Genomic DNA, 113,810 nt, shown 5'->3' with positions numbered 1-113,810 from the left:
GGCGTCAAGCTCCTCGACCTCGACGACAGCAAGGGCGCCGAGCTGAAGACCATCGAGAACCAGTCCGAGGTCGGCATCAGCAAGCCGGACTACCGCAAGGAACTCGTCGACATGGCCCGCGGCGCCAGGAAGGGCGACCCGGACGACTTTCTGGACGGCCTCGGCGAGAAGTGGACCGAGACCCAGAAGTCGCTGGGGTACTGATGACGGGCACGACCGAGACGGCGGCCGTCAAGGCGGCCGCGGGGGCGGCCACCGCCCCGGCACCCGCCCCGCGCCCGGCACGCCTGTGGCGCGGGGCCACCCCCTGGCTCTTCCTGCTCGCCCCGCTCGCCCTCCTGATCGTCTTCACCTACGCGCCGATCGCCAACATGGTCGCGTACAGCTTCACCGACTGGGACGGGGTGAGCCCCGAGCTGCGCTGGACGGGCACCGAGAACTACGCCGAACTCTTCACGCGCCCGGAGCTGTTCGAGGTCTTCTGGGTCAGCGGCTACTACCTGGCGGCGTCGGTGATCCAGATCGTGGCCGCGCTCTACTTCGCCACGATCCTCAGCTTCAACGTCCGCTTCCGGAACTTCTTCAAGGGCGTGCTGTTCTTCCCGTACCTGATCAACGGCGTGGCGATCGGGTTCGTCTTCCTCTACTTCTTCCAGGACGGCGGCACCCTCGACTCCGTGCTGAGCCTGCTTGGCGTGCAGACGGACCGCGCCTGGCTGGGCACCCCGACGTCGGCGAACACCTCTCTGGCCGCCGTCTCCGTCTGGCGCTACCTGGGCCTGAACTTCGTCCTCTTCCTCGGCGCGATCCAGTCGATCCCCGGGGAACTGTACGAGGCGGCCGAGCTGGACGGCGCGAACCGCTGGCACCAGTTCCGCCACATCATCGCGCCGGGCATCAAGCCGGTCCTGTCCCTCACCGTGATCCTCTCGATCTCGGGCTCCCTGTCGGTCTTCGAGATCCCGTACATCATGACCGGCGGCGCGACCGGCACCGAGACGTTCGTCATCCAGACCGTGAAGCTGGCATTCCAGTTCAACAAGACGGGACTCGCCTCGGCGGCCGCGGTCGTACTGCTGCTGATCGTCCTGGCGGTGACCTGGGTGCAGCGGCGCCTCGCCCCCGACGACAAGGTGGACCTCGTATGACACGCCGCGCGGTGACCCGCGTCCTCGTGTATCTGTCGCTGATCGCGGCGACCGCGGTGGTCCTGCTCCCGCTGGCCGCCGTGTTCCTGACCTCGCTGAAGACCGAGAAGGAGATGGCGGCAGGCAGCGGAGCGCTCGCGCTGCCCGGCGACCCGTTCAACTTCGACAACTACGTGACGGCGTTCCAGGACGGCCGCATGCTCTCGGCGTTCGCCAACACCGCGATCATCCTGGTCGTCGCCATCGGCGGCACGGTCCTCATCGGTTCGATGACGGCCTACGCCATCGACCGCTTCCGGTTCCGCTTCCGTACGTCGGTGCTGGCCCTGTTCCTGGTCGCCGCGCTGGTCCCCGGCGTGACCACCCAGGTGGCCACCTTCCAGATCGTCAACAGCTTCGGCATGTTCGACAGCCTCTGGGCACCGATCGCCCTCTACATGGGCACCGACATCGTCTCGATCTACATCTTCCTGCAGTTCGTCCGCTCGATCCCGGTCTCCCTGGACGAGTCGGCCCGCATCGACGGCGCCAACGCCTTCACGGTCTACCGCAAGGTCATCTTCCCGCTGCTGAAACCGGCGATCGCGACGGTGGTGATCGTGAAGGGGATCACCGTCTACAACGACTTCTACATCCCCTTCCTCTACATGCCCTCCGAAGATCTTGGCGTGATCTCGACGTCGCTGTTCCGCTTCAAGGGGCCGTTCGGCGCCCACTGGGAGACGATCTCGGCAGGGGCGATCCTGGTGATCGTCCCCACCCTGGCCGTCTTCCTGTTCCTCCAGCGGTTCATCTACAACGGTTTCACCCGGGGGGCCACGAAGTAGCCGCCCTTCTTTCAGGGGCGCGGGGAACTGCGCGAACAGCCACATGCGACCCGCGGCCGCCGGACGACGCGAAGCCCTACGGCGCCTTGGCGGACAACGCGGTCACCAGCACCGGCGTCACCTGCTCCACCTGCCACGGACGTGCCCCGTGCCCGGCCAGCGCCGCCCCGACGGACTCCGCGTCCACCACCGCCGGCGGCTCCCAGCACACCCGTCGCACGGTGTCCGGCGTGATCAGATTCTCCTGCGGCATGCTCAGCCGCTCGGCCAGCGCCGACACCCCGGCCCGGGCCGCGGACAACCGCGCCGCGGCCACGGGGTCCTTGTCGGCCCAGGCGCGCGGCGGCGGAGGCCCGGTCACCGACTGGCCGGGCTGCGGCAGCTGCGCCTCGCTCAGCCCCTTGGCCCGATCCACCGCCGCCTGCCACTGCTCCAGCTGCCGCTTGCCCACGCGGTGGCCGAAACCGTTCAGCGCGGCCAGGGCGTGCACATTGGCCGGAAGCGCCAGCGCGGCCTCCACGATGGCCGCGTCCCCGAGCACCTTGCCCGGCGACACGTCCCGGCGCTGCGCGATCCGGTCCCGGGTCTGCCACAGCTCCCGTACGACGGCCAGCTGCCGCCGCCTGCGTACCTTGTGCATGCCGGACGTGCGCCGCCACGGGTCCTTGCGGGGCTCGGGTGGCGGAGCCGAGGCGATCGCGTCGAACTCCTGGCGGGCCCAGTCCAGCTTGCCCTGCCGGTCCAGCTCCTTCTCCAGCGCGTCGCGCAGGTCGACGAGCAGCTCGACGTCCAGCGCCGCGTAGCGCAGCCAGGGCTCGGGCAGCGGCCGGGTCGACCAGTCGACGGCGGAGTGCCCCTTCTCCAGGACGAAGCCCAGCACGCTCTCGACCATCGCGCCGAGGCCGACCCGGGGGAACCCGGCGAGCCGCCCGGCCAGCTCCGTGTCGAACAGCCGCGTCGGCACCATGCCTATCTCGCGCAGGCACGGCAGGTCCTGGGTGGCGGCGTGCAGCACCCACTCGACGCCGGACAGGGCATCGCCGAGGGCGGACAGGTCGGGGCAGGCCACGGGGTCGATGAGGGCCGTTCCGGCGCCCTCGCGGCGCAGCTGCACGAGGTAGGCACGCTGCCCGTAGCGGTAGCCGGACGCGCGCTCGGCGTCGACGGCGACGGGCCCGGACCCCGCCTCGAAGGCGGCGATCACCCGGGCCAGGGCGGTCTCGTCCGCGATGACGGGCGGAATGCCCTCACGCGGCTCCAGCAAAGGGATCGGCGCCTCCGTAGCAGAAGATCCGCCGTCGTCCGGAGGGGCGCCTCCGGTGGTTCGCAGTGAGCTGTCTGCTGCGGTGTCGTGGGCGTCGGTCACCTGTCAAGGGTATCCATGTATGGACAGCGCCCGCCGACGGAACGTTCCGTCGACGGGCGCCCGAGGGTCGCAAACCAGTCATGTCGGGGAAGCGGCGGGTTCACGAACCGTGTGTGACGTGAACGGGGTCGACGGCCGACCCCGTTCACGTGAATGAATGATCACGAAGGGTCACGGCGGATCGGGTCAGTGGATGATCCCGGTCCGCAGCGCCACCGCGACCATGCCGGCACGGTCGCCCGTGCCGAGCTTGCGGGCGATGCGGGCGAGGTGGCTCTTGACGGTCAGGGCGGACAGGCCCATCGAGACGCCGATCGCCTTGTTCGACTGGCCTTCCGCGACCAGCCGCAGCACCTCGACCTCGCGGCCGGACAGTTCGCGGTAGCCGCCCGGGTGGCTCGGGGCACCCGGGGGGCGGCGGTGCAGTCGCGCGGCGGCGGCGCCGATGGGGGCGGCGCCCGGCCGGGTGGGGAGCCCGACGTTGGTACGGGTGCCGGTGACGACGTAACCCTTCACTCCGCCGGCGAGTGCGTTGCGCACGGCGCCGATGTCGTCGGCGGCGGAGAGGGCGAGCCCGTTGGGCCAGCCCGCGGCGCGGGTCTCCGACAGCAGGGTGAGGCCGGAGCCGTCCGGCAGGTGGACGTCGGCGACACAGATGTCGCGGGGGTTGCCGATGCGGGGACGAGCCTCCGCGATGGACGAGGCCTCGATGACGTCGCGCACACCGAGCGCCCACAGATGGCGGGTGACGGTGGAACGGACGCGCGGGTCGGCCACGACCACCATGGCGGTCGGCTTGTTCGGGCGGTAGGCGACCAGGCTTGCGGGCTGCTCGAGGAGAACGGACACCAGGCCTCCTGGGGGGCGGGACGGGGCCGGCTCGCGGGGGTGAAGCCGGGACGAACCGTGCTTTCAAGGTCACAGTCGTCTTCGGCACCGAACCCGTCCGCCTTTAGAGAATGATCACGATTCGGTGATAACAATCCGTGCAATTCGGACACGCGGTCGATCATTCGAAGGCCGGACAGTTCCGGTCTGCGTCGGTACGCGGTCGAAAGTGGCCGTATCGACAAAGTGATTCGGCCAAGAGGGGTACTCAGGTGTGATCGTCGACCGGACATGGTTGACCGCCCCGCACAAGGTCGATCAGTGCGGGGCGGTCGGGGGTCGATCAGGGGGTTCGATCAGCGGGACTGCGGTCCTCGCCGCTGGGGGAGGGTCACGACGGACGCGTCCCCGGGGCCGGCCGGGGGCAGCCCCGCGATCTGGGCCAGCAGATCGCACCAGGCCGCCAGATGCGCGGCCGTGTCCGGGGCTCCGCCCAGGCCCTCGCGCGGCGTCCACGACGCACGGATCTCGATCTGCGAGGCGGCCGGGCGCGCGGACAGCCCGCCGAAGTAGTGGGAGCTTGCGCGTGTGACGGTGCCGCTCGGCTCCCCGTACGTCAGCCCGCGCGTCTGCAGGGCACCGGTCAGCCAGGACCAGCACACCTCCGGCAGCAGCGGGTCCGCCGCCATCTCCGGCTCCAGCTCCGCGCGCACCAGCGTCACCAGCCGGAAGGTGCCCTGCCAGGCGTCGTGCCCGGCCGGGTCGTGCAGCAGCACCAGCCGGCCGTCGGCCAGGTCCTGGTCGCCGTCGACGACCGCGGCCTCCAGCGCGTAGCTGTGAGGAGCGAGGCGCCTCGGCGGGGGCGTCGGCTCGACCTCGATCTGGGGCCGCAGCCGCGCCGCCTTGAGCGCGTCGACAGCGGCCCGGAAGGCCGGCGGGGCGGAGTCCGCCTCCCGCCGGTCGTTCTCGGTGTCCTTCGCTTCGTCCATTCCGCCAGCGCCGTCCGACAGTCGTCCCTGAGCCGCAGCCATGCGGGAAGATTACGGGGACCGGAGCCCGGGTGCCGGGCTAGACACCCCGCACCTCTCCAGGGGCTGAATAGTGCCGTCCGACGGCGTGCGAAACTTGGCCCGTGAGTGCCAACGACGCCCCCCGGGTCCAGCAGCCGTCCGCCCCGCACGACTCCGCCTTCCTCAAGGCCTGCCGGCGCGAGCCCGTGCCGCACACGCCGGTGTGGTTCATGCGGCAGGCCGGGCGCTCACTGCCGGAGTACCGCAAGGTGCGCGAGGGCATCCCGATGCTCGAGTCCTGCATGCGTCCGGAACTGGTCACCGAGATCACGCTCCAGCCGGTGCGCCGGCACGGCGTGGACGCGGCGATCTACTTCAGCGACATCGTCGTCCCGCTCAAGGCCATCGGCATCGACCTCGACATCAAGCCCGGCGTCGGCCCGGTCGTCGAGCGCCCGATCCGCACCCGCGAGGACCTCGCGCAGCTGCGCGACCTCACCCCCGAGGACGTCTCCTACGTCACCGAGGCCATCGGCCTGCTCACCCGCGAGCTCGGCGCCACGCCCCTCATCGGCTTCGCCGGCGCGCCCTTCACCCTCGCCAGCTACCTGGTCGAGGGCGGCCCGTCACGCACGTACGAGAACGCCAAGGCCATGATGTACGGCGACCCCGAGCTGTGGGCCGACCTGCTCGACCGCCTCGCGGACATCACCGCCGCGTTCCTGAAGGTGCAGATCGAGGCGGGTGCCTCGGCGGTCCAGCTGTTCGACTCCTGGGCCGGTGCGCTGGCTCCCGTCGACTACCGGCGTTCGGTGCTGCCGGCGTCGGCGAAGGTCTTCGAGGCCGTGGCCGGGTACGGCGTGCCGCGCATCCACTTCGGTGTCGGCACCGGCGAGCTGCTGGGTCTCATGGGCGAGGCCGGCGCGGACGTCGTCGGCGTCGACTGGCGCGTCCCGATGGACGAGGCCGCCCGCCGCGTCGGCCCCGGCAAGGCGCTCCAGGGCAACCTCGACCCGACCGTGCTGTTCGCCTCGACGGAGGCCGTCGAGGCGAAGACCCTGGAGGTCCTGGACTCGGCGAAGGACCTCGAGGGCCACATCTTCAACCTCGGCCACGGCGTCATGCCGTCCACGGACCCGGACGCGCTGACGCGGCTCGTGGAGCACGTGCACACGCAGACCGCGCGCTGACGCGGGGTCCGATCGGCCGGTCCGCTGAACGCGGCCGCACGCGCGTGCGTATGTCTCGGCAACCGCCCGCGGCGCGGGGAAGGCGGGTCGCGGGGCCGACGTGAGGAACAGGCGATGAACGACCGAGTTACTCCCGCGATGCACGCACTGCCCGACGGTGAGGCGGAGCTGACGCTGGTGGTGCGGCTGCCCTGGGAGGACGTGGCCCGCCTGGGTCAGGAGGCGGGGCGGCTGGCCACGCAGTTGCGGCGGCCCGTGACGCTGGAGGAGGCGGTGAGCCACCGGTTGCGGTCGACCCGGGTGGCTTCGCACGCGAAGCCGGCGGGGGAGCAGCCGCCGGCGGTGACGGCCGCTCCGGCGTCGGTGTCGTCGTTGCCGTCCCGGCCACCGGCGGAGCAGGCGCGGCAGGCGATCGACCGGATCAACGGTACGGCTGGGACGGCATAGGCCGTTTCGCCGGAGGGGTGCGGGGACGTCGGCAGGTGCGGGCCCGTTGTGGTTTCTCGCGCAGTTCCCCGCGCCGAGGCCCCTGAGGGCGCGGCCCCGCCCCACCTCACACGGAACCGCGCACCTTCGCCGCCGCCTTGCGGGCCGCCACCAGGACCGGGTCCCAGACCGGGGAGAACGGTGGGGCGTAGCCGAGGTCCAGGGCCGTCATCTGTTCCACCGTCATGCCTGCCGTGAGGGCGACCGCCGCGATGTCGACGCGTTTGCCCGCGCCCTCCCGGCCGACGATCTGGACACCGAGGAGGCGGCCCGTGCGGTGCTCGGCGAGCATCTTGACCGTCATGGCGGAGGCGTTCGGGTAGTAGCCCGCACGGCTGGTCGACTCGATGGTGACCGCCTCGAAGCGCAGGCCCACCCGGTGGGCGTCCTTCTCCCGCAGGCCCGTGCGGGCGATCTCCAGGTCGCAGACCTTGCTGACCGCCGTGCCGACCACGCCCGGGAAGGTCGCGTAGCCGCCGCCGACGTTGGTCCCGATGACCTGGCCGTGCTTGTTGGCGTGGGTGCCGAGCGGGACGTGCCGCTCCTGGCCCGAGACCAGGTCGAGGACCTCGACGCAGTCGCCGCCGGACCAGATGTCCTCGTGGCCGCGCACCCGCATCGAGCGGTCCGTGAGGAGACCGCCGTGCGAGCCGAGGGGGAGGCCGGCGGCCTTCGCGAGGGCCGTCTCGGGGCGGACGCCGATGCCGAGCACGACGACATCCGCGGGGAACTCGCGGTCCTCGGTGACCACCGCCCGCACCGCTCCGTCCTCGCCGGTCAGGATCTTCGTGACCTCGGCGTCGTTCACCATCGTGATGCCCAGGCCCTCCATGGCCTCGTGCACCAGACGGCCCATGTCGGGGTCGAGGGTCGACATGGGCTCGCTGCCCCGGTTGACGACCGTCACCTCGTAACCGCGCTTGATCAGCGCCTCGGCCATCTCCACGCCGATGTAACCGGCCCCGACGACCACCGCGCGGCGGCCCCGCGTGCCCTCCAGCGTGTCGAGGAGCGCCTGCCCGTCGTCCAGCGTCTGCACGCCGTGCACCCCGGCCGCGTCGGCCCCGGGCATGTCCGGCCGGATCGGCCGGGCGCCGGTCGCGATCACGAGTCGGTCGTACGACGTCCAGGACTCCTCGCCGGACTCCAGGTCACGCGCGCGTACCCGCTGCCCGTCGGGGTCGAGTTCCGTGACCTCGGTGCGCAGCCGCAGGTCGATGTCCCGGGCACGGTGCTCCTCGGGGGTGCGGGCGATGAGCCGGTCGCGTTCGCTGACGTCGCCGCCGACCCAGTAAGGGATGCCGCACGCCGAGTACGACGTGAAGTGGCCCCGTTCGAACGCCACGATCTCCAGCTCGTCGGGGCCCCTCAAACGGCGGGCCTGCGACGCCGCGGACATGCCCGCGGCGTCGCCGCCGACGACGACCAGTCGCTCCCGTGCACGGCTCATGTTCATGCGAACACGCTACGGGAGCAGGGCATTTCAGTCCCGCTCACCCGGGGTCCGCGGCTGCGTCGCCTCCGGGGCCGGACGGGCCGTCGGCAGCGGACCCAGCGCGGTCGCCGTGGGCGCGGGAGCGGGGCGGCGCGGCAGGCGAGGGCGTACGACGCGCAGCCACAGCAGGACGATCAGTGCGGCCACCGCCGCGAACGGCAGGACCGCGCCGAGGGCGACGGCGAGCCAGCGCAGCATCGTCACGAAGGCGCTCCAGCCGCCCGCGAGCGCGTCCACGAAGCCCGGGTCGTCGTCCTCGGCCGCCTTCTTCACCGGGGTCTCGGACAGCGACAGGGTGATGGTGGCCAGGCTGGCGCGGTCCTTCAGGGACTTCTGCCGGGCGAGCAGCGACTCCAGGTCGGCCTGGCGGGTGCTCAGTTCGCCCTCCAGGGTCACCACGTCGCTGAGCTTCGTGGCCCGGTCCATCAGTTCGCGGATCCGGGCCACGCTCGCGCGCTGCGTGGTGATGCGGCTCTCCACGTCCACGACCTGGTCGGTGACGTCCTCGGCCTTCGCGCTGCGGTCGAGGAGCTTGCCGGAGCCCTCCAGCTCGGCGAGGACCTCGTCGTACTTCTCGACGGGCACGCGCAGCACGACCCGGGTGCGCTCATGGCCCTCGGCGTCCCGGGTGGTCGTCTCGTTTCCGACGTAGCCGCCCGCGTTCTCCACGCCGGTGCGGGCCTGGTCCAGGGCCTTCGGGACGTCCTTGACCTGCACGGTCAGGGAGGCCGTGCGGATGATGTGGCTCGCGGCGAGCTTCGGCGGCGCCGTGGCCTTGGCGCCGCTGCCGGTGCCGCCGGGGGCGGCCTCGCCCGAGACGCCCTTGTCGTCCGCCCCGTGGTCGGCGGCGGCATTGCTGCCGCCCGAGGCGTCGTCCCCGGCGCTGCACCCCGTGAGTGCGAGGGCGGCGGCCAGCAGGAGCGCGGCCAGGGCCGGGGCGGGGCGTCGTACGGATCGTCGTGTGCGCATGCGGGCATCCCCCGGGGGTCGATTCTGCTGACGCTTCTTCGACGCCCGGACGGCGCCGATCGTTTGGTCCGGGACGGTTCCGATGCGGTCACGGTCGGGACTCGTGGCGGACACCGGGGCGCGGCGGCGCTGTCGGTGGGGTCTGAGAGGCTGGGGGCATGCGCGAAGTTCAAGGGCAGGTCGTCGTCATCGGGGCGGGCATCGCGGGACTGGCCGCCGCACACCGGCTGCTGGAGCGCGGGGCGCGGGTGACCGTGCTGGAGGCGTCCGACCGGGTCGGCGGCAAGCTGCTGCCCGGGGAGGTCGCGGGTGCGCGCGTGGACCTCGGCGCCGAGTCGATGCTGGCCCGCCGCCCCGAGGCGGTGGCGCTGGCACGCGCGGTGGGCCTCGCCGACCGCCTGCAGCCCCCCGCGACCGCCACGGCCTCGCTCTGGACCCGCGGCACCCTGCGCCCCTTCCCCAAGGGGCATGTGATGGGCGTGCCCGGCACCGCGTCGGCCCTGGCCGGTGTGCTGTCCGAGGAGGGCCTCGCCCGCATCGAGCGGGACGCCGAGCTGCCCCGCACCGAGGTCGGCGACGACGTGGCGGTGGGGGAGTACGTGGCGGAGCGCCTCGGCCGCGAGGTCGTCGACCGCCTGCTGGAGCCCATGCTGGGCGGGGTGTACGCGGGCGACGCGTACCGCATCTCCATGCGTTCGGCCGTCCCGCAGCTCTTCCAGGTGGCCCGGACCCACACCTCCCTGACGGAAGGGGTCCGCGAGCTCCAGGCCAAGGCGGCCGCCGCGCAGCAGACCGGCCCGGTGTTCATGGGCATCCGGGGCGGCATCGGCACCCTGCCCCTCGCGGTGGCCGACTCGGTCCGGGCACGCGGGGGCGAGATCCTCACCCGGACGCCGGTGACGGAGCTGCGTCGCACGCCCGAGGGCGGCTGGCAGGTCGGCTCCGGTGAGCGCGAGTGGCGCGCGGACGCCGTGGTCGTCGCCGCCCCCGCTCCGGTCGCCGCCCGGCTGCTGCGCGCCGAGACCCCCGGGGCCGCCGCCGAGCTCGACGCCGTCGAGTACGCCTCCATGGCCCTGGTCACCCTCGCCTACCGCCGCGACGAGACGGCCCTGCCCGACGGCAGCGGCTTCCTCGTGCCGCCGGTCGACGGGCGCACCATCAAGGCGTCCACGTTCGCCTCGCAGAAATGGGGCTGGATCGCCGACGACAACCCGGACCTGGTCGTCCTGCGCACCTCCGTCGGACGGTACGGCGAGACGGAGATCCTCCAGCGCGACGACCGCGAGCTGGTCGAGGTCTCCCGGCACGACCTGAAGGCGGCGACCGGCCTGGACGCCACGCCCGTCGCCACCCGGGTCACCCGCTGGGACGGCGGCCTGCCCCAGTACCCCGTCGGCCATCACGCCCGCGTCGCCCGCATCCGCGAGCACATCGCCCGGCTCCCCGGCCTCGCCGTCTGCGGCGCCCCGTACGACGGCGTCGGCATCCCGGCCTGCATCGCCAGTGCGTACGCGGCCGTGGACCAGATCCACGGCGACGCGGGCGGTGTGGAGGAGCTCACCGCCCACCCGGTGCAGAGCCTGCACGGCGGAGCGGGAGAATGAGAGGCATGAGTGACGACGCCTCCACCACGGCCTCCAGCGCCGCGCCCGACCGCATCGCGAACAAGGGCAAGCTGGCCAAGGACCTCAACGAGGTCATCCGTTACACGCTCTGGTCCGTCTTCAAGCTGAAGGACGTCCTCCCCGAGGACCGCGCCGGGTACGCCGACGAGGTCCAGGAGCTGTTCGACCAGCTCGCCGCCAAGGACGTGACCGTCCGCGGCACCTACGACGTCTCGGGCCTGCGCGCCGACGCCGACCTCATGATCTGGTGGCACGCGGAGACCAGCGACGCGCTGCAGGAGGCGTACAACCTCTTCCGCCGGACGAAGCTGGGCCGCGCCCTGGAGCCCGTCTGGTCGAACATGGCGCTGCACCGCCCCGCCGAGTTCAACCGCTCGCACATCCCGGCGTTCCTCGCCGACGAGACGCCCCGCAACTACGTGAGCGTCTATCCCTTCGTGCGGTCCTACGACTGGTACCTGCTGCCCGACGAGGACCGCCGCCGCATGCTCGCCGACCACGGCAAGATGGCCCGCGGCTACCCGGACGTGCGCGCCAACACCGTCGCCTCGTTCTCCCTCGGCGACTACGAGTGGCTCCTCGCCTTCGAGGCCGACGAGCTGTACCGCATCGTCGACCTCATGCGTCACCTGCGCGCCTCGGAGGCCCGTATGCACGTCCGCGAGGAGGTGCCGTTCTACACGGGCCGCCGCAAGGACATCGCCGAGCTGGTCGCCTCTCTGGCCTGATCAGCGGATGTGTCCCCCGGCCCCGGCCGCCCGGTCCGGGGCCGTCGGCTTCGGCTCGGCGTGCGGGGCGCACCGCGCGCTGCGTCCCGGCAGCCGGCCCTCCAGCAGATACGCCTCCAGGTGCCCGTTGACGCAGGCGTTCTGGCCGCCCACCAGCCCGTGGGCGCCCGCGTCCCGCTCCGTCACCAGCACCGAGCCCGCCAGGCGGTCGTGGAGTGCGAGGGCGCCGTCGTACGGCGTGGCGGCGTCCCGCTCGGCGGCCAGGATCAGGGTCGGCGGCAGCTCGCCCGGCCCGGCGCCGACGTCGAGCGGCCGCTGCCGGGGCGCCCGCCAGTAGGCGCACGGCAGGTTCGTCCACACGTTGTCCCAGGTCTCGAAGGGCGCAACCCGTGCGAGCCGGGTGTTGTCCCGGTCCCACACCTTCCAGTCCGTGGGCCAGGGGGCGTCGTTGCACTCGACGGTCACATAGACCGCGCGGGAGTTCTCCGCCTCGGCCGCAGCTTCCGGGTGCTGCTCCATCTGCTCGATCAGGGGCTTCGCATCACCCTTGAGGTACGCCGACAGCGCGTGCGCGCGGTGCGGCCACTGGTCGTCGTAGTAGCCGGCCTGCAAGAACGCCCCGTGCAACTGCCCCGGCCCGACCTTCCCGCCCGCCGGCTCGGCGGCCAGCCTCGCGCTCGCCCGCTCGTAACTGCGCAGCACCTCCCGCTCCGTCGCGCCCAGCCGGTACACGTCGTCGTGCCGGGCGATCCACTGCCGGACGTCCCGCCAGCGGTCTTCGAACGCCGCCGACTGGGCGAGGTTGTTGCGGTACCAGATCCGCCCGGGGCCGGGGTGGACCACCGAGTCGAACACCATCCGCCGTACGTGCGCGGGGAACAGCGTCGCGTACAGGGCGCCGAAGTAGGTGCCGTACGACGAGCCCATGAAGGTCAGCCGCTCCTCGCCGAGTGCGGCGCGCAGCACGTCGAGGTCGCGGGCGTTGTTCAGCGAGTGGTAGTGCCGCAGCGCACCGCCGTTCCGCTCGGCGCAACCCCGCGCGTACGCCTTCGCCTTCGCGATGCGCTCCCTCTTGTACGCCTCCGAGGGGTGGGCCGGCGCCTGCGAGGGCCCGGTGAGGAACTGCTTCGGGTCCTTGCACGACAGCGGTGCCGAACGGCCGACCCCGCGCGGAGCGTAGCCGACGAGGTCGTACGCGGCGGCGATCCGCTTCCACTCGGGGAGCAGGCCGATGAGCGGGAAGTACAGGCCGGTGGCACCGGGACCGCCCGGGTTGTGGACGAGGGCGCCTTGCCGGAGGACCGTGTGCTTGTCGTTCTGCGGGTCCTTCCGCGTGGCTTGGGCCCTGCTGACGGAGAGCTCGATCTGCCGACCGTCCGGGCGGGCGTAGTCCAGCGGGACGCTCACCGTGCCGCACTGCATGCGGCCCGGCAGGTCCTGCGCGTCGGGGCACGGGCCGAAGTCGACACCGGCCGCCTTCGCGCGCGCGGCGGCCACGGCGGTGCCGCGCCGCTCGGCCGCGCCCGTCCGGTCCTCGGCGTCCGGGGCCCCGGTGAGGGCGCTCAGCAGCAAGGACCCGGCGGCCGAGTAGAGGAGGGCGGCTCTCATCGCGTATCCCTTCGGTGCACGGTGGCGACGAAAGGGATGTTTCGTGCGGGCGGAGGGGAAGGCAAGCACCGTCGGCCGGTGTCGGGCCCCGTGCCCCCGAGCGCCCCCGGCCGGTCAGTCGTGCGACTCGCGGTGCGCGAACGCGGCGCGCAGGTCCGGTTCGCCGATCGCGCGCACGCCCCGTACGGCCACCGAGGTGAGGTACGTACGGTCGTCGGCGGCGCCGTCCGCGGTGTGGGTCAGCGCGCCGAGCAGCCGCTGGCCGGCCGGGGAGGCCCAGCGCGAGTAGGGGTGGATCTCGATCCGGGCGACGGCCAGGCAGCTCAGGGTCAGGGCGAGCGGCAGCGCGAACCACAGGGCGACCAGGTGCCGGGGCATGTCCGGCGGAAGCGGCGTCAGCAGCGCGGCCACGCCCAGCCCGAGGACGGCGACGGCCGCGACGCGCACCTGCCGGACGGCCGTGGCGACCGTCGTGCGGGCACTGTCCGGCACCGCGAGCCCCGCGCGCACCAGCCCCTCGGCGATCCCGCGCACCGGGTCCGCCGCGGCGGCCGTGGCCCGCACCGGCGCGATACGGCACTGTCCTTCGGGACCGATGGCCCCTATCACCGACCGCTCCATCTCGTCCCGCCCGCGCGGGTCGACGACCGTCGCCCAGCCGGTGTGGGCCAGGAGCAGCCGGCGCTGGCGGGCCATGGCGACCAGGGTCACGTCGGCGACCCGCCGGGGGCCGCCGGAGAGGAACGCCGCCTCGTACAGCGTGAGTTCACGCCCCCGGCCGGTGCCCGCGTCCACGGCCGCCGCGCGCACGGCGGCCAGACACAGGCGGGTGCACGCCGTGCCGGCCACGGCCCAGGCCGCCAGCAGGAAAAGAACCCAGAGCATATGTTGTTTGTATGTGACACGGTCCCGAAAACACCATGCCTCGTTCACAATCCGGACGGAGTGTTGCCGGTACGTGACGTTCCGTTTCAGTCCGGTGGCGGGCTGTAGGCGGGCGGCGGGAGCGTGTAGTCCGGCGAGGGTGACGAAGGCGGCGGCGCGACCGTCCCCGGGTCGGCGGCCGGGGGAGCACTGCCGCCGGCCAGGTCGCGGGCCACGGCGTCGAAGTCGACGTAACCCGTGGCCTCCAGAACCTTGATGTGGTCGAGGACGGTCGTGTTGGCGTCGTCGGCGAGCTCGCGCACCAGGGAGTTGCGGGTGCTCGCGCGGACCTGGGCGACGACCGGGAACACCTTGCCGTGAGCCAGCCGCAGGATGGTGGCGAACTCGCGGTCGTAGTCCTCGCCCTGTGCCCCATCGAGCCGGTCCAGCCATTGTTTCTGCTGCTCGCTGGGCTCGTCGGGCAGGGTGAGGCCGAGCCGGGCGGCGACGTCGCGGACCCGCTCGTCCAGGAACCGGTGCCCCTCGACGAGGTGCCGGCCCGCCGTCCGGACGGCCGGCGTGGTCCCCTTCGACTGCGCCTGCCGCCCCGCCGGCAGCTCCCACAGCCCGGCCAGCCGGACCTTCGTGAGGAAGTCCTGGTCGAGCGCGGAGAGCGGGCCGTGGCTCGTCTGCAGGGTGTGGGCGCTCGGTACGGTCGGCGCGGGCTCCGGCTGGTCCGTGTACGACCAGAGCGGGAAGACCAGCGCGGCGAGCGTCGCCGCCAGGCACGTGACGATGAGCCCTGTGCCGCTGAAGACGCCTCGGCCCTTGACGGGGGGTCGCGGTCGCATGGTGGTGCCTCCTGATACGGCACCGCACGCCAGTGCGCTCCGGGTGCCGGGTTGACATGTTACTTCCGGGTCTAGGCCAACTGCCGTACAGGGAGGAATGGTTGATTCGGGGGTGAGCAGGGACAAATACGGGACACGGGATGAGGGACGTACTGGTGTGAAGAGGAAGAATTCATCCCTCATGCCTCGCACGTCATCCGGGTGTCAGCCCCGGCACACTCGGGCGCCGCACGCCCGGGGCGGGGCGACTAGCCCACCTGGGTCCTCTGAGCCGCCCGGACGCCGTCGCGGCGGTGTGCCCCGTGGCCGCCGCCCGCCGGATGGGCCATGTTGCTGACCGTCGAGCCGATCGGGCTCCGGCCGGACGTGAAGGAGGCCCCGCGGTGGGTGAGCTGTACATCGACGGCGAGTGGACACAGGCGGCGGCCGGTGGCCGGCGCGAGGTGGTCAACCCCTACGACGCCTCGGTCGTCACCACAGTCGACGAGGCCGACGCCGCCGACGTCGACCGCGCCGTGCGCGCAGCCCGGCGCGCCTTCGCCGAGGAGGACTGGGCGAACGCCCCCTCCCGCCGCCGCGCCGACCTGCTGATGCGCGTCCACGACCTGCTGCTGCGCGACCGCGAGGACATCGCCCGCACCGAGACGCTCGACACCGGCAAGACGCTCACCGAGGCCCGGATCGACGTGGAGGACGTGGCGAACGCCTTCCGCTACTTCGCCGAACTCGCAGGCAAGGACGGCGGCCGGGTCGTCGACGTCGGCCCGGACGTCCTCAGCCGGGTCGTCTACCAGCCGATCGGCGTGTGCGCGCTCATCGCCCCGTGGAACTACCCGCTGCTCCAGGCCTCCTGGAAGGTCGCCCCGGCGCTGGCCGCCGGCAACACCTTCGTCCTCAAGCCCAGCGAGACCACCCCGCTCACCACCATCACCATGATCCGGCTCATCGAGGAGGCCGGCGCCCCGCCCGGCGTCGCCAACCTCGTGCTCGGCTCCGGGGCGACCGTGGGCGCGGCCCTGACCGGCCACCCCGACGTCGACATGGTCTCCTTCACCGGCGGCCTGAACACCGGCCGGGCCATCATGGCCGCCGCCGCCGAGGGGCCCCGGAACATCGCCCTGGAACTGGGCGGCAAGAACCCCAACATCGTCTTCGCCGACGCCGACTTCGACGCCGCCGTCGACTACGCCCTCGACGCCGCCTTCCTGCACTCCGGGCAGGTCTGCTCGGCCGGTTCGCGCCTGCTCGTCGAGGACTCCCTGCACGACCGGTTCGTCGAGGCCTACGCCGAGCGCGCCCGGGCGATCCGGCTCGGCAACGGCCTGGAGGAGGGCACCGAGAGCGGCCCGCTCAGCTCCGCCGAGCACCGCGAGAAGGTCGAGGGCTACATCGCCGTCGCCAAGGAGGAAGGCGCCCGGCTCGTCACCGGAGGCACCCGCCCCGACGACCCCGCCCTCGCCGGCGGCTTCTTCCTGCTGCCGACGATCTTCGCCGACTGCGACCGGTCCATGCGCATCGTCCAGGAGGAGGTCTTCGGCCCGGTCGTCACCGTCGAACGCTTCCGCACCGAGGACGAGGCGGTGGAACTGGCCAACGACACCCGCTACGGCCTCGCCGGCGGCGTGTGGACCTCGGATGCGAGCCGTGCCCAGCGCGTCGCCCAGCGGCTGCGGCACGGCACCGTGTGGATCAACGACTTCCACCCCTACGTACCGCAGGCCGAGTGGGGCGGCTTCGGCCGCTCCGGCGTCGGACGCGAGCTCGGCCCCACGGGGCTGCGCGAATACCAGGAGGCCAAGCACATCTACCAGAACCTCGCCCCCGCCCCCTCCGGCTGGTTCAAGGGCTGACCGGACACACCCCCACCGTCCGCCCGTGGCACGACGACCACCGAAGAAAGGCATCCCATGGCCACCACCCCCGCGCACGGCGCCGAGTCCGCCTATGACTACGTCATCGTCGGCGGCGGCACCGCCGGCTGTGTGCTCGCCGCCCGGCTCAGCGAGGACCCCGACTGCCGCGTCTGCGTCGTCGAGGGCGGCCCCAGCGATGTCGGCGACGAGCGCATCCTGCGCCTGCGCAACTGGATCAACCTGCTCGGCTCGGAGTTCGACTACGGCTACACCACCGTCGAGCAGCCGCGCGGCAACTCGCACATCCTGCACTCCCGGGCCCGGGTGCTCGGCGGCTGCTCCTCGCACAACACCCTGATCAGCTTCCTGCCGCTGCCGCAGGACCTCGACGACTGGGTGAGCCACGGCTGCTCCGGCTGGGACCCGGCGACGATCCTGCCCTACCGCGACCGGCTGCTCACGCAGATCGTCCCGGTGGCCGAGGCCGACCGCAACCCCATCGCCAAGGACTTCGTCACCGCGGCCTCCCGGGCCCTCGGCGTCCCCGTCGTCGACGACTTCAACGCCGAACCCTTCGCCGACGGCACCGGGTTCTTCTCGCTGGCCTACCAGCCGGAGGGCAACCTGCGCTCCTCCGCGTCCGTCGCCTACCTCCACCCGGTCATGGACCGGCCCAACCTCACGCTCCTCCTGGAGACCTGGGCGCACCGGCTGCTCACCGACGACGCGGGGCGGCTGACCCGGGTCGCCGTCCGCGGGGCCGACGGGCAACCCGCCACCGTGCGCGCCGAACGCGAACTCCTGCTGTGCGCCGGCGCCATCGACACCCCCCGCCTGCTGATGCTCTCCGGCATCGGCCCGGCCGACGACCTGCGCGCCCTGGGCATCGACGTACGGGCCGACCTGCCCGGCGTCGGGGAGAACCTGCTGGACCACCCCGAGTCCGTGATCGTCTGGGAGACCGACGGCCCGCTGCCGCCCAACTCCGCGATGGACTCCGACGCCGGCCTGTTCCTGCGCCGCGACAAGGGCCGGCCGCGTCCCGACCTGATGTTCCACTTCTACCAGGTGCCGTTCACCGTCAACACCGAACGCCTGGGCTACCCCGTACCGCAGCACGGGGTGTGCATGACGCCGAACGTGCCGCGGGCCCGCTCCACCGGCCGCATGTGGCTGCGCAGCGCCGACCCCGCCGAGCACCCGGCCCTGGACTTCCGGTACTTCACCGACCCCGAGGGCCACGACGAGCGCACCATCGTCGACGGCCTCAAGGTGGCCCGCGAGGTCGCCGCGACCGATCCGCTGCGCGACTGGCTCGTCCGCGAGGTCGCGCCCGGCCCGGACGTCGTCTCCGACGCCGACCTGTCGGAGTACGGCCGCCGCGTGGCACACACCGTCTACCACCCGGCCGGCACCTGCCGGATGGGCGCGGCGGACGACCCGGCGGCCGTCTGCGACCCCGAGTTGAGACTGCGCGGCTTCGAGGGCGTGCGGATCGTCGACGCGTCGGTGTTCCCGACGATGCCCACGATCAACCCGATGGTGACCGTGCTGCTCGCCGCCGAGCGGGCCGCCGACCTGATCACCGGAGACCGGAGGTCCCAGCAGTGACCGGTACGCAGCCCCCAGCGCCGGCGTCCGGCGTGCCCTCCGGGGAGCCGGGCTCCGAGTTCCGCAAGGACATGGGCCCCTGGGCCAACTTCGCCCTCGGCTTCACCTACCTCTCCCCGGTGGTGGGCACCTACACGCTCTTCGGCATCGCGATCGCCGACGGCGGACCGCCGATGATCTGGGCGTTCCTGGTCGCCGGCTGCGGCCAGTTCCTCGTCGCGCTGATCTTCGGCGAGATCGTCGCCCAGTACCCGATCGCGGGCGGTGTCTACCCCTGGGCCCGGCGGCTGTGGGGCAAGCGCTGGGCGTGGATGACCGGCTGGGTGTACATGTGGGCGCTGCTGGTGACCATCACCTCCGTCGCCTACGGCGCCGGCCCCTACATCGCCATCCTCTTCGGCTTCAGAGCCACCGTGCACACCACCGTGCTGTGCACCGCCGTGCTCATCGTCGTCGCCATCCTCATCAACTACATGGGCACCAAGGCACTGTCGGCGGCGGCGCTCATCGGTTTCGCCGGCGAGCTCATCGGCGCCCTCGTCGTCGGCGTCTACCTGCTGGCCACCCACCGTCACCACGGCCTCGGCGTCATCTTCGACACCTACGGCGTCGAGGGAGACGGCTCCTACCTGCCGGCGTTCCTGGCAGCCGGCATCATCGGCCTCTACCAGTACTACGGCTTCGAGGCGTGCGGCGACACCGCCGAGGAGGTCGCCCACCCGGGCCGGGTCATCCCCCGCGCGATGCGCCGCACCATCTACATCGGCGGCGCGGCGGCCACGTTCACCTGCATGTCACTGCTGCTGTCGGTCACGGACTTCAACGCGATCATCTCGGGCGAGCAGGCCGACCCGGTGGTGGACGTGCTGTACGACGCCATGGGCGAGACCGGGGCGAGGCTGGTGATGGCCGTGGTGCTGATCTCCTTCCTGTCCTGCACGATCAGCCTCCAGGCCGCGGCCGGGCGGCTCATCTACTCCTACGCCCGGGACGAGATGATCGTCGGATACCGGCTGCTGCGGCGGTTCGTCCACGCCCGTGCGGTGCCGAGCTGGGCGCTGTTCGTGTCCGCGGTGGTGCCGCTGATCATCGCCTTCGCCTCACTGCTCTCCGAGGACGCCCTCACCAACATCGTCTCGTTCGCGATCCTCGGCATCTACGGCTCGTTCCAGATGGTGGTCCTGGCCGCGCTGCGCGCCCGGCTCAAGGGCTGGAAACCGACGGGGGAGTTCACCCTGGGCCGCTGGGGCCTGACGGTGAACATCGCCGCGCTGGCCTACGGCATCCTCGCCATCATCAACATCTGCTGGGCCCGCAGCCCGGAGAAGTCCTGGTGGGAGAACTGGATCGTCCTGTTGTGCGGCGGCGTGGTGCTGGGGACGGGCCTGATCTACATGTTCACGACGCACCACTACGGCCGGGGTGAGGCGCCGGCGGGTGACGCCGTGCCGGAGAAGAAGACCGGTTCGATGTCCGGTGATTCTCCTCCCCGGCAGACGTGAGACGAGGAGCGAGGGGCCCGGGATCCGGGCCCCTCGGCCGTCAACGCCGTGACAGGGCCCTGCGCGTGGCGTGGGCCAGCCGGCGGACGGACCGCCGGGAACGCGGCTTCGGGCCCGACCGCTCCAGCCACCACTCCCGCAGCTCCCGCCGCGCCCGCGTGTCCCCGGGGCGCCCGGTGGACAGCAGGTGCTCGGCGAAGGTGAGGGCGTCACGCCGGTAGCCGTCGGTCATCGGGTGGGTCTGGGCGTAACCGAGGAACGCCGTGCGGTACTCCTCCCCGAGGATCACCGGCAGTTCGGGGGCGACCTTCGCCACGACGTCCGCCCGCTTGGCGGCGAGCGCCCGCGCCTGCACACCGACCCGCGCCCGGTCGAACCCCTCGGGCACGGGCGTCCCCGCGACCAGCGCCGACAGCAGCGCCGCCTGCGCCAGCCCGAGCCGCTGCCGGGCCTCGTCGGCACCCTCTTGAGGGGGCAGGCCGAAGGCGCCCCGTGTCGCCCCGGCCGCCCCGGTCTCATCGCCCCGCCGTGCGGCTCCGGCCCCTGCCGGTGCCTGGCCCCGGGCACCCCGGGCGCCCTCCCGCCGCGTGGCCCGGACCCCGACGGACGGCTCACCGTCCCCGCCCCGGGCCTCGCTCGGCAGTCCGAGGGCGGCAGCCCCGAGCAGTTCACCGTCGCCGCCGCGGGTGGGCTCCTGCCGTGCGGCGCCCGCCTCCCCGAACAGCCCGGCCCCGACGCCCTCGGGCTCCGTCCGCCGCGCGGCAGTCGCACCGGCGGCCGAGCGGAGTTCCGTCTTCACGCGTTCGACGGCTCCGGCCTCCAGTGCCCGGCGGATCGCGCTCAGCTCGTTCTCCAGCTCCGCCGGTTCCGGGAAGTTCTCGTCCCGTTCCAGGAGGACACCCGGAGGCGAGACGCGGGAGGCGAGGTCCGTGAGGATGTCCAGGACCGGCCGGGGGACCGGGTGGGCGTGGCTGTCGTGCCAGACGCCGTCGCGTTCGACACCGCCCGCGACATGGACGTAGGCGATGGCCTCCAACGGGAGCTCCGCGAGGGCCTTGGAGGGGTCCTCGCCGCGGTTGACGTGGTTGGTGTGCAGGTTGGCGACGTCGATGAGGAGGCGGACACCCGTGCGGTCGGCGAGGTCGTAGAGGAACTGGCCCTCCGTCATCTCCTCGCCCGGCCAGCAGATCAGCGCGGCGATGTTCTCGACGGCCAGCGGCACCGGCAGCGCGTCCTGCGCGATCCGTACGTTCTCGCACAGGACGTCCAGGGCGTCCCGGGTCCGCGGGACGGGCAGCAGATGGCCCGCCTCCAGGTGCGGGGACGCCGTCAGCGGCCCGCCCGCCCGTACGAACGCGATGTGCTCGGTGACCAGCGGGGAGCCCAGCGCCTCGGCGCGCTCGGCCAGCGTGGTCAGCCGTCCCGCGTCGGGCCGGTCCGCGCCCCCGAGGCCGAGCGAGACGCCGTGCGGCACCACGGTGACGCCGCGCTCGCGCAGCCGACGCAGCGAGTCGGGCAGATGGCCGGGGCAGACGTTCTCGGCCACCGCCTCGACCCAGTCGATCCCCGGCATCCGCTCCACGGCGTCCGCGATCTCCGGCCGCCACCCGATGCCCGTCCCCAGTCGCTCCATCGTCCCCTCCTCCACCCGACCCGTTCCTCGAACGTGAGGGGGGTATGGCCCAGCCGCCGGCGCCCGAACCGCGCCCCGCCCTCCTTCAGAGCAACATTTGAGGTTTGCGGGTCCCGCTCCCCGCCCCCACCGACGGACGTACAAAGGTCGTGTCTCGCCCCTATTCGGCATAGACCGGACCCATGCCCGAAGGCAGCGAGCAGCCCCGCCACCCCGCGCGCAAGCGGGAACCGGAATCGGGGCCGGCCGGTCTGCGCCGGCTGCGGATCGGGGCCGGAGCCCTGCTCGTGGCGGCCGGTACGGCCTACTTCCTGCTGCCGCTGGAAGGGCTCGGCGCCGACCGGCCCTGGCTCGGCTGGCCGCTGTTCGTGATCTGCCTGGCGCTCGTCGCCGCGCTGCTGCTGCGCCACGTGCGCGACATCGTGCTGGAGAGGCCGCAGGCCCGCTCGGGCATCATGATCTCGATGCTGATGTGCCTGGCCGTGCTGGTCTTCTCGTCCGGCTACTACGCACTCGCCCGGCAGCCGGGCCAGTTCACCGGCCTGCACACCCGGGTCGACGCGCTGTACTTCACCGTCGTCACGCTGGCGACCGTCGGCTACGGCGACATCACCCCGCGCGGACAGGAGGCCCGGTTGGTGACCGTCGCTCAGGTCGTGTACACGTTCGTCTTCCTCACGGCGGCGGCCACCGCGCTGACCCGCCGGCTGCACAGCGTGGTCGCCGAGCGCGACCGGCGCCCGCCGCCGTCCTGACCGGCCGGGGGAGGTGCTACACCGGGCGTGAGGAGCGGTAGTTGAACACCGACCAGAGGACGAACAGGCCGGTCACGATCATGATGATCGACCAGAACGGCTGGTACGGCAGCCAGAGGAAGTTCGCGATCAGCGCCAGACCGACCACGATCGCGCTCGCGACCCGGGCCCAGTCGGCTCCGGTGAACAGGCCGAGCCCGGCCACCACCACGAGCACGCCGACGATCACATGGATCCAGCCCCACGCGGTCAGGTCGAACGCGAAGGAGTACTGGCCGAAGCTCGTGTACACCTCGTCGCCGGCGATCGCCGCGATGCCCTGGAGCACGGCGAAGAGGCCGTAGACGACCATCAGGACACCCCCGAGGACGAGCCCCCCGGCCGCCCACGGGTCGCCGGAACCACCTGAACCGGAGCCGCCGGGCGTCCGGTCGCCGGGGGCCGGCGGGGCGGGGGGAGGGGGCGCGGCGCTGGTCATGGCTGCCTCCTGGGTCGGGTGGCTGGTAACCCCACTGGAGCACTCACCCGGGACCGGCGCGCCCGCGGCTACTGCGAACGGGTGGACGCCGCGCGGCCGGACCCGTGCGGCTCCCGGCGCAGCACCGGGTGGTCCGCGACGACCGTGCACGAGCCGGGCGCGATCTCCGTGAACCCCGCGTCGCGCACCAACGGAAGCCCGATGCCGGTCAGTTCGGACCAGCGGGCCGCCTCGGCCGTCCGGACGGCGAGCGGGAACCCCGCGTCGCGCCAGGCGGTCCGCTCCTCGTCGGACAGCTCCCACCAGGCCAGTTGTGCGGCGTGCCCGGCCTGGGCCATGGCCTTGCCGGCCGACATGCCGAGGTCGGGGTTCAGCCACAGCACTGGGGCGGTGGGGTCCGCGTCCACCGGCGGCTCCGGGTCGTCGAGATCGGTGCCGGACACCTGGAGCCTGGCCAGGTCCTTGGGCCAGCCGTCCAGCGGGACGGGCGGGAAGACCCGCACCTCGGCCGACTTGCCGGTGACCGTGATGCCGGGCAGCGCCTCGGCACGCCGCCACTCCGCGCCCCGTGCCCGCCGCACCACCTTGCGGATCCGGGCGTCCTGCCAGTCCCGCATCGCCCCGGCCCACTCGCCCTCGCCGGCCGACCGCTCGTCGGCCAGGATCGTCAGCACGGCCCGAGCGGACGTCTCCAGCGCGTCCGTGCGCGCCGGCGGCTCCGTCTTCTCGATCCGCACGACCAGCGGCAGCACGAACTGCGGTGCCTCGTCGCGCGCCGAGGGTTCGGACCGGAAGGGACTGTCGCTCACGGGCGTCGGGTCTTCGCTCACGAAACCCAGTGTGCCAGCCGGGAGATCGTGCAGGATGGCCGCATGCGACCCGACCTGTGCCTGCGCGACGCGGGCCGCCGCTACGGACTGCGGGGGCCCTGGGTGCTGCGCGGTGTCGACCTGACGGTGGCTCCGGGACGGCTCGTCCGCATCGAGGGCGCCAACGGCAGTGGCAAGTCCACGCTGCTGCGGCTGCTCGCCGGCATCGACGCCCTCAGCGAGGGCCGCGTCACCGGCCGGCCGCGCACGGCGTACGTCCCCGAGCGGTTCCCGCCGGCCCTGCCCTTCACCGCCGCCGGCTACCTCACCCACCTCGGCACCGTGCACGGCCTGCCCCGGGCGACGGCCGCCCGGGCCGCCGGGGAATGGCTGGAGCGCCTCGGCGCCGCCGCGTACGCCGAGACGCCGATGGCCCGGCTGTCGAAGGGCAGCAGCCAGAAGGTCGCGGTCGCCCAGGCCCTGCTGGGGGAGCCCGAGCTGCTGGTGCTGGACGAGGCGTGGACCGGTCTGGACACCGCGGCCCGCGCCGAGCTGGAGCGCGCGGTCGCCGAACGCACGGCGGCCGGCGGATCCGTGGTCTTCGTCGACCACGACCCGCGCCGCCTCGCGGGCCTGCCCGACGCGACGTACGCCGTGCGCGATGCGGGCGTCGTCCGGCAGGAGCCCTCGCGGGCTCCGGACGCGTCCGGTCCGCACGTGCTCGTCGAGGTGCAGGGCCCGCCGGACGGACGGCTGCCCGAGGACGTGCGCCGGACGGTCACCTCGGCGGAGGAGACCGGGCCGGGCCGCTACCGCCTCCGCGTCCCCGCCCCGCACTCCGACGTCCTGCTCCGCACCCTGCTGACGGCCCGCCCGCCCTGGCACGTGGTGAGCGTGACACCGCGGACCGCGGCCCCGGGACGGCACGGATGACCACACACAGGAGCCGCCGGTGACCGCCCTGATGCGCTACCACGCCGCCCTGCTGCTGAGGTCGCAGCGCTGGCTGCCCCCGTTTCTGCTCTACGCGGCCTTCCTCGCGATCAGCATCCAGGCCGGGCAGCCGGTGCTCGACTCCCTCGGGTACACGGCCGCCGCCCTGCTGCCCGTCGCCGCCTGGCTGGCGCGCGTCTGCGTCACGGGCGAACCCGACGCCGCCCGTGGCTGTGTGGCCGCGGCCGCAGGGCCCGGGCGAGCTCATGTGGCCTGTCTGCTGGTCGCCCTTGCCGGTGCGACGGCCCTCGGCACGCTCGCGATCCTGGTGGTGACGCTGCTCAGCGACCCGGTCGCCTCGGACCACAGCACCCGGGTGCCGCTCGCCGCCGCCTGCGGGGCAGGGCTGCTCGCCGCCCTGGCCTGCGCCCTGCTCGGCACGGCCGTCGGGGCGCTCACCAGCAGGCCCCTGCTGCGGTCGCCGGGCCGGGCCGTCCTCGCCCTGCTGCTCGCGGCGCTGCTGTCCCTGGTGGCCACCGGCTCACCCGCCCAGGCGGCCGTGCAGGGCCTGGTGACCGGCTCGCAGCGGGGCACCGTCCCGCTGCCGCTGCTGCCCCTGGCCGCCGCGGCCCTGGTCATGGCCGCAGCGCTGGCCCTGGCCGGTGCGCTGGCCTCCCGCAGATCACCCTGAACAGGCGGTGCGCTGCGCCTCCTGCCACTCGCAGACGGGGCAGAGCGTGATGCCCTTGTACGACTCGGGGTGCTCCGTCGGCTCCCGGCACAGCACGCACTCCGCGTACGGCGGCCCGTCCGCCACGGGCGGCCTGGTCGCGTCGATCAGGCAGTAGTCGTCGTCGCTCATACGTCCAGCGTAGGTCCGGGGCGAGCCGTCAGAGGTCCCGCTGTTCCAGGGGTTTGGTCGCCGGGCCCTGGATCACCTTGCCGTCGGTGTCGAAGCGGGAGCCGTGGCAGGGGCACTCCCAGGCACGTTCGGCGGCGTTGAAGTCGACCAGGCAGCCCAGGTGGGTGCAGCGGGCGGAGACGGCGTGGAGGCCGCCGTCCTCGTCCCGGTACACCGCGACCCGGTGGCCGTCGGCCCGGACCACGGCGCCCTCGCCGGGCGGCAGGGACTCCACCGGCGGGGAGGGCCGCAGCCGGTCGCCCACGAAGTGCCCGGCGACCTTGGCCTGCGTCTTGAGCAACGCAGGCGCCTCACGCACCGCGGTCTTCAGCCGGCGCGGGTCGTACAGCCCGCTCCACTCGCACTCCTCGCCCGTGATCTGCGCGGTCAGCAGCCGGCCGGCCATGATGCCGCCGGTCATGCCCCAGCCGCCGAAGCCGGTGGCCACGTACGCGTGCCGGGCGCCGGGGTGCAGCGGGCCGACCATCGGCACGGTGTCCGTGGGCTCGGTGTCCTGGGTGGCCCACCGGTGGGTGACCTCCAGGTCCGGGAAGTGGCCGGTGGCCCAGGCGGTGAGGCGTTCGAGACGGGCCCGCGGGTCGGAGGTGCCCGGAGTGAAGTGCTCACCGGTGACGATGAGCAGCCGCCGGTCGCCCTCGAGGGGCGCGGTGCGCACCGAGCGGGTGTCCTCGTCGGGCGTGATGAACATGCCGTCCGGGTCCTGGCCGGCGGGGATCGTCCCGGCGACGACCAGTTCGCGGCGCGTGGACAGACGGGCGAACAGCAGGGCCCGGTCGAAGATCGGGTAGTGCGTCGCGACGACGACGTCCCGGGCCCGGACGGTCGCCCCGGTCGCGGTCGACAGCCTGCACGGCTCGCCCTCGTCCAGGCCCAGGACGGTGGTGTTCTCGAAGATCCGCCCGCCGCGTTCGACCAGGTCGGCGGCGAGGGCCAGCAGGTACTTGCGCGGATGGAACTGGGCCTGCCCGGTGACCTCGACGGCGCCCGCCACGGGGAAGGGCAGCCCGGTCTCCGTCACGAACGAGGCGGGCAGCCCGGCCTCGGCCGCGGCCTCCGCCTCGGCGCGCAGTTGCGCCACCCGGCCCGGGTCGCGCGCGTAGGTGTAGGCGCTCCTCGTCTCCCACTCGCAGTCGACGCCCAGTTCCTCCGCGATCCGGGCCGCGTGCCCGATCGCCTCGGACTGGGAACGGGCGTAGAGCCGAGCGCCCTCGGGGCCGCGGGTGCGCCGCAGCTTGTCGTAGACGAGCGTGTGCAGCGCGGTGACCTTGGCGGTGGTGTGCCCGGTGACGCCGGCCGCGACCCGTCCGGCCTCCAGCACGGCCACGCTCCGCCCGGCGCGCGTCAGCTCCCACGCCGTGCTCAGGCCGGCGATCCCGGCGCCGATCACGGCCACGTCGACGCCCAGATCCCCGTCCAGTGCCGGGTGGTGGCCGTCCGGTGCGGTCTCGAGCCAGTATGAGCTGCTGACCTGCTGTTCTTCGCCCATGGCCGGCGAGTACCCCCGTGCGTGCGCTTCAGTGTCGGGCGGGTCGCTTTACAGCGGGGGCGGGCATGGCTAACGTACAACCAAATGGTTGTAGATGAACTGAGCGACGCGACGGTGGACCGGCTGTTCCACGCCCTGGCCGACACCACGCGCCGGGACATACTGCGCCGCTGCGTGCGCGGGGAGCTGTCCGTGTCCCGGCTGGCCGAGGCCTACCCGATGAGCTTCGCCGCGGTGCAGAAGCACGTCGCGGTGCTGGAGCGGGCGGGTCTGGTCACCAAGCGGCGCAGCGGACGGGAGCAGCTCGTGCGCACCGACCCCGACGCGGTGGGCCGTGCGCGCCAGGCCCTGGACGAACTCGAGTCGGCGTGGCGCGGGCGGGTGGACCGGATGGCCCGGCTCCTCGCCGAGGACCCCGGAACCGACGAGAACGACACGACGGAAGGACCCGAGCGATGAGTGTCACCAGTGTCGACAAGGACCTCGACAGCCTCACCCTCACCCTGATCGCCGACTTCGCCGCCCCGGTCGAGCGGGTGTGGCGGCTGTGGGCCGACCCCCGGCAGCTGGAGCGCTGGTGGGGCCCGCCGACCTACCCGGCGACCGTGGAGCAGCACGACCTCACCCCCGGCGGAGAGGTCACCTACTTCATGACCGGCCCGGAGGGCGACCGGCACCGTGGCTGGTGGCGGATCACCTCGGTCAGCGAGCCGACGGCCCTGGAGTTCACCGACGGCTTCGCCGACGACGACGGCAAGCCCAAGGACGACATGCCGACCATGTCCGTGGCGGTGCGGCTCAGCGCGCGCGACGGCGGCACGCGCATGGAGATGCGCTCCCTGTTCGACTCCCGCGAACAGATGGAGCAGATGGTCTCCATGGGCATGGAGGAGGGCCTGAAGGAGGCCGTCGGCCAGATCGACGCCCTGCTGGCCGCCTGACGGAGCGCTCAGGACTGCCCCGCCAGCCGTTCCCGGCACTGGCGTCGAACCGGGTCAGGTCGACCGGCTCACCCACCGGGAGGCGCAGCCGGTCCCGCAGCGAGGTGCTCTCCTCGTGTGTCACCGGGTCCTTGTGTGCCGCCGGGCCCCCACGCGGTCCGGTGCCGCGGTGGTCCGGCGGGGCGCCGGGTGTCGCACCCGGCGCCCCGGTCCGGAGTGCCGGCTACCGGCGCCAGGGGCCCGTCACCGCGAACGTGGTGCCGGGCGTGTAGCAGTTGACGTACATCGTGTCGCCGTCCGGCGAGAAGGTCACCCCGGCGAACTCACCCCACTCGGGCTCCTCGGGGGTGCCGATGTTCTGCCGGTTGCGGGCCATCGCGTAGACCTGGCCGCGCCTGGTGACGCCGAAGACGTGCTGGGCACCGTTGCCGTCCTCGCAGACCATGAGGCCGCCGCTGGGCGCCAGACAGATGTTGTCCGGCGACTCACCCGGCAGCTGCACATCGGTGTCCGGGCCGAAGACGATCACCAGGGTGAGCCGGCGGCGCTCCGGGTCGTAGCGCCAGACCTGCCCGAAGTGGTCGGCGGCGGAACCGTCCGACCGGCGCGCGAAGGACGACACGAAGTACACCGAACGGCCGCCCCAGTAGCAGCCCTCCAGCTTCTGCGCGTGCGTGATGCCCTTGCGGCCGAAGTCCTGGAACCGGATCGGCGTCTGCGCGGCCTGCGGATCCGGGACGTCGACCCACTCGATGTGGTCGAACTCGGCGCCGACGTCCTGGATGGACGACAGGTCCGGCACGCCGGGCACGCGCATGGCCTGGAGCCGCCCGCCCGCGCGCAGCGAACCCCTGCCGCCCAGCGGCCGGTCCGGCAGGAAGCGGTAGAAGAGCCCGAAGGGCTTCTCGAAGGCGTCCTCGGTCTCGTACACCACGCCCCGCCGTGGGTCGACGGCGATCGCCTCGTGCGCGAAACGGCCCATGGCGGTCAGCGGCACGGCCCCGGTGCGGTGCGGGTCGGCCGGGTCGACCTCGAAGATGAAGCCGTGGTCCTTGGTGTAGCCGTTGGTGCCGGCCTTGTCCTCGGTCTCCTCGCAGGTCAGCCAGGTGTCCCAAGGAGTGGGCCCGCCCGCGCAGTTCACGGCCGTGCCGGCGATTCCGACGCGCTCCGACTGCACCCTGTTGCGGGAGTCCAGCGTCAGCGCCGTACAGCCGCCCTTGCCGGCCGGATCGTAGGTGAGGCCCTCGACGGTGGGGACCGGGACCCTGCCGTCGGCGCGGTTCTCGTGGTTGCGGACCAGGTGGACCCGGCCGCCTCTGCCCGGGAAGGCCGACATGCCGTCGTGGTTGGAGGGCACTTTGCCCTCCCCGGAACGGAGTTGGTCCCCTTCGCGGGAGAGGATCCGGTAGCCGAACCCTTCCGGCAGGTCGAGGACGCCCTTCGGGTCGGGGACGAGCGGGCCGTAGCCGGTGCGGCCCATGCCCTGTGCGGCGGCGGTACCGGTGAAGAGTTCGGACAGGGCGCCGGAGAACGCGATCCCGACGCCCAGGGCGCCCGTTCCGGCGAGCATCTGACGTCGTGTGGCGGAGCGACCGGATTCGGTCATGGGGAAACCTTCCTGCTGGCGGACAGGAACTGTGATCCCGCTGTGTCTATCACCTGGTGCGGGCAGCGGGAACCACGCGCGTAGCGCGGGTCACTGCTCCACCGCGCGCCGCAACTGCTCCATGGCCTCTCCGGCCTGCTCAGTGAGGTCGACGGCGCGCTCCCCGATCTCCGCGCGCTCCGTGGTCCCCGCGTGTCCCGGCACCTCCTCGTGGCCCGGGGTCTGCGCGTGTCCCGAGCTCTCCGCGGGAGGCGGCTGCGCGCCCCGCTCCAGGAACCGCAGGAGTTCCACCGGAATGGGCAGGACGAGGGTCGAGTTCTTCTCCGCCGCCACCGCCATGACGGTCTGCAGCAGCCGGAGCTGGAGCGCCGAGGGCGTGTCGGCCATCTGGCGGGCGGCCTGGGCCAGCTTCTTGGAGGCCTGGTACTCGGCGTCGGCGTTGATGAGCCGGGCCCGCCGCTCCCGGTCGGCCTCGGCCTGGCGGGCCATGGAGCGCTTCATGGTGTCCGGCAGGGAGACGTCCTTGATCTCCACGCGGTCGATGGTCACGCCCCACTCCACGGCAGGGCTGTCGATCATGAGCTCCAGGCCCTGGTTCAGCTTCTCGCGATTGGACAGCAGATCGTCCAGCTCGCTCTTGCCGATGATCGAGCGCAGCGAGGTCTGGGCCATCTGCGAGACGGCGAAGCGGTAGTCCTCGACGTTGACGATCGCGGCCGCCGGGTCCACGACCTTGAAGTACACCACCGCGTCGACCCGCACGGTCACGTTGTCGCGGGTGATGCCCTCCTGGGCGGGCACGGGCATGGTCACGATCTGCATGTTGACCTTGCGGAGCCGCTCCACCCCCGGAACGATCAGATTGAAGCCGGGCCGCCGCACGTCCCCGTGCACGCGCCCGAGCCGGAAGACGAGCCCCCGCTCGTACTGCTTGACGACCCGCGCCGCGGAGGCCAGATACACCAGCGCACCGGCCCCGACCGCGGCCACCACGCCGACCACCTCTTCGACCATGTCGACCTCCCCGTTCAGAGGTCCGAATTCGTCTGCTTCTGTAACGATATGCCTGAACCGGGACGAGGGGCCATGCCCGGTGCCCGGGCCGGAACGGGGGCGGACACACGTGGTCCGGGGCGCGCCGGCTGCGCGCCCCGGACCCATGCCCGGGTGACCCGGTCGGACGGCTAGCCGGTGGTGACCTTCTCCGCCGGGGCCTCCTCGGGTTCCGTGACCTTCACCGGCTCCGTACCCGTCGCGCTGTGGCGGGTGGCCCAGTTCTCCAGGGCCGTGCGGCAGGCGTGGTCGAGGTGGTGCAGGCCCGAGAGGTCAAGCTCGACCGGGCGGTCCTGCGGCAGGCTCTCCAGGCTGTCGAGGATCTTCGGCAGCCGCAGGAAGGTCGCGTTGCCGGACAGGTAGGCCTGGATCGGGCCGGCGCCCTTGTCGATGATCTCGAGCTTGATGTGCGAGGCCTCCCAGGCGGTCTTGACGACCGACAGGGCCAGACCGATGAGCACGCCCTCGAACATGTTCACCGCGACGATCGACACGGCGGTGACGACCAGGATGACCGCCTCGCCCCGGTGCTCCTTCCACAGCGGCACGATCTTGGCGAACGGGATCAGCTTCCAGCCCGCGTGGACCAGGATGCCGGCGAGAGCGGGCAGCGGGATCAGGGCCAGCGTGGACGGGAGCAGCGCGGCGAACAGCAGGAGCCACACACCGTGCATCACCCGGGACGCCTTGGTCTTGGCGCCCGCGCTGACGTTGGCGGAGCTGCGGACGATGACCGCGGTCATCGGCAGCGCGCCGAGCACACCGCAGATGGTGTTGCCCGCGCCCTGCGCCATGAGCTCCTTGTCGTACTGGGTGCGCGGGCCGTCGTGCAGCCGGTCCACCGCGGCGGCGCTGAACAGGCTCTCGGCGGAGGCGATCAGGGTGAAGGCGACGATCGTGCCGATGATGCCGATGCCCACGCTGCCGAAGGCGTCCAGGCCGGGCGGCTGGATGGAGTCCAGCAGGCCCTTCACCTCGACCGTGGCGACCGGCAGGTCGAAGACGGCGTTGGCCGCGATCGCCAGGATCACCGCGGCGAGCGCGCCGGGTACGGCCTGTGCCTTCTTCGGCAGCTTCTTCCACAGCACCATCACCGCGATGGTGGCCGCGCCGAGCGCGAGGGAGGTGAGCGCCGCCGTGCTGCCGGCCGCGTCGACGGCGGCACCGGGCAGACCCAGGATCTTGTCGATGCCGGAGGCGGGTGCCTTCAGTCCGGCCGTCGCATACAGCTGGCCGGCTATGAGGACCAGGCCGATTCCGGCCAGCATGCCCTCGACGACCGAGACGGATATCGCGCGGAACCAGCGGCCGAGCTTCAGCGCGCCCATGACGAGCTGGAGCAGACCGGCGGCCAGCACGATGACGCCGAGCGCGGGCAGCCCGTAGGTGTCGACGGCCTCGAAGACCAGCACGGTCAGGCCGGCGGCCGGCCCGGACACCTGCAGGCTGCTGCCCGGCAGGAATCCGGTGATGAGTCCGCCCACGATGCCGGTGACCAGGCCGAGTTCGGCCGGGACTCCGGAGGCGACGGCCACGCCCACGCACAGCGGGAGCGCGACCAGGAACACGACGAGCGAGGCAGTGAAGTCCTGCCTGAGGTAAGGGAACTTGGTCATGGTGCCCCTCACAGCTTCTCGAAGGAGTCGGTGTCCGCGCGGTGTTCGCGCACGATGCCGGTGTGCACTTCGTAGAACCAGGCGTGCAGGCCGAGCCGCCCTTCCGCCAGCCGGCGTTCGATGCAGGGGTACGACCGCAGGCGCAGGACCTGGGCAAGGGCGTGGTTCTGCACGGCCTCGGCGACGGTCGGGTCGGCGGGGTCCGAGCACGCGGGCTCGTCGGCGGCGCGTGCGAGCCAGTCGCGCACCGCCGGTACGGCGGCGAGGTCGTCGCCGCGTACCACCGCGCCCACGGCGCCGCAGTGCGAGTGGCCGCAGACCACGATCTCCTTGACGCCGAGGACTTCCACGGCGTACTCGATCGTGGCCGCCTCCGACGTGGGGTGCTCGAAGGAGTGCGGGGGAACGACGTTGCCCGCGGTGCGCAGCTCGAAGAGCTCGCCGGGACGGGCGCCCGTGATCAGGGCCGGGACGACCCTGGAGTCGGAGCAGGTGATGAACAGGACGTCGGGGGACTGGCCCTCGGCGAGGTGGGCGAACTCCTCAGGGCGCTGTCCGAAGCTGCGGGCGTTGTCGATGAGGGGTTGCATGAGTGTGGTGACTCCTCCTGGCGCGCAGTGGGGGCGCGTCGGACGGGCATGACAGGGGTGGGGGGAACTGGCGTACCGCTCAGCAGCGGAAGACCTGCAGGGCTGCCGGCGTGTGCGACGTCGAGGATCTCGACGCGTGGTGGTGCGCGGAGCCGGGTCTGACCGGTTCGGGCACCGCCGGCCGGAGGTCCCTCCGCAGGGGCCGCTCCGGCGCCGAGGGCGCGGAGTCGGCGGTGTGGGACCGGTCGCGGGTCCGCAGAGGACCGGTCGGGTCCCCGTGGTGTCCGGCGCGGCAGGTGGCCGTCTCGTCGCGCAGAGCCTTCCCGGAGGACTTGTGTCCGGGACGTGAGGACGTGCCCGAGGGCTTTGTTCCGGGCTGAGCCTTGGCCTTGACTTGACCGTGTGTATGCGCGGTTGCGAAGGACGCGGTCGGTGCGAAGAGCTGGAGGGCGAGCAGAGCGGTGGCGAGGACCGCAACGACGGTCCATGCCGTCCTGCCTCGGTACATGCGCCCCCCTCCCGGTGATTTCATGCGTCTAGCGCGGACCAACACTTGGTCAATGACTGGTCAAGAAACACGTTAACCCTGCAAGGTCGTTTGCAGGGTTAACTTAACGTTTCAAGCTGAAGAGAGCCTGAAAAGCGCAGGTGGGATGGCTTGAACAAGCCCTGGCCATCGGGTCGTTGGCGCGGTAATGGAGTTGTGGTTACCGGGGGTCCACGAGCTTGCCCGCGTCGCGGGCCAGCGCGGTGAGCCGGGAGATGGCCCGGAAGTACTTCTTTCGATAGCCGCCGTTCAGCATCTCGTCACTGAACAGCTGGTCGAAGGGCAGGCCCGAGGCCAGCACGGGCACCTCACGGTCGTAGAGCCGGTCCGCGAGGACGACGAGCCTGAGGGCCGTCGACTGGTCCGGAACCGGCCGCACACCCGTGAGGCAGACGGCCTTGATGCCGTCGGTCAGAGCGCCGTACCGGCTGGGGTGGACCCGGGCCAGATGCTCCAGGAGGGGCGAGAACGCGTCGAGGGAGGCGCCCTCGGTGGCATGCGCGGCGTCGGTGACCTGTTCGTCGGAGTACGGCGCCGGCGCCTCGGGCAGGCCGCGGTGACGGTAGTCCTCGCCGTCGATGCGCAAGGCTCGGAAGTGGGCCGACAGGCCCTGGATCTCGCGCAGGAAGTCGGCCGAGGCGAACCGGCCCTCGCCGAGCTTGCCGGGCAGCGTGTTGGAGGTGGCGGCGAGCGCCACGCCCGCGTCGACCAGCTTGCCGAGCAGCGTGGAGACCAGGACGGTGTCGCCCGGGTCGTCGAGCTCGAACTCGTCGATGCACAGCAGGCGGTGGCCGGACAGGGTCCGGACGGTCTGCTGGAAGCCGAGTGCGCCGACCAGGTTGGTCAGCTCCACGAACGTGCCGAACGCCTTCAGCTCGGGCTCGGCCGGGGTCGCGTGCCACAGGGACGCCAGCAGGTGCGTCTTGCCGACGCCGTACCCGCCGTCGAGGTAGACGCCGCGCGGGCCCGCGGGGGTCTTCTTCGGCGCCTTGCCGAAGCCGAACAGCCGCCGCTTGCCGGATCCCGCGGCCCCGCCCGGGCCGAGGCCCGCCGCGAAGCCCTCCAGGACCCGGACGGCCTCCGTCTGGCTGGGCTGGTTCGGGTCGGGGATGTACGTGCTGAAGCGGACCGAGTCGAACCGCGGCGGCGGCACCATCTCGGCGACCAGCCGGTCCGCGGGGACATGCGGCTCACGGGCGCACAGGGACAGCGGGGCCGGGTCGGTTATGGGGCCGGATCCGGAGGGGGCCAGGGGAGAAGACACGGTTCACCATGCTACGGCGCGTGGAACACTGCACGGCATGCGACGTCTGTTCCCTGTGACCGATGAAACAGCAGCTCCGGCGCCGGGTGGCGGGTCCGGTGAGGGCGCCGGGCGGGAGTGGAGCCTGGCGGAGCTGGCCGCCGCGTACGCCTATCCCGGGCCGGGGCCCGGCGGGCCGGTGCCGTGGCTGCGCGCCAACATGGTGTCCACGCTGGACGGGGCCGCCCAGCACGACGGCCGTTCGCAGCCCATCTCCAGCGCCACCGACATGCGGATCTTCGGCACGCTGCGGGCGCTCGCGGACGTCGTGGTCGTCGGCGCGGAGACGGTACGCAAGGAGGGGTACCGGCCGGCCCGCGCGCGGGAGGACTTCGCGGCGATGCGTCAGGCGGCCGGGCAGCAGCCCGCGCCCGCGATCGCGGTGGTCACCGCCAGTCTCGACCTGGACTTCTCGCTCCCGCTGTTCACCTCGCCCCTGGTGCCCACCCTGCTCCTCACGGGTGCCGCGGCCGCCCCGGACCGCATCGCCGCCGCGGAGAAGACGGGTGCCAGGGTGGTGACCGCCGGGGACGGCATCGGCGTCGACCCCGCCCGTGCCGTCCGGGCCCTCGCCGACCTCGGCCACACCCGGCTGCTCACCGAGGGCGGCCCGCGGCTGCTCGGGCAGATGGTCGCGGCGGGCGTGCTCGACGAGCTGTGCCTGACGGTCTCCCCGATGCTCACCGCGGGCGAGGCGCAGCGCATCGCCGGGGGGCCGGCCGTCACGGTCCCGCACCGCTTCGGGCTGATGTCGATGCTGGAGGAGGACGGCTTCCTGTTCACGCGATACGGGCGGGTCCGGGAGGCGTACTGAAACGCCGGACGCGGGGTAGGAGGTGTCGGCGGTCGGGGAGTCCGGCCGGCCGGTTCGTCCGGATGCGCGGCTGAACCTCACTGTCAGTCCGTTCATCATCCGAATATGCCGTTCCGTTCGGTTTTCGGAGGGCACACTGGATCCGGCAGTACCCGTGCGAACACGGGGCAGGATGGTTTCCGCAGGCCCCGTGCGGCCCGCGGAGGAGTGGGGGCCACGGGCCCCCGGAGCAGAAGGGGCGCCTGGTGTTCACAAGCGTTTTGATGATCGAGAAGGCGCTGACGTCGGCCGACGTGGAGTTCGTCACCACCTTGCACGGCGAGGAGCAGGTCTCCTTCCAGGTGCTGCTCCAGCCGCGCGGTGAGCAGGCGGACCGCCTGCTGCGGGCCATCGACGACGTGGCGCTCGGCGAGCTCGACGAGGCCGTGCGCGAGGGGGAGACGCCGGAGGGGGAGGAGGCTCTGAGCGTGGGGCAGCGGGCGCTGGAGGTCTCACTCGCCGCGTTGCGCACCTCGGGCAGTCCCGCCGAGGGACGGCTGATCGAGGACCATCCGCTGGACGCGCTGAAGTCCCTGGTGGAGGAAGCCGGGGCGGACGAGGTCATCGTGCTGACCGATCCCCACTACGTGGAGGAGTTCTTCCACCGCGACTGGGCATCCCGGGCCCGGCACAAGGTGGGGGTGCCGGTGCTGAAGCTGTTCTCGCACAGCAAGGCCTAGGAGCGCGGTCTGCGGGTCTGCGGGCCTGGCGCGGCCCTGCGCGCTCCTGAAATAGGGTGGGGGCGCTCACTCTCGTCACCCGAACTTGGAGACACGCATGGCAGCCGGCCTTCCTCCCGCCATGGACCGACCGCACTTCATCGGGATCGGTGGGGCCGGCATGTCGGGGATCGCGAAGATCCTCGCGCAGCGCGGTGCCGTCGTGGCGGGCAGTGACGCCAAGGAGTCGGCCACGGCCGAGGCGCTGCGGGCGCTGGGGGCGACCGTGCACATCGGGCACGCCGCGGAGCACCTCGCCGACGACGCCAGCTGTGTGGTGGTGTCGTCGGCGATCCGGCAGGACAACCCCGAGCTGGCCCGCGCGGCCGAGCTCGGCATCCCCGTCGTGCACCGGTCCGACGCGCTCGCCGCCCTGATGGACGGGCTGCGCCCGATCGCCGTCGCCGGTACGCACGGCAAGACGACCACGACGTCGATGCTGGCCGTGTCGCTGAGCGAGCTGGACCTGAAGCCCTCGTACGCGATCGGCGGCGACCTGGACGCGCCCGGCTCCAACGCGCTGCACGGCGAGGGCGAGATCTTCGTCGCCGAGGCCGACGAGTCGGACCGCAGCTTCCACAAGTACGCCCCCGAGGTCGCCATCGTCCTCAACGTCGAGCTCGACCACCACGCCAACTACGCGTCGATGGACGAGATCTACGCGTCGTTCGAGACGTTCGTGGACCGGATCACCGACGGCGGCACGCTGGTGATCGCCGCCGACCACGAGGGCGCCCGGGAACTGACCCGCCGCGTCCGGGCACGCGACGTGACCGTGGTGACGTACGGCGAGTCCGACGACGCCGACGTGCGCGTCCTGTCGGTCGTGCCGCAGGGTCTCAAGAGCGAGGTCACCGTGGTGCTGGAGGGGCAGGAGCTGACCTTCACGGTCTCCGTCCCCGGCCGGCACTACGCGCACAACGCGGTCGCCGCGCTGGCGGCGGGCGTGGCCCTCGGGGTCCCGGCGGCCGACCTGGCCCCGGCGATCGCCGCGTACACGGGCGTGAAGCGGCGGCTCCAGCTGAAGGGCGAGGCCGCGGGCGTCCAGGTCATCGACTCCTACGCGCACCACCCCACCGAGATGACCGCCGACCTGGAGGCCATGCGCGCCGCGGCCGGTGACGCCCGGATCCTGGTCGTCTTCCAGCCCCACCTCTTCTCGCGGACCCAGGAGCTCGGCAAGGAGATGGGGCAGTCCCTCGCCCTCGCGGACGCCTCCGTCGTGCTGGACATCTACCCGGCGCGCGAGGACCCGATCCCCGGCGTCACGAGCGAGCTGATCATCGAGGCGGCCCGGGCCGCGGGCGCCGAGGTGACGCCGGTGCGCGACAAGGCGGACGTCCCGTCGGTCGTCGCGGGAATGGCGAAGCCGGGTGACCTCGTTCTCACCATGGGAGCGGGCGACGTCACCGACCTCGGCCCGCACATCCTGGACCGTCTGTCGAACTGAGGGGCTGGAGTCTCATGCCGTACGACGTGGAGAAGCCGGACGAGCAGTGGCGCGCGGAACTGACCCCGGGCGAGTACGCGGTCCTGCGGCAGGCGGCCACCGAGCCGGCCTTCACCGGCGAGTACACCGACACCAAGACCCGGGGCGTCTACTCCTGCCGCGCCTGCGGCGCGGACCTGTTCACCTCGGACACCAAGTTCGAGTCCCACTGCGGCTGGCCGTCCTTCTTCGACCCCAAGGACACCGACGCGGTGGAACTGATCGAGGACCGGTCGCACGGCATGGTGCGGGTCGAGGTGCGGTGCGCCCGGTGCGGCTCGCACCTCGGGCACGTCTTCGAGGGCGAGGGGTACCCGACGCCCACGGACCAGCGGTACTGCATCAACTCGATCGCGGTGCGGCTCACGCCCGACGCGAACTGAGCGGGTCCGGGTTTTCCTCCGGGCGGACGGCCCGGAGGAAAACCCTGATCCGCTCGCGGCGTTCCTCGTCTGCGAGGAGGTCCGAGTCCAGCAGACCGGTCGCGGAGTCCGCGCACCGCGTGCAGACCGCTGTGAGCCGCTCACCCAGCGTCACACGCTCCCCGCCCGTGGTGGACCGCATCCTCGTACGCACCGCCGCCGCGTGCCGGTAGAGCGCGGCGACATGCTGCTCGCGGGCGCCCACGTTGCCCGAGTCGTCCGCGCACACCCGCCCCAGGTCCTCGGCGACCGAACGCGCGGCGCTCACCGGGTCCAGTCCGCTCCGGTCCTTGGCCAGGACCGCCTTCACGACCAGCGTGCGACGGTCCCTCACGGTGTCGGCATCCGTCTCCGCGCCGCGCTCTTCCGGTGAGGGCCGCGCTCAGCGGCGGATCCGGCACTCCGTCTGTGTGAGGCGCTTCGTGTCCCCCGCGGTGCGCCTGCACAGCTCGTGCGTGTCGGAGGTGCCGTCTTCGCTGCGGCGGACCTCCTTGAGGACGATGCTGTGCCCGGTGCGGTCGCCGTACAGCGGGGCGCCGGTGAAGTCGATGGTGCCGGTGGCCATGCCCTCGATCTTGACGCTGCGCAGGTTCACCCAGGTCGAGGCACGGCTCTGCGGCCGGTCGCCCCGGGTGGCCGCCCAGAACAGGGCACGCGTCGCGTCATGGGCGAGGGCGGTCTGGCCGCTGGCCAGGGCGGGGCTGTCGTAGCGCAGGCGGTGGTCCCGCAGTCCGGGCAGGTGCTTGGCGGCGTCCAGGTAGAAGGCCGTTCCGGTGGCAGCCTTGCGCAGCTCCGCGAGGGCCGCGTGGTACAGCGTGACCTTCGGCGCGACGGACTGGCCACCGCCGGCGAAGTCGGCCTTGGACAGGTCGTCGCCGGTGAGGATGGCCAGCGGCCTCCCGGCGCACCCCGGTTCGGTGCCCAGCTGGGTCATCAGGGGATCGATGTCCTCCACCCGGCCCGCGAAGTAGATGACGGAGGGGACCCGGCTGCCCCGGCAGATCTCCTGGGCGTGCGAGCGGAGTTCGGGTTTGCCGCCGGTCAGGGTGTAGCGGCGCTGAGGGAGCGAGGTGAAGCCCTGTCTTCGCAGCATCTCCTGGCCGTAGCGCGCCTGTTCGTCGGTGTAGAGGTCGTCGGTCTTCGCCGTGTCGCGGGCCAGGACGAGGGCGTGCTGCCGCCGGTCCGGGGTGCGCAACTGGGCGGCGATCAGTCCGAGTTGCCGGGTCTGCCACTCGTCCGTGGCGGCCAGGCTGAACCAGTTGGCGAACTCGCGGGGCAGATAGGTCGCGGAGTTCGTGCCCGAGACGACCGGCAGGCCGGCCTCCATCAGGGTGCGGGTCGTCGCCCGGCTCGACTTCAGGTCGCGGCCGGTGCCGACGACCCCCACCACGGTCGGGTCGTGGGCGGCGTACGCGGCGATCGACTCGGCCATCTCCTCCTGGTGACCCAGGTCCACACCGCCGTTGGCGATCAGGACGCGCAGCTTCACGCTGGAGTTCTCGTTGATGACGGCCTGGGCCAGATACACGCCGGCCAGTTCCTCGGCGCCCTTCACGAGGGAGGAACCGGCCGAGGTGTCGGCGCTGAGCGGCCCGGCGTAGACGACGGTGACGTACGTGCCGGCGTGGCCGTCGAGGACCTTCGCGTTCTGCCGGGCGATGCGGTCCTCCAGGTCGGCCACCGTCCAGGGCGTCTCGTCGTCGGCCGTGAGCGCCTTGACGTCGTCGCCGGGCTCGGGCGCGGGCAGCCAGTCGGCGAACCGGAGTCCGTCCGTCGCTATGCCGATGCACTCGGTGCGGCCGTCGGGTGCCTGCTCGCGCCGGGTGTCCCGGTTGGCGGTCAGCACGGACGCCGAGCAGTACCGGTCGTGCAGGGCGTCGGCCCGCATCACGGTGGCCGCGGACAGCAGGGCGATCACCAGGACCAGGCTGTGCAGGGCCCACACCAGCCGGGCGAGCGTCGGCCGGGCGGAGGCCCGCAGATGGTGGCGGCCCTCCTCGAGGGGACCCAACTGGTCGTGCGGCAGCGGGATCTTCATCGCCCACGGCAGGACGGACCGCTCCTGGCTGGGCGACTGTTCGGCGCGCAGGTTGCGGCCCCACTCCCGGTACCAGGTGCGCAGCCGCACACCGAACGTGGGCGGCGTCGCGTCCGGGGCGGGCACCGTCTGGACGACACTGCGCTCCAGGCGCGGCACGTCCTGCGTGCGCACCGCCGCGACCACGAGCAGCGGGTCGAGTTCACTGCGCCGGCTGCGGACGTCGCTGACGGCCCGGATCAGCTCGATTCCGCCGTTGCGGTCGTCCGCGTGGGGCAGGAACAGCATCGGCGGGCGCGGCCGTTTGAAGCCGCGCAGGTCCCAGCTCCAGCGCCGGTGGTTGTCCCGCAGGTCCTCGCGCAGCGCCAGCACGCACAGCTGGAGGTGGAAGTCGCCGCCCGCCCTGAGCGCCTCGGCCACGTCGTAGGCGCGTGCCGCGATCGCCTTCCAGGAGCGCACCGGCCGCAGCAGCGACACCTCGGTGGACTCCTCCTGGTCCGCCGCCCTCAGGAAGGTCGTCGTCAGGAACCAGCGGCTCTCGCGGCGCAGCCACAGGAAGATCGGCGCCCGCCCCGGCAGGGCGTAGTTGAGCACGGTCAGCAGCAGCAGGAAGACGAGACCGGCGCCGACCGCGACGTACCACTCGCTGCGGGCCAGCAGCGCGGCGAGCACGGTCACGAGGCTCGCCGGGAGGATGTGGGCCATGTCGAACAGCGGCAGGCCGGAGCGCCAGCGCGCGGCGTTCTTCGGCCGCCAGCGCTGCTGCGCCAGCTCGTCCAGCAGTCGCCGATGCTGGTCCTGCCCGGCCTCGGGGCTGCCCGGGGCGGGCGAAGGCCAGCTGTCGCCGAGTGCCGTGACCGCGTCGTCGATGGCGTGCACCAGCCGCAGCCGGGGGAACGCGTAGCGCCGGTAGAGCGCCTTCGGGCCGCCCCACTTGCGCGGGTCGCTCAGCGCCCGCACCAGGGCCGCGGCCCGGCGCACCTCCGTGGAGCCCTCGTAGGCGTCCTGGACCACCGCGCAGCGCGTGCCGTGCGCCTCCTGGCCCGCGTGCAGCTGCCGGACCAGCCCGGCCACCGCGTCGTCGTCCCGGCTCTCCTGCGCGTGCACGACGAACACCGGCATCGGCGGTTCGGTGCTCCTGCGGAAGTCCTGGATGAGGATCTCGAGCTGGTTCTGCAGATGGCGCCCGGCGTCGCTCTCCGGCATGCCGTCATGGCCCCCAGGGCAGTCCGGCGGCGTGCGTTCGGCGTTCACCATGGGTAACCCCCGTTAACCTTCGGCGACCTACGAGGTTAACCGCTGCGGATGTTGTGGGAGTGGGTGACGCGCGAACTCTTGTTCCGCCCCGGTCATTGACGCTGCCCTGCCGGATCCCCACACTGGCCTGACTGCGTAGTCAAGCAAGCCCTTTCCCTCACTGAGGGATGGGTGACTGCGTAGTCCATGCCGCCGTCCGCCACGCCCGGGGGAGCCCTCATGACGACGACCGGAGCCGCCGGCGGGCGGCGTCGCCGCGGGCCCGGGATGACGGAGGTCGCCCGGGCAGCCGGGGTGTCGCAGAAGACCGTGTCGCGGGTCGTCAACGGCGAACCGCACGTCAGTCCCGAGGTGCGCGACCGCGTGCTGAGGGCCGTCCGCGACCTCGACTACCGCCCCAACACCGCGGCACGCGCCCTGCTCCTGGGCCGCTACCGGCGTATCGGCGTGGTCTCGCTGGGCAGTTCGCTCTACGGCCCCTCCACCCTGCTCATCGCCCTGGAGCGGGCCATGCAGCGGGCCGGGTACTCCGTTGCCCTGGCCGGCACCCTGGAGGGGCAGAGCATCTCGGTCGCCGTGGACGCGCTGCTGGAGCAGGGCGTGGACGGGATCGTGCTGTCCGAGCCGATCGACGACGGCACCCCGCTGCGGCTCACCGCGCACGTGCCCGTGGTCAGCCTCGGGGAGGGCGTCGAACTCGCGCCCGGTGCCGGGACCGTGGTCGGCGCCGACGGCGTCGCGGCCGCCCGGCTCGCCACCGAACACCTGCTGTCCCTCGGCCACCGCACCGTCTGGCACATACCCGGCCCGCAGGACTGGTGGGCCGCCCGCGACCGGCTGCGCGGCTGGCGCGAGGCCCTCGCCGCCGCCGGGGCCCCCGAGCCGCCGCTGCCGTCACCGGGCGACTGGAGCCCGGACTCCGGATACGCCGCCGGCCGGCAGCTCGCCCGGCTCGCCGATGTCACGGCGGTGTTCGTCGCCAACGACGACATGGCCATCGGCGCCCTGCACGCGTTCGCCGACGCCGGCCGCGCCGTACCCGGTGACGTGAGCGTCGTCGGTTACGACGACATCCCCGCGGCCGCCCACCTCTTCCCGCCGCTGACCACCGTCCGGCAGAACTTCGCCGCCGTCGCCGACCGCGCCGTCGACGTCCTGATCGCCCTGATCGAGGGCCGCCCCGCACCGGCCGGACCGGCCGGACGGGCGGTCGAGCTGACCGTACGGGCCTCCACCGGGCCGGTACGCGACCCGGACCCCGCGCACCCCCGCCCGTAGCCGCGCCCATCCACGTGAGGAGTCACGTGTCGTACCCCCCGGCAGCACCCGCCCCACCGACCCGCCGCGCCCTGCTGCGCGGCGCCCTCGGCCTCGGCACGGCCGCCGCCCTCTCCGCCTGCGGCGGCGGCAGCACCACGCTCCGCACCTCCGGCGACGTCACCCTCGGCCTGTGGACCCACGACCCGGGCTACGAGACGTTCTTCGAGAAGGGCATCCCGGACGCCGACCGCACCGGCGACTTCCGCTACCACCTGAAGGTCACCCGCGCCGGCGCCCCCGACATCGTCACCAAGCTGCTCGCCCAGGCCGTCGCCGGACGCGGAACACCCGACCTCGTCGGCTTCGAGATCGGCAGCTTCCCCCGCATGCTGCGCGGCGACATCGCCGAGCGGCTGCTGCACGACTTCACCCCCGACATCGAGGCCGTGCCCGGGCTGAAGGAGGACCTGCTGCCGGCCCGCACCGCCCCCTTCAGCCGGGACGGCCGCGTCTACGCCTTCGACTCGGACACCCCGATGGTCGTGTACTTCCACCGCCGGGACCTCTTCGAGAAGTACGGCCTGCCCGAGTCCATGGCGACCTGGGAGGAGTTCGCCGAGGCCGGTGCACGGGTGCACCGGGACCACGGGGCGTCGATGTGCGTCGTCTCCACGGTGGGCAGCGACCCGGGCCAGGTCGTGCAGTCCTTCCAGATGCTGCTCTACCAGCGCGGCGGCGCCTTCTTCGACGCCGACGGCGCGCTGGTCCTGGACTCGCCGGAGGCCGAGGAGGTGCTGCGGTTCCTCTGCGAGGGGCTGCGCAGCGGTTTCGTCGTCGAGGTCTCCGACTACTACGGCGCCGGTATGCAGACCGCGCTGAAGGCCGGCCGGGTCATCGGACTGCCCATGGCCATCTGGTACAAGAACTACGGCCTGGTGACCAACGTGCCCGAGCAGAAGGGCAGATGGCGGGTGCGGGCGCTGCCGCGGTTCGCGGGCGGCGGCGGGGTGACCGCCGCGCTCGGCGGCACGGGGTTCGGCGTCGTGGAGGACAAGGCCAACACCCGGGCGGCGACGGAGTTCCTCTTCAGGACCTGGCTCACGCACGAGGGGCAGGTGCGGCGGTTCACCGAGACCGGGTATCTGCCCACGCGGCGGTCGGTGTACGAGGATGCGCGGCTGGGTGCGTACGAGGACGACTTCTGCGGGGGGCAGCGGCTGTTCGGGCTGTACCGGTCGCTGCTGCCGGATGTTCCGCCGTTTCATCAGAGCCCCGACCAGTCGATTCTCTACGACGTGCTCGGGGGGAATCTGCTGCGGGCGTATCACGGGGATCTGTCGCCACGTCAGGCGCTGAAGCAGACGGCTGCGGATTTTCGTGATCAGGCGGGGCGGTGAGTCGTGTGCGGCGCCGCTGTGGCTTGTCGCGCCCACGCGGCGGAGCCGCACATCGACATTGCCCCGCGCCCCTCGATGCCCGCTGCCGGACTCGGCGTATGAGGAGTAGCCCACTATGACCACCACCGTTGCCGGGCCGCCCGGCGCTGCCCGCGCGCGCAGCGCCCCGAAAGAGGAGGAACGGCGCCCCCGCCGGTCCTGGGCGCCCTACCTCTTCATCTCGCCCTTCTATCTCCTCTACGCCCTGTTCATGCTGGTCCCCGTCGGTGTCTCGGTGTGGCTGAGTCTCACCGAGTGGGTCGGGCTCGGGGCACCCCGCTGGGTGGGGCTGCGCAACTACCGGCTGCTCGCCACCGACATCAGCTTCCACCGGGCTCTCGGCAACACCGCCGTGTTCGTGCTGGTCGCCGTCTGTCTGGTCGTCCCGCTCGCCCTGCTCATCGCCCAGGCGCTCAACACCCGGGGGCTGCGCGTGCGCGACCTGTGGCGGACCGCCTACTTCGTGCCGATCGTGGTGTCGCCGATCCTCGTCGCGCTCGTCTTCGGGCTGGTCTTCGACCGGCAGTTCGGGCTCGCCAACGCGGTGCTGCGCGCCCTGTTCGGCTCCGGCGGTGTCGACTGGCTCGGCGATCCGGACCTGGCCAGGGTGAGCATCGCCCTGGTCATGCTGTGGCGCTGGACCGGCTACCTCACCGTCTTCTTCCTCGCCGGGCTCCAGAACGTGCCCCGGGAGCTGTACGAGGCCGCCGCCCTCGACGGTGCGGGCAGGCTGCGCACGTTCACCACCGTCACCCTGCCGGCGCTGAAGCCGGTGACGGCGTTCGTCGTCGTCACCTCCTTCATCTGCGCGGCCCAGATCTTCGAGGAGCCGTATCTGCTCACCGGCGGCGGACCGGCCGAGTCCACCCTCTCGGTGACCATGTTCATCTACCGGGCCGCCTTCCAGCGCCAGCAGTTCGGCTACGCGGCGGCCGCCGCCGTGGTGCTGTTCGTCCTCGTCTTCGGTATCAGCCGGCTCGTCAACCGTCTCCTCGGCATCGGGAGGGCCGCATCGTGACACGCGCCCGCCTGCCGCTCTACGCCTTCCTGATCCTGCTGCTCGTGGGGTTCCTCGCCCCGCTGGTGTGGGCGCTGAGCGGCTCGTTCAAACCGCGCGGCGAGATCTTCGGCTACCCGCCGGAACTTCTCCCGGACCCCTTCACCCTGGACAACTACCGCACCCTGCTCACCGAGCAGTCCTTCGGCCGCTGGTTCCTGATGAGCACGGTCGTCGCCGTCGTCGCCACGGTCGTGTCCGTCTTCGTGTGCGCGCTCGCCGGCTACGGCTTCGCCAAGTTCCGCTTCGCGGGGAAGCAGCTGCTGTTCAACGTCATGTTCAGCTCGCTGTCGATACCGTTCGCGGTGATCCTCGTGCCGCTGTTCGTGATCCTGGTGAAGACCGGGCTCGGCAGCCCCTGGTTCGCGCTGATCGTGCCGTGGGTGGCGCCCGCGTTCGGGATCTTCATGATGCAGCAGTACATCGTGCAGTCCATCCCGGACTCTGTGCTGGAGGCCGCCCGGATCGACGGGGCGAGCGAGTTCGGCGTCTTCCGGACCATCGTGCTGCCCCTGCTGCGGCCCTCGCTGGGAGCACTCGGCGTCTGGCAGTTCCTGCAGAGCTACAACAGCTTCCTGTGGCCGCTGGTGCTGGTGTCCGACAGCTCCCAGTACACCCTGCCGCTGGGCCTGCAGACCCTGTTCGTGTCGGAGCAGCGGCAGTACGACCTCGTGCTCGCCGGAGCGGTCCTCGCCGTCCTGCCCGCCGTGGCCCTCTTCGTGCTGCTGCGCAAGCAGCTCCTCGAAGGGCTCTCCACGGGCGCGGTCAAGGGCTGACGTCCCATCAATCCCTCTGGAGAAGAGACATGTTCGAGCTGCCCCGGCGCGTGCTGTTCGGTGCCGCCTACTACCACGAGTACCAGCCGTACGACCGCCTCAAGGACGACCTCGACCTGATGGCCGAGGCCCGCTTCACCGTCATCCGGGTCGGGGAGTCCGTCTGGTCCACCTGGGAACCCGAGAACGGGCGTTTCGACCTCGACTGGCTCCAGCCGGTCCTGGACGGCGCCCACGAGCGGGGCATCTCCGTGATCCTCGGGACGCCGACGTACGCGGTGCCGCCCTGGCTGGCCCGCCAGTACCCGGAGATCGCGGGCGAGTCCCGCACGGGTGAGCGCATCGGCTGGGGCGCCCGGCAGGAGGTCGACTTCACGCACCCCGCGTTCCGCTTCCACGCCGAGCGGATCATCCGCAAGGTCGCCGAACGCCACGCGAGCCACCCGGCGGTCATCGGCTGGCAGGTCGACAACGAACCCGGCCTGCACCTCTTCCACAACCACGGCGTCTTCCAGCGCTTCACCGACGAACTGCGCGCGCGGTACGGCGACGTGGAGACCCTCAACCGTGCATGGGGCCTGGTCTACTGGTCGCACCGGCTGTCCACCTGGGCCGACCTGTGGACCCCGGACGGCAACGCCCAGCCGCAGTACGACCTGGCCTGGCGGCGCTTCCAGGCCCGGCTCGTCACGGAGTTCATAGCCTGGCAGGCGGACATCGTGCGCGAGTACGCCCGTCCCGGCCAGTTCGTCACGACGTGCATCTCCTACGACCGCCAGGGCGTCGAGGACGACAGGCTCACCGACCGCCTCGACGTCACCGCGGGCAACCCGTACTACACGATGCAGGACGCCCTCGCGCTGCCGGACACCGGCGCCGGCGGGCAGCACTGGACGACCAACGGCACCTGGGCGCTGTACCGCAGCGCCGACCGCATGTACTCCTCCCGCCAGGAGCCCTTTCTGGTCACCGAGACCGACGCGCAGGCCATCGGCGGGCCGTGGGACAACCGCCCCGCCTACGACGGCCAGTGGCGCCAGGCGGCCTGGGCGCTGATCTCCCGCGGCGCCTCGATGATCGAGTACTGGCACTGGCACACCCTGCACTTCGGCGCCGAGACCTACTGGGGCGGGATCCTCCCGCACAACGGCCGCCCGGGCCGCGTCTACCGCGAACTGGCAGCACTGGGCGAGGAGTTGGAACAGGCGGGCGACCTCGTCTCGGCCCTCACCCCGGACGCCGACGTGGCCTTCCTCTACGACGGCCCCAGCAAGTGGGCGCTCCAGGGCCAGCCGCCGCTGGCCGACGCCGACGGCGGCCCGGACGGGAGGTCGTACGAGAGGATCTTCGACGCGTTCTACCGGGGGGCCTTCGACGCCGGGCTCCAGGCCCGCGTCCTGCACCCCGGGCAGCTCCCGGACGCCGAGCTGCCGCCCCTGCTGGTCGTCCCCGCCTACTACGCCGCCGACGACACCGTCCTCGACCGGCTGCGCGCCCACGCCGAGGCCGGCGGCCATCTCGTCCTCGGACCCCGCACCGGCTACGGCGACACCGAGGCCCGGGCCCGCACCGACCTCCAGCCGGGCCGGCTGGCCGAGGCGGCCGGGGTGACGTACGACGAGTTCAGCAACCTGCGCGACCCGCTGCCCGTCACCGGCACGGACCTGCTCCCCCTCCCGCCGGGCGCGCACGCCCTGCACTGGGCGGACGGGCTGTCGCCGCGGGGCGCCGAGACCCTGGCGGCGTACGAGCACCCGCACTTCGGCCGCTGGCCCGCCGCCACCACGCACCGCCACGGCGCGGGACGCATCACCTACGTGGGCACCGTGCCCGACCCCGCTTTCGCCCGGGCGCTGTTCGACCGGTACGCCCCGGACGGTGCCTGGCGTCCCGCCCACCCGAGCGTCACGGCGACCTCGGCGACCGCCCGGGACGGCCGCCGCGTGCGCTTCCTGCACAACTGGTCGTGGGAGGAGGTGTCCGTACCGGTGCCGGCGGCCCTGCGGGACGCGCTGTCGGACGCCGTGTACGCCGACGCGGTGCCGCTCGGACCGTGGGACGTCAAGGTGCTGCGGGAGGAGTAGTCCGAGCAACCATCCTTCCGGCCCGGGGAGTTCCGGCCGCCGGTTCGCTGGGCATCGTGTCAGGGGCGTGGGCCGCGCCGTCCCGGAGGGGGAGCGGGCGGGCCGTGCCGTCCGGGCGAAGGGATGAGAAGCCATGACGTCACCGCTGCCCTCGGGAGAAACGCTGCCGCAACCGGTGCTGAACCCGCCGGCGTCGGTCGCGGTGTTCCTGGTCGCCACGATCGAACCCGGCGGGGAAGGCGCCGTACGGGAGGTGCTGGAAGCGCTGGCGGGCCTGGTGCGGTCCGTCGGCTTCCCCAGCCCCGACGGCGGGCTGGGCTGCGTCGCCGGGGTCGGGTCCCGGGCCTGGGGCCGGCTGTTCGGCGGTCCGCGGCCCGCCGAGCTGCACCCGTTCCGCGAACTGGCCGGGCCCCGGCACCACGCGCCGTCCACCCCCGGCGACCTGTTCCTGCACATCAGGGCCGCCCGCACCGACCTGTGCTTCGCGCTGGCCGCCGAGCTGGTGCGGCGGCTGCGCGGCGCCGTCACCGTGCGGGACGAGACGCAGGCCTTCTCCTACTTCGACTCGCGCAACCTGCTCGGCTTCGTCGACGGCACCGAGAACCCGGTCGGGCAGGCGGCGGCGGACGCGGCGCTGGTCGGGGAGGAGGATCCCGCCTTCCGGGGCGGCAGTTACGCGCTGGTGCAGAAGTACCTGCACGACGTGGACGCGTGGGACGCCCTCGCCGTCGAGGCGCAGGAGAAGGTGATAGGCCGCACCAAGCTCACCAACCTGGAACTGGACGCGCCCGGTTCGCACAAGGACGTCAACACCGTCCTCGGCTCCGACGGCGCGGAGCAGAGGATACTGCGGTCGGCGATGCCGTTCGGCAGGCCCGGGCACGGGGAGTTCGGCACGTACTTCGTGGCCTACGCGCGCACGCCTGGCATTCCCGAGACGATGCTGCGCAAGATGTTCCTGGGCGGGCCGGGCTCGGGCCCCGATCCGCTGCTGGACTACTCGCGCGCGGTCACCGGAAGCCTGTTCTTCGTACCGCCGTCGGGCTTCCTGGAAGACCTGCCGGACAGCTGACCGGCGCCACCGGCTCACGCCGCCGCGACCCCACCCGCCCCCGCCGCCGGAAATCCGGCACTGCGCAGCACCCGCCGGTCCGCGTCCACCGCGAACACCTCGCAGTTCTCGCGGGCGGCCGCCCATCCGGCGCCCTCCCTGCCGAGGGCGAACGCCGCCGTCGCGACCGCGTCCGCCTCCGTCAGGGTCGGGGCCACCACCGTCATGCTGAGCAGGCCGGTCGCGGGGCGGCCGGAGCGGCCGTCGAGGATGTGGTCGCCGCGTTCGTAGCGGGCGGAGGTCGCCACGGCCCGGTCCGTGACGTCCAGGACCGTGCAGAGCCGGTCGGCGTGCTCGGGATGGCGTACGCCCACGCGCCAGGGGCCGCCGGAGGCGATCACGTCGCCGCCGGCGTTGAGGCAGAAGCGCGTCGCACCGGCCGCCGAGAGCAGGTCCGCTCCCTTCTGCACCGACCAGCCCTTCACCACCGCGCAGGGGTCGAGGCGGCGGCCCGGGAGGCGGACGTCGAAGGCGCCCCCGGTCGCGATCCGGTACTCCTCGCACAGGTCCAGGACCTCACGGAGCCCCTGACTCGGAGCGCGCACCTCGCCCCGGTCCAGCCGGGACACCTCGCTGTCGGGGCGGAACGGGCTGAACCGCGCGTCGACCTCGCGCAGCCAGGCGAACAGGTCGTCCACCGGTGTCCCGGGGAAGTCCTCGTCGTCGATCCGCACCGACACCGGGAACCCCATGACGTGCTCGACGCGGCCCATGCCCCTCAGCCCCTCGCGTCGATGGCGGCCTGGAGCGACTCCTTGTAGCCGTCGCTGGTGACGGTCGCGCCGGACACCGTGTCGATGTCGGCGCTCTGCGCCTGCAGCGTCTCCTCGATGAGCCGGGGCACGGCGGCCGTGGTCTGCGGGTGGTCCGGCTGCCGCAGCATCCGCACCGAGGCGATCCTGTCGCCGTCGAACGTGACCTCGACCTGCACCGGCCCCTTCTCGGTGTCGACGGTGGACCCCGACACCACCGTGGAGGTGGTGCCGCCCGACGACGACACCGAGGGGGTCGAGGCAGGCGCCGTGGCGGCCGACGCCGACCCTGTGTCGTGCGACGGGGCGTAGCGCCAGAGCGGGATCAGGCCCGCGACGCTCAGGACGAGGACGGGCAGGGCTCGTTTCACGACGGTCTCCTCGTCATCCGGCCAGGCTGAAGCGTTCGAAGTGGGTCTGCGGTCCCGGCACGCCCAGCTCGCGCAGGCTGCCGAGGACGGCGTTCATCATCGGCGGCGGACCGCACAGGTAGACGTCCCGGTCGGCGATGTCCGGCACCAGCCGGGCCAGCTCCCGCGGCGCCAGCCGGTCGGGCACGGCCGGGCCGGTGACCAGATGCAGTTCGGCGCCCCGGGCGAGCGCGAGGTCGCGCAGTTCGTCGTGGAGGACGGCGTCCCGGTCCGTGGACACCCGGTGGATCACGACCGCGTGGCCGTGCAGTTCCTCCAGCAGGGCCCGGATCGGTGTGACACCGACGCCACCGGCGATGAGCACGGCGTCGGGGCGGGTGCGGTGCAGGGTGGTGAAGGCGCCGTAGGGGCCCTCGGCGAACACGCGCGTGCCGACCTTCAGGTGCCGCAGGGCCGCGCTGCCGTCACCGGCCCGCTTGGCGGTCAGGCGGAGGGTGCGGCCGTCGGGCGCGGCGGACAGGGAGAACGGGTTCGCCTGCCACCAGCGGTCCTTCGTCAGGAACCGCCACAGGAAGAACTGCCCGGCCCGGGCGGGCAGCCGGTCCAGGTCGCGGCCCGTGATGTAGACCGACACGACGTCGTCGCTCTCGGGCACGACCGCCGTCACCCGGAGCCGGTGACGGAGGTTGCGCCGCAGCGGCAGCACCAGCCGGCCCGCGCACACCGAGGCCAGGGCCATGCCCCACACGCCGTACCAGTACGCGGTCGCCACCGGGGACGAGGCGAACGTCGTCCCCGCGGCGACCTGGTGCGTGAACGCCAGCACCACCGCCACGTAGGTGTACAGGTGGATGAAGTGCCAGGTCTCGTACGCCAGCCGGCGCCGGGCGTAGCGGGCCGAGACCGCGCCGACCACGAGGATGATCGCCAGGGCGACGATCGCCCGCAGCACGCCCTCGACGGTCTCGGCGAGGTCCACCAGCTGGTTCACCGGGTCCAGCGACGAGGACCGGGCGTAGCCGAAGACGATGAACACGGCGTGCGACAGCAGCAGCCACAGCACCGAGAAGCCGGTCCAGCGGTGGAAGGACGTCAGCCGGTCCATGCCGATCCGCCGGTCGAACCACGGCAGCCGCGCCACCAGCAGCAGCTGGAACGCCATGAGCAGCGCCGCGTACAGGCCGGTCAGCCGGCCCAGCACGATCAGCGCGTTCGAGGCGAAGCCCGCCTGCGCGAAGAACACGGCCACCACGACGGCGTTCGCCAGCAGCACCGCGTACAGGCCGGTGCGGCCCACCACGGAGGGGCGCACGCCCGGGCGGGTCGCCACGGGGGGTTGTCGGAGGGTCGTCACGGTCGGCAGCTCCTTGATCGGCTCCTGGGACACCGAGCTTGGCGCGGGGGAGCTGTCGGGAAGCTGTCGCTCGACTTTCGAGTTTTTATCGATCCCGCGGCGAGGAGGCACGCGGCTATGGCGGCACGGGACCCGTGCAGCACTATGAGCTCGTGGAAAAAGTACGACTTCTCGTCGTCGACGACGACCCGCCCATCGCCGATCTCGTCGCGACCGTCGCCCGCTACGAGGGCTGGGAGGCGGTCACGGCGTACACCGGTGAGGACGCACTGAAGCGGGCCGCCGCGTTCCACCCGGACATCGTGGTGCTGGACCTGATGCTGCCCGGCGTGGACGGCTTCGGCGTCCTGGACCGGCTGCGCGCCTCCGGCACGATGGTGCCGGTGGTGTTCCTCACCGCGCGCGACGGCGTCGCCGACCGGGTCGCCGGCCTCACCCGGGGCGGCGACGACTACCTGGTCAAGCCGTTCGCCGTGGAGGAGTTGATGGCCCGGCTGCGGACCGTGCTGCGGCGCAGCGCCGGCCCCGCCTTCCAGCGGTCCGTGCTCCGGGTCGGCGACCTCACGATGGACGAGGACACCCGGGAGGTGCGGCGCGGCGCGAGGCTGCTGTCGCTGACCCCGACCGAGTACGAGGTGCTGCGCTACCTCATGCGCAAGTCGCCCACCGTGCTCACCAAGGCGCAGATCCTCGACCACGTGTGGGAGTACGGCTTCGGCGGCCGCTCCAACGTCGTCGAGCTGGTCGTCAGCCGGCTGCGCCGCAAGCTCGACGAGACCGACGACGGCGGCGCGCCCCTGATCCACACCGTGCGCGGCTTCGGGTACGTGCTGCGGCAGGCCGCCGAGTGATCGCCCGGCTGCGCCGGGCCTACCGCCGCATGCGGCTCGGCACCCGGCTGGCCCTCGGCCTCGGCGCCCTGTCCCTGGTCGTGTTCGCCGTCGTCGGCACGGCCCTGACCACGTACATGCGGGACTACCTGTCGGCCCAGCTCGACACCCAGCTCGCCCAGGCCCAGATCGCCCAGTCCAAGAGCATCGCGGACTACGGCACCCTCTCGGGCAAGAAGTACTACAGCTGGTTCTACGCCGTGTACGACGTGTCGGACGGCACGCCCGAGCTCCGCAGGCCCGAGGACCCGGCCGACCTGCCCAAGGACGTCGACGACTTCACCTCCCTGGCCCGGGCGCAGACCGCTGCGCACACCGAACTCCTGCGCACCGAGCACCTCAGGGGCGCGGGCTCCTACCGGCTGCGCGCCTGCCAGGTCGAGCCCGGCGTGGTCCTGGTCAGTGCCGCGCCGCTGGAGGACATCGAGGACACGGTCGGGCAACTGATCACGATCCAGGTCGTCACCTTCGCCCTCGCGCTGCTCGCCCTGGTCGTCTTCGGCCGGCGGATGCTGCGCCGCGGCCTGAAGCCGCTCAGCGACATGGCGTCCACCGCGCACGGCATCGCCTCGCACGACCTGACCGAGTCGGCGGCCCGGCTGCCGCTGCGCGCCGACGGCCGGGACGGCGGGCCCGAGGTGGACGAACTGCGCACCGCCTTCAACACGATGCTGGAGCACATCGACGACTCCCTCGCCGTGCGCGCCGAGGCCGAGCAGCGGCTGCGCCGCTTCGTCGCCGACGCCTCGCACGAACTGCGCACCCCGCTGATGTCGGTGCGCGGTTACGCCGACCTCTTCCAGTACGCCGCCGCGAACGCCCCCGAGGAACGCGACCGGCACCTGGCCCGGCTGCGCGCCGAGGCCGCCCGCATGGGCATCCTCCTGGACGACCTGCTGCTGCTCGCCCGGCTGGACGCGGCTCAGGTGGAGGCGCCGCTGCGGTTGCAGGACGCCGACCTGGTGGAGCTGGTGGGCCAGGCCGCGGACGCCTTCCGCGCGGGCCGCCCGGACCATCCGCTGACGGTCCTCGCGGGTCCGGGGCCGGTGCCGCTGCCGATGGACCCGTTGCGCATCCGGCAGGTCGTCGACAACCTCCTGACCAACGCCGCGGTGCACACCCCGGCCGGCACGAAGGTGTCGGTGGAGGTGGCCGTCGCGCCCGGCGCCGCCGAGGTGCGGGTCGCCGACACCGGGCCGGGCATCCCGCCGGACGACCGCGACCGGGTCTTCGACCGCTTCTACCGCGTCGACAAGGCCCGCAGCCGCGACCGCGGCGGCAGCGGGCTCGGTCTCGCGGTCGCCCAGTCGCTGGTCCGCGCCCACGGCGGCCGCATCGAGCTGACCAGCACGCCGGGAGCGACGGTGTTCACCGTGCGCCTGCCCGTGAAGGACGCACGCCCTGCGGACCGGTGAAAGGCGCCCTCTAGAATCGTCCGGAAACAGCCCGTACGACCATGGCCAACGCTTCCGCCAACCCGAAGGGCTCCGGCGCCTTGATACGGATCGAATCAGTCACCAAGCGCTATCCGGACGGCACGGTGGCTGTCGACCGGTTGTCCCTGGAAATACCCGACCGCTCGATCACCGTCCTCGTCGGACCCTCGGGCTGCGGCAAGACGACCACCCTGCGGATGATCAACAGGATGGTCGAACCGAGTGAGGGAACGATCCTCCTCGACGGCGAGGACATCCAGCGCCGCCCCGTCACCACCCTGCGCCGGTCCATGGGTTACGTCATCCAGAACGCCGGCCTCTTCCAGCACCGCACGATCCTCGACAACATCGCCACCGTGCCCCGCGTACTCGGCTGGGGCAAGCAGAAGGCCCGGGCCCGGGCGGCCGAGCTGATGGAGCGCGTCGGCCTCGACGCCGCACTCGCCAAGCGGTACCCGTACCAGCTCTCCGGCGGCCAGCAGCAGCGCGTCGGCGTGGCCCGGGCACTCGCCGCCGACCCGCCCGTACTGCTCATGGACGAACCGTTCTCCGCGGTCGACCCGGTGGTGCGCAAGGGACTCCAGGACGAACTGCTGCGCATCCAGGACGAGTTGGGCAAGACCATCGTCTTCGTCACCCACGACATCGACGAGGCGATCAAACTCGGCACGATGGTCGCCGTGATGCGCGAGGGCGGTCACCTCGCCCAGTACGCGCCCCCGGCCGAGCTGCTGTCCAACCCCGCCGACGCCTTCGTCGAGGACTTCCTCGGAGCCGACCGAGGCATCCGGCGGCTGTCGTTCTTCCCCTCCGCCGAACTCCCGCTGACGACCGGCCCGGTGATCCCGGTGGACGCCACCGCCGAGCAGATCACCGCCGCGGGCGCCGCCTGGCTCCTGGTGACCGACGCCGGGGGACGGCCCCTCGGCTGGGCCGAGCCGGACGACCTGACGGCGGGCGACATCGACCCCGGCCGGCTCCGGCCGCACGGCCGGCCCTTCGTCCCCGGCACCGACTCCCTGCGGGCCGCCCTCGACTGCGCCGTGCTCTCCCCGTCCGGCTGGGCCGTCGCGGTGGACGACAGCGGCCGGGTGACCGGTGTGGTCGCGCAGCAGACCATCGGCGAGGCCATCCGCAGCGCCCATGCCGCCGGCCACGCCGACGTGGCCGAGGTCGCGTCGTGAACGGCTTCTTCGACATCCCGAGCGACCTCCAGCACAGCTACGCCGGCCTGATCGGACTGCATCTGCGCGAGGCCCTGCTGCCCGTCCTGGCCGGGCTGCTGCTCGCCCTGCCGCTCGCCCAGCTCTGTGTCCGCTTCCGCTGGCTGTACCCGCCGGTGCTCGGCGCGACCACCATCCTCTACGCCGTCCCGTCGCTGGCCTTCTTCGTGGTCCTCATCGACTACACCGGGCAGACCGAGCTGACCGTGATGATCCCCTTGGCCGTGTACAGCCTCGTGGTGCTCGTCCCGGCCATCGTCGACGGGGTGCGGTCCGTGCCGCAGGAGACCCTGGCCGCGGCCACCGCCATGGGCTTCGGACCCGTACGCCGTTACGCGCAGGTGCAGTTGCCGATCGCCGTGCCCGCCATCATCGCCGGGCTCCGGGTCGCCACCGTCTCCAGCATCTCCCTGGTCAGCGTCGGCACCCTCATCGGCAACCAGGGCGCCCTCGGCAACCTGCTCGCCGACGCGCAGAAGTACGACCGCCCCGAGCTGGCCGTGAACTCCGTGATCACGACGGCCGTCCTGGCCATCCTGTGCGACGCCCTGCTGGTGCTGCTCCGCGTCGTGCTGACCCCGTGGATGCCCAACGGCACCCGCAGGCGCCCCAAGCCGAGCACGCGGCAGCAGCTGCCCGCCCCCCAGGACGTGACCCGGTGAACGTACTGAACTTCGTCAACGCCTTCTTCAGCGACAGCGCCCACTGGCACGGCTACGACGGCATTCCGCAACGCCTGCTCGAACACGTCCAGTACTCGGCCCTGGCCCTGGCCCTCGCCGCCGCCATCGGCCTGCCCGTCGGCCTGCTCACCGGGCACACCGGGAAGGGCGGCAACACCCTCGCGTTCATCGCCACCGCCGCCCGCGCGCTGCCCAGTTTCGGCCTGCTGGTGCTGATCGTCATCATGATGGGCTTCGGCCTGCTGCCCGTGATGATCCCCCTCGTCATCCTGGCCGTACCGCCGATCCTGGTGACCACCTACGAGGCCGTCCGCACCGTCGACCCCTCCCCGGTGGACGCCGCGCGCGGCATGGGCATGCACGAGTCGCGGATCCTCTTCCAGGTCGAACTGCCGGTCGCGCTGCCGCTGATCCTGAGCGGTCTGCGCTCGGCGGCCATCCAGATCGTGTCGACGGCCACCATCGCCGCGTACGTCAGCCTGGGCGGCCTCGGCCGGTACATCGTCGACGGGCTCTACCAGCGGAACTACGAGAAGGTGGTCGGCGGCGCCACCCTGGTGGCCGTCCTTGCCCTCGTCACGCTGGCGCTGTTCTGGGTGGCGGGCCGGGTGGCCGTGTCGCCGGGAGTGCGCAGACGCTGAGACCGCACTGACGCCGAGACCCGGCGCCGGGTCTGTGACAAACCGTGACCAGCACGCTCTTGACTGATCACAAAGCAGCTGGATTGGATCGTTGAATGACTTTCACCGCAAAGAGCAGCAGGTCCAGGACGAGGCACACCAGCGCGGCGGCCGTCGCGCTCACCGCCGCTGCGGCGCTGCTCGCGGGCTGTTCGTCCGGCGACTCCTCCGACAACCCCCTGGCCGGCGAGAAGGCGAAGGCCGGCACCGTCGTCGTCGGCTCCAACAACTTCGCCGAGAGCACCCTGCTCGCCGACATCTACGGCGAGGCACTCAAGGCCAAGGGCCTCAAGGTCTCGTACAAGCACAACATAGGCAGCCGTGAGACGACCTACGGGCTGATGAAGAACGGCTCCGTCACCGTGCTGCCGGAGTACAACGGTTCGCTGCTGGCCTACCTGGACCCCAAGGCCGAGCAGAAGTCCGCCGAGGCGGTGAACGCGGCCGTCAAGGCCAAGCTGGACAAGAAGCTGACCCTGCTCCAGTCGTCGCCGGCCGAGGACAAGGACTCGGTCAGCGTCAACGCCGAGACCGCGAAGAAGTACAAGCTCACCTCCTCCTCCACCCTCGCGGACCTCAAGGAGGCCGCCCCGGACCTGGTGATCGGCGGTTCCCCCGAGTTCCAGACCCGGCAGCAGGGCCTCAAGGGCCTGAAGTCCGTGTACGGCCTGGAGTTCAAGTCCTTCAAGGCCCTCGACGCGGGCGGCCCGCTGACCCAGGCGGCGCTGACCAGGAACACCGTCCAGGCCGCGGACATCTTCACCACGGACCCGACCATCGTGAAGGAGAAGTTCGTCGTCCTGAAGGACCCGGAGAACCTCTTCGGGTTCGCCAACGTGACGCCGCTGGTCAACAAGAGCGGACTCCCGCAGAAGGGCGTCGACGCACTCGACGCGGTCTCCGCCAAGCTGGACACCAAGACGCTCCTGGAACTCGACGCGCAGGTGCAGCTGGAGAAGAAGGACCCGCTGGACGTGGCGACGGCGTGGCTGAAGTCGGCGGGCCTGAACTGACGGGCCGCTGACCACCGTACCCGGGCGGCGGGAACCGCCCGGGCCGGTACTCCCGGCGGCCGGCCCCTACGCCTGCACCGCCGACCCGATCAGCTGGTCGATCAGGGCGATCAGCACGTCCCGGCACGACTCCCGGTCCCGGGCGTCGCACAACAGCACCCGCACGTGCTCCGGCACCGCGAGCGCCTCCCGGATGTCCTCCGGCGGGTACGGGTGTTCGCCGTGGAAGCCGTTGACCCCGACGACGAACGGGATGCCCCGGCGCTCGAAGAAGTCGATCGCCGCGAAGCTGGACTCGGGCCGGCGGACATCGACCAGGACCACCGCGCCGAGCGCGCCGAGCGCCAGGTCGTTCCACATGAACCAGAACCGCTGCTGCCCCGGCGTGCCGAACAGGTAGAGCACCAGTTCCCGGCTGATGGTGATCCGGCCGAAGTCCAGGGCCACGGTGGTGGCCCGCTTCTCCTCGATGCCGTCGAGGTCGTCGACCCCCAGACCGGCCATGGTCAGGGGTTCCTCGGTGCGCAGCGGGACGATCTCGCTGACCGACCCGACCATGGTGGTCTTGCCGACGCCGAAGCCCCCGGCGATGAGGATCTTGACCGTGTCGGGTGCCGAAGACGCGTCAGTGGCAAGGTCAGAGCCGGCCAAGGCCGTCCCTCACTTTCTGCAGCAGGTCCAGGTCCGGAGTGGTGCGGGAGACGAGGCGCGGCGGGCGGACGGTGATGCGGCCCGCCTCCAGCAGGTCGCACAGCAGGATGACGACCACACTCACCGGCAGGTCGAGCCGGGCGGCCAGCTCCGCCACGGCGAGCGGCTCCGCGCACAGCCGGAGGATCCGGGAGTGCTCGGGCTGGCACCGGGCCGCCGTGACGGGCTGCGGATCGACCGCCGTGACCGTCGAGATGAGCGTGAAGTCGGCGCGGCTGGGCCGGGTCCGGCCGCCGGTCAGAGCGAACGGCCTGACGAGCCGCCCCGCCGCATCACCTACGTCCACCTCACACGCCGGGATCGACGACGGGGCCGGCCATGCCCCGCGGTGCCGCGCTCAGGTGCTCGCCGATCTTCTTGACCAGCATGTTCATCTGGTACGCCACCACCCCGACGTCCGCGCCCGGCCCGGTCAGCACGACCAGATGCGCACCGGGACCGGCGGAGGTCAGGATCAGATAGCTGTTGGCCATCTCGATGAGCGCCTGGCGCACCGGACCGCCCCGGAAGTCCATGCTGACGCCCTTGCTGAGGCTCATCAGCCCGGACGCGGTCGCCGCGAGCCGCTCGGCGTCGTCGCGCAGGAAGCCGGTGGACTTGCTGACCACCAGGCCGTCCTCGGAGAGCACCACGGCCTGGTTCACGTCGGCGACGCGCTCCACGAGACCGGTCAGCAGCTGGTCGAGCTGGGTGTGCGTGGCGGGGATGGGGCGTGTCATGGGGGTGTCCTTCGTCAGCGGTCGGCGGGCGGAGTCGAGGGGACGGGGCCGGCGGCCTGCCGGGGTACGGCGGCCACCTCCTCGCCGTGGGGCGGCTCGGCGTCGTCGTCACGGGCCCGGAGCGTGCCGCGCTGGAAGCCGGCCAGGGAGGACGCGGCGGCCTCCGCGGTGAAGTCGTCGAGCGAGCCGTCGTCCTCGGCGGGTGCGGACTCCTCGCGCAACTCCTCCACCAGGCTGGTCTGCGGCACCCGGCGGGGGAGCGGGGCGAGACCGTCCCGGCGGGGGACGACCTCGCGCGGGGCGGACGGGACGGCGGAGGCGGTGCGGGCCGTGACGAGGGGCCGGGGCTCGCGGGCGGACCCGGCGGCGCGTACGCCTTCCCCGTCGGTTCCCCCTCCGGTCGTCCCCCGCGCGTCGGCGGGCTGCGGCGACCCGCCCGGCTCGGCGTCCCGCGCACCCCGTCCGTCCACCGCCACCAGCCCGTCCTCCGGGGTGTCACCGTCCTTCGCCCCGCCGTCCCCGCTCTCCCGCACCACGATCTCGTGCGGGATCAGCACGATCGCCGTGGTCCCGCCGTACGGCGACGAGCGCAGGGTGACGGCGATGCTGTGCCGGTGGGCCAACTGGGCGATCACGAACATGCCGAGGCGCAGGTCGTCGGCGAGCGCCACCACGTCGAACTGCGGGGGCACCGCCAGCTGTTCGTTGAAGGACGCGTAGTCCTCCTCCGACATGCCGAGGCCGCGGTCCTCGACCTCGACGGCCAGGCCCTTGGCCACCATCCCGGCCCGTACCGTGACGGGGCTCGGGGCGGGGGAGTAGGCGGTCGCGTTGTCGATGAGCTCGGCCAGCAGGTGGATGACGTCGGCGACCGCGGGCGGCGCGACGTACACCTCCTCCTCGGTGAGCACCTCCACCCGCTGGTACTCGGCGACCTCCCCGACCGCGCTGCGCAGGATGTCCATGAGGGCGACCGGCTCGGCCCAGCTGCGGCCGGGCCGTTCACCGCTGACGATGACGAGGTTCTCCTCGTAGCGGCGCAACTGGCTGGCCGTGGAGTCCAGTTCGTACAGGCCCTTGAGGATGTCGGGGTCGGTGTGCTCGCGCTCCAGCGTGTCGAGCTTGCTCAGCTGGAGGTTGACCAGGTTCTGGCTCTGCCGGGCTATGCCCAGGATGATCTTCTGGAAGCCGCGCCGGGTGTCGGCGAGTTCGACCGCGGTGTGCACGGCCGTGCGCTGGGCGGTGTTGAACGCCCGGGCCACCTGGCCGAGTTCGTCGTGGCCGTAGTCCAGCTCGGGCGTCGCCGACTCCGGGTCGACCGTCTCGCCCCGGTCCAGCCGTGCCACCACGTCGGGCAGCCGCTCCTGCGCGAGGCTGACGGCGGCCCGGCGCAGACCGCGCAGCCGCCGGGACAGCGAGCGGGTGATGCGCCACGACATGCCCACGCACAGCAGCAGCGCGAGCAGCCCGCCGGCGCTCAGCAGCGCCGCCTTGAGCAGCAGGGCGTCAGCCTTGTCGGCACTGCGCTCCAGCAGCCCCGCCGTCTGCCGCTCGATGAGGCCCGTGTACTGCTGGGACAGCGTGTCCATGGCGGCGGACCACTGCTTCTGCGCGTCCGGCAGGGCGATCCGGTCGGCGGAGGCGCTCGCGTTGCGCGAGGCGAGCACCTGGTCCTCGACGGACTGCAGCGTCTGCCACTCGCGGCTCGCCAGGATCCGCTCGGTCTGCGCCTTGGCGTCGCCCGTCAGCTGCGGCACGACCTGGTCCTGGACCAGCCAGCGCCGGGTGTTCACCAGCTCCGTGAACTGCGTCCACGCCTTGTCGTCCAGGTGCCCGGTCGGCCAGGCCAGCGTCAGTTGCGCATCCTCCCGGGACACCAGCTCCGCCGCGTGCTCGAGACCGACCAGCGGACCGGCCTGCGAGGTGAGGTCACCGTCGTCGACCTGGGACAGCTCCTGGAAGGCGTGGATCTGGTCGTCGATGATCGACGAGTACTGGTCCAGCGCCTGCTGCGCGGTGATGTCGGTCGGGTTGTCCACCTGGTCCCGGTAGTACTCCAGGCTGCCCACCGAGCCCAGCACCGAGTACAGCCGGTCGGATATGCGGGAGGGCGCCTTCTCGATCGCGTCCGCCTGCCCGACCAGCTTGGCGACCGCCTTGTCGGTCTGTGCGCGCTGCGTGTCGAGGGCGGCCCGCGAGCCCTTCGGAGTGGCCAGCCAGGCGGCCGACAGGCTGCGCTCCCGCTGCAGCGCCAGCGTCGCGTCGGTGCCCATGGCACCGGTCGACCGGCTGAGGTCCGTCTGGTCGCGCAGCCTGAGGCCCTCCGAGAACATCTGGATCGTCGTCACGCCCCACATCGCGGCGAGGGTGACGCTGGGCACGAGGGCCAGGAGCACCAGGGAGAGGCGTATGGAACCGAGACGGCGCCGGGCACCTGTCCGTCGAGACATCGTCGTCCTAGGGCGATCAGCGGGGGGTGAGGAGCGGGGAGGCGGAGCGGTCGGGGGGTGTGGGGGACGGGCGCGGGGGTGGTGCCGTCCCCGGCACGGCACATGGGATGGGCAGGATGTTATCCGTACAAGTGGGGGTGCGGACCGGGCCTGACCGAATCTTTGGCGACACCGTCACAGGAAGCGTCCGGTCACCGGGTTCCGGCGGCCGCGAACCGCGCCACGGCCGACACGTTCGACCTCGTCACGAAGGCGGGTCCGGTGAGCACCGGAGCCGTTCCGCCGCCGCTGACGTTGCCGTTGGTCCGGTACAGCCACAGGGCGTCCACCGCGAGGTAGCCCTGCAGATACGGCTGCTGGTCCACGGCGAACTGCACGTCGCCGTCCCTGACCGCCTCGACCAGGTCCTTGTTCAGGTCGAAGGTGGCGACCTTCGCCCGGCTGCCGGACTGCCGCACGGCCTCGACCGCGCTCAGCGCGAACTGGGCGCCGTTGGTGACGACCTCGTCGATGCTCGAGTCCTGCCGCAGCCGGGAGGCGATCGTGGCGGTCACCGCGTCCGGGTCGGTGCCGTCCACGTACAGGTTGTCGGTGTCGCCGCGGAAGGTCTTGCGCACCCCCGCGCAGCGGGCCTCCAGCGCGACGTTGCCCCGCTCGTGCACCACGCACAGGGCGTGCTCGGCCTTGAGGCCGTCCAGCTTGTCGCCGACGGCGCGGCCCGCGACGGACTCGTCCTGGCCGAAGTACTCCAGGAGCCCGGTCGGGCGCCAGGCGTCGATGCCGGAGTTGAGCCCGACGACGGGAATGCCGGCCGCCTTGGCCTGGGCGACCGGACCGCGCATCGCCGCCGGCTTGGCCAGGGTCACCGCGATGCCGTCGGCCTTGGCGCGGACCGCGTCCCGCACCAGATCGGCCTGCGCGGCCGGGTCCGCGTCACCGACGTACGTCAGGTCGACGCCGTCCTTGGCGGCCGCCGCCTCGGCGCCCCTGCGCACCAGGTCCCAGAAGGCGTCGCCCTGGCCGCCGTGCGTCACCAGGGTGACCTTCATCCCGCCGCCGGACCCGCCCGCCGCGTCCGCCGCGTCGTCGGCGGCCCCGAACACGGAGCAGCCGGACACCAACAGGCACAGGGCAAAGGCCAGCGCCGCGACACGGGTGCGTCTCACGGAGGTGTGCGGCGGGGGAGGAGTGTTCATGAGGGGCGGACCTCGCTGTGCGGCCGAGCAAGAGCAGGGTGAGAGTGCAGGCGGGGCCGCAGGGTGCACCGGACGCATGACTCTCGCTGGCCCGGAGCCAACCGTGTGTGACCACCGGTCGTCAAGTGAGCAGCCACATGCCGTGAGTTGACGCTGCCGCATCGTGATGATCTGTCCGGCCGGTCGAACGGCGGGTGGCTGCGGATGCTCTCACCTCGACTTTCCATACCGTCCGTGCGGTTCGGCCACTCCGAACGGGACCGGCCTGACGGCGGAGGGAATCGCTTGCTGTTGAGCCCTTCGGGCCCGCCTGGACTGGGGCGGCGCGCCGCCCCAGCCCGTCAGCCCGTCAGAACCGGCAGCGACCGATGGCCGTGCGAGATGAAGGAGTCCACCGGCGGCAGCTTTTCCCCCGGCACGGCGAGAGCCAGGCCGGGGAACCGTTCGAAGAGCGCGGGCAGGGCCACCCGTGCCTCCAGCCGGCCGAGCGGGGCGCCCAGGCAATGGTGGACGCCGTAGCCGAAGGCCAGATGATCCTTCGAAGCCCGGGTGACGTCGAAGACGGCGGCGTCCGGGCCGTGCTGCTCCGGGTCGCGTCCTGCGGCGGCGTACGCGGCGAGGATCGCCTCTCCCTTGCGGATCACCGCGCCGTCCGGCCCGCCCAGTTCACCGAGGGGCAGGTCCTCGACCGCGTACCGCAGCGGCAGGCTGGCCACCGGCGCCTCGGCCCGCAGCGTCTCCTCGACGACGTCGTCCCAGGAGGCCTGCCCACCGAGGACGTGCGCGAGCTGGGCGGGGTGGCCGAGCAGCGCGTGGACGGCGTTGTCGAGCAGGTTGACCGTCGTCTCGTGACCGGCGCTGATGACCAGCATCAGCGTGTCGAGCAGCTCCTGCTCGCTGAGCCGTGTGCCGCCGCCCTCCTCGCGGGCCGAGATCAGCGCGGAGGTCAGGTCGTCACCGGGCGCCGCCCGTTTCGCGGCGACCAGTTCGCCGAGGACGGCGTAGAACCGGGCGTAGATGTCGGCGACCTCGGCCGGGTCGGCCGAGGTGTGGAAGACGCCGTCCACCACGGCCCGCAGCTCGGCGCCCAACTCCTCCGGCAGCCCGAGCAGTTCGCCGATGACCTGGATGGGCAGCGGATAGCAGAACTCCTCCCGCAGATCGACCGCGTGGCCGTCGGCCCCCGCCTTGGCGACGCGGTCGAGGAGCGCCGCGGTGATCTCCTCGATCCGAGGGCGCAGCGCGGCGGTGCGGCGGGCGGTGAATGCCTTGGAGACGAGGGTGCGCAGGCGTTTGTGCTCGGTGCCGTACGCCGTGAACATGTTCCGCACCGCGACCCAGGTGTACAGCGGCCAGTCCGGTGAGACCTCGCCGTCGATCCAGCGCTGCCAGTGCCGGCGTGGGTCCTTCGACACCCGCGGGTCGGTGAGCAGCCGCTTCAGAAGCGGTGCGCTGCTGACCGCCCAGGCCGGGACACCGTGGGGGAGTTCGACGGGGGTGACGGGTCCGCGCTCACGGATCCGTGCGGCCTCGCCGTGGATGTCGCGGCCGGTCGGGTCGATCACGATCGGGCGGCTGAACTCCATCGGACTCTCCCTGGGCTGACGGCTGTTCGCGGACTGCGCGTACGCCCGGCGGGGCGGGGGCGCGACACGTCCAGCCAAGTGGCCGCGGCCGGGCCGCGCCAGGGGGTCGAGGGGTACTGGCCTGATTCAGGCGGTCCGGCCGGCCTCCCGCTCCAGCGGCTGTGGAACGGCCTTGGCGGCCTGGGCCTCATTCCGGCGCCGCCTGCGGCTGACGCGGGGTTCCTGGTCCGGGAGCCAGCCGAAGGCGAGGCAGCTGCCGACCACGCCCAGGAGCAGGCCGATGAAGAAACCGCCCAGGTTGGAGGTCAGCCAAGTGCCCAGGGAGACCAGTACCCCGATGACCGAGTAGAACAGGCGCTGGGCGGGGTTGAAGAGGATCAGCACGCCGCACAGCAGCATCACGACCGGCAGCAGATAGCCGGCCAGACCCTGCATGCCGACGTGCAGGATGACGTCCAGCGACGCCTTCAGCGTGAGCAGGACCTCGACCCCGCCGAGGGCGAGCAGCAGCCCGCCCCAGAACGGACGGCCGGCCCGCCACTGTCGGAAGGCGGGCCGGACTCCCTCGCGCGGACCGCGCGGCATCAGCAACCCGATCCGCTGAAGCCCAGCTTCAGACCCGGCAGCTTGAACACGCCGGCGGTCGTGGCGTAGTTGGTCTGCCGCAGGTTGGCGATGTGCACGGTGTCGGACTGCTGGCTGAACACGCCCTTCGGTCCGCGGCCGTTCGGCCCGGCCTTGTCGAGCGTGCTGGCGTCGTTGCCGATCTCGATGTTGTTGAACGCGGCATCGCCGGTCAGCTCGGTCGAGTCGGTCGTCAGGTCGCTGGCGCGGACCTTCTGCGATCCCTCACCCGCCCTGATGACCAGGTTCGTGCCGCCCAGGTCCACGCTCTGGCACAGCTTGGAGAGCGTGGCGTTCTTGATGACGGAGGTGACGACCAGCACCTGACCGCCGGTGTCACCCGCGTTGGGGCTGCCCTCGGCCATCTCGTCCAGGCCGCCGAACTGTGCGAAGCCGGTGCCGTCCAGCTCGGTCGCGGTGACCGTGAACGGCATGCCGGAGATGGCGAACTGCACGCCCAGCGCTCCTTGGGCGGTGAGGACGGCGAGGCCCGCGGCGGCCAGGGTGGCCGGCACCGCCATCACCGCGGCCCGGCGTGCCCGGACCCGCCCGCGTCGCGCGGGAGCGGCACTGGCGTCCGGGGCGGCGGCGCCGTCCGGTCTTTCGGGGGTGTGCTCGGCGGAGGAGGTCATGTCGGCTCCAGGTGCATGTCGGTGCGGATCGGACTTCGGTGGCACGTTGCCCTGGCGCGGACATCGACCGCGTGCGTACGTCTCCCGCAACTCCCGGCGGTTGCAAGGGCTTTCTCGTTACGCCGCAGTAGCCATCGGTGAAGTTACCGGCGGTTACATGAAGGGTCAAGGGAAGTGTGAACAAAGGGTGTTCATTGTGCGCCGCTGGTGAGTCGCCACTCTCCCGAAAGGCTCAGCTCGCGCACAACTCCCTTGCGAAGCCTTGACGTTGACGGAGGCGCAGGTCTACAACTCTCCTCGTCCCACCGGATCCGTGGCGCCGGATCCGCCACGCGGCACGTCCACGTGTCCCGGACCCGCCCGTCCCGGTACGGGTATCTCGTCGCCCGGTGCGCCCGCACGGGCTTTCCACGCCCGAGTCCCCCCCGCGCGGCATGGCCGCCTTCCCCGGAGCCGTGCCACCAGCCACCCCCCGCCCGGCCCGGCCGGAGGCCCCTTCCCGTGTGAGCCTCCGGCCGGTTCCGGCCTGCCGTTGCCGGCCCGTCACGTACGGAGAAGGCGTGACGAGCCGGCGACGGCGGACGCCCGGCGCACCCCCCACCCCCTCACCCCCCCCGCTATGGAAAGAGGTACACCCGCATGCGTACGCGCACCCTCCTCACCCTCACCGTCGCCGTCGCCGCCCTGGGCCTCGCCGCCCCTGCCTCCGCGGCCGACACCCCCGTCCTGACCACCACCGACGGCGCGGCCGTCGCGGTCGGCGACGTCCTCGACGCGTCCCTGGCGAGCGGCACCGCCGCCACCTTCTACTCCAGCGCGACCGGCACCAGCGGCATCTCCTGCACCACGTCGGCGTTCTCCGCCACCGTCACCGACAACCCGGCCGCCCCCGGCACCGCCACCGAGACCCTGACCAAGCACAGTTTCGACACCAGCGGCTGTACCACCAACGTCGTCGGGGTGCTCGGCGTCAGCGGCATCACCGTCGACAACCTGCCCTACACCACCAGCGTGTCCTCCGGCGGCACCGTCTCCGTGACCCCGGCGGCGGGCTCCACCGTCCAGTCCACGGTCAAGCTGCGCACCCTGCTCGGCACCATCACCTGCGTCTACCAGGCCCCCGGCCTGAGCGGCACGGCGAGCAACGCCGACAACAGCATCTCCTTCGCCAACCAGCAGTTCACCAAGGTGTCCGGCTCGTCGCTCTGCTTCGCCAACGCCTTCTTCACCGCCAAGTACGCCCCGGTGACCAAGGGCGGCCTCGCCGTCAACGTCAACTAGTCGCTGAAGCGCGGTAGTTCAACGTCGCCGTAGTCGTACGGCCAGGGCGGCGCCGCCGGTGAGCAACAGCACCGCCGCGGCGCCGCCCGCCAGCACGGGCGCGGACGGGCCGGAGGCCGGACCGGACGTACTGGCCAGGGGCGTCTCGTCGCCACCCCGAGGCCGCGGGCCGGGGGAGTCGTCCACGGCAGCGCTCGCCGCCGGCTCCTCCTTCTCCGCCTCGGCCTTCTGCCCGGGCTTCTTCTGCTCGGGCTCCTTCTCCTTCTTCCGCTCGGGCTCCTTCTCCTCGGGCTGCTCCTGCTTCGCCTCCGGGAACACCACGTCCGAGCACGAGTAATAGGTGTCCGGCGTGCTGCTGTTCTGCCAGACCGTGTACAGCACATGCCGACCGCTCCGGTCGGACGGCAGCGTGATCCGGATCCGGTACGCGCCGCCCGTCAGGGCCGGGTCCGTCACCGTGGCGAACGGCTTCTCTGGCAGGTCGGACCAGTTCAGTGGCCCCGCCGGGTCGTAGCCGGGCTTCGTCAGATACATCCGGAACGTGCCGGTGTGCGGGATCGTCGAGACGTACCGCATCGTCAGCGTCGTGCCGGGCGTCATCCGGGTCGACGGCCAGTCGGCGCGGGCGAGATCGAGGCCGCGGTAGGCGGGCAGCCCCCCGCTGCACAGCTTCCCGTCCGGGACGACCTCCCGGTCCCGGCCGTCGACGTTCGCCACCCGCAGGTTGTCCCACGCCGTGAAGGGCGCGCCGTTCGCGCCGACGGCCGCACGGCACGCGGCTGTGCCCGCGCGCTCACCTCCCTCCGGGGAACAGGCCACCACCCGGCTCACCGGGTCCGTCGGGGCCCCGTGCGCCCGCGCCGGCCCCGCCGCCCACAGCGGCAGCAGCACGGGGGTCACGAGGGCGGCCGCGAGTGCGGCGCGGTGTGCGGTCGTACGGGGCATCCGGCTGCTCTCCTCGGCCCGGGGCGGCACGTTCGGTAGTGCAGTACGGGAAATCGGCCCGACGCGTTCATCACGCCACGACCTGCTCGAAAAGGGGCCATTGAGCGCTCAACTGCCCACCATAGAGGGTGCCGTTCCAGCCGGATCGAGGGTTTCCCCCGTATCCCGCTGACCTTCCCTTTGCCTATCGTTCGAGCACTGCTGACCCACAGGTAACCCCGGAAGGGTCCGCTTCTGCCCCACGCCTGGCCGGCCATCGCGTCGCTCTTCGCTTTTCGAACCACCCCCCTGCGCTTCGACGACGAAGCGAGTCCACCGCCGCTCCGTGCAGCCCGGAGTCCGGCCACGAAAGGCAACGACCGTGCGTACCTCCCCAGAGCTCAGACGGAAGCTGATATCCGTCGCCGCAGTCTCCGCCGCCCTGCTGACCGCGGTCCCCGCCTCGGTCGCCGTCGCCCAGGAGGCCGCCCCCCGCCCGGCCGCCGTGCCGGCCGCGCAGACCGAAGCCGCCCCCGGCATCCAGGCCGAGCGCCTCATCGTCGGCTACAAGTCCGGCGCCACCGAGGCCAAGTCCAACAAGGCGGCGGCCGCCGACGCCGAGTCCAAGGCCGAGAAGACCGGCGAGGACGTCGACTTCCAGCGCCGCCTCGGCACCGGCGCCGCCCTCGTCGAGCTGGGCACCAACCCCACCCGTGCCTCCGTCTCCGACGTCGTCGCCCAGTACAAGGCCGACCCGCAGGTCGCCTACGTCGTCCCGGACCGCCTGAACAAGCCGACGGCCGTCACCCCGAACGACACCGAGTACAGCAAGCAGTGGGACCTGTTCGAGTCGACCGCGGGCATGAACGTCCCCGGCGCCTGGGACACCACCACCGGCAGCGGCGTGACCGTCGCCGTCATCGACACCGGCTACGTCACCCACTCCGACCTGGCCGCGAACATCGTCGGCGGCTACGACTTCATCTCCGACACCGCCGTCTCCGTCGACGGCAACGGCCGTGACAGCAACCCGGCCGACCCGGGCGACTGGTACAACGACAACGAGTGCGGCCAGGGCATCGCCGCCTCCGGCTCCTCCTGGCACGGCACCCACGTGGCCGGCACCATCGCCGCCGCCACCAACAACGGCAAGGGTGTCGCCGGTATCGCCTACGGCGCGAAGATCTCCCCGGTCCGCGTCCTCGGCAAGTGCGGCGGCTACGACTCCGACATCATCGACGCCATCACCTGGGCGTCCGGCGGCACCGTCTCCGGCGTGCCCGCCAACACCAACGTCGCCAAGGTCATCAACATGAGCCTCGGCGGGGGCGGCGCCTGCTCCACCGCGACCCAGAGCGCCATCAACGGCGCCGTGAACCGCGGCACCTCGGTCGTCGTCGCGGCCGGCAACGAGAACCAGAACGTTTCCAACGCCTCCCCGGCGAACTGCAACAACGTCATCGCGGTCGCCGCGACCAACCGCGCCGGCAGCCGGGCCTCCTACTCCAACTACGGCTCGCTCGTCGACATCGCCGCCCCCGGCGGTGAGACCCGCACCTCCACCGCCAACGGCATCCTCTCCACGCTGAACTCCGGCACGAAGACGCCGTCGAGCGAGAACTACGCCTACTACCAGGGCACCAGCATGGCCACCCCGCACGTCGCGGGCCTCGCCGCCCTGATGAAGTCGGCCAACTCCGCCCTCACCCCGGCGCAGATCGAGTCGGCCATCAAGGCCAACGCCCGTGCCCTGCCCGGCACCTGCTCGGGCGGCTGCGGCGCGGGCCTCGCGGACGCCGCCAAGGCGGTCCAGGCCGTGAAGGGCGGCACGTCCACCGGCACGACGTTCTCCAGCACCGCCGCCGTCGCCATCCCGGACAACGGCGCCGCGATCGAGTCGCCGATCAGCGTCACCGGCCGCAGCGGCAACGCCCCCTCGGCCCTCCAGGTCGGCGTCGACATCACCCACACCTACCGTGGCGACCTCGTCATCGACCTGGTCGCGCCGGACGGGTCGACGTACCGCCTGAAGTCCGCCGCGTCGGACTCCGCCGACAACGTGAACACCACCTACACGGTGAACGCCTCCGGCGAGGCGGCCAAAGGCACCTGGAAGCTGCGCGTCCAGGACACCGCGGCCCAGGACACGGGCACGCTCAACGGCTGGAAGCTGACCTTCTGATCCTCCTTCGGGAACGCTGAACGAGGCAGGCCACAAGACGGGCGGGCCGGCCGGTGCGGATGGGGCACCGGCCGGCCCGCCTTTACGTCTGGCCCCACATCCCCCACAGTTAGATACCGAACGCGCTGTTTTCTTTCACCAGTCGCGCTTGTTATGCCGGATGTGCACCCGCACTCCGGCACACTGGTGTGATGAGCGCCGTCTCAGGGTGAGTTATCGTGTACGGGGGGTAAAAACAAACGGCATGACCCGTTCATTTCCGTCCCGGGAGAGTTCAGCCGATGGCGAGGCAGTTGCGAGCCGAGCAGACCCGCTCGACGATCATCACGGCCGCCGCTGACCTGTTCGACCGTCGCGGCTACGAATCGACCAGTCTCAGCGACATCGTGGAACACGCGCACGTCACCAAGGGCGCCCTGTACTTCCACTTCGCGGCGAAGGAGGATCTCGCCCACGCGATCCTCGAACTCCAGTCGCACACCGCCCGCCGGCTGGCGACGGAGACCGACAACCGCGGCCACACCTCCTTCGAGGCCCTGATGCGCCTCACGTTCGGCATCACCCGCATGTCCGTCGAGGATCCGGTGCTGCGGGCCGGCCTGCGGCTCGCCACCGGCGGGATCCGGCCACGGCCGCCCCTGAGCCACCCGTTCACCGAGTGGCTGGACATCGTCACGGCCCGGCTCGTCGGCGCGGTCAAGGAGTCCGACGTCCACCCGGACATCGATATCGACGTCGTGGCCCACTCGTTGGTCTGCTTCTTCGTCGGCACCCGCGTCGTGGGCCGCTCCCGCGAGCCGGTCGCACGCCAGCCCCGCCGGACGGCCGAGATGTGGAACATACTCATCCGCGGCCTGGTCCCGGTGACCCGCCGGGCCCGCTATCTGAGCCTGGCGGCGCGTCTGGAGCGGGAGATCGCCCCCGTGTGACCGGAGAGCGGGCGGCTCGGCCCGTGCGAGGGGCACGCGCGTTACGGTGTGGCCCATGCCCGACACCCCCTCCGCGCCCCTGCTCCTCGGCAACCAGCCGGGCTCCTTCCCCCACAGTGTGCTGGCCGAGCGGCACCCCGCGATCATCAAGCAGGTCCGCGAGGCCTTCCCGTACGAACCCGCGCAGCACCGCGCCCTGGACGAACTGCTCGCCGAGTGCACCGAGGGCGAGATCGAGCCCCTCCCCGCCGATGCGCACGACCGGGACCTCTGGGAGACCTGGGGGCTGCGCGAATACACCGGCCTCTCCTGGTTCGACGTGCCGTGGCTCTGGTCCGAGAGCTGGTTCTACCGCCGACTGCTCCAGGCCGTGGGCTACTTCGGCCCGGGCCCCTGGCAGGGCCTCGACCCCTTCCGCCCCTTCAAGCTCGCCGAACTCGACTCCGCCGAGACCGGCGAGGAACTCGCCGCCCTCGACGACCTCGCCGCCCGGCCCGCCGCCGAACAGGCCCAGGCCCTGCTGCACGGCTCACTCTGGGGCAACCGGGCCGACCTCGGCTTCCGCCTCTCCGCCGAAGGCGCACGGGCCGCGGACGCCGCGCCCGGCCTGGTCGCCGACGACAGCGACCGGCTCTGGTCCCTGCTCGACACCACCGGGCCGGGGACCGGCACTCTGTGCCTGGTCGCCGACAACGCGGGCCGCGAACTCGTCCCCGACCTCCTCCTCATCGCCCACCTCCTGCGCGGCGGCCGCATCGGACGGGCGGTCCTGCACGTCAAGCCGTACCCCTACTACGTCTCCGACGCCACCACCGCCGACGTCGTCGACGCCCTGCGCCGGCTGACCGGCGCCGGGGGAGCGGCCGCCGCGTACGGCGGGCAGCTGTGGTCCGCCCTCGCCGACGGCCGCCTCACACTGCGCGCCCACCCCTTCTCCAGCGCCCCGCTGCCCTACGAGGAGATGCCCGGCGACCTGCGCGCCGCGTTCGCCTCGGCCACCCTCACGATCGTGAAGGGTGACCTCAACTACCGCCGCCTGGTCGGCGACCGGCTGTGGGCCCCGACCACGCCGTTCGCCGACGTCACCGCCCACTTCCCCGGCCCGGTCGCCGCCCTGCGCACCCTGAAGTCCGACGTGATCACCGGCCTCGACGCGCAGACCGAGGCCGCCTTGGACGCGACGGAGGGCCGGCGCTGGCGCACCAGCGGTACGCACGCGCTGATCCAGGTGAGGGTCCCCGGCTAGGGCAAGTCATCCCCACCACGCCTGCGTTCACGTTCGATTCACGCGATGGTGTGATCATGTCCCGCCCCGCGGATGCCGCCGCGGGGCGCCGGGTAGGGCCCGGCCATGACGCAGCCGTTCGAACTCCCGCACTTCTACCTGCCGCACCCCGCGCGGCTGAACCCGCATGTCGACGAGGCCCGGGCCCATTCGACCGCGTGGGCGCGCGAGATGGGCATGCTGGAGGGCTCCGGCGTCTGGGAGCAAACCGACCTGGACGCGCACGACTACGGCCTGCTGTGCGCCTACACCCACCCCGACTGCGACGGCCCCGCCCTGTCCCTCATCACCGACTGGTACGTGTGGGTCTTCTTCTTCGACGACCACTTCCTCGAGATGTACAAGCGCAACCCGGACCGCATCGCCGGCAAGGCGCACCTGGACCGGCTGCCGCTGTTCATGCCGCTGGACCTGTCGGCGCCCGTGCCGGAGCCGCAGAACCCGGTCGAGGCGGGCCTCGCCGACCTGTGGGCGCGCACGGTGCCGGTGATGTCCGAGGGCTGGCGCCGCCGCTTCGCCGTGGCCACCGAGCACCTCCTCAACGAGTCGATGTGGGAGCTGTCCAACATCAACGAGGGGCGGATCGCCAACCCCGTCGAGTACATCGAGATGCGCCGCAAGGTCGGCGGCGCCCCCTGGTCCGCGGGGCTCGTGGAGTACGCGACCGCCGAAGTGCCCACCGCCGTCGCCGGGACCAGGCCGCTCAGGGTGCTGATGGAGACGTTCTCCGACGCCGTGCACCTGCGCAACGACCTGTTCTCCTACCAGCGCGAGGTCGAGGACGAGGGGGAGAACAGCAACGGCGTACTCGTCCTGGAGACCTTCTTCGGCTGCACCACCCAGGAGGCCGCCGACACCGTCAACGACGTCCTCACCTCCCGTCTCCACCAGTTCGAGCACACGGCGTTCACGGAAGTGCCCGCGGTGGCCCTGGAGAAGGGGCTCAGGCCGGACGAGATCGCGGCCGTGGCGGCGTACACGAAGGGACTGCAGGACTGGCAGTCCGGCGGCCACGAATGGCATCTGCGCTCCAGCCGCTACATGAACGAGAACGCGGTGCGCGGCGGGAGCCCCTGGCCGGGATGCACCGGCATCGGCACCTCGGCCGCCGACGTGCGCGCCCTGCTCGCGACGGCCGGAGCCATGGGGGCACCTCCCACGCCTTCAGGGCAGTGGGGGAGGCTGCGCTCCCACACGCACGTGCCGTACCAGAAGGTCGGGCCGTCGCGGATCCCCGACATCCGCATGCCGTTCCCGCTTCAGCTCAGCCCGCACGTGGACAGCGCCCGCCGCCGTCTGCGCGACTGGACGGAGCGCATGGGCATCCTCGCCGAGGGCGTCTGGGACGAGGACAAGCTCCGCGCCTACGACCTCGCCCTCTGCTCGGCCGGCCTCGACCCGGACGCCACACCCGAGGCCCTCGACCTCAGCGCGCAGTGGCTCGCCTGGGGCACCTACGGCGACGACTACTACCCCCTGGTCTACGGCCGCCGCCGCGATCTCGCCGCCGCCCGGCTGACCACGGCCCGCCTGTCCGACTGCATGCCGCTCGACGGCGCTCCGCCGCTCCCGGCCAACGCCATGGAGCGCGGTCTGGTCGACCTGTGGGTGCGCACCACCGCGGAGATGACGCCCGAGGCGCGGCACACGCTCAAGCACGCGGTGAACGTCATGACCGAGAGCTGGGTGTGGGAGCTGTCCAACCAGTTCCACCACCGCGTGCCCGACCCGGTCGACTACCTGGAGATGCGCAGGGCGACCTTCGGCTCCGAGCTCACCCTGAGCCTGTGCCGGATGGGACACGGCCCGGCCGTCCCGCCCGAGGTCTACCGCAGCGGCCCGGTCCGCTCCCTGGAGAACGCGGCGATGGACTTCGCGTGCCTCGTCAACGACGTCTTCTCGTACCAGAAGGAGATCGAGTTCGAGGGCGAGATCCACAACGCGATCCTCGTCGTGCAGACCTTCTTCGGCTGCGACTACCCGACCGGGCTCGGCATCGTGCACGACCTGATGAGTCAGCGCATGCGCCAGTTCGAGCATGTCGTCGAGCACGAACTGCCCGTCCTGTACGACGACTTCCAGCTCCCGAAGCAGGCGCGCGCCGCGATGGCGACGTACGTGGCGGACCTGCGGAACTGGATGTCCGGCATCCTCCACTGGCACCGCTCGGTGGACCGCTACAAGGCCGAGTGGCTGTCCCGCCGCACCCACGGCTTCCTCCCGGACCGCCCACCGGCCGCGCCCGTCCTCGCGCTGCGCTGAAGGGGCGATTTCCAGACGCCCTCGGCTACACCGTCGCCGAGGGCAGCCACGAGCACGTCATGGGGACGTTCGACGGTGCGCACGGCCGGTTCATGTACCACTGCCATCTGCTGGAGCACGAGGACATGGGCATGATGCGGTCGTTCGTCGTGATGCCCGCGCAGGTGCTGAGGTTCGACCACGGCGGGGCGCACGGGGGTCACGGGGAGGGCCACACCGGCTGATCCCTGACCGCGCCGGGCCCCGGTCAGTCTCACTCGTTCGTGGCTCGTCGGCCGACGGTGCGCCGGGTAGAGCACCTGCCGTGATCGTTCCGGGATCCGCCGGAGGCGATCGGCACCATCCGGAGGCGAGCCATGGAACAGACCGCGCTGCGACCCAAGCCGATGCCGGGACGGGAACCCGAGGGGGCCGCGCCGGTGACGGGGCCCGGCCCGTCGCGGCCCCGTCCGCACGCCGCGCGGCGACGTGGGCGGCGGCTCCTGAACGTCCTGCTCGCCGGGTTCGCCGGTGCGGTCCTGGTGCTCTCCGGGATCGGCCTCGGGGCGATGGGCACCGCGGTGCTCGGCAAGGGCGGGCGCTTCGACCCGCGAGGGTGGCAGCACACGCCCTCGCCGCCCGGCCCCACGCCCGCCGCCGCGGCACCCTCCGAGCCCGCCGCCGCGACGCTAGGGGTGCAGGTCATGGACGCCCGGAAGCCGGGGGCCGTGGTCGTGGGACTGCACGTCCCCGGGCCGGCGCAGGCCGCCGGTCTGGTGCGCGGCGACGTCCTCCTGGCCTTCGGCGCGACCCGGATCGACACCGCCGCCGATCTCGTCAGGGCCGTCGCCCGCGCCCGCCCGGGCTCCGAGGTCAGGCTGACGGTCCGCCACCGCAGCGGCGGCTACGAGCAGCTGACCCTCGTACCGGCCTTCGCCGCGTGAGGCGCGCCCTCACCGCACGACGCGGAAGTGGCTGGTGAGCCGCCCCGAGTCGTCCAGGACGTGGAAGGCGAGCCCGGGCGGCGCCTCCCGGTCGGCGATCTGTTCGCCCTCCCAGGGCAGCCGCAGCGTCCACGTCACCCCGGGCCCGACGACCAGGGGCCGCCCCGCGAACGAGGTGGCGGCGGGGGTGTGGGCGTGGCCGGTGACCAGCCCGGCGATCTCGGGCCGGCGGGCCAGCAGGTCCGCCAGCCGGCCGGGGTGCCGCAGCGCGTAGGAGTCGGGCAGCGGGTGGTGCAGCGCCACCGGCGGGTGGTGGAAGGCGAGCAGGGCCGGAAGGCCGCCGTCGAGTGCGTCGAGGGTCGTCTCGATCCAGTCATGGGTCTCCTCGTCCAGCTCCCCGTCGTCGCTGCCGGGGATGCTGGAGTCGCACATGAGCACCGCGCCGTCGTCGAAGACCTGCACGCTGTTGACCGGCCCCTCGCCCCCGGGCCGGTCCAGCAGCGCCTTGCGGTAGGGCGTACGGCTGTCGTGGTTGCCCGGGCAGGTCAGCACCGGGAACGGGGCGTCGCCGGTGCGCAGCCCCAGGATGCGGGCGGCCTCCTCGTACTCCGGCTCGGTGCCGTGGTCCGCGATGTCCCCGGTCACCAGCAGCGCGTCCACGTGGCCCGGCAGCTCCCACAGCCGGTCGCGCACCCGCTCGGCGCGCTCCGTCGCCCGCGCGCTCCCGTCCAGATGCAGATCACTGATGTGTGCGAGTACCAGCACCGCCGTACGCCCCCTCGGCCGACTGTCTAATGGAAGAGTCGCATCTAAGCATTAGACATATCGCTTGGGCAATCCGCTGCCGTCAGGCAGGTTGCCGGGGTGAATGCCCGCAGACGGCTCGCGCCGCCCCCTCCGGCCGGGCAGGATGCTGCCCGTAGCCCCTTCGCCCGTCCTGGGAGGCCCGGATGACCGGAAGCACGGCCGCGCCCTTCACCGCCGACGACTACCGGGCCCGCATGGAGCGCGCTGCGCGTACGGCCGCCGACGCCGGTCTCGCGGGCCTGCTGGTGGCTCCCGGCCCGGACCTGGTGTGGCTCACCGGCTACACACCCCCGGCGGTCACCGAGCGGCTCACCCTGCTGGTCCTCGCCGCCGGGCAGGACCCCGTCCTCGTCGTCCCCGCCCTGGAGGCCCCGGACGCGCACCGCGCCGCCGGCGCGGCCGCCCTGACCCTGCGCGACTGGACCGACGGCAAGGACCCCTACGCCGCCACCGCCGACCTCCTCGACGCCTCGGGCCGGTTCGGCATCAGCGACAACGCCTGGGCCCTGCACCTGCTGGCCCTCCAGCAGGCCATGCCCGGCAGCTCCCACGCCTCGCTCACCGAGGCCCTGCCGATGCTGCGCGCCGTCAAGGACGCGGCCGAGCTGGACCTCATGGCCGCCGCCGGAGCCGCCGCCGACGCCACGTTCGAGGAGATCCGTAACGTCCCCTTCGCCGGGCGACCGGAGTCCGAGGTGGCCGCGGACCTCGACCGGCTGCTGCGCCGGCACGGCCACGAGCAGGTCGACTTCACCATCGTCGCCTCGGGCCCGAACGGCGCCAACCCGCACCACGAGGCGGGCGACCGGGTCATCGCCCGCGGCGACATGGTCGTCCTCGACTTCGGCGGACTGCGGGACGGCTACGGCTCCGACACCTCCCGCACGGTCCACGTCGGCGAGCCCACCGACGAGGAGCGGCGCGTGCACGACATCGTGCGCGAGGCCCAGGAGGCCGGCTTCCGCGCGGTGCGGCCCGGCGCCGCCTGCCAGGACGTCGACCGGGCCGCCCGCGAGGTCATCGCCGCCGCCGGCTACGGCGAGTACTTCATCCACCGCACCGGACACGGCATCGGCGTCACCACCCACGAGCCGCCGTACATGATCGAGGGCGAGGAGCGGCCCCTCGTGCCCGGCATGTGCTTCTCCGTGGAACCCGGCATCTACCTGCCCGGCCGGTTCGGCGTCCGCATCGAGGACATCGTCACCGTCACCGAGGACGGCGGACGGCGCCTGAACACCACCGCGCGCGAGCTGGTCATAGTGGAGTGAGGTTCCGATGTCCCCAGCTCGCCTCCCGAACGGCAACGGCGCGACCATGACCCAGGCACCCACACCCACCGCGGACACCGTCCGCCGGCTGGTCCTGTCCCTCCTCAAGGACGCCAAGGAAGGCAAGAACGGCAAGGACTCCAAGGGCGCCGAGGGCACCCGGGAGGGCCGCGGCGGCAAGGAGCCCCGGACGGGCCGGAGCGGCTCCGGCCCCGACGTCCGGCCCGCCACCCCGGGCGCCGAACCCGTCACCTGGTGGGTCGGCACCCGCCACGTGCTGCGCCTCGCCCCCGACCGCGAGGCCACCCTGCGCCAGCGCCGCGAACTGCGCCTGCGCGACCTCGTCCGCCCGCACGTCCCGGCGGCGGTGCCCGCCAGCGTCGCGCACGGCGAGTGGGCCCCCGGGCTGAGCTACACGCTGGACACCAAGGTGCCCGGCGGCTCGGGGGAGGAGCACGACGTGTCCGCCGTCGGCGAGGCCGACCTCGCCGCGCTCCTCACGGGTCTGCGCGAGGTGCCGGTCCGGCAGGCCGAGACGCTCGGCGTGCCGCGCGCCGCGCCGCGCTCCCTGGAGGCACTGCGCCGGGCCGCCGTACGCGCCGCCGAACACCTCGCCGCAGCCGACGAGTTCGACGCCACACGCCTGAACCAGCTCACCCCGCAAGCCGCGTCCCAGCTCGCCGCCCAGCCCGCCTCGGCGGTCCTCACCCACCACACCCTCACGGGCGGGCATCTCGTGGTCAGCGCCGACGGCCGGGTGCGCGGCGTGCTCGGCTGGGCGGGCGCGGTCGTCGGCGACCCGGCCGAGGACATCGCGGGCCTCGCGCTCGCCGTCGGCTCACCCGCCGCCGTACGCGCCGCCACCCTCGCCGGCTACGGCGCCCGCCCCTGCCTGCGCGGCCTGTGGCTCGCCCGTTGCGACACCGTCGTCCACCTCGCCGAGGACCTCACCGGCAAGGACGCCACCCTGCTGCGGACCCGGCTGCGCCGCGCGTGGGAGCCGATCCTGCTGGAACGGGTGACGGACCTGGGGGACGCGGACGACGCCCTGTAGCGGACCGGGCGGCGCCCTCGCGTGCGGCTGTCCTCCCGCCCATGAAGCGCACCGCAGCGGCCGTGTCCCTGCCGGCCGCCGCCGCCCTCACGTGCCTGGCCGGCTGCACCGGCGCCGCCTCGCCCTCGACGCCGGCGCGACGACGTCCCCGGCCCGGCAGCAGACCCCGGAACAGCGCCTCACCGGGCGCACCGGCAGGGGCCGACCTCGGCCCCTGCCGGTGCGCCCGCACGGTGAAGCCGAGGGAGCAGCCCTGCACGGCGTCGGCGAGGAGAGTGTCCATCGCCGTCACGCCCGACGGCTGCACGCCCTGCGTCCGGTCCGCACCACCGCCGTACGTCACGGCGACGTCATCGCCGTCTGCACCGCGGTGGGCGGCGCCCGCATCGCGAGCCCCACGGTCCTCACGCCCGTGATCGAGGCGCAGGACGCGAAACTGGGCTGACGCCCCGAGCCGCTCAGCCCTGGGCGAGCACCACGGCCGACTCCCCGGGCAGCCGCACCGCCCCGTCCGCCCCGGGCTCGTCCACCGGCTCCCACGCGGCCAGCACGCGCGCGTGGGGCACGCCGAGCGGCAGCACGGCCGGCTCGGCGGCCAGGTTCACCGCCACCAGGACGTCCCCGCGCCGGAAGGCGATCCAGCGGCGCTCCTCGTCGAAGGCCACCTTGGTGTCGGCGAGGTCGGGGTCGGTCAGGTCCGGCTGCTCGTGGCGCAGGGCGAGCAGCTGCCGGTACCAGGCCAGCACGCGCGCGTGGGGCTCGCGTTCCGGCTCGGACCAGTCGAGGCAGGAGCGGTCCCGGGTCGCCGGGTCCTGCGGGTCGGGCACGTCCTCCTCCTTCCAGCCGTGCGCGGCGAACTCCCGCCGCCTGCCCCGCCGTACGGCGTCAGCGAGCTCCGGGTCGGTGTGGTCGGTGAAGAACTGCCAGGGCGTGCCCGCCGCCCACTCCTCGCCCATGAAGAGCATCGGTGTGAAGGGCGCCGTCAGGATCAGCGTGGCCGCGCACGCCAGCAGACCGGGGGAGAGAAGGGCCGAAAGCCGGTCCCCCTGGGCGCGGTTGCCGACCTGGTCGTGGGTCTGGCCGTAGCCGAGCAGCCGGTGCCCGGCCACCCGCGCGCGGTCCAGCGGGCGCCCGTGGTGGCGCTCCCGGAAGCTGGAGTACGACCCGTCGTGGAAGTAGCCGCCCGTCAGGGTCTTGGCGAGCCCGCCGAGCCGAGCGCGCGCGAAGTCGGCGTAGTAGCCCTGCGACTCGCCGGTCAGCGTGGTGTGCAGGGCGTGGTGGAAGTCGTCGTTCCACTGCGCGTGCAGCCCGAGGCCGCCCTCCGCGCGGGAGGTGATGAGCCGCGGATCGTTCAGGTCCGACTCGGCGACCAGGAACAGCGGCCGGTCCGTCTCGGCGGCCAGGGCGTCCACGGCCTGAGACAGCTCCTCCAGGAAGTGGTAGGCGCGCGTGTCCACCAGCGCGTGCACCGCGTCCAGGCGCAGCCCGTCGATCCGGTAGTCGCGCAGCCAGGCCAGCGCGCTGCCGATCAGGAACGCGCGCACCTCGTCCGAGCCCGGCGCGTCCAGATTGACCGCGGCGCCCCAGGGCGTGTGGTGGGTGTCCGTGAGGTACGGGCCGAAGACGGGCAGGTAGTTGCCGGACGGCCCGAAGTGGTTGTGCACCACGTCGAGCACCACGCCCAGGCCGAGTTCGTGCGCCCGGTCGACGAAGCGTTTCAGCGCCTCGGGGCCGCCGTACGGCTCGTGCACCGCCCACAGCGAGACACCCTCGTAACCCCAGCCGTGCGTGCCCGGGAAGGGGCACAGGGGCATCAGCTGCACATGCGTGACGCCGAGTTCGGCGAGATGGCCGAGCCGCTCGGCGGCCGCGTCCAGGGTGCCCTCGGGCGTGTACGTCCCCACGTGCAGCTCGTACAGCACCGCTCCGGCCAGCGGTCGCCCCCGCCACCGCGCGCGCCACGCGTACCGCTCGTGGTCGACGACCGCGCTCAGCCCGTCCGGGCCGTCCGGCTGCCGCCGCGAGCGCGGATCGGGCAGCACGGTCCCGTCGTCCACCGCGAAGCCGTAGCGGGATCCCTCGCGCGCTTCGGCCTCGCCCCGCCACCATCCCGCCCGTTCCGGATCACGCTCCAACGCGTGTGTGACGTCGTCGCACCGGAGCGTCACACGGCCGGCCTGTGGTGCCCACACCTCGAACTGCACGGACGGTTCCCCTTCGTCTGCTCACCGTGATGTAGCCCGTCCATGGTGCGTCAAAAGAGATCAATCCGCTGGTGCATCCACCCATTTGCGGCGGGTCTACCCGGGTACGCGCGCGGGGCGGCCGATTTCCCGTTTTCTGGACAGCCCGGCCGCGCTGCCCGACAATCACCAGCGTGACGTCGTCCTTCGAGTTCAACACGTTCCCCGCGCGGCTCTCCGACGCGGAGCGGGACCGGGTGCTGAAGGTGCTGCGGGACGGCGTCGCCGTGGGCCGCCTCTCCCACGACACGTTCGTCCGCCGCATGGAGCTGGCGCTCGCCGCCCGCGGCCCGGACGAACTCGCCGCGCTCACCGCCGACCTGCGCACGGAGAGCCGCCTCTCGCGCCTGGTGTTCGGCACCGTCGAGGCCGTCTCCGGATTCTCCGTACGGCTGCGCAGGGCCTGGCAGGCCGAGCGACTGCCCAAGCTGCAACTGCCCCATCCGTCGCACGGCCATCCGCTGCGCATAGGCCGCGATCCCGCCAGCGGACTGCGCCTCAACCACGAGACGGTCTCCCGCGTGCACGCCGAACTCCGTCACCAGGGTGGCATGTGGGTCCTGCGCGACCTCGGCTCCACCAACGGCACGACGGTGAACGGCAGGCGCGTCGTCGGCGCCGCCGTCGTCCGGGAGGGCGACCAGGTGGGCTTCGGCCGGATGACGTTCCGGCTGTCGGACGGCTGACCGGAAACGGAGCCACGCCTCACCTCTGGCCTGGGGCTTACCGAATGTCGGTCCCGGGGGATTGGCCGAAATCGCATTGCGGTTCACGGTGTTGACGTACCCCTGAAGTCGTGACTGACTGTGCGTACGCCATCTACACCTGGTGAACCGACGGCACCGCATGGGGGAGGTGTGCCCTGCCGCCCCTGCTGCGCTACCCGACCGTCGACGAACTGGGCGCCCGGGCCGCCGCCCTCGTCGCCCGCCACCCCCGCGACGCCCGGCTGCGCCGGGTCGGCACCTCGCGCGCGGGCACCCCCCTGTGGCTGCTCTCCGTCGGCCACGGCAGCCGCCAGGCCCTGGTCGTCGCCGGCCCCCACGCCAACGAACCGGTGGGCGGCGCCACCGTGCTCCGCCTGGCCGAGCGGGCCCTGGCCGACCCGCGGCTCACCGAGGGCGCGGACGCCACCTGGAACCTGCTGCTGTGCCTCGACCCGGACGGCTCGCGCCGCAACGAGGGCTGGCTGCCCGGCCCCTACACGCTCGGCCGGTACGTCCGCCACTTCTTCCGTCCCGGCTTCCTGGAGCAGCCCGAGTGGCTGCCCGACGGCGCGGCCGGCGCCGCCCTGCCGGAGACCCGCGCCCTGCTCGACCTCCAGGACGAACTGCGCCCGTTCCTCCAGTGCTCCCTGCACGGCGTCGACATCGGCGGCGGCTTCGTGGAACTCACCCACGACCTGCCCGGCCTCGACCGGCGCCTGGCCCACATCGCCGCCCGGCTCGGCATCCCCCGCGAACTCGGCGCGTACGACGCCCTGTACTGGCCCGGCCTCGGACCCGCCGTCTACCGGATCCCGCCGCCGCGCCGGGCCGATCTGGTCGCGGCCATGACGGAGGCCGCCGTCGAGTCCACGTGGTACCACCCCTACCGGCACGGCACCGTCACCGCGGTCGTCGAGGCACCCATGTGGGGCGTGACGGCCGTGGCGGACGGCTCCCCGCCCGCGGACCGGGACGCCGTGCTCCGGGCCGTCAGCCGCACCCTGCGCCACGACACGGACCTCCTGCGGCACCTGCTGGCCCGGATCCGGCCGCACCTCGCCACCGTGCCCGACGCGGCCCGCCTGCTCGCCCCGGTCGACGACTACCTCCTGGTCTGCCCCGGCCTCGCCGACGCCTGGGACCCCGACACCGGCGACAGCCCGGGCCACCCCCTCCCGGCCCTGAGCACCGCCCACCTGGTCGCCCTGCGCATCTCCGGGCGCCGGCTCGCGCTGCGTACGGCGGGACTGCTGCACCAGCTCGTCCGGGCCGCCGGCCGCGACCCGGGCGGGGTACTGCCGGACCTGGACCGCCTGATCGACGAGTGGTGCGCCGAGTACCGCGACGGCTGCGGAGCGCGCTGGATCCCGGTGGCCCGCCAGGCGGAGTACCAGGCCCGGGTGGTGCTCGCCGCGTTCGAGCTGGCGGGGCGGCACACGCGCGCGTGCTCCGGTTCGGGTTCGGCTCCGGGCGGGCCGGTGCCGCTGCAACGGGACTGAGGCACGGGGCCGACGCACGCGGAGGACCCGCAGGGCTGAGACACGCGGCCGACCCACAGGGCTGATACGCAGGACTCAGACGCGGAGCCGGCTACGACGCCCTCTCGCGCGCGTGCAGCGCCGCCGCGACGACCGTGCGGGACTGGTGCTCCACCTGGTGTTCCAAGGGCACCCAGCGGGCGCGGAACCGTTCCGCGAAGGCGTCGCTCCAGGTCGAGACGAGCTTCTCGAGCTGTTTCGCCGCAGCGTCGTCGGTCCCGCGCAGCACCCGCAGCAGCATGGCCGCCGCCCGCAGCGGCACACGGCGCGCGAACGCGTCCACGCTGCCGACGTACGCCCGGGTGCGGTCGGCGGGCGGCGTGTGGAGCAGGTCCGAGGCCAGGCCCGGCACCAGCTCCAGCCCCCACCGGGCGGCCCGCAGCAACGGCCCGTCCAGGTCCGCCAGCCGGGGCAGCACGCCGTCGAGCACGCGCGACACCTCCAGCGCGTCCCGTTGCAGCCGGCGCGCCAGCAGGCCGATCGCCGCCGCCGGAGCCGGATGCGGAGCCGGGTCGTCGACCAGGTCGCTCGCCCACATCGGCACCTCGACGACCGCGGTCAGCCCGCCGTACCGGTGGGCGTGGTACCAGGTGCTGTGCCGCGCGTCGTCCGGCAGGCTCGGGTACGCCGGCCCGATCCCCGGTGCCGGCATCACATGGACGCCCGGCCCGGAGGCGGGCCAGCCCGCGGCGTCCGACGCCCCGGTCTCCACCGGGATGTGCAGCTCGGCCGCGGACTTGGCGAACGGCTCGGCGAGCCCCGGCACGTCCCTCGTCAGCTGCACCCAACTGCCGCCCAGATCCGTGCCGTGCAGGGTGACCTGCAGATACGGGCGCAGTTCGTCGATGACGCCCGTCAGGGCCCGGGTCTCGGGCGGCAGCCGGTCCGGCGGCAGCACGGACGGCGCCCACTCGGGCTGCTCCGGGCCCGCCGGCCGGAAGAAGCCGAGGTGGTAGTCGAAGAGGCTGCGCGGTGCCGGCGTGACGTGCAGGCTCGCCCCGTCGGGGTCCGCGCACAGCAGGAAGTGCCAGGAGATGCCGTCACGCAACTCCCGCTGCTCCAGGACCCGCCGGGCGACCGCGAGCAGGGTGCAGGAGCCGGTCGGCTCGTTGGCGTGGGCGCCGGCGACCACCAGTACCGCACGGCGGGCCCGGCCCACGGACAGCAGGTGCAAAGGCCTGCCCGCGCGTGAGGCACCCACCTGCCGCAGGGTGCACACACCGGGGCGCTGAGCGGTCAACGCCCGGGCAGCAGAAACCTGTTCGGTCACCGTCGGGTAGCGCAGCTCCGGCAGGACACTCACCCCCGTCACATCCGCCCGAGTTCGCCATCGCAGTACCCCACGGCCATGGTGCGGTGTCAAGGGCGCGACCGGGTCGTCCCCGGGGGGCGCCCGGAAGCACGGCCCCGCCGCCTACTGCTGGTGCAGCCCCCGCCCCGCCAGAGTGAGGAACACCTCGCCGACCGCCTCGGACAGGGTCGGGTGCGGGTGGATGTGCCGGGCCACGTCGGACGGCTCCGCGTCCCAGCCGACGACCAGCTGGTTCTCGGCGATCATCTCCGACACGTGCGGACCCACCAGGTGCACGCCGAGCACCCGCCCGCCGGCCTCGGTGACGACCTTCACCATTCCGCCCTGCCCGTGCACCATGCCCTTCGCCACCGCCGTCAGCGGCATGGAGTTCGCCTCCACCTCGTACCCCCGCGCGCGTGCCTCGGCCTCGCTCAGCCCGACGGCCGCCGTCTGCGGCGACGAGTACGTGACCCGGGGTACGGCCGCATAGTCCACGGGCGCGGACGGCAGGCCCGCCAGCGTCTCGGCCACCAGCAGTCCTTCCGCGAACGACGCGTGGGCCAGACCGGGCGACGGCGGCGGCAGCAGGTCACCCACCACGTGAATGCCGGGCACAGCCGTCTCCAGCCGGTCCCAGTCGGCCGGTGCGACGAACCCACGCGCGTCCGTGGCGAGCCCCGCGGCGGCCAGGTCCAGGCCGTCGGTGACCGGGGCCCGCCCGATTGCCACCAGCAGCCTTTCGGTCTCCACCGTGACGGTCTCGCCCCGGGCGCCGCGCACGCGGGCCCGCATCCCGTTGGTGAGGACCTCGGCGTCCAGCAGGCGGGCGCCGGCCCGGACGTCGATGCCACGCTTCTTCAGGCCCCGGGCGAGATGCCGGCCCACCTCCGCGTCCTCCAGCGGCACAATCCTGTCGGCGGCCTCGACCAGGGTGACCTCGGCGCCCAGGGAGCGGTGGAACGAGGCGTACTCCACGCCGATCGCGCCGCCCCCGAGCACCAGCACCGACGCCGGGAGCCCGGGGGCGAAGAGGGCGTCGTCGCTCGTCACGACGCGCCGTCCGTCCGGCTCGAGCCCCGGGAGCGTGCGCGGCCGTGAGCCGGTGGCCAGAACCAGCCCGCGGCGCGCGGAGAGTTCGTGCACGCCGGGTTCGCCGTGATGGCCCGTGCGTCCGCCCAGGTCCGTCACCCGCACCGAGCGCGGCCCCGTGAGCCGCGCGTGCCCCGCGAGCACCCGCACCCCAGCACGCGCCAGATGCGCCTGAACCCCCCGGTGGTTGCGGGCCACGATGTCGTCGCGGGTGGCCACCAGGGCGGACCAGTCGACGGCGTCCAGGGTCGCCTTCACACCCCAGCGTTCGCGGGCCTCGGCGATGCCGTCGACGAGTTCGGCCGCGTGCAGCATCGCCTTGCTGGGGATGCAGCCGCGGTGCAGGCACGTCCCGCCGACCTTGTCCCGCTCGACGAGCACGACCTCGAGGCCGAGGGCCGCGGCGCGCAGGGCGGTGCTGTAGCCGCCCGTGCCGCCGCCGATGACGATGACGTCCGGTGAGTCCATGGCCCCAGCTTCCGCCCGGCCCTTGCTATGCGTCCAAGGCAATGTTCTTGTGGAATCGATGCAGGACGCTTATGGGGGAGGGGCCGTGAGCCTGCGGCAGATGGAGTACTTCCTGACCGTCGTCGAGGAGGCGTCCTTCACGCGCGCGGCGGAGCTCCTGCACGTCTCGCAGCCCGCGCTCTCCCACCAGATCAAGGCCCTGGAACGGTCCGTCGGCGGGGACCTCCTGGAGCGCCTGCCGCGGGGGGTGCGCCTGACGCCGATGGGGCGCGCCTTCCGGTCGCACGCGGAGCTCGCCGTGCGCAGTGCCGCGCAGGCCCGCCGCGCCGCCCGCGCCGCAGCCGGGGCCGAGGGCGGCGAACTCCACATCGCCGCTGTCCACTCCGTCGCGGTCGGCGTCCTCCCGGACGTCTTCGCGCGCTGGCGCGCCGCCCACCCGCGTGTGCTGCTGCACCTCCACGAGTACGCCACCTCCGAGGCATTGGAGGAGCAGGTCGAGCGGGGCACCGCCGACCTGGCCGTCGGCCCGGCGCCCGATGGCTGGCCGGGGACCGTCGTGCCGGTCGGCGAGGAGGACATCGTCCTCGTGGTTCCCTTCGACGACCGCTTTGCGGGCCGGGTGACCGTGACGCTGCCGGAGCTGGCCGACCGCCCATGGGTGCGCTGCGCCATGGAGCCTGTCGTCCACGGCGAGCGCTTTCTCGACTGGGCGTGCGGCCGCGCGGGCTTCACCCCGCGCACCGCCGTGTTCACCGAGCACACCTCGACGGCGGTACGGATGGCCGCGGCCGGTGTCGGCGTCTGCGCGGCGCCCGCCCACCTCGTCCGCGACGCGGTCGGCGGGGGCTGCGTCGTCCTCACCCCCGACCCGGCCTGGAGGCGCACCCTGACGGTCTTCTCGCGCCTGCCGCCGACCGGCGCCGCGGAGCGGTTCGTTGACCTGCTGCGGACGGCCTGGCCGCGCCCGCGAGCTCCTCTGCCGGCCTACGAGGATTGCCCCGAGGAGGGTTCCGCGGTCGCCTGACCTCAGTCGCCCACCCTCTCCAGCAACGCCACCGGCCGCCCCCCGAACAGCTCCGCCACGCGCGCGTGGCTCGTGAACTCCCGTCCCGGTTCCAGCGCGTCGGCCCAGCGGCCCGGTGGCAGCGGCAGGCGCGTGTCCCCCCAGCCGCCCGCCTCCGCGAGCCGCAGGGACAGGCGGGTCACCGCCGTCAGCACCTCGCCGGAGCGGACGAACGCCAGGCAGTGCTGAGCCGCCGGTCCCTCGGCCGGCAGCGCCTGGTACGTCGCCGTGTCGCCGAAGGCGCCGGGCCGCCGGGCCCGCAGCCCCAGCGCCGCCTTCGTCACCGCCGCCTTCTCCCCGGAGGTGCCGTCGGACTCCGCGGGCGGGAAGTCCACCGCCCGCCGGTTGTCCGGGTCGACCAGCGCCCGGTACTCGGCCTCCGTGCCCTGGTAGACGTCCGGGACGCCCGGCATCGTCAGCTGCACCAGGGCCGTGCCCAGCACATTGGCCCGGATGTGGGGCGCCAGCGACTCCCGGAACGCGGCGACCCGCTCACCCGGCGCCCCGCACGGCCCGGCCGCCACGAACCGCTCCACCGCCTCCTCGTACGGCGGCTCCTGCTCGGTCCAGCTGGTGTACAGGCCCGCCTCACGCACGTGCTTCAGCAGCGCCCCCTGCGCCCGCTCCCGCACGCCGGAGGCCGGGCCCAGGCCGAACACCGTCTGCCAGGCCGCCCACGCCAGCTGCGCGTCCGGCACTCCCTCCCCGGTGCGGGTCACCTCCGCGAGCACGTCCGCCCAGCGGTCCGGGCACTCGGTGAGCACGTGCAGCGCCGCCCGGACGTCCGCACTGCGCTTGGTGTCGTGCGTGGTGGCCACCGTGCCGGTCACCGGCCAGTCGCGCTGCACGCGCGCGCAGTACGCGTGGAACTCCTCCGGCGACAACGCGGGAGCCCCCGGATTCCCGCCCACCTCGGTCGCCGACAGCAGCGGCACGTACCGGTAGAACGCCGTGTCCTCCACGGACTTGGCCCGCAGCGCCGACGAGGTCTGCGCGAACCGCGTCCGGAACTCCAGCTGCGCCGGCCCGTCGCCGTACCGCCCCAGCACCAGGTCCCGTACGACGTCCACCGCCCCGGCCTCCTCGGGCACGGCGAAGGCCTGCCGGGCCTCGGCGGCGGCCTCCTCGGTGACCACGGACGCCGCGTCGGCGGACTCGTAGGGCCGGTAGACCTCCATCCGTACGAGGAGCTCCTGGAGCGCCGTGCGCAGCGCCCAGGGGGCGCGGTCGCGCAGGGCGGGTTCCGGGGAGGAGGCGCACAGCCGGCTCGCCACCCGGGTCAGCCGGTCGGTCTCGGTGGCCAGCTCGTGCGTGAGGACCTTGTACGCCGCACGCCGCACCGTCGCCTCCCACTGCCCGCCCCGGTCCGTCTGCGGGGCCGCGAAGCGCCGGTACTGCCCCAGCAGCTCCCCGAACCCGGCGGGGTCCGTGAAGACCCCGTCCACGTGCCGCAGGGCGTCGTACCCGGTGGTTCCCGCCACGGGCCAGGACGCCGGCAGGTGCTCACCGTCGGCCAGGATCTTCTCCACGACCGTCCAGCGGCCCCCGGTCGCCTCGTGCAGCCTGGCGAGGTAGCCGTCGGGATCCGCGAGCCCGTCGGGGTGGTCGATGCGCAGCCCGTCGATCACGCCCTCGTGCAGCAGCTTGAGGATCTTGGCGTGGGTGGCCTCGAAGACCTCCGGGTCCTCCACCCGCACCCCGATGAGCTCCGAGATGCTGAAGAACCGCCGGTAGTTGAGCTCGGTCCGGGCCAGCCGCCACCACACCGGGCGGTACCACTGCGCGTCCAGCAGATGCGGCAGCGGCAGGTCCTCGGTGCCCTCGCGCAGCGGCAGGACGTGGTCGTAGTAGCGCAGCACGTCACCGTCGACGCGCAGCTCGTCGAGCACCTCGCCCAGCGGCCCGCCGAGGACCGGCAGCAGCACCTGGCCGTCCTGCGCCTCCCAGTCGATGTCGAACCACCGGGCGTACGGCGACTTCGGTCCCTCGCGCAGCACCTCCCACAGGGCGCGGTTGTGGCGCGGGGCCATGGCCATGTGGTTCGGGACGATGTCCACCACCAGGCCGAGCCCGTGCTCGCGCGCGGTGCGCGCCAGCGCCCGCAGCCCCTCCTCGCCGCCCAGTTCCTCGCGCACGCGCGCGTGGTCGACGACGTCGTAGCCGTGAGTCGAGCCCGGCACGGCCTCCAGGACGGGGGACAGATGCAGGTGCGAGACGCCGAGCGAGGCCAGGTACGGCACGACGGCCGCGGCTGCTCCGAACGGGAACTCGGGCTGCAGCTGCAGCCGGTACGTGGCCGTGGGCACCACCGGGTCAAGTCGCTCAGGTGTCATGGAACGTACGTACCCGCCCCGCCGCCGTTCGTGTCATCCCCCGCGCCAGCTGCGTCGCGCGTCGCCCGGACGAGTGGCTTCCGGGCGACGCGCACGCGCCGAGCGGTCAGACGGGCCGCTGGAGCACCGTCATGCTGCGGTCCGGCAGGGTCAGCCGGTCCCCGGCCTGCACCTTCGGGCCGGTCTCCGAGGGCACGCCGGTCGGGAGGGCCGTGTCGACCACGACCTCCCACTGCCGCCCGTGATTGACCGGAACCACGAACTCCAGCGGCTTGGGCGAGGCGTTGAACATCAGCAGGAACGAGTCGTCGCTGATGCGCTCCCCGCGTGCGCCCGGCTCGGAGATCGCGTTGCCGTTGAGGAACACGGTCAGCGCCGACGCCTGCGCCGAGTCCCAGTCCCGCTGGGTCATCTCCCGGCCGTCCGGGGTGAACCAGGCGATGTCGGACAGGTCGTCGTGGGTGCCCTCCACGGGCCGGCCGTGGAAGAAGCGCCGTCGGCGGAAGACCGGGTGGTTGCGGCGCAGCCACACCATCGCGCGCGTGAAGCCCAGCAGCTCCTTGCTCGGCCCGCCGCGCACGTCCCCGTCCTTCGCGTCCCCGCCCTCCGGATCCCCGTCCTGCGCGTCCTCCTCCTGCGGCCACTCGACCCAGGCCAGCTCGTTGTCCTGGCAGTAGGCGTTGTTGTTGCCGCGCTGGGTGCGGGCGAACTCGTCGCCGTGGCTGATCATGGGCACGCCCTGGGACAGCATCAGCGTCGCGATGAAGTTCCGCATCTGCCGGGCGCGCAGCCTCAGCACGTCCGGGTCGTCGGTCTCGCCCTCGGCCCCGCAGTTCCAGGACCGGTTGTGGCTCTCGCCGTCCCGGTTGTCCTCGCCGTTGGCCTCGTTGTGCTTGTCGTTGTAGGCCACCAGGTCGTGCAGCGGGAAGCCGTCGTGGCAGGTCACGAAGTTGATCGAGGCCAGCGGGCGGCGCCCGTCGTCCTGGTACAGGTCGGACGAGCCGGTCAGCCGCGAGGCGAACTCCGCGAGGGTGCGCTGCTCGCCCCGCCACAGGTCGCGCACGGTGTCCCGGTACTTGCCGTTCCACTCGGTCCACAGCGGCGGGAAGTTGCCCACCTGGTAGCCGCCCTCGCCCACGTCCCACGGCTCGGCGATCAGCTTCACCTGAGAGACCACCGGGTCCTGCTGCACCAGGTCGAAGAACGACGACAGCCGGTCCACCTCGTGGAACTGCCGGGCCAGCGTCGCGGCCAGGTCGAAGCGGAACCCGTCGACGTGCATGTCCGTCACCCAGTACCGCAGCGAGTCCATGATCAGCTGGAGCACGTGCGGGGACCTCATGAGCAGGGAGTTCCCGGTCCCGGTCGTGTCCATGTAGTAGCGGGGGTCGTCGGTGAGCCGGTAGTAGCGCGAGTTGTCCAGGCCCTTGAAGGACAGCGTCGGGCCCAGGTGGTTGCCCTCGGCGGTGTGGTTGTAGACCACGTCGAGGATCACCTCGATCCCGGCCTCGTGCAGCGCCTTGACCGCCGACTTGAACTCCAGCACCTGCTGACCCCGGTCGCCCCAGGACGCGTAGGCGTTGTGCGGGGCGAAGAAGCCGATGGTGTTGTAGCCCCAGTAGTTGTTCAGGCCCATGTCGACCAGGCGGTGATCGTTCACGAACTGGTGGACGGGCATCAGCTCCAGGGCGGTGACCCCGAGCTCGGTGAGGTGCTCGATGATCGCCGGGTGCGCGAGGGCCGCATACGTGCCGCGCAGCTCCTCCGGGAGGCCCGGGTGCCGCATGGTGAGGCCCTTGACGTGGGCCTCGTAGATCACCGTGTGGTGGTACTCGGTGCGCGGGCGCCGGTCGTCGCCCCAGTCGAAGTAGGGGTTGACCACGACCGACGTCATGGTGTGCGGCGCCGAGTCGAGATCGTTGCGCCGGTCGGGATCGTCGAAGTGGTAGCCGTAGACCTCCTCGCCCCAGCGGATCGAACCGCTGATCGCACGCGCGTACGGGTCGAGCAGCAGCTTCGCGGAGTTGCAGCGCAGCCCGCGCTCGGGCGCGTACGGGCCGTGCACGCGGAACCCGTACCGCTGCCCCGGCATGATGCCGGGCACGTACGCGTGCCGCACGAACGCGTCGCTCTCGCGGAGCTCGACCGCCGTCTCCGAGCCGTCGTCGTGCAGCAGACACAGCTCTACTCGGTCCGCGGCCTCCGTGAAGACCGCGAAATTGGTACCGGCGCCGTCGTACGTGGCACCGAGTGGATACGCCTCGCCAGGCCAGACCTGCATGGATACGACTCTTTCAGGTGTGCGGCGCCGGTGGGGACGCCTTGGTCCCGAGTCTCCCCGAAAGTGAGGGAACCTCCTATGACTTATCTCCCTCTTACCGAGTGACCAGTGCATACGCGGTATGCCAATCCATTGGGGCAATCACATACTCCCGGGGCTGTGGGGGAGTAGGGGGAAAGACGTGCGCAAGACAGTGCACCGCCACCTGGGGAAGGTGGTGGCCGGTACCGCCATCGCGGTGGCCGGGACCGCCGTGATGGTGGCGGTGACCCTGCCGGGCACGGCGGGGGCGGACGACAGCGGGACCCGGGCGGGGCAGGCCGTCCCGAAGGAGGCCGGCGCGGCGGCGGGCGCGGGCGGCCGGGCCGTGTCGCCGGGCGTCGTGGAGGCGGCCCCTGCCGAGGGGCACAAGGGCGAGGGCCGTGACCCGCTGACCGACGACGAGCTGAAGCGGGTCGAGAAGGTCGCCCTCAGCAAGCAGCTGTTCCGCAGCAGTGAGAGCGTCGACGGGGACCGCGGCCCGCAGCGGCTCGGCGTCGACCTCGCCGAACCCGAGGCCGACGAGGTCGGCAGGCCGGACGCGCCCCGGCGCGCCGACGTGACGTTCTACGACTACCGGGACGACACTCTCGTGACCCGGACCGTCGATCTCGGCACCGGCGAGGTGGTGCACAGCGACACCCAGCACGGCGTCCAGCCGCCGCTGAGCCGCGCCGAGAAGGCCGAGGCGGCCGCCCTCCTGATCGCCGACCCGCTGGGCTCGGGCCTGAAGGCGGACTACGAGGACGCCACCGGCAAGGCGCTCACCGGCCCGGACCAGCTCCAGCTCAGCGGCGCCGTCTACCGCGCAGCGCCGGGTGCCCAGCCCGCCGTGCTCGACCGGTGCGGGGAGCACCGCTGCGTCCGGCTGTTCCCGAAGGTCAAGAACGGTCCGTGGGTCGACGCCCGGTCCCTGGTGATCGACCTGAGCGCCCGCAAGGTCGCCCGGCTCGACCGCTGACCCGCCCTCCTCGCTCACCCGTCCACCTCGCTCCTCCTCGTCAGGGAGTCATCTCGTCATGCGCGTGAACAGCAACACCAGGGCCCGCACCCGGGCCGCCGTGGGCCTGACCGTGGCCGCGCTGGCCGCGGGCGCCACGGCCGGCGCGGGACCGGCCACCGCCCAGCCGAAGGCCGCCCCCGCCGCCCCCGCGGCCGCCGAGTGCAGCACCGCCTACCGCATCGAGCAGAAGCTCTCCACCGGCACCACCTGGCGGATGTGCTGGCGCTACGACGGCAAGGCCGGCCTCGTGCTGGAGAACATCTCGTACCAGCCCAAGGGCGAACCCAAACAGATCAAGGTCCTCAACAGCGCCCGCCTCGGTCAGATCCACGTCCCGTACGACGACGGCAACATCGAGTACGACGACCTCACCGGCTTCGACTTCGCCCAGGGCCTGATGAACCTGGCGCCGGGCGAGTGCCCCGGCGGCACCATCAAGACGGTCAAGGTCCCGGACTCCTGGAACGAGGACCCGAACGTCAAGGGCCTGTGCACCACCACCCGCTCCCGCGGCCACGCCTACCGCATGCAGGGCGACACCGCGAACAAGGTCTTCCAGACCGAGGGCAAGGACCTCCTCGTCTACACGGTCAACCAGGTCGGCTGGTACGAGTACATGACCGAATGGCGCTTCCAGGACGACGGCACCATCACCATGAACGTCGGCGCCACCGGCAGCCTCTCCTGGGACGACTACGACGCCGGCGACGGCCGCGGCTGGCCCATCGGCAAGGGCGCGAGCGCCAAGGCCACCAGCCACAGCCACAACGCCTTCTGGCGGCTCGACTTCGCCCTGGACGGCTCCACCAAGAACAAGGTCGAGCAGTACGACTCCACCGTCAGCGCGCCCACCCGGGGCCAGCGCGCCCCCACCACCAAGACCACCCGCACCAAGGTGACCAAGGAACTGGCCGGCGACAGCAAGGCCTACCGCTGGTGGCGCATGGTCAGCGCGACCGGCAAGAACAAGGACGGACACGCGCGCTCCTACGAGATCGTCCCCGGACCCACGACCAAGTACCCGGGCCGCAGCTACACCAAGCACGACCTGTACGTCACGCAGTACAACAAGTGCGAGCTGTTCGCCAGCCACAACCCCGGCAACTGCGGGGCCGGAGCCGGTAAATCCGTGGACGAGTGGGTCAACGGCCAGGCCCTGACCCACCCGGTGGTCTGGATGAACATCGGCTTCCACCACATAGCCCGGGACGAGGACCAGCAGCCCATGCCCGTCCACTGGCAGGGCTTCTCCATCGCCCCGCGCGACGTCACCGCTATGAATCCGCTCACTCCGGCCGAGCTCGGCTGGCAGAACGGGCACTGGCGGCCCCGGAGTTGAGAACTACCCTGCCCATCCGGCTGCACCGCCGACCGCTCCCGGAGTACCCTTCCTTGATCGTTGACAAGGGGAGTGCTCGGGGGAGCGGAAGGCGGTGCGCGGGTGGGCTCGGGAGGGCTGGAGCTGCCCCCTGGTGACGAGGGTCACGAGGGGAACTCCACTGACGTCCCGACCGGTGCCGTGTCCCTGGCGCGGCCGATGGACGCGACGGGCTCGATCGGCCCGGAGCTGGACTGGGACGCCGACGCCTGGCGCGAGGTGCGCACCCGCGCCCAGCGGGCCGGCCGCGCCTACATCTGGCTGAACCTCGTCGAGCAGCGGCTGCGGGCGGTCGTCGCCGCCGTGCTGCGGCCCGTCTACGAACCCGTGCACGGCGAGGACTGGGTGGTGGCCGCCGCCGGGCCGGCCGGCCAGGAGTGGGTGCAGCGCGCGGTCGCGGTCCGCGAGGTCAGCCGCCGCAAGGGCTATCTGCTCGACCCGGCCGACGACAACGTGCTCTCCTTCCTCACCCTGCCGCAGCTGCGCGAGCTGATGGTGCAGCACTGGCCCTGCTTCGAGCCGTACTTCGACGACCGCCGGGACGTCGAGCTCGCCCTGGACGAGCTGGAGGTCACCCGGAACGTCGTCTCCCGCAACCGCGCCCTGTCCGAGGCCGTGCTGAACCAGGCCGAGCGGGCCTCGGCCCGGCTGCTGGAGATGCTCGGCGCGGGCGGTGACGTGCCCTCGGCGCGCAGGCTGCCCGTCGACGCGGTCGAGGACCTGGTCGGTGACCGGTACGCCGACGTGGTCGCCGTCCACCCGGACCGGGTGCGGCTGATGCGGCAGTTCCCGGCCGAGGACATCTTCGGCGGCGCCCGCCGTCTCGACGCCATCGGCATCGGCCTCAACCTGCTCGTGCAGAACTTCTCCGGCCGGCGCCTGGTGCGGCTGGCCGAGTCCGGCTGCCGGGTGCGGCTGCTGTTCCTCAACCCGGCCTCCAGCGCGGTCAAGCGCCGCGAGCGGGAGCTCGGCATCAGGCGCGGCGAGCTCAGCCGGGCCGTCGAGATGAACATCCTGCACATGCGCCGGGTGCGGGCCCGGCTGCGCGACCCGGCTGCCTTCGAGATCCAGGTCTTCGACGAGACGCCCCGCTTCACGGCGTACCTGGTGGACGGCGACGGTGCGGACGGCATCGCGGTCGTGCAGAGCTATCTGCGCCGCACCCGGGGCATGGAAGCACCGGTGTTCGTGCTGCGCAACGGCAGCAAGGTGGTTAAGTCGGGCGAGGCGGACGAAAGCGGCCTGTTCCCCACGTACCGCGAGGAGTTCGAGGTGATGTGGGCGGATTCGCGGCCGGTGTCCTGAACTGTGCCCCGGTGAGCGGTGGTTCTCCGGTCCGCTGCCGGGGCTGAGCGGAACGACGGCGGGGGTAAGCGGAGCGCGGTCCTTCGATTGTCAGTGGTGCATGGGAAGGTGGAGACCACTGGGGGAACGCACCACAAGAAGGGGGACCGCCCATGGGCTGGCACCGGGAGCTGCTGGTCGGCTTCGACCTGGAGACGACGGGCACGGATCCGCGCGAGGCGCGCATCGTCACGGGGGCCGTGATCGAGGTCAGGGACGGGGAGCCGATCGGGCGCCGGGAGTGGCTGGCCGACCCGGGAGTGCCGATCCCCGAGGACGCGGTGGCGGTGCACGGCATCAGCAATGAGCGCGCGGCGGCCGAGGGCGGACCGGCCGACCAGGTGGCGGACGCCCTGGCCGACGTCCTCACCTCCTACTGGAAGACGGGCGTGCCGGTCGTCGCCTACAACGCGACCTTCGACCTCACCCTGCTCTCCGCGGAGTTGCGGCGCCACGGACTGCCGTCCCTGCGCGATCGCCTGGGCGGCGTGGACCCGGCGCCGGTCATCGACCCCTACACCATCGACCGCTGGGTCGACCGCTACCGCCGCGGCAAACGCAACCTCGAAGCGGTCTGCGCCGAGTACGGCGTCGTCCTCGACACCGCCCATGACGCCATGGCCGACGCCCTGGCGGCGGCCCGGCTGGCCGGGGCGATAGCCGACCGCCACCCCAAGATCGCCATGCTCGGCCCGGCGGCCCTGCACCACCGCCAGATCGAGTGGTACGCGCAGTGGGCGGCGGACTTCCAGAGCTTCCTGCGCGGCAAGGGCGATCCGACCGCCTCCATCGACGGGACGTGGCCTCTGCGGGAGTTGGCGGACGAACCGGTCTGAGCCGGCGTCAGGCGGGCCGGTCGCTCAGAACGGATACCACCGCACGGTCTCGTCCCCGTCCCTCAGCGACCGCACCCGCCGCTCGAACTCGGCCAGTGCCTTCGGGTTGCTGGGCGCGTGCTGGGCGACCCAGGCGCAACTTGCCGTCTCCCGGGCCCCGCGCAGCACACCGCAGCCGGCCCATCCGCGTACGTCCCATCCGTAGGTCTCCGTGAACGAGGCGTACGCCTCGTCCGGCAACCCGTACCGGTCGTGTGACAGTGCCATCACCACGAGATCGTGCTCGCGCAGGTCCGCGGACACCGTCTCCAGATCCACCAGCACGGGCCCGTCGGGTCCGACGTGCACATTGCGCGGCAGCGCGTCCCCGTGGATCGGCCCCGGCGGCAGGTGTGGTGTGAGCGCGGCGGCCCGAGCGGCGAACCCGTCCCGCCGCTCGCGCAGATAGGCCGCGTCCGCGGGATCGATCGCATCCCCCGCGAGCCGCAGCCACCGCTCCACCCCGCCCAGCAGATCGCGGGCCGGGAGTGCGAAGGGAGGCAGGGCAGTGGCATGCACGACCCGCAGCAGTTCGGCCAAATCCCGCGGCTCGGCGGGCCGCACGGCGTCCGGCAGCCGATGCCACACCGTCACCGGATGCCCGTCGACCAGCAGCGCCTTCGGCTCGGCCGCACGCACCGCCGGCACGCCCGCCTCGGCGAGCCACACCGCGATGTCCAGTTCGCGGCGCGCCCGGTCCAGGAGTTCGGCGTCACGGCCGACCTTGACGACCAGGTCACCGGCGGCGAACACCGCGTTCTCGCCCAGGGCGAGCAGTCGCGCCTCCCGGACCGCACCGGGCGGCAGCACCCCTGCCGCGGCCAGTACGTCCCGCGCCCGTGCCTCGTCCATCGTCCGCCTCCGTCGTCCGTGCTTCGACCGTCGGGTTCCGGCCATCCACCGGCCAGTGTCGCATCGGCACAGGTCGGGCGGCGTACGCGGTGCCTTGACGAGGCACACGGCCTTCACGAGCATGACCAGGCCGGCCGAGCGTGCAAAGGGGCTGATTCCGTGACAACGGTGACCGAGGCTTCTCCCCCTTCGCCCCCTTCGCCACCGCCGAGAAAGGCCGGCCGCAGACCCGGCGGTGGGCGGCCCCGCCCCGCCGCCGGCCACGGGGCCTGGTTCCTGGTGCTGCCCGCTCTGATCCCGATCCTCGTCCTCAGCGTCGGACCCCTGCTGTACGGGATCCTGCTGGCCTTCACCGACGCCCAGTCGGGCCGCACCGCACCCACGCAGTGGATCGGCGCCCTCAACTTCCGGGACCTGCTGCACGACACGCTGTTCTGGGAGTCGTTCCGGATCGGGCTGGTGTGGGCGGTCGGCGTCACCGTGCCGCAGTTCCTCCTGGCGCTGGGCCTCGCCCTGCTGCTCAACCAGGACCTGCGGCTGCGCTGGCTGGCCCGTGCGCTGGCGATCATCCCGTGGGCCATGCCCGAGGTCGTCGTCGGCATCATGTGGCGGCTCGTCTACAACCCCGACGCGGGCATCCTCAACGAGACCCTGCGCGACGTCGGTCTGGGCGGCGGCCGGGACTGGCTCAGCGGACTGGCGACGGCGCTGCCCGCCGTGATCCTCGTCGGGGTCTGGGCGGGCATGCCCCAGACGACGGTGGCGCTGCTCGCCGGGCTGCAGAACACCCCGCGCGAACTGCACGAGGCGGCGGCGGTCGACGGCGCGGGCGCCTGGCGCCGCTTCCGCACGGTCACCTGGCCCGCCCTGAAACCCATCGCCCTCGCCATCACCGCCCTCAATTTCATCTGGAACTTCAACTCCTTCGCCCTGGTCTACGTGCTGACCAGCGGCGGCCCCGGCGGCCGGACCCGGCTGCCGATGCTCTTCGCCTACGAAGAGGCCTTCCGCTACGGACAGTTCGGCTACGCGGCGGCGATGGGCTGCGTGATGGTGGCCGTGATCTCGATCGCCCTGGCCGTCTTCCTCGCCGGCCGGCTCAGGGGAGGTGACGACGCATGAGGACCAGCACACCGGCCCGCGCCGGCCAGTACATCGCGCTGCTCGCGTACCTCGTCTTCCTCGCCTTCCCGTTCCTCTGGCTGGTCTCCACCGCGTTCAAGCCGCCGCGCGAGCTCGGCAGCCTGCACCCGACCTGGATCCCGGAGGACCCCACCCTCGCCAACTTCCGGCAGGCCTTCGACGAACAGCCGCTGCTGCACGCCGCCCTCAACTCCCTGCTCGCGGCGCTGGGAGCGGCGGTCGTGGCCGTGCTGATCGCGACGCCGATGGCCTACGTCGTCGCCCGCCGCCGCACCCGGCTCGCGAAGGCCGTGACGGGGTGGGTGGTGGTCAGCCAGGCCTTCCCGTTCGTCCTGCTGATCATCCCGCTGTTCCTCGTGCTGAAGAACCTCCGCCTGATCAACTCCGTGCCGGGTCTGGTGCTGGTGTACGTGGTGTGGGCGCTGCCCTTCGCGCTGTGGATGCTCGCCGGGTACGTACGGGCCGTGCCGCCCGAACTGGAGGAGGCCGCGGCGGTCGACGGGGCGGGCCGGGTGCGGACGCTGGTGTCGGTGACCGCGCCGCTGCTCGCGCCGGGCATCGTGGCGACCGCGCTGTTCGCGTTCATCACCGCGTGGAACGAGTTCTTCTTCGCGCTGGTGCTCCTCAAGACCCCCGAGAAACAGACGCTCCCCGTGGTCCTCACCCACTTCATCGGCGCCGAGGGCGTCGCCGACCTCGGCCCGCTCGCGGCGGCGGCGTTCCTCGCGACACTGCCCTCACTCGTCGTCTTCGCGCTCATCCAGCGGCGGATCACGGGCGGCATGCTCACCGGGGCGGTGAAGAGCTGATGCGCACCCGCCTGCTCGCCCTGGTCCTCCTGCTGCTGCTCGCGGGCTGCTCCTCCGGCGGCACCCGCGACGACGGCCGGATCACCCTGCGCTTTCAGTCCCTCGCCTGGCAGGAGGAGTCCGTCGAGGCCAACAAGCGCCTGGTGAAGGAGTGGAACGCCACCCACCCGGACGTCCGGGTGGAGTACGTCCAGGGCTCCTGGGACAGCGTCCACGACCAGCTCCTCACCGCCTTCGAGGGCGGCGAGGCACCCGACATCATCCACGACGCCTCCGACGACCTCGCGGACTTCGCCTACGGCGGCTACCTCGCCGATCTCACCGGCCTGCTGCCCGCGAGGCTGAAGTCGGACATCCCGCGGCGCAGTTGGGAGGCCACGACCTTCGGGGACGGCGTCTACGGCGTGCCGTTCCTCCAGGAACCCCGCGTGCTCATCGCCAACGCGACGTGGCTGCGGAAGTCCGGCGTACGGATCCCGACCCCCGAGAAGCCCTGGAGCTGGGCCGAGTTCCGCCGGATCACCGAACGTCTCGGCGGCCGGGGGACGTACGGCGTGGCCTGGCCGCTGAAGGAACCCGTCTCCGCGACGCTCAACCTCTCCCTGTCGGCGGGCGGGCGGCTCTTCCACCGGGGTGCGGACGGCAAGGTGACGGTGCGGTTCCAGGCGGCCGACCAGGTGGTGCCGCGCACCGTCCACGCCCAGGCGAACACCGACCGCAGTGCCTCGCCCACGACCCTGGGCAGTGGCGGTTCCGACACGCTGCCCGGCTTCTTCGCGGGCCGGTACGCGATGGTCCCGCTCGGCTTCTCCTACCGTCAGCAGATCGTCCAGCAGGCCCCGAAGGGCTTCGACTGGCAGGTGCTGCCCGCCCCGGCGGGGGACGCCGGACTCACCCAGGGCGTCAGCCCGCAGACCCTCTCCATCGCCGAGGACTGCCCGCACAAGAAGGAGGCCGCGGAGTTCCTCGACTTCTTCCTCAGGCCGCCGAACATGGTCCGCCTCGCCCTCGGCGACTGGATGCTGCCCACCGGCACCGAAGCGCTGAAGGACCCCGCCCTGCACCGGACGAAGGACGGCTGGGCCACCGGCACGGCCCTCGCCGGGCACCTGAGACCGGCACCGGCCCAGTCCGTCCGCGGCTACCCCGAGTGGAAGGACAAGGTCGCCACCCCCGCGCTCCAGGAGTACTACAGCGGAGCGATCGGCATCGACGAGCTGCGCCGACGGCTGGAGGAGGACGGCAACCTGGTGCTGGCGCGCTACCAGCGCTGACGAGCATGTTGCACGAGACGTCTCGTCTCGCGTAGGGTCGGCGCATGACCAGTCGCGCCCACATCGCCATGTTCTCCATCGCCGCCCACGGCCACGTGAACCCGAGCCTGGAGGTGATCCGCGAGCTCGTGGCACGCGGCCACCGGGTGACCTACGCGATCCCGCCCGTCTTCGCGGACAAGGTCGCGGACACCGGCGCCGAGGTGAAGCCCTGGAACTCGACGCTGCCCTCCCCCGACGACGACCCGGAGGCGTGGGGGAGCACCCTGCTGGACAACGTGGAGCCGTTCCTCGCCGACGCGATCCAGGCCCTCCCGCAGCTGATCGAGGCCTACGAGGGCGACGAACCGGACCTCGTGCTGCACGACATCGCCAGCTACCCGGGCCGGGTCCTCGCCCACCGCTGGGGCGTCCCCGCGGTCTCCCTCTCGCCGGCCATGGTCGCCTGGGAGGGGTACGAGGAGGAGGTCGCCCGGCCCATGTGGGAGGAGCCGAAGAAGACCGAACGGGGCCGCGCCTACTACGCCCGCTTCCAGGCCTGGCTCGAGGGGAACGGGATCACGCAGCACCCCGACGACTTCGGGGGCCGGCCCGACCGCTCGATCGTCCTGCTCCCCAAGGCGCTCCAGCCGAACGCGGACCGTGTCGACGAGCGCGTGTACTCCTTCGTCGGCGCCTGCCAGGGCGACCGCACGGCCGAGGGCGACTGGCGGCGCCCGGCAGCCGCCGAGAAGGTCGCGCTCGTGTCCCTCGGGTCGGCCTTCACCAAGCAGCCCGGCTTCTACCGGGAGTGCGTCAAGGCGTTCGGCGACCTGCCGGGCTGGCACCTGGTGCTCTCGGTCGGCAAGCACGTCGACCCGGCCGAGTTCGCGGACGTCCCGGCCAACGTCGAGGTGCGCTCCTGGGTGCCGCAGCCGGCGATCCTGAAGCAGGCCGACCTGTTCGTCACGCACGCCGGCGCCGGCGGCAGCCAGGAGGGCCTGGCCACCGCGACGCCTATGATCGCCGTACCGCAGGCCGTGGACCAGTTCGGCAACGCGGAGATGCTCCAGGGCCTGGGCGTCGCCCGCCGGATCTCCACGGAGGAGGCGACCGCGGAGACCCTGCGCGCGGCGGCCCTCGCCCTGGCCGGCGACCCGGAGGTGGCCCGCCGCCTGAAGGAACTCCAGGCGCAGACGGCCCAGGAGGGCGGCACCAGCCGCGCGGCCGACCTCATCGAGGCCGAACTGGCCGCGGCCCGGGCCTAGGTCGTGTCCGCAAAGTCCCGCCTGCCCCGCGACGCCTGGCACGCTCCCCCAAGCTCTCGACTCCGCTCGAGCAGGGGGCACCCCCACTCGCCGTACCGGACGAAGCCCCAAGTACATCCAGTACGAGGAACTCCGCCCGGCACGCCGAGAGCACGCACCAGACGCCGCGGGGCCCGCCCTCCGGGCGAACGACGGGACTATGCGGACACGGCCTAGGACCGCCGTTGTCGCGTCAGGCCGTCGTCACACCGCGACGGCCTGGCGGGTCAGGGTCAGGCGGGCGTTGTCGAGCGTGGCGTCCATGCGCGCCGACTGGCCCTTGGTGAACATGAACATCGCGGCGTCGTCCGTGTAGTCCATGTAGTTCATGAACATGTCGCCGTCCGGTCCGTTGCCGCACGTCACGTGGGGGAAGGCGGGCGAACCGGCGTTCGCGCCGCCCTGGTTGGGGGTGTCCGCCACGAAGTCGCTGCCGCTGCACCCCTCGTCGTCGTCACCCCAGATGTGGCGCAGGTTCAGCCAGTGCCCGATCTCGTGCACGGCCGTGCGGCCGCCGTCGAACGGGGCCGTGGCGGTGCCGGTGGTCCCGAGGGCGGTGTGCGTGACGACCACGCCGTCCGTGGAGGCGGCGCCGCCCGGGAACTGGGCGTAGCCCAGCAGTCCGCGGCGCAGCCGGCAGACCCAGAGGTTCAGGTAGATGTCCGCGGGCCAGGCGTCCTGGCCGCCGCTCAGGCTGAACTTGACCAGGTCGTCGGTGCCCCAGTCGTCGACCGCGCTCTCGGTGCGCGTGATGCCGTCCGTGGGGCGGCCCAACGGGTCGGTCCGGGCGAGGTGGAACTGCAGGCGCGCGTCCGCCACCAGGTCCTGCCAGACCGCGGGCACCTTGCTCACGTCCGGGTTGCTCGCGCGGAAGTCCTGGTTGAGGACGTCGATCTGACTGTGGATCTGGGCGTCGCTCACGTTCTGTTCGGGGTTGCTGTGCACGACGTGCACGACGACGGGGATGTCGATCAGGCCCTGCCGGGCGGTGACCTGCTCCATCGACTCGTAGGCGAACGCGGTGTTCTCGATCAGGGCCCGGTTCTCGGCGTACTCCGGGTTCAGGGTGAGGAGTCTGCGGTGCACCTCCATGGCGCCGCACCAGCGGCTGTAGTCGGGCGAGGTGGCGCGAAGGAATGCCTGCGCATCGGACATGGCGTGCCCTTCGAGGGAGCGGGATGGTGCCGCGCACGCGGCTGCGGAACTGCGCGTCTGAAACGCGTCGCGAGGGCCGGGCGACGTCGGGCGGAGCGGTCGGTTGCCCGTACCTTCCGAACCCATACACTGATAATTCTAGGCACCTTGGTGCAAGAGAGACAATACGGACGGCGTTGCACGAGTGAGGTGGCCGGGTCATGCGAGAGCCCCCGTCGGACCTGTTCCGTTCCTGGTTCCACTCCTACGAGGAGGACCACGAGGACGTGCGGGTCTACCGGCCGGACGACTTCCCCTTCCCGCCCGCGCGCGGCCGCCGCGGCATGGAGTTCGCACCCGACGGCGGCTTCGTCGACCACCCGCTGGGACACGGTGACGCCCCCGGCGCCGTACCCGGCCGCTGGCGGCTCGTGTCGGACCGTCACCTCGTGCTCTCCTTCGGCGGCGCCCGCCCGGACCGGGAGCTGGAGATCGTGCGCTGCGACGAGCGGGTGCTCCAGGTGCGGCGGCTGGTGTAGGGCCCGTTCGTGAACCTGGCCCATCCCAAGTTGAACGAGGAACCATACGGTTGAGTCGTCAATTTCATGCCGTCTCGGGTGACTTGCCACCCCGCTCTGAGCAGCGGAAACTGTAAGTGATGACGTAGAGCCCACCGCCACTCCGACTCTGCGCCGCCCCGACGGACGAACAAGGGGGTGACCCGGTGGAGAACGAACTGCACATCCTCCTCACCGAAGAGGACGCGGAAGCCGAGCGCGTCGCGGAGCTGACCGGCTATCTGCGCGAGGAACTGCTCGATCTCGACGTGGACGACGTCACCACGCTCCCCGATGGCGAGGCCCCGCCCGGAACGCGGGCCGTGGACGTCACCCAGATCGGTGCCCTGCTGGTGACCCTGGGCAGCTCGGCGACCGCCCTGAACCAGGTGATGACCGTGATCCGGTCGTGGATGGGCCGTCGCCGTGACACCCACCCGTCCTTGCACCTGCGGATGGGGGACGACGTCCTGGAGGTGTCCGAGGCGACCGACGATCAGGTCACGGAGGCGTTCAAGATCTTCGTCGAGCGCCATTCCAGAGCCGGAGCCGAGACATGACGGATTCCAGACACGCGCTGATCATCGCAAACGACCGGTACGCCGACCAAGGGCTCAAGAAGCTCGAGGCGCCCGCCCAGGACGCCGTGGCTCTCGAACGGGTGCTGCACGACCCGCAGATCGGCGACTTCGAGGTCGAGGTCGTGCACAACGCCTCGGCCGACCTCATGCGCAGGCGCATCCAGGGCTTCTTCAACGACCGCCGCCGCGCCGACACGCTGCTGCTGCACTTCTCCTGCCACGGCCTCAAGAGCGAGTCCGGCGAGCTGTACTTCGCCGCGAGCGACACCGAGCCCCCGCTGCTGGCCGCCACGGCTGTCGCCTCCCAGTTCGTCCGCGGTTGCATGTCCGGCACCCGGGCGGGCCGCAGCGTCCTGTTCCTCGACTGCTGCTACGGCGGCGCCTTCTCCCGTGGCTCGGCCTCCGTGCGCGCCTCGGGAGAGGTCAACGTCCTGGAGTCGTTCGCGAAGGACGAGCCGGCCAGCGGTCGGGGCTGGGCCGTCATCACCGCGTCCGACTCCATGGAGTACTCCTTCGAGGGCAACGAACTCGCCGAGAACTCCGCGCCGCGGCCCTCGGTGTTCACGCACGCGGTGGTCGAAGGCCTGGAGACCGGCGAGGCCGACCTCGACGCGGACGGCAACGTCTCCCTCGACGACCTGTACGAGTACGTCTACCGACACGTACGGGAGCAGAACCCCCACCAGACACCGAAGAAGGCGGCGGAGCTGCAAGGGGAGTTGCATCTGGCACACAGCCGGCGCGGCGGCATCAAGATCGTCGCCATACCCTCGCCGTCCGCCCTGCGGGCGGCCCTGCACAGCGACGACTTCCTGACCCGGCAGGGCGCCGTCACGGAGTTGTGCCATCGACTGCAGCGCCCCGAACTGCCCGTGGCGGAAGGGGCGCGTCAGCACCTGGGCGAGGTCGCCCACGACGAAGTCCAGCCGCTCGCCGATCTGGCGGCCGGCGCCCTGAGCGAGATCCGCCTGGCGCCCTCCCCGGACCGCCTGGACTTCGGCCGGATACCGAGGGGCTCGACGCCTCCCAAGCAGTCCGTGATTATGCAGGGCCCACCGCTGGCCCGGCACTGCGTGGTCCAGCCCAAACAGCCGTGGCTGCGGGTCGATCCGACCAGGAACGGTATGGAGGTCCACGTCGACACGACCGCCACGGGGCGCCTCTCCGGCGACATCGCGCTGAAGGGCGTGGCCGACGAGTCCGTGATCCACGTCGAGGCGGAGGTGACCCCGGCGGACGGTGCCCCGAAGCCCGAACCGCACGTCTCGGACGACTCCACAACGCCGAAGCCCCGGCCGGAAGACAAGCGGCGCACGGTGGTCATCGATTCCTCGCGCATCCCGTCCAAGCCCGAGGAGCCGCCCAAGACCGCGGAACAGCAGAAGCGAACGGACGGGACGACCCCGTCCCGGCGCGCTCCCGCCCTTGCCGGTGCCGCCCTCGCCCTCGCCGTCACGGCGCTCGCCATGCTCTTCATGACCATCCAGCGGGGAGTGGTGGCCGTCGTGGCGCGGGCCGACGCAGGGGTGACCGGCAACGTCGAGGACAACATCCGCGAGCACGGAGCGCTCACGCCGCTCATCGTGTGTCTGATCACCGGTGCGGCAGCCCTGGTCGCCGGCGCGTTCGCCCGGCACGATCTCGGCGCGCGGCGGGAGCACTACACCAAGCAGGCGGCGAGCGGTACGCAGACACTGACCTCGGTCGCCAAGGGGCTGGCGATCCCCACGCTGGTCCTGGCCGTCCTCGCGGGCATCGCCTACCTGGTGGGCAGCGCTCAGTGGTGACCGCCTGACGCTGCGCCGGAGCGGGGTCGGCATTCCGGAACAGCTGCTGGGCGGCAGGGCATGGAAGGGCCCGTCGGTTGCCCCGGCAACCGACGGGCCCTTCCACGCCCCCGCGGCGATCAGACCTTGAGGGGTTCGCCCTCGTCGTCACGCGCCGCCGGTGCGGCGACCGCCTGCGGCGTCTCGTCGTGCGTGAGGTCCGGCAGCCGGTGCAGCCACTTCGGCAGATACCAGTTGCGCTCGCCGAGCAGCGCCATCACGGCCGGCAGCAGCACACCACGGATGATCGTCGCGTCGATGAGCACCGCCGCCGCGAGGCCGACGCCCATCTGCTTCATGGACTGCATGGACAGTGTTCCGAAGATCGCGAACACGGCGACCATGATGACCGCGGCACTGGTGACCACCCCGGCCGTGGTGACCACGCCGTGCCGGATCGCGTCCTTCGTCGCCAGGCCCCGCAGCCGCGCCTCGCGGATCCGGGAGACCACGAACACGTGGTAGTCCATCGACAGGCCGAACAGGATCACGAAGAGGAACAGCGGCAGCCAGGTGATGATCGCGCCGACGCCCTCCGCGCCCACCAGGGACGCGCCCCAGCCGTGCTGGAAGACCGCGACGAGAATGCCGTACGCGGCGCCCACCGACAGCAGGTTCAGCACGATCGACGTGACCGCGATGGTCAGCGAACGGAACGACAGCAGCATCAGGACGAAGGCGAAGACCACGACGAACGCGAACACCGGGACGACGGCGCCCGCCAGCTGGTCGTTGAAGTCCTTCGACCCGGCCACCTGCCCGGTGATGGGCGCCTCGAGACCGTCGACCTTGCCGAGCGTGGCCGGACGCACCTCGTCCCGCAGCAGGTCCAGGCTCGCGCCCGCCTTGTCCTGGTCGGAACCGCCCACGAGCGGGACGTAGACGAACGCGACGTTCTTCGCGTCGTGCAGCTTGATCTCCACCGGGCCCCGCGAGGCGCCCGAACTGATCGCCCGCTCACGGAAGTCGGCGAGCGCGGACTTCACCTCCGGCGCGTTGATGTCGTGCGCCTTGACGATCACCTCGGCCGGCTCGGAACCGCCCGGGAAGGCGTCGTTGAGCCGGTTGTACGTCTGCACGATGGGCAGCGAGTCGCCGAACTCCTGGTCCAGGGTCAGCTGTTGGGTCTTCATGCCGAGCGCGGGAGCCGTGATGGCCAGCAGCGCACCGGCCGCCACGACGACGGCGACCACCGGCTTGGCCAGGACGCGCCGCAGGACGGCCGTCCAGAACCGGCTGTCCTGAGTGCCGCCGCTCCGCTTGCGCCGCCGCAGGAACGGCAGACGGCCCTTCTCGACGCGCTCGCCCAGCAGCGACAGCAGCGCGGGCAGCACGGTCACGGACCCCACCATGGCCACGGCCACCACCATCAGCGAGGCCAGGCCCATCGCCTCGAACTCGGCGAGCCCGGTGAACAGCATGCCCGCCATCGCCACGCACACCGTGACACCCGAGACCACGATCGCCCGGCCACTGGTCGCGGCGGCGATCCGCAGGGCCGTCTGCGCGTCCCGGCCGGCCTCGCGCTCCTCGCGCTCGCGGCGCAGGTAGAACAGGCAGTAGTCGACGCCGACGGCCAGACCGACCAGCAGCATCACGGAGTTCGCGGTGTCGCTCATCGGCATGACGTGGCTGACGACGCCCATCAGACCCATCGTCGCCATGATCGCGGTGATCGCCAGCAGCACCGGCAGCAGCGCCGCGACGAGCGCGCCGAAGGCGATGAGCAGAATGCCGAGGGCCACCGGCACCGCGGAGTACTCGGCCTTCTTGAAGTCGTCGCCGAACGCGTCGTCGAACGTCTTCATCATGCTGGCGCCGCCGATCTCCTCGATCCGCAGCGACTCGTGATCCTGCTGGACGCCCTCGACGGCCTTCAGCACCGGTTCGACCCGCTCACCGGCGGTGTCCGACTCGCCGCGCATGTCGAATTGCACGAGCGCGCTGCGGCCGTCCTTCGAGATCGTCTTCGTCTCGTACGGCGAGGTCACGTGGGTGACCCGGCCGGTCCCCTCGACGGCCCGCACGACCGCGTCCACGGCGTCCCGGAACTCGGGGTCCGTCGCCTTCAGGTCACCACCGCCCCTGGCCTGGATCAGCACGGTCTCACCGGCCGGCTCGTCGATGCCGGCGTCCTCGACGATCCGCGCCGCGGTGTGCGTCTCGCCCTTCAGCTGGTCGCTGTCCTTGACGTCGACCCGGCCGGCGGCCGAACCGAGCCCCATCGCCAGGACGACGAACAGCACCCAGATGCCGACGGCAGCCCATCGGTGCCGGGCGCTCCAGCCGCCGGCCCGGGCGGCGAGGCCCCGCACCCGTATGTCTCCGTTCCCCATGACGGGCTTGCCCCCTCGTGATGCGGTGGCGGCCCCCTGCCGCCCCCTTTCGCTTCGAAGGTATGGGCTGGATAAAGCCATCTCGTCGTGCTGCCCGGTGACGTGGGGGAGCCGGAACTCATCCCCATGGAGCGAGCCCTCTCCCCACTGGGGAGGACCTCCACGGACCGTGGTCCCTTACACCTATCGCCGGACATGTCCGGCTCCCCGGGTGTGTGGATCCTGGGTAAACGGTTGTGCGCCGCATTGACCGGTGAGTAATTTACGGGGCCGGGCAGCTGCCCGCGGCGGACGTCGTGCCCACCCCCACGGGGCACGACGGCCGCCTTATCGTGAGCGGATGACGACGACATACGCGGCCCTGCTGCGCGGCATCAACGTGGGCGGCAGCAGGAAGGTCCCCATGGCCGACCTGCGCACGCTCCTGGCGGACCTCGGCCTCGACGACGTCCGCACGTACCTGCAGAGCGGCCAGGCGGTGTTCGCCTCCGGCCACGGCGACGAGGAGTCGCTGGCCGGTGAGATCGCGCGGGCCATCGAGAAGCACTTCGGCTTCGGCGTCGACGTGATCGTGCGCGATCACGCCTATCTGCGGGCGATCGCCGACGCCTGCCCGTTCCCGGCCGCCGACCTGGAGCCCAAGCAGCTCCACGTCACCTACTTCTCCACCCCCGTCACCCCCGACCGCTTCGCGGAGATCGACCAGGGGGTCTACCTCCCCGAGGAGTTCCGCCTCGGCGACCGGGCGCTGTACCTGTACGCCCCGAACGGCCTGGGCCGCTCCAAGCTGGCCGAGCACCTGTCGAAACCGCGTATCAACAAGGGCGTGATCGCCACCACCCGCAACTGGAACACGGTCGTCAAGCTCGTGGAGATGACCGGTGCCTGAGCACAACCCGGCCGTCGAGTCCGCGATGGAGGGCGAACTCGCCCTGCTCACCCCGAAGGTCCGCCGCTCGCCCGACCGGGTCGGGGCGCTGCTGCACCCCGACTTCCACGAGTTCGGCGCCTCCGGCCGGCACTGGAGCCGGGCCGCCATCATCGCCTCCCTGGCCGCGACCACCGAGACCGGCGCCCGGCCCGTCGCCGTCTCCGCCCTCAGAGGCGTACAGCTCGCCCCGGACCTGGTCCACCTCACCTACGACACCGAGTACGACGGCAGCCGCGCACACCGCAGTTCGCTGTGGCGGCGCACGGAGGGCCGCTGGCTGCTCTACTTCCACCAGGCGACCCCGTTCAGCGAACGGGCAAAGTGACCCGGCGGTCCCCCAGGTAGGGCGTGTACGACGTGATCTCGGCCGGCACGGTCAGCCGCGGGTCCGCGAAGAGCCGCTGCCGGTCGTCCGGGGAGCGGGCGGCGGCGACCGCGTCGGCCGCCGCGAGGGCGTCCTCGGTGAGGGGCGTGCCCATGCGGAGCCAGGGCTCCCAGCCGTCCCAGGGGAGCAGCTCCACGCCGTTCAGCGCGGCCAGGTCGCGCAGCACGTTCCCGTGCACGAACCACAGGCCCCGGAGCTTTTCGACGGAGCTCAGCCCGCACGTCTCGGGGTCCACGCGCCCCCGGCGGCAGGCCTGCCAGACGTCACCGGCCACCAGGAAGGCGTCTCGTGGCACGTCCATCGGGTCGAACGGCACGTCGTACCCGCTGTGGATCTGCGCGTCGGCCAGCCGCCGGACGCCGTCCGGGGCGAGGTACTCCGTGACCCAGTGGTCCTCGTACCAGCCGTCGGCCAGGTAGGTGGCGAACCCGCAGCGCAGACGCGCCGGCGTCCCCGTGGCCCGCAGCAGCGAGCACAGCAGGAGCGAGAAGTCCCGGTGTCCCCACGAACCTCCCGCCGGGCGCCCGGTGTTCTTCGGTGAGGGGCGTGCTCCCGCGCTCCCGCAGGATCCGCAGTATCCGCAGGATCTCCGTGACGTACCGGGACTCGGCGTCGTGGTGCAGCCGCTCCTCGGGCACGTCATACCCGAACAGCCCGCCCTCGCCGCGGTGGATGACCAGGCCCTTGACCAGCGCGGCCAGCCGGCGCGGTGCGCGGGGCAGCCCGCTCGTGTCGAAGTCCCCGGGATCGCTGTACGGCGTCTGCCGCGAAAAGAAGTCCTCGTCCATGCCAGGACCCTCGGCCCTGCCCCCGGGGCAAGGTCAACCTGCCGGCCGTTCGCCTGAACACCGCCGCCGCCCCCTGCGTACCTAGGGACGGACGGCACGAGAACGGAGTCTCGCGAGAGGAATCGCACGGCCACCGACAGGAGCCCGCAGTCATGAGCGACACGAACCTCGTCTACGCCTACGCGGTCCTGCGCCGCACCCCCGAGGCCGCTGCGGCCGCGGCCCACCTGCGCGGTGTCGCGGGGGAGCCGATCCACCTGGTCGACCCGGCGGTCACCAGCCCGCCGCTCGCCTTCGCCGTCGGCCACGTCCCGCCCGCCGACTACGACGACGCTCCCCTCCAGGCCCACCTCGACGACCTGGACTGGCTGGAGTCCACGGTCCGCTCCCATCACGCCGTGGTGGCCGCCCTGGTGGCCTCCGGCGCCGCCGTGCTGCCCCTGCGCCTCGCCACCGTCTACCGCGACGAGGACACCGCCCGGCAGGCCCTCGACACCCGCCGCGGCTACTTCCTCTCCCTGCTCGACCGCCTCACGGGCCACGTCGAACTCGGCGTCAAGCTCTACGCCGCCCCGGACATCACCCCGCCCGAGGCCGACACCGACCCCGAGCAGGACCCGGTCACGGGCCTCGGCGTCGGGCGCGCCTACCAGGTGATCCGCCGCCGCAGACAGCGCAGGAACGAGGAGGCCTGGCGTACGGTCGTCCAAGCGGCCGCCCGCCTCACCGAAACGGCCGGGACCCTCGCCGTCGACCGCGTCACCCACACCCCCGAACGCGGCAGCCTGGCGGGCACGGCCCCCGGCACCAACATCGGCAACGACGCCTACCTCGTCCCGAAGGACCGGGTCACCGCGTTCCGCACGGGCATCCTCACGGCCGCCCAGGGCGTCCCCGGCCTCCGCGTGGAGGTCACCGGCCCGTGGGCCCCGTACTCCTTCGCCCTCCAGCCGGAACCGCGCGAGGAGACGGCGGCGTGACCCGTCAGGCGCTCACGGCCGCCGGCAGCGGCATCCGGGCCGCCTCGTACCGCTGAAGCACCACCCGCGCCACCTCCGGCGCCGGTCCCAGGACATCCGCCAGGACGTCCGCCTCGGCCGCGCCCCGGGCGATGCGGTCCGGGAGGAAGCCGGGGGCCAGGACGTACGGGGAGACGGCGACCCGGGAGCAGCCGAGTGCGCGGAGTTCGCGGACCGCGTCCTGCGTGCGGGGGAGGGATGCGGAGGCGAACGCAGGCCGCACGGCGCACCAACCGGTGTGCCGCCACTCCCGCGCGATTTCTGCGATCACTGCGATCGCCTCCGGGTCGGTGGATCCCGCCGAGGCCAGGACGACCCCGGTCGAGGACTTGTCGGCGGGGGTCAGGCCCGCCTCGTACAGGCGCCGTTCCAGCGCTGCCATGAGCAGCGGGGAGGGGCCCAGGACGTCCGCCTGGTGGATGCGCAGCTGCGGGGGCGCGTCCGCGAGGACCGCGGGGATGTCCGCCTTCGCGTGGAACGCCCGGGTGAGGAGGAGGGGCAGGGCGACGACGTCGCGGACGCCCTGCACCGCCAGGGACTCCAGGACCCCCTGTACCGAGGGGACGTTGAAGTCCAGGAAGCCCGTCTCCACCCGTACGTCGGGGCGCGTCGCGCGCACCCGGCGCACCAGGGCGTGCACCGTCGCGGCATGGCGCGGGTCGCGGCTGCCGTGGGCGATGACGAGGAGGACGGGCTTGTTGGTCATGGGACTCAGTTCTTCACCAGCAGGCCGCGGCTGCGCAGCACCCACCGCTCCAGCGGGCTGAAGATCAGCAGGTCGATGGCGATGCCGACGATCAGGATGAGCAGGATCGCCTCGAACACCATGGCCATGTCGCTGGCGTTGCGGCCGTTCTCCAGCAACTGGCCGAGGCCGACGCCGAGGTCGGGGAAGGACGCGATGATCTCGGCGGCCATCAGGGAGCGCCAGGAGAAGGCCCAGCCCTGCTTCAGACCCGCCACGTAGCCGGGCAGGGCGGCGGGCAGGACGATGTGCCAGGTGCCCTTCAGGCCCGTGGCGCCGAGCGTGCGGCCCGCGCGCAGGAACAGCGGGGGCACCTGGTCGACGCCGGAGACCAGACCGTTGGCGATCGACGGGACCGCGCCGAGCAGGATCACCGCGTACATCATCGAGTTGTTCAGGCCCAGCCAGATCACCGCCGGCGGCACCCAGGCGACCGACGGCAGGGACTGCAGGCCCGACAGGATCGGGCCGAGCGCCGCGCGGATGAACTTCACGCGGGCCACGATCAGGCCCAGCGGCGTGCCGATCAGCAGGGCGAAGAGGAACCCGAGCAGACCGCGCGAGACGCTGGTCCAGATGTAGCCGAGCAACTCGCCCTGGAGCCACGCGGTCTGGACGACGTCCCACACCGCGGACGGCGCGGGCAGCTTCGTCGGGTCGTCGACGACCTTGAACGAGACGAGTGCCTGCCAGACCGCCAGCACCAGCGCGACGGCGAGGACGGGTGGCAGGATCTTCTCGGTGAAAGTCTGCCGGAACGGGGTCCGGCCCGTCTGCCGCGTCTCCAACGCGTCGAGGCCCGCCTCCAGCCCGGCGAGATCGTTGCCGTCCTTGGCGACGGTCGTCGAATCAGTGCTGGCCATGACGGCGGATCTCCCCACGCAGTTCTTCGGTGATCTCGACGGACAGTTCCGCCACGGCGGTGTCCTCGATGCGACGCGGATGCGGGATGCCGACCGTCCACTCACGCGCGATGCGCCCGGGACGGGACGACAGCAGCACCACGCGCTGCGCGAGCCGCACCGCTTCACGCACGTTGTGCGTGACGAACAGGACGGACACCTGCGTCTCGCGCCAGATGCGGGTCAGCTCGTCGTGCAGCACGTCCCGCGTGATGGCGTCCAGCGCCGCGAACGGCTCGTCCATCAGCAGCAGCTTGCTCTCCTGCGCGAGCGCCCGGGCCAGCGCGACGCGCTGGCGCATGCCGCCCGACAGTTCGTGCACCCGCTTGCCGTACGCGCCCTTCAGCCGCACCAGTTCGAGCAGCTCCTCGGCACGCTCCCGGCGCTCGGCCTTCGGCACGCCCCGCAACTTCAGGGCGAGTTCGATGTTCTTGCCCGCGGTCAGCCACGGGAACAGCGCGTGCTCCTGGAACATCAGCGCCGGACGGCCGTCCGTGGCGATCTCGCCGGCGCTGGGGCGGTCCAGGCCCGCCACCAGGTTGAGCAGCGTGGACTTGCCGCAGCCCGAGGCCCCCAGGAGGGTGACGAACTCTCCGGGCGCGACGTCGAGGGTGATGTCGTCCAGGACGAGCTGCTGTCCGGCGGGGCCCGCGAACGACTTCGACACGTGCTCGATCCGGGCGGCGTGCGTGGCCGACTCGGTGCCGTCGGCGGCCTTGGCGAGGGTCGTGGCCATGGTCGTCACCTCCTGGGAACTCTTCATGCGGATGCGGGCTTACTTCGCGCCGAGACCGGCGTCGTCGACCGCGGGCTCGCCCTCGGCCTTGAGGACCTTGTTCAGCGGCGCGAGGTCGTAGATGCCCTTCAGGTCCGGCTTCTGCAGCAGGCCCGCCTTCACCGCGTGCTCCGCCTCGGTGTTGAGGGTGGAGGCCAGCGGGTCGTCGGTGAACCGGATCGACTTCCACGCCGGGTCCAGCACATCGGCCGGCAGCGCCTTGCCGGAGTCCGTCTCCAGCTGCTTGTTCGCCGCCGCCTTCGCCGCGTCCGGGTTGGCGTTGATCCACTTGTTGGTCTCGACCGAGCCCTTGAGCACGGCCTCGACGACCTTCGGGTGCTCCTTCAGGAAGTCCTGACGCACGATGATGTTCGTGATCACGAACTTCTTGTCCGGCCACAGCGTCGACTCGTCGAGCAGCACCTTGCCGCCCTCGGCG

General features: G+C 72.3%; 103 protein-coding genes and 1 pseudogene (2 of these 104 cut by a window edge). 58 read left to right on the top strand and 46 right to left on the bottom strand.

Annotation, left to right across the window (positions count from 1 at the left end; all coding sequences use genetic code 11):
- The 3 genes in view from IE153_RS18450 to IE153_RS18440 are tightly spaced (each overlapping or abutting the next) and all read left to right on the top strand, a layout consistent with a single transcriptional unit that may run on beyond the window.
- Positions 1-204, top strand: partial view of an ABC transporter substrate-binding protein gene (locus tag IE153_RS18450; protein WP_189590775.1) — the end only. It extends 1,110 nt beyond the left edge of the window; the window shows 204 of its 1,314 coding nt (coding positions 1,111-1,314); the start codon falls outside the window, past its left edge; it ends in the stop codon at positions 202-204.
- Positions 204-1,148, top strand: coding sequence for a carbohydrate ABC transporter permease (locus tag IE153_RS18445; RefSeq protein WP_189590774.1), 945 nt, complete (start codon positions 204-206; stop codon positions 1,146-1,148). The genes IE153_RS18450 and IE153_RS18445 overlap by 1 nt, the downstream gene beginning before the upstream one ends.
- A complete protein-coding gene (locus IE153_RS18440) occupies positions 1,145-1,975 on the top strand; it encodes a carbohydrate ABC transporter permease (protein ID WP_097221491.1) in 831 nt (276 codons plus the stop codon). The genes IE153_RS18445 and IE153_RS18440 overlap by 4 nt, the downstream gene beginning before the upstream one ends.
- Positions 1,976-2,051: 76 nt before the next feature.
- On the opposite strand, the gene IE153_RS18435 is transcribed toward IE153_RS18440, so the two are convergent.
- From IE153_RS18435 to IE153_RS18425, 3 genes are all read right to left on the bottom strand, one after another.
- A complete protein-coding gene (locus tag IE153_RS18435) occupies positions 2,052-3,341 on the bottom strand; it encodes a ribonuclease D (protein ID WP_189590773.1) in 1,290 nt (429 codons plus the stop codon).
- 186 nt (positions 3,342-3,527) lie between these two features.
- Positions 3,528-4,190, bottom strand: a complete 663-nt coding sequence (locus tag IE153_RS18430; RefSeq protein WP_003993737.1) for a response regulator transcription factor — start codon at positions 4,188-4,190, stop codon at positions 3,528-3,530.
- Positions 4,191-4,525: 335 nt separating this feature from the next.
- On the bottom strand, positions 4,526-5,200 hold the full coding sequence (locus tag IE153_RS18425) for a DUF3000 domain-containing protein (RefSeq protein WP_189590772.1): 675 nt from the start codon (positions 5,198-5,200) through the stop codon (positions 4,526-4,528).
- Between the two features lie 101 nt (positions 5,201-5,301).
- On the opposite strand from IE153_RS18425, the gene hemE reads away from it, so the two are divergent.
- Entirely contained in the window at positions 5,302-6,369 is a 1,068-nt protein-coding gene (hemE, locus tag IE153_RS18420; protein WP_097221495.1) for a uroporphyrinogen decarboxylase, read from the top strand.
- A gap of 114 nt (positions 6,370-6,483) precedes the next feature.
- Complete coding sequence (locus tag IE153_RS18415; RefSeq protein ID WP_189590771.1) at positions 6,484-6,816, top strand: hypothetical protein; 333 nt, start codon at positions 6,484-6,486, stop codon at positions 6,814-6,816.
- A gap of 106 nt (positions 6,817-6,922) precedes the next feature.
- On the opposite strand, the gene IE153_RS18410 is transcribed toward IE153_RS18415, so the two are convergent.
- Both IE153_RS18410 and IE153_RS18405 read right to left on the bottom strand, forming a co-directional pair.
- Positions 6,923-8,311, bottom strand: coding sequence for an FAD-dependent oxidoreductase (locus tag IE153_RS18410; protein ID WP_189590770.1), 1,389 nt, complete (start codon positions 8,309-8,311; stop codon positions 6,923-6,925).
- Between the two features lie 27 nt (positions 8,312-8,338).
- Entirely contained in the window at positions 8,339-9,319 is a 981-nt protein-coding gene (locus IE153_RS18405) for a DUF4349 domain-containing protein (RefSeq protein WP_189590769.1), read from the bottom strand.
- A gap of 158 nt (positions 9,320-9,477) precedes the next feature.
- On the opposite strand from IE153_RS18405, the gene hemG reads away from it, so the two are divergent.
- A complete protein-coding gene (gene hemG, locus IE153_RS18400; protein WP_189590768.1) occupies positions 9,478-10,923 on the top strand; it encodes a protoporphyrinogen oxidase in 1,446 nt (481 codons plus the stop codon).
- A 5-nt stretch (positions 10,924-10,928) separates the two neighbouring features.
- Positions 10,929-11,672, top strand: coding sequence for a hydrogen peroxide-dependent heme synthase (hemQ, locus tag IE153_RS18395; protein ID WP_189590767.1), 744 nt, complete (start codon positions 10,929-10,931; stop codon positions 11,670-11,672).
- Here hemQ and IE153_RS18390 read toward each other — a convergent pair whose 3' ends face one another.
- The 3 genes from IE153_RS18390 to IE153_RS18380 all read right to left on the bottom strand — a co-directional run bounded on the left by IE153_RS18390 (position 11,673) and on the right by IE153_RS18380 (position 14,995).
- A complete protein-coding gene (locus tag IE153_RS18390) occupies positions 11,673-13,280 on the bottom strand; it encodes an alpha/beta hydrolase (protein WP_189590766.1) in 1,608 nt (535 codons plus the stop codon).
- Between the two features lie 114 nt (positions 13,281-13,394).
- Positions 13,395-14,165 carry a TIGR04222 domain-containing membrane protein gene (locus IE153_RS18385; RefSeq protein ID WP_189590765.1) on the bottom strand — a complete coding sequence of 257 codons (771 nt, stop codon included), beginning with the start codon at positions 14,163-14,165 and terminating at the stop codon, positions 13,395-13,397.
- A gap of 86 nt (positions 14,166-14,251) precedes the next feature.
- Positions 14,252-14,995 carry a DUF4142 domain-containing protein gene (locus tag IE153_RS18380; protein WP_189590764.1) on the bottom strand — a complete coding sequence of 248 codons (744 nt, stop codon included), beginning with the start codon at positions 14,993-14,995 and terminating at the stop codon, positions 14,252-14,254.
- Between the two features lie 383 nt (positions 14,996-15,378).
- Here IE153_RS18380 and IE153_RS18375 point away from each other — a divergent pair, with 383 nt between their 5' ends.
- Genes IE153_RS18375 through IE153_RS18365 form a run of 3 tightly spaced genes read left to right on the top strand, consistent with a single transcriptional unit; the run spans position 15,379 to position 19,961 of the window.
- Positions 15,379-16,845: an aldehyde dehydrogenase family protein gene (locus IE153_RS18375; RefSeq protein WP_189590763.1), complete on the top strand. Its 1,467-nt coding sequence runs from the start codon at positions 15,379-15,381 to the stop codon at positions 16,843-16,845.
- A gap of 57 nt (positions 16,846-16,902) precedes the next feature.
- Positions 16,903-18,459 (top strand): GMC family oxidoreductase, encoded by a 1,557-nt coding sequence (locus tag IE153_RS18370; protein WP_189590762.1) that lies wholly within the window; start codon positions 16,903-16,905, stop codon positions 18,457-18,459.
- The gene (locus IE153_RS18365; protein WP_229829041.1) at positions 18,456-19,961 is read left to right on the top strand and encodes an APC family permease; all 1,506 of its coding nucleotides are present in this window, start codon (positions 18,456-18,458) and stop codon (positions 19,959-19,961) included. The genes IE153_RS18370 and IE153_RS18365 overlap by 4 nt, the downstream gene beginning before the upstream one ends.
- A 40-nt stretch (positions 19,962-20,001) precedes the next feature.
- Here IE153_RS18365 and IE153_RS18360 read toward each other — a convergent pair whose 3' ends face one another.
- Entirely contained in the window at positions 20,002-21,594 is a 1,593-nt protein-coding gene (locus IE153_RS18360) for an MbnB/TglH/ChrH family RiPP precursor modification enzyme (RefSeq protein WP_189590761.1), read from the bottom strand.
- A gap of 182 nt (positions 21,595-21,776) precedes the next feature.
- Here IE153_RS18360 and IE153_RS18355 point away from each other — a divergent pair, with 182 nt between their 5' ends.
- Entirely contained in the window at positions 21,777-22,349 is a 573-nt protein-coding gene (locus tag IE153_RS18355; protein WP_189590760.1) for a potassium channel family protein, read from the top strand.
- 16 nt (positions 22,350-22,365) lie between these two features.
- Here IE153_RS18355 and IE153_RS18350 read toward each other — a convergent pair whose 3' ends face one another.
- Both IE153_RS18350 and IE153_RS18345 read right to left on the bottom strand, forming a co-directional pair.
- Complete coding sequence (locus IE153_RS18350) at positions 22,366-22,827, bottom strand: DUF7144 family membrane protein (RefSeq protein WP_189590759.1); 462 nt, start codon at positions 22,825-22,827, stop codon at positions 22,366-22,368.
- 68 nt (positions 22,828-22,895) lie between these two features.
- The gene (locus IE153_RS18345; protein WP_189590758.1) at positions 22,896-23,657 is read right to left on the bottom strand and encodes an aminoacyl-tRNA hydrolase; all 762 of its coding nucleotides are present in this window, start codon (positions 23,655-23,657) and stop codon (positions 22,896-22,898) included.
- Positions 23,658-23,699: 42 nt separating this feature from the next.
- On the opposite strand from IE153_RS18345, the gene IE153_RS18340 reads away from it, so the two are divergent.
- Complete coding sequence (locus IE153_RS18340; protein ID WP_189590757.1) at positions 23,700-24,569, top strand: ABC transporter ATP-binding protein; 870 nt, start codon at positions 23,700-23,702, stop codon at positions 24,567-24,569.
- A gap of 19 nt (positions 24,570-24,588) precedes the next feature.
- A complete protein-coding gene (locus IE153_RS18335) occupies positions 24,589-25,260 on the top strand; it encodes an ABC transporter (RefSeq protein WP_189590756.1) in 672 nt (223 codons plus the stop codon).
- On the opposite strand, the gene IE153_RS18330 is transcribed toward IE153_RS18335, so the two are convergent.
- Together IE153_RS18330 and IE153_RS18325 are read right to left on the bottom strand one after the other, a co-directional pair.
- The gene (locus tag IE153_RS18330) at positions 25,252-25,431 is read right to left on the bottom strand and encodes a hypothetical protein (protein WP_189590755.1); all 180 of its coding nucleotides are present in this window, start codon (positions 25,429-25,431) and stop codon (positions 25,252-25,254) included. The two genes, IE153_RS18335 and IE153_RS18330, sit on opposite strands and share 9 nt — an antisense overlap.
- A gap of 28 nt (positions 25,432-25,459) precedes the next feature.
- Positions 25,460-26,977: an FAD-dependent oxidoreductase gene (locus tag IE153_RS18325; RefSeq protein ID WP_189590754.1), complete on the bottom strand. Its 1,518-nt coding sequence runs from the start codon at positions 26,975-26,977 to the stop codon at positions 25,460-25,462.
- Between the two features lie 84 nt (positions 26,978-27,061).
- Here IE153_RS18325 and IE153_RS18320 point away from each other — a divergent pair, with 84 nt between their 5' ends.
- On the top strand, positions 27,062-27,436 hold the full coding sequence (locus IE153_RS18320; protein WP_189590753.1) for an ArsR/SmtB family transcription factor: 375 nt from the start codon (positions 27,062-27,064) through the stop codon (positions 27,434-27,436).
- A complete protein-coding gene (locus IE153_RS18315) occupies positions 27,433-27,918 on the top strand; it encodes an SRPBCC family protein (RefSeq protein ID WP_189590752.1) in 486 nt (161 codons plus the stop codon). Before IE153_RS18320 ends, IE153_RS18315 begins: the two co-directional genes overlap by 4 nt.
- A 223-nt stretch (positions 27,919-28,141) precedes the next feature.
- Here the strand turns inward: IE153_RS18315 and IE153_RS18310 are convergent, their stop codons facing one another.
- The 5 genes from IE153_RS18310 to zapE all read right to left on the bottom strand — a co-directional run bounded on the left by IE153_RS18310 (position 28,142) and on the right by zapE (position 34,594).
- Positions 28,142-29,524: a PhoX family protein gene (locus tag IE153_RS18310; protein ID WP_189590751.1), complete on the bottom strand. Its 1,383-nt coding sequence runs from the start codon at positions 29,522-29,524 to the stop codon at positions 28,142-28,144.
- A gap of 90 nt (positions 29,525-29,614) precedes the next feature.
- Positions 29,615-30,538, bottom strand: coding sequence for a slipin family protein (locus tag IE153_RS18305; protein ID WP_189590750.1), 924 nt, complete (start codon positions 30,536-30,538; stop codon positions 29,615-29,617).
- Positions 30,539-30,708: 170 nt separating this feature from the next.
- Positions 30,709-32,193, bottom strand: coding sequence for a SulP family inorganic anion transporter (locus IE153_RS18300; protein WP_189590749.1), 1,485 nt, complete (start codon positions 32,191-32,193; stop codon positions 30,709-30,711).
- 8 nt (positions 32,194-32,201) lie between these two features.
- Complete coding sequence (locus IE153_RS18295) at positions 32,202-32,783, bottom strand: carbonic anhydrase (RefSeq protein ID WP_189590748.1); 582 nt, start codon at positions 32,781-32,783, stop codon at positions 32,202-32,204.
- Between the two features lie 707 nt (positions 32,784-33,490).
- Positions 33,491-34,594, bottom strand: a complete 1,104-nt coding sequence (zapE, locus tag IE153_RS18290) for a cell division protein ZapE (RefSeq protein WP_189590747.1) — start codon at positions 34,592-34,594, stop codon at positions 33,491-33,493.
- Positions 34,595-34,631: 37 nt separating this feature from the next.
- Between zapE and IE153_RS18285 the strand changes: the two genes are divergently transcribed.
- From IE153_RS18285 to msrB, 4 genes are all read left to right on the top strand, one after another.
- Positions 34,632-35,447 (top strand): pyrimidine reductase family protein, encoded by an 816-nt coding sequence (locus IE153_RS18285; RefSeq protein ID WP_189590746.1) that lies wholly within the window; start codon positions 34,632-34,634, stop codon positions 35,445-35,447.
- A 245-nt stretch (positions 35,448-35,692) separates the two neighbouring features.
- On the top strand, positions 35,693-36,166 hold the full coding sequence (locus IE153_RS18280; RefSeq protein WP_031106073.1) for a beta/alpha barrel domain-containing protein: 474 nt from the start codon (positions 35,693-35,695) through the stop codon (positions 36,164-36,166).
- A 97-nt stretch (positions 36,167-36,263) separates the two neighbouring features.
- Positions 36,264-37,655 carry a UDP-N-acetylmuramate--L-alanine ligase gene (gene murC, locus IE153_RS18275; protein ID WP_189590745.1) on the top strand — a complete coding sequence of 464 codons (1,392 nt, stop codon included), beginning with the start codon at positions 36,264-36,266 and terminating at the stop codon, positions 37,653-37,655.
- Positions 37,656-37,669: 14 nt separating this feature from the next.
- The gene (msrB, locus tag IE153_RS18270; RefSeq protein WP_030838861.1) at positions 37,670-38,077 is read left to right on the top strand and encodes a peptide-methionine (R)-S-oxide reductase MsrB; all 408 of its coding nucleotides are present in this window, start codon (positions 37,670-37,672) and stop codon (positions 38,075-38,077) included.
- Here the strand turns inward: msrB and IE153_RS18265 are convergent.
- Complete coding sequence (locus IE153_RS18265; protein WP_189590744.1) at positions 38,058-38,450, bottom strand: hypothetical protein; 393 nt, start codon at positions 38,448-38,450, stop codon at positions 38,058-38,060. The genes msrB and IE153_RS18265 overlap by 20 nt on opposite strands.
- Before the next feature lie 48 nt (positions 38,451-38,498).
- Entirely contained in the window at positions 38,499-41,360 is a 2,862-nt protein-coding gene (locus IE153_RS18260; protein ID WP_229829039.1) for a type 1 periplasmic-binding domain-containing protein, read from the bottom strand.
- A 270-nt stretch (positions 41,361-41,630) separates the two neighbouring features.
- On the opposite strand from IE153_RS18260, the gene IE153_RS18255 reads away from it, so the two are divergent.
- The 6 genes from IE153_RS18255 to IE153_RS18230 all read left to right on the top strand — a co-directional run bounded on the left by IE153_RS18255 (position 41,631) and on the right by IE153_RS18230 (position 49,096).
- A complete protein-coding gene (locus tag IE153_RS18255) occupies positions 41,631-42,689 on the top strand; it encodes a LacI family DNA-binding transcriptional regulator (RefSeq protein WP_189590742.1) in 1,059 nt (352 codons plus the stop codon).
- 26 nt (positions 42,690-42,715) lie between these two features.
- Positions 42,716-44,068 carry an ABC transporter substrate-binding protein gene (locus tag IE153_RS18250; protein WP_229829038.1) on the top strand — a complete coding sequence of 451 codons (1,353 nt, stop codon included), beginning with the start codon at positions 42,716-42,718 and terminating at the stop codon, positions 44,066-44,068.
- A gap of 115 nt (positions 44,069-44,183) precedes the next feature.
- A complete protein-coding gene (locus IE153_RS18245; protein ID WP_189590741.1) occupies positions 44,184-45,125 on the top strand; it encodes a carbohydrate ABC transporter permease in 942 nt (313 codons plus the stop codon).
- Positions 45,122-45,940 (top strand): carbohydrate ABC transporter permease, encoded by an 819-nt coding sequence (locus IE153_RS18240; protein ID WP_189590740.1) that lies wholly within the window; start codon positions 45,122-45,124, stop codon positions 45,938-45,940. Before IE153_RS18245 ends, IE153_RS18240 begins: the two co-directional genes overlap by 4 nt.
- A 29-nt stretch (positions 45,941-45,969) precedes the next feature.
- Positions 45,970-48,024, top strand: coding sequence for a beta-galactosidase (locus tag IE153_RS18235; protein ID WP_189590739.1), 2,055 nt, complete (start codon positions 45,970-45,972; stop codon positions 48,022-48,024).
- 133 nt (positions 48,025-48,157) lie between these two features.
- Entirely contained in the window at positions 48,158-49,096 is a 939-nt protein-coding gene (locus tag IE153_RS18230) for a Dyp-type peroxidase (RefSeq protein WP_189590738.1), read from the top strand.
- A gap of 14 nt (positions 49,097-49,110) precedes the next feature.
- Here IE153_RS18230 and IE153_RS18225 read toward each other — a convergent pair whose 3' ends face one another.
- The 3 genes from IE153_RS18225 to IE153_RS18215 are packed head-to-tail and all read right to left on the bottom strand — an operon-like array spanning position 49,111 to position 51,558.
- Positions 49,111-49,848 (bottom strand): FAD:protein FMN transferase, encoded by a 738-nt coding sequence (locus tag IE153_RS18225; protein WP_189590737.1) that lies wholly within the window; start codon positions 49,846-49,848, stop codon positions 49,111-49,113.
- Between the two features lie 5 nt (positions 49,849-49,853).
- On the bottom strand, positions 49,854-50,258 hold the full coding sequence (locus IE153_RS18220) for an FMN-binding protein (protein ID WP_189590736.1): 405 nt from the start codon (positions 50,256-50,258) through the stop codon (positions 49,854-49,856).
- A 13-nt stretch (positions 50,259-50,271) separates the two neighbouring features.
- On the bottom strand, positions 50,272-51,558 hold the full coding sequence (locus tag IE153_RS18215) for a ferredoxin reductase family protein (RefSeq protein ID WP_435812002.1): 1,287 nt from the start codon (positions 51,556-51,558) through the stop codon (positions 50,272-50,274).
- 206 nt (positions 51,559-51,764) lie between these two features.
- On the opposite strand from IE153_RS18215, the gene IE153_RS18210 reads away from it, so the two are divergent.
- The 6 genes from IE153_RS18210 (at position 51,765) to IE153_RS18185 (ending at position 57,537) form a co-directional block, all read left to right on the top strand.
- The gene (locus IE153_RS18210; RefSeq protein WP_189590734.1) at positions 51,765-52,463 is read left to right on the top strand and encodes a response regulator transcription factor; all 699 of its coding nucleotides are present in this window, start codon (positions 51,765-51,767) and stop codon (positions 52,461-52,463) included.
- Positions 52,460-53,917 (top strand): sensor histidine kinase, encoded by a 1,458-nt coding sequence (locus IE153_RS18205; RefSeq protein ID WP_189590733.1) that lies wholly within the window; start codon positions 52,460-52,462, stop codon positions 53,915-53,917. The genes IE153_RS18210 and IE153_RS18205 overlap by 4 nt, the downstream gene beginning before the upstream one ends.
- A gap of 80 nt (positions 53,918-53,997) precedes the next feature.
- Positions 53,998-55,122, top strand: a complete 1,125-nt coding sequence (locus IE153_RS18200; RefSeq protein WP_189590838.1) for an ABC transporter ATP-binding protein — start codon at positions 53,998-54,000, stop codon at positions 55,120-55,122.
- Positions 55,119-55,823, top strand: a complete 705-nt coding sequence (locus IE153_RS18195; protein WP_189590732.1) for an ABC transporter permease — start codon at positions 55,119-55,121, stop codon at positions 55,821-55,823. The genes IE153_RS18200 and IE153_RS18195 overlap by 4 nt, the downstream gene beginning before the upstream one ends.
- A complete protein-coding gene (locus IE153_RS18190; RefSeq protein ID WP_189590731.1) occupies positions 55,820-56,485 on the top strand; it encodes an ABC transporter permease in 666 nt (221 codons plus the stop codon). Before IE153_RS18195 ends, IE153_RS18190 begins: the two co-directional genes overlap by 4 nt.
- A 95-nt stretch (positions 56,486-56,580) precedes the next feature.
- Complete coding sequence (locus IE153_RS18185; protein ID WP_189590730.1) at positions 56,581-57,537, top strand: ABC transporter substrate-binding protein; 957 nt, start codon at positions 56,581-56,583, stop codon at positions 57,535-57,537.
- 66 nt (positions 57,538-57,603) lie between these two features.
- Here the strand turns inward: IE153_RS18185 and IE153_RS18180 are convergent, their stop codons facing one another.
- The 8 genes from IE153_RS18180 to IE153_RS18145 form a co-directional block, all read right to left on the bottom strand.
- Positions 57,604-58,188, bottom strand: coding sequence for a GTP-binding protein (locus IE153_RS18180; protein ID WP_189590729.1), 585 nt, complete (start codon positions 58,186-58,188; stop codon positions 57,604-57,606).
- The gene (locus IE153_RS18175) at positions 58,175-58,534 is read right to left on the bottom strand and encodes a DUF742 domain-containing protein (protein ID WP_189590728.1); all 360 of its coding nucleotides are present in this window, start codon (positions 58,532-58,534) and stop codon (positions 58,175-58,177) included. Before IE153_RS18175 ends, IE153_RS18180 begins: the two co-directional genes overlap by 14 nt.
- 1 nt (position 58,535) lies before the next feature.
- Positions 58,536-58,967: a roadblock/LC7 domain-containing protein gene (locus IE153_RS18170; RefSeq protein WP_020271575.1), complete on the bottom strand. Its 432-nt coding sequence runs from the start codon at positions 58,965-58,967 to the stop codon at positions 58,536-58,538.
- A 14-nt stretch (positions 58,968-58,981) separates the two neighbouring features.
- Positions 58,982-61,417: a sensor histidine kinase gene (locus IE153_RS18165; RefSeq protein ID WP_189590727.1), complete on the bottom strand. Its 2,436-nt coding sequence runs from the start codon at positions 61,415-61,417 to the stop codon at positions 58,982-58,984.
- 191 nt (positions 61,418-61,608) lie between these two features.
- Positions 61,609-62,613: a substrate-binding domain-containing protein gene (locus IE153_RS18160; protein ID WP_189590726.1), complete on the bottom strand. Its 1,005-nt coding sequence runs from the start codon at positions 62,611-62,613 to the stop codon at positions 61,609-61,611.
- A gap of 341 nt (positions 62,614-62,954) precedes the next feature.
- The gene (locus IE153_RS18155; RefSeq protein WP_189590725.1) at positions 62,955-64,199 is read right to left on the bottom strand and encodes a cytochrome P450 family protein; all 1,245 of its coding nucleotides are present in this window, start codon (positions 64,197-64,199) and stop codon (positions 62,955-62,957) included.
- A gap of 126 nt (positions 64,200-64,325) precedes the next feature.
- The gene (locus IE153_RS18150; RefSeq protein ID WP_189590724.1) at positions 64,326-64,784 is read right to left on the bottom strand and encodes a DUF6114 domain-containing protein; all 459 of its coding nucleotides are present in this window, start codon (positions 64,782-64,784) and stop codon (positions 64,326-64,328) included.
- Entirely contained in the window at positions 64,784-65,455 is a 672-nt protein-coding gene (locus IE153_RS18145) for a DUF6230 family protein (protein WP_189590723.1), read from the bottom strand. The genes IE153_RS18150 and IE153_RS18145 overlap by 1 nt, the downstream gene beginning before the upstream one ends.
- 639 nt (positions 65,456-66,094) lie before the next feature.
- Here IE153_RS18145 and IE153_RS18140 point away from each other — a divergent pair.
- A complete protein-coding gene (locus tag IE153_RS18140; RefSeq protein WP_189590722.1) occupies positions 66,095-66,736 on the top strand; it encodes a Tat pathway signal sequence domain protein in 642 nt (213 codons plus the stop codon).
- An 18-nt stretch (positions 66,737-66,754) separates the two neighbouring features.
- On the opposite strand, the gene IE153_RS18135 is transcribed toward IE153_RS18140, so the two are convergent.
- Positions 66,755-67,681 carry a lytic polysaccharide monooxygenase gene (locus IE153_RS18135; RefSeq protein WP_189590721.1) on the bottom strand — a complete coding sequence of 309 codons (927 nt, stop codon included), beginning with the start codon at positions 67,679-67,681 and terminating at the stop codon, positions 66,755-66,757.
- A gap of 361 nt (positions 67,682-68,042) precedes the next feature.
- Here IE153_RS18135 and IE153_RS18130 point away from each other — a divergent pair, with 361 nt between their 5' ends.
- The 6 genes and pseudogenes from IE153_RS18130 (at position 68,043) to IE153_RS18105 (ending at position 75,241) form a co-directional block, all read left to right on the top strand.
- Positions 68,043-69,842: a S8 family peptidase gene (locus IE153_RS18130; RefSeq protein ID WP_189590720.1), complete on the top strand. Its 1,800-nt coding sequence runs from the start codon at positions 68,043-68,045 to the stop codon at positions 69,840-69,842.
- A gap of 281 nt (positions 69,843-70,123) precedes the next feature.
- Entirely contained in the window at positions 70,124-70,771 is a 648-nt protein-coding gene (locus tag IE153_RS18125; RefSeq protein ID WP_031109855.1) for a ScbR family autoregulator-binding transcription factor, read from the top strand.
- Between the two features lie 55 nt (positions 70,772-70,826).
- Positions 70,827-72,017, top strand: coding sequence for a damage-control phosphatase ARMT1 family protein (locus IE153_RS18120; RefSeq protein ID WP_189590719.1), 1,191 nt, complete (start codon positions 70,827-70,829; stop codon positions 72,015-72,017).
- A 105-nt stretch (positions 72,018-72,122) separates the two neighbouring features.
- Positions 72,123-74,318: a germacradienol/geosmin synthase Cyc2 gene (gene cyc2, locus IE153_RS18115; protein ID WP_189590718.1), complete on the top strand. Its 2,196-nt coding sequence runs from the start codon at positions 72,123-72,125 to the stop codon at positions 74,316-74,318.
- Between the two features lie 56 nt (positions 74,319-74,374).
- Positions 74,375-74,542: pseudogene (locus IE153_RS18110) on the top strand (multicopper oxidase domain-containing protein); the annotation flags it as partial.
- 132 nt (positions 74,543-74,674) lie between these two features.
- A complete protein-coding gene (locus IE153_RS18105) occupies positions 74,675-75,241 on the top strand; it encodes a PDZ domain-containing protein (protein ID WP_189590717.1) in 567 nt (188 codons plus the stop codon).
- Positions 75,242-75,250: 9 nt separating this feature from the next.
- On the opposite strand, the gene IE153_RS18100 is transcribed toward IE153_RS18105, so the two are convergent.
- On the bottom strand, positions 75,251-76,006 hold the full coding sequence (locus IE153_RS18100; RefSeq protein ID WP_189590716.1) for a metallophosphoesterase: 756 nt from the start codon (positions 76,004-76,006) through the stop codon (positions 75,251-75,253).
- A 185-nt stretch (positions 76,007-76,191) separates the two neighbouring features.
- On the opposite strand from IE153_RS18100, the gene IE153_RS18095 reads away from it, so the two are divergent.
- The 3 genes from IE153_RS18095 (at position 76,192) to IE153_RS18085 (ending at position 78,818) form a co-directional block, all read left to right on the top strand.
- On the top strand, positions 76,192-77,319 hold the full coding sequence (locus IE153_RS18095) for an aminopeptidase P family protein (RefSeq protein WP_189590715.1): 1,128 nt from the start codon (positions 76,192-76,194) through the stop codon (positions 77,317-77,319).
- Positions 77,320-77,365: 46 nt separating this feature from the next.
- The gene (locus tag IE153_RS18090) at positions 77,366-78,373 is read left to right on the top strand and encodes an aminoglycoside phosphotransferase family protein (RefSeq protein ID WP_189590837.1); all 1,008 of its coding nucleotides are present in this window, start codon (positions 77,366-77,368) and stop codon (positions 78,371-78,373) included.
- Between the two features lie 91 nt (positions 78,374-78,464).
- Complete coding sequence (locus IE153_RS18085; RefSeq protein WP_189590714.1) at positions 78,465-78,818, top strand: hypothetical protein; 354 nt, start codon at positions 78,465-78,467, stop codon at positions 78,816-78,818.
- Between the two features lie 13 nt (positions 78,819-78,831).
- On the opposite strand, the gene treZ is transcribed toward IE153_RS18085, so the two are convergent.
- The gene (treZ, locus tag IE153_RS18080; RefSeq protein WP_189590713.1) at positions 78,832-80,577 is read right to left on the bottom strand and encodes a malto-oligosyltrehalose trehalohydrolase; all 1,746 of its coding nucleotides are present in this window, start codon (positions 80,575-80,577) and stop codon (positions 78,832-78,834) included.
- 173 nt (positions 80,578-80,750) lie between these two features.
- On the opposite strand from treZ, the gene IE153_RS18075 reads away from it, so the two are divergent.
- A complete protein-coding gene (locus IE153_RS18075; RefSeq protein ID WP_189590712.1) occupies positions 80,751-81,302 on the top strand; it encodes an FHA domain-containing protein in 552 nt (183 codons plus the stop codon).
- A 176-nt stretch (positions 81,303-81,478) separates the two neighbouring features.
- Positions 81,479-82,822, top strand: a complete 1,344-nt coding sequence (locus tag IE153_RS18070) for a M14 family zinc carboxypeptidase (protein WP_189590836.1) — start codon at positions 81,479-81,481, stop codon at positions 82,820-82,822.
- A gap of 91 nt (positions 82,823-82,913) precedes the next feature.
- On the opposite strand, the gene IE153_RS18065 is transcribed toward IE153_RS18070, so the two are convergent.
- Together IE153_RS18065 and lpdA are read right to left on the bottom strand one after the other, a co-directional pair.
- Positions 82,914-84,164, bottom strand: a complete 1,251-nt coding sequence (locus IE153_RS18065) for a M14 family zinc carboxypeptidase (protein ID WP_189590711.1) — start codon at positions 84,162-84,164, stop codon at positions 82,914-82,916.
- Positions 84,165-84,275: 111 nt separating this feature from the next.
- Entirely contained in the window at positions 84,276-85,712 is a 1,437-nt protein-coding gene (lpdA, locus tag IE153_RS18060) for a dihydrolipoyl dehydrogenase (RefSeq protein ID WP_189590710.1), read from the bottom strand.
- 85 nt (positions 85,713-85,797) lie between these two features.
- Here lpdA and IE153_RS18055 point away from each other — a divergent pair, with 85 nt between their 5' ends.
- On the top strand, positions 85,798-86,736 hold the full coding sequence (locus IE153_RS18055) for a LysR family transcriptional regulator (protein WP_189590709.1): 939 nt from the start codon (positions 85,798-85,800) through the stop codon (positions 86,734-86,736).
- A 2-nt stretch (positions 86,737-86,738) separates the two neighbouring features.
- Here the strand turns inward: IE153_RS18055 and treY are convergent, their stop codons facing one another.
- Positions 86,739-89,108 carry a malto-oligosyltrehalose synthase gene (treY, locus tag IE153_RS18050; RefSeq protein ID WP_189590708.1) on the bottom strand — a complete coding sequence of 790 codons (2,370 nt, stop codon included), beginning with the start codon at positions 89,106-89,108 and terminating at the stop codon, positions 86,739-86,741.
- A 106-nt stretch (positions 89,109-89,214) separates the two neighbouring features.
- Positions 89,215-91,389 (bottom strand): glycogen debranching protein GlgX, encoded by a 2,175-nt coding sequence (glgX, locus tag IE153_RS18045; protein WP_189590707.1) that lies wholly within the window; start codon positions 91,387-91,389, stop codon positions 89,215-89,217.
- Between the two features lie 181 nt (positions 91,390-91,570).
- Between glgX and IE153_RS18040 the strand changes: the two genes are divergently transcribed.
- From IE153_RS18040 to IE153_RS18025, 4 genes are all read left to right on the top strand, one after another.
- A complete protein-coding gene (locus IE153_RS18040; RefSeq protein ID WP_189590706.1) occupies positions 91,571-92,389 on the top strand; it encodes a Tat pathway signal sequence domain protein in 819 nt (272 codons plus the stop codon).
- 58 nt (positions 92,390-92,447) lie between these two features.
- Positions 92,448-93,770: a copper amine oxidase gene (locus IE153_RS18035; protein ID WP_189590705.1), complete on the top strand. Its 1,323-nt coding sequence runs from the start codon at positions 92,448-92,450 to the stop codon at positions 93,768-93,770.
- A 102-nt stretch (positions 93,771-93,872) separates the two neighbouring features.
- The gene (locus tag IE153_RS18030) at positions 93,873-95,114 is read left to right on the top strand and encodes a DUF5919 domain-containing protein (protein ID WP_229829037.1); all 1,242 of its coding nucleotides are present in this window, start codon (positions 93,873-93,875) and stop codon (positions 95,112-95,114) included.
- A gap of 152 nt (positions 95,115-95,266) precedes the next feature.
- A complete protein-coding gene (locus IE153_RS18025; RefSeq protein ID WP_189590704.1) occupies positions 95,267-95,989 on the top strand; it encodes a 3'-5' exonuclease in 723 nt (240 codons plus the stop codon).
- Between the two features lie 24 nt (positions 95,990-96,013).
- On the opposite strand, the gene IE153_RS18020 is transcribed toward IE153_RS18025, so the two are convergent.
- Positions 96,014-96,880: a phosphotransferase enzyme family protein gene (locus IE153_RS18020; protein ID WP_189590703.1), complete on the bottom strand. Its 867-nt coding sequence runs from the start codon at positions 96,878-96,880 to the stop codon at positions 96,014-96,016.
- Between the two features lie 159 nt (positions 96,881-97,039).
- Between IE153_RS18020 and IE153_RS18015 the strand changes: the two genes are divergently transcribed.
- Genes IE153_RS18015 through mgt form a run of 4 tightly spaced genes read left to right on the top strand, consistent with a single transcriptional unit; the run spans position 97,040 to position 101,353 of the window.
- Positions 97,040-98,002, top strand: a complete 963-nt coding sequence (locus tag IE153_RS18015; RefSeq protein ID WP_229829036.1) for a carbohydrate ABC transporter permease — start codon at positions 97,040-97,042, stop codon at positions 98,000-98,002.
- The gene (locus tag IE153_RS18010) at positions 97,999-98,832 is read left to right on the top strand and encodes a carbohydrate ABC transporter permease (protein WP_189590702.1); all 834 of its coding nucleotides are present in this window, start codon (positions 97,999-98,001) and stop codon (positions 98,830-98,832) included. The genes IE153_RS18015 and IE153_RS18010 overlap by 4 nt, the downstream gene beginning before the upstream one ends.
- Positions 98,832-100,106: an ABC transporter substrate-binding protein gene (locus IE153_RS18005; protein ID WP_189590701.1), complete on the top strand. Its 1,275-nt coding sequence runs from the start codon at positions 98,832-98,834 to the stop codon at positions 100,104-100,106. Before IE153_RS18010 ends, IE153_RS18005 begins: the two co-directional genes overlap by 1 nt.
- A 44-nt stretch (positions 100,107-100,150) precedes the next feature.
- A complete protein-coding gene (gene mgt, locus IE153_RS18000; protein WP_189590700.1) occupies positions 100,151-101,353 on the top strand; it encodes a macrolide-inactivating glycosyltransferase in 1,203 nt (400 codons plus the stop codon).
- Between the two features lie 243 nt (positions 101,354-101,596).
- On the opposite strand, the gene IE153_RS17995 is transcribed toward mgt, so the two are convergent.
- Positions 101,597-102,547 carry a zinc metalloprotease gene (locus tag IE153_RS17995; RefSeq protein ID WP_189590699.1) on the bottom strand — a complete coding sequence of 317 codons (951 nt, stop codon included), beginning with the start codon at positions 102,545-102,547 and terminating at the stop codon, positions 101,597-101,599.
- Between the two features lie 200 nt (positions 102,548-102,747).
- Between IE153_RS17995 and IE153_RS17990 the strand changes: the two genes are divergently transcribed.
- The 3 genes from IE153_RS17990 (at position 102,748) to IE153_RS17980 (ending at position 105,451) form a co-directional block, all read left to right on the top strand.
- Positions 102,748-103,065, top strand: a complete 318-nt coding sequence (locus IE153_RS17990) for a hypothetical protein (RefSeq protein WP_189590698.1) — start codon at positions 102,748-102,750, stop codon at positions 103,063-103,065.
- A 185-nt stretch (positions 103,066-103,250) separates the two neighbouring features.
- Positions 103,251-103,643: a hypothetical protein gene (locus tag IE153_RS17985; protein ID WP_189590697.1), complete on the top strand. Its 393-nt coding sequence runs from the start codon at positions 103,251-103,253 to the stop codon at positions 103,641-103,643.
- A complete protein-coding gene (locus IE153_RS17980; protein WP_189590696.1) occupies positions 103,640-105,451 on the top strand; it encodes a caspase family protein in 1,812 nt (603 codons plus the stop codon). Before IE153_RS17985 ends, IE153_RS17980 begins: the two co-directional genes overlap by 4 nt.
- Before the next feature lie 119 nt (positions 105,452-105,570).
- Here IE153_RS17980 and IE153_RS17975 read toward each other — a convergent pair whose 3' ends face one another.
- A complete protein-coding gene (locus IE153_RS17975; RefSeq protein WP_189590695.1) occupies positions 105,571-107,826 on the bottom strand; it encodes an MMPL family transporter in 2,256 nt (751 codons plus the stop codon).
- Between the two features lie 340 nt (positions 107,827-108,166).
- Between IE153_RS17975 and IE153_RS17970 the strand changes: the two genes are divergently transcribed.
- Both IE153_RS17970 and IE153_RS17965 read left to right on the top strand, forming a co-directional pair.
- Positions 108,167-108,715: a DUF1697 domain-containing protein gene (locus IE153_RS17970; protein WP_189590694.1), complete on the top strand. Its 549-nt coding sequence runs from the start codon at positions 108,167-108,169 to the stop codon at positions 108,713-108,715.
- Positions 108,708-109,082, top strand: coding sequence for a nuclear transport factor 2 family protein (locus tag IE153_RS17965; RefSeq protein ID WP_189590693.1), 375 nt, complete (start codon positions 108,708-108,710; stop codon positions 109,080-109,082). The genes IE153_RS17970 and IE153_RS17965 overlap by 8 nt, the downstream gene beginning before the upstream one ends.
- On the opposite strand, the gene IE153_RS17960 is transcribed toward IE153_RS17965, so the two are convergent.
- Positions 109,063-109,785, bottom strand: a complete 723-nt coding sequence (locus IE153_RS17960; protein ID WP_229829035.1) for a hypothetical protein — start codon at positions 109,783-109,785, stop codon at positions 109,063-109,065. The two genes, IE153_RS17965 and IE153_RS17960, sit on opposite strands and share 20 nt — an antisense overlap.
- Before the next feature lie 297 nt (positions 109,786-110,082).
- Here IE153_RS17960 and IE153_RS17955 point away from each other — a divergent pair, with 297 nt between their 5' ends.
- Positions 110,083-110,910 (top strand): GvpL/GvpF family gas vesicle protein, encoded by an 828-nt coding sequence (locus IE153_RS17955; protein ID WP_189590692.1) that lies wholly within the window; start codon positions 110,083-110,085, stop codon positions 110,908-110,910.
- A gap of 4 nt (positions 110,911-110,914) precedes the next feature.
- Here the strand turns inward: IE153_RS17955 and IE153_RS17950 are convergent, their stop codons facing one another.
- The 4 genes in view from IE153_RS17950 to IE153_RS17935 are tightly spaced (at most 39 nt apart) and all read right to left on the bottom strand, a layout consistent with a single transcriptional unit that may run on beyond the window.
- Positions 110,915-111,655, bottom strand: coding sequence for a sirohydrochlorin chelatase (locus tag IE153_RS17950; RefSeq protein WP_189590691.1), 741 nt, complete (start codon positions 111,653-111,655; stop codon positions 110,915-110,917).
- 5 nt (positions 111,656-111,660) lie between these two features.
- Positions 111,661-112,557, bottom strand: a complete 897-nt coding sequence (locus tag IE153_RS17945; RefSeq protein ID WP_189590690.1) for an ABC transporter permease — start codon at positions 112,555-112,557, stop codon at positions 111,661-111,663.
- Positions 112,544-113,332, bottom strand: coding sequence for an ABC transporter ATP-binding protein (locus IE153_RS17940; protein WP_189590689.1), 789 nt, complete (start codon positions 113,330-113,332; stop codon positions 112,544-112,546). The genes IE153_RS17945 and IE153_RS17940 overlap by 14 nt, the downstream gene beginning before the upstream one ends.
- 39 nt (positions 113,333-113,371) lie before the next feature.
- A protein-coding gene (locus IE153_RS17935; RefSeq protein ID WP_189590688.1) for an ABC transporter substrate-binding protein crosses the window boundary here: on the bottom strand, positions 113,372-113,810 show its end. Its footprint extends 668 nt past the window's final position; only the last 439 of its 1,107 coding nucleotides appear in the window; its start codon lies off the right edge, out of view; the stop codon is at positions 113,372-113,374.

Source organism: Streptomyces massasporeus (assembly GCF_014648995.1).
GTDB classification, from domain to species: domain Bacteria; phylum Actinomycetota; class Actinomycetes; order Streptomycetales; family Streptomycetaceae; genus Streptomyces; species Streptomyces massasporeus.
This window is presented reverse-complemented; position numbering and strand designations above follow the sequence as displayed.

Excerpts from the sequence above, each read along its gene's own strand:
- IE153_RS17960 (WP_229829035.1), bottom strand. The coding sequence starts at position 109,785 with ATGACGTGCCCGAGGAGCGGCTGCACCACGACGCCGAGTCCCGGTACG.
- IE153_RS17995 (WP_189590699.1), bottom strand. The coding sequence starts at position 102,547 with ATGTCCGATGCGCAGGCATTCCTTCGCGCCACCTCGCCCGACTACAGC.
- IE153_RS18035 (WP_189590705.1), top strand. The coding sequence starts at position 92,448 with ATGCGCGTGAACAGCAACACCAGGGCCCGCACCCGGGCCGCCGTGGGC.
- hemQ (WP_189590767.1), top strand. The coding sequence starts at position 10,929 with ATGAGTGACGACGCCTCCACCACGGCCTCCAGCGCCGCGCCCGACCGC.
- IE153_RS18145 (WP_189590723.1), bottom strand. The coding sequence starts at position 65,455 with ATGACCTCCTCCGCCGAGCACACCCCCGAAAGACCGGACGGCGCCGCC.
- IE153_RS18340 (WP_189590757.1), top strand. The coding sequence starts at position 23,700 with ATGCGACCCGACCTGTGCCTGCGCGACGCGGGCCGCCGCTACGGACTG.
- IE153_RS18090 (WP_189590837.1), top strand. The coding sequence starts at position 77,366 with ATGACCCAGGCACCCACACCCACCGCGGACACCGTCCGCCGGCTGGTC.
- IE153_RS18425 (WP_189590772.1), bottom strand. The coding sequence starts at position 5,200 with ATGGCTGCGGCTCAGGGACGACTGTCGGACGGCGCTGGCGGAATGGAC.
- IE153_RS17975 (WP_189590695.1), bottom strand. The coding sequence starts at position 107,826 with ATGGGGAACGGAGACATACGGGTGCGGGGCCTCGCCGCCCGGGCCGGC.
- IE153_RS18305 (WP_189590750.1), bottom strand. The coding sequence starts at position 30,538 with ATGGTCGAAGAGGTGGTCGGCGTGGTGGCCGCGGTCGGGGCCGGTGCG.
- IE153_RS18320 (WP_189590753.1), top strand. The coding sequence starts at position 27,062 with ATGGTTGTAGATGAACTGAGCGACGCGACGGTGGACCGGCTGTTCCAC.
- cyc2 (WP_189590718.1), top strand. The coding sequence starts at position 72,123 with ATGACGCAGCCGTTCGAACTCCCGCACTTCTACCTGCCGCACCCCGCG.
- IE153_RS18385 (WP_189590765.1), bottom strand. The coding sequence starts at position 14,165 with ATGCTCTGGGTTCTTTTCCTGCTGGCGGCCTGGGCCGTGGCCGGCACG.
- murC (WP_189590745.1), top strand. The coding sequence starts at position 36,264 with ATGGCAGCCGGCCTTCCTCCCGCCATGGACCGACCGCACTTCATCGGG.
- IE153_RS18415 (WP_189590771.1), top strand. The coding sequence starts at position 6,484 with ATGAACGACCGAGTTACTCCCGCGATGCACGCACTGCCCGACGGTGAG.
- IE153_RS18010 (WP_189590702.1), top strand. The coding sequence starts at position 97,999 with ATGAGGACCAGCACACCGGCCCGCGCCGGCCAGTACATCGCGCTGCTC.
- IE153_RS17940 (WP_189590689.1), bottom strand. The coding sequence starts at position 113,332 with ATGGCCACGACCCTCGCCAAGGCCGCCGACGGCACCGAGTCGGCCACG.
- IE153_RS18165 (WP_189590727.1), bottom strand. The coding sequence starts at position 61,417 with ATGTCTCGACGGACAGGTGCCCGGCGCCGTCTCGGTTCCATACGCCTC.
- IE153_RS18025 (WP_189590704.1), top strand. The coding sequence starts at position 95,267 with ATGGGCTGGCACCGGGAGCTGCTGGTCGGCTTCGACCTGGAGACGACG.
- IE153_RS18135 (WP_189590721.1), bottom strand. The coding sequence starts at position 67,681 with ATGCCCCGTACGACCGCACACCGCGCCGCACTCGCGGCCGCCCTCGTG.
- treY (WP_189590708.1), bottom strand. The coding sequence starts at position 89,108 with ATGACACCTGAGCGACTTGACCCGGTGGTGCCCACGGCCACGTACCGG.
- glgX (WP_189590707.1), bottom strand. The coding sequence starts at position 91,389 with ATGCAGGTCTGGCCTGGCGAGGCGTATCCACTCGGTGCCACGTACGAC.
- IE153_RS18380 (WP_189590764.1), bottom strand. The coding sequence starts at position 14,995 with ATGCGACCGCGACCCCCCGTCAAGGGCCGAGGCGTCTTCAGCGGCACA.
- IE153_RS17950 (WP_189590691.1), bottom strand. The coding sequence starts at position 111,655 with ATGACCAACAAGCCCGTCCTCCTCGTCATCGCCCACGGCAGCCGCGAC.
- IE153_RS17970 (WP_189590694.1), top strand. The coding sequence starts at position 108,167 with ATGACGACGACATACGCGGCCCTGCTGCGCGGCATCAACGTGGGCGGC.
- IE153_RS18355 (WP_189590760.1), top strand. The coding sequence starts at position 21,777 with ATGCCCGAAGGCAGCGAGCAGCCCCGCCACCCCGCGCGCAAGCGGGAA.
- IE153_RS18325 (WP_189590754.1), bottom strand. The coding sequence starts at position 26,977 with ATGGGCGAAGAACAGCAGGTCAGCAGCTCATACTGGCTCGAGACCGCA.
- IE153_RS18120 (WP_189590719.1), top strand. The coding sequence starts at position 70,827 with ATGCCCGACACCCCCTCCGCGCCCCTGCTCCTCGGCAACCAGCCGGGC.
- IE153_RS17955 (WP_189590692.1), top strand. The coding sequence starts at position 110,083 with ATGAGCGACACGAACCTCGTCTACGCCTACGCGGTCCTGCGCCGCACC.
- lpdA (WP_189590710.1), bottom strand. The coding sequence starts at position 85,712 with ATGGACTCACCGGACGTCATCGTCATCGGCGGCGGCACGGGCGGCTAC.
- IE153_RS18185 (WP_189590730.1), top strand. The coding sequence starts at position 56,581 with ATGACTTTCACCGCAAAGAGCAGCAGGTCCAGGACGAGGCACACCAGC.
- IE153_RS18405 (WP_189590769.1), bottom strand. The coding sequence starts at position 9,319 with ATGCGCACACGACGATCCGTACGACGCCCCGCCCCGGCCCTGGCCGCG.
- IE153_RS18150 (WP_189590724.1), bottom strand. The coding sequence starts at position 64,784 with ATGCCGCGCGGTCCGCGCGAGGGAGTCCGGCCCGCCTTCCGACAGTGG.
- IE153_RS18350 (WP_189590759.1), bottom strand. The coding sequence starts at position 22,827 with ATGACCAGCGCCGCGCCCCCTCCCCCCGCCCCGCCGGCCCCCGGCGAC.
- IE153_RS18095 (WP_189590715.1), top strand. The coding sequence starts at position 76,192 with ATGACCGGAAGCACGGCCGCGCCCTTCACCGCCGACGACTACCGGGCC.
- IE153_RS18255 (WP_189590742.1), top strand. The coding sequence starts at position 41,631 with ATGACGACGACCGGAGCCGCCGGCGGGCGGCGTCGCCGCGGGCCCGGG.
- IE153_RS18300 (WP_189590749.1), bottom strand. The coding sequence starts at position 32,193 with ATGACCAAGTTCCCTTACCTCAGGCAGGACTTCACTGCCTCGCTCGTC.
- IE153_RS18235 (WP_189590739.1), top strand. The coding sequence starts at position 45,970 with ATGTTCGAGCTGCCCCGGCGCGTGCTGTTCGGTGCCGCCTACTACCAC.
- IE153_RS18445 (WP_189590774.1), top strand. The coding sequence starts at position 204 with ATGACGGGCACGACCGAGACGGCGGCCGTCAAGGCGGCCGCGGGGGCG.
- IE153_RS18160 (WP_189590726.1), bottom strand. The coding sequence starts at position 62,613 with ATGAACACTCCTCCCCCGCCGCACACCTCCGTGAGACGCACCCGTGTC.
- IE153_RS17980 (WP_189590696.1), top strand. The coding sequence starts at position 103,640 with ATGACGGATTCCAGACACGCGCTGATCATCGCAAACGACCGGTACGCC.
- IE153_RS18440 (WP_097221491.1), top strand. The coding sequence starts at position 1,145 with ATGACACGCCGCGCGGTGACCCGCGTCCTCGTGTATCTGTCGCTGATC.
- IE153_RS18295 (WP_189590748.1), bottom strand. The coding sequence starts at position 32,783 with ATGCAACCCCTCATCGACAACGCCCGCAGCTTCGGACAGCGCCCTGAG.
- IE153_RS18140 (WP_189590722.1), top strand. The coding sequence starts at position 66,095 with ATGCGTACGCGCACCCTCCTCACCCTCACCGTCGCCGTCGCCGCCCTG.
- IE153_RS18310 (WP_189590751.1), bottom strand. The coding sequence starts at position 29,524 with ATGACCGAATCCGGTCGCTCCGCCACACGACGTCAGATGCTCGCCGGA.
- IE153_RS18370 (WP_189590762.1), top strand. The coding sequence starts at position 16,903 with ATGGCCACCACCCCCGCGCACGGCGCCGAGTCCGCCTATGACTACGTC.
- IE153_RS18245 (WP_189590741.1), top strand. The coding sequence starts at position 44,184 with ATGACCACCACCGTTGCCGGGCCGCCCGGCGCTGCCCGCGCGCGCAGC.
- IE153_RS17945 (WP_189590690.1), bottom strand. The coding sequence starts at position 112,557 with ATGGCCAGCACTGATTCGACGACCGTCGCCAAGGACGGCAACGATCTC.
- IE153_RS18315 (WP_189590752.1), top strand. The coding sequence starts at position 27,433 with ATGAGTGTCACCAGTGTCGACAAGGACCTCGACAGCCTCACCCTCACC.
- IE153_RS18390 (WP_189590766.1), bottom strand. The coding sequence starts at position 13,280 with ATGAGAGCCGCCCTCCTCTACTCGGCCGCCGGGTCCTTGCTGCTGAGC.
- IE153_RS18225 (WP_189590737.1), bottom strand. The coding sequence starts at position 49,848 with ATGGGCCGCGTCGAGCACGTCATGGGGTTCCCGGTGTCGGTGCGGATC.
- msrB (WP_030838861.1), top strand. The coding sequence starts at position 37,670 with ATGCCGTACGACGTGGAGAAGCCGGACGAGCAGTGGCGCGCGGAACTG.
- IE153_RS18170 (WP_020271575.1), bottom strand. The coding sequence starts at position 58,967 with ATGACACGCCCCATCCCCGCCACGCACACCCAGCTCGACCAGCTGCTG.
- IE153_RS18330 (WP_189590755.1), bottom strand. The coding sequence starts at position 25,431 with ATGAGCGACGACGACTACTGCCTGATCGACGCGACCAGGCCGCCCGTG.
- IE153_RS18285 (WP_189590746.1), top strand. The coding sequence starts at position 34,632 with ATGCGACGTCTGTTCCCTGTGACCGATGAAACAGCAGCTCCGGCGCCG.
- IE153_RS17990 (WP_189590698.1), top strand. The coding sequence starts at position 102,748 with ATGCGAGAGCCCCCGTCGGACCTGTTCCGTTCCTGGTTCCACTCCTAC.
- mgt (WP_189590700.1), top strand. The coding sequence starts at position 100,151 with ATGACCAGTCGCGCCCACATCGCCATGTTCTCCATCGCCGCCCACGGC.
- IE153_RS18155 (WP_189590725.1), bottom strand. The coding sequence starts at position 64,199 with ATGGAGTTCAGCCGCCCGATCGTGATCGACCCGACCGGCCGCGACATC.
- IE153_RS18260 (WP_229829039.1), bottom strand. The coding sequence starts at position 41,360 with ATGCCGGAGAGCGACGCCGGGCGCCATCTGCAGAACCAGCTCGAGATC.
- IE153_RS18230 (WP_189590738.1), top strand. The coding sequence starts at position 48,158 with ATGACGTCACCGCTGCCCTCGGGAGAAACGCTGCCGCAACCGGTGCTG.
- IE153_RS18125 (WP_031109855.1), top strand. The coding sequence starts at position 70,124 with ATGGCGAGGCAGTTGCGAGCCGAGCAGACCCGCTCGACGATCATCACG.
- IE153_RS18005 (WP_189590701.1), top strand. The coding sequence starts at position 98,832 with ATGCGCACCCGCCTGCTCGCCCTGGTCCTCCTGCTGCTGCTCGCGGGC.
- IE153_RS18360 (WP_189590761.1), bottom strand. The coding sequence starts at position 21,594 with ATGGAGCGACTGGGGACGGGCATCGGGTGGCGGCCGGAGATCGCGGAC.
- IE153_RS18410 (WP_189590770.1), bottom strand. The coding sequence starts at position 8,311 with ATGAACATGAGCCGTGCACGGGAGCGACTGGTCGTCGTCGGCGGCGAC.
- IE153_RS18020 (WP_189590703.1), bottom strand. The coding sequence starts at position 96,880 with ATGGACGAGGCACGGGCGCGGGACGTACTGGCCGCGGCAGGGGTGCTG.
- IE153_RS18105 (WP_189590717.1), top strand. The coding sequence starts at position 74,675 with ATGGAACAGACCGCGCTGCGACCCAAGCCGATGCCGGGACGGGAACCC.
- hemG (WP_189590768.1), top strand. The coding sequence starts at position 9,478 with ATGCGCGAAGTTCAAGGGCAGGTCGTCGTCATCGGGGCGGGCATCGCG.